Origin of the sequence: Veillonella sp. T14073-2, assembly GCF_002959875.1 — a bacterium.
In the GTDB taxonomy this organism is placed as follows: domain Bacteria; phylum Bacillota; class Negativicutes; order Veillonellales; family Veillonellaceae; genus Veillonella; species Veillonella infantium.
Genome location: NZ_PPDC01000001.1, coordinates 1 through 115,343 on the forward strand (window position 1 = coordinate 1; position 115,343 = coordinate 115,343).

Genomic DNA, 115,343 nt, shown 5'->3' on the forward strand with positions numbered 1-115,343 from the left:
GTGTATGTCTCCCTAGAAAGGAGGTGATCCAGCCGCACCTTCCGATACGGCTACCTTGTTACGACTTCACCCCAATCATCGACTTTACCTTAGACGGCTGGCTCCCGAAGGTTACCCCACCGGCTTTGGGCACTTCCGACTTTCGTGGTGTGACGGGCGGTGTGTACAAGGCCCGGGAACGTATTCACCGCAGTATGCTGACCTGCGATTACTAGCGATTCCGACTTCACGTAGGCGAGTTGCAGCCTACGATCCGAACTGAGAGAGTGTTTCTCGGGTTTGCTCCACCTCGCGGTATTGCTTCCGTCTATTAACTCCCATTGTAGTACGTGTGTAGCCCAGGTCATAAGGGGCATGATGATTTGACGTCATCCCCGCCTTCCTCCGCATTGTCTGCGGCAGTCTCTCATGAGTTCCCACCCGAAGTGCTGGCAACATAAGATAGGGGTTGCGCTCGTTGCGGGACTTAACCCAACATCTCACGACACGAGCTGACGACAACCGTGCACCACCTGTTTTCTGGCTTCCGAAGAAGAGGAACCATCTCTGGTTCTGTCCATCAATGTCAAGACCTGGTAAGGTTCTTCGCGTTGCGTCGAATTAAACCACATACTCCACCGCTTGTGCGGGCCCCCGTCAATTCCTTTGAGTTTCAACCTTGCGGTCGTACTCCCCAGGCGGGGTACTTATTGCGTTAACTCCGGCACAGAAGGGGTCGATACCTCCTACACCTAGTACCCATCGTTTACGGCCAGGACTACCGGGGTATCTAATCCCGTTCGCTCCCCTGGCTTTCGCGCCTCAGCGTCAGTTTTCGTCCAGAAAGTCGCCTTCGCCACTGGTGTTCTTCCTAATATCTACGCATTTCACCGCTACACTAGGAATTCCACTTTCCTCTCCGATACTCTAGATTGGCAGTTTCCATCCCATCACGGGGTTAAGCCCCGAACTTTTAAGACAGACTGACCAATCCGCCTGCGCGCGCTTTACGCCCAATAATTCCGGACAACGCTTGCCACCTACGTATTACCGCGGCTGCTGGCACGTAGTTAGCCGTGGCTTTCTATTCCGGTACCGTCAATCCTTCTAACTATTCGCAAGAAGGCCTTTCGTCCCGATTAACAGAGCTTTACAACCCGAAGGCCGTCATCACTCACGCGGCGTTGCTCCGTCAGACTTTCGTCCATTGCGGAAGATTCCCCACTGCTGCCTCCCGTAGGAGTCTGGGCCGTGTCTCAGTCCCAATGTGGCCGTTCATCCTCTCAGACCGGCTACTGATCATCGCCTTGGTGGGCCGTTACCCCTCCAACTAGCTAATCAGACGCAATCCCCTCCTTCAGTGATAGCTTATAAATAGAGGCCACCTTTCATCTATCCTCGATGCCGAGGTTAGATCGTATGCGGTATTAGCAGTCGTTTCCAACTGTTGTCCCCCTCTGAAGGGCAGGTTGATTACGCGTTACTCACCCGTTCGCCACTAAGATTGATAGAAGCAAGCTTCCATCGCTCTTCGTTCGACTTGCATGTGTTAAGCACGCCGCCAGCGTTCGTCCTGAGCCAGGATCAAACTCTCCAAGATATCTTGAAGCTATTTGAATAGCTCATTATTTGTTGTCGTTACATTTAAGTAACTTTGAATTATGGTTGGTTTTGACTTTGTCAAAACCCGCACTCTGGCATATGTTCAATCATATGATTGATTACCTATCATTGTTCAGTTTTCAAAGATCTGTTACGTTAGGTTGTTGTCCTAACGACTTGTATAAGTATATCAGCGAAGTCTTAAATCGTCAACCTCTTTTTCAAAGATTTTTTCAATTTATTTCAACTGATTTTATACATACAATCATAACCAAATTCTCTAGAAATAGAGATAGAAAACTCACAAACCGAAGTTTGTGAGTTTTAATATGGTGACTCACCCGCGACTCGAACGCGGGACACCCTGATTAAAAGTCAGGTGCTCTGCCAACTGAGCTAGTGAGTCATGTTGGCAGGGGTGGCTGGGATCGAACCAGCGCATAACGGAGTCAAAGTCCGTTGCCTTACCACTTGGCGACACCCCTACAGTGATTATGATGTGTAGGTTATGGGGTGAGTAGTGGGGATCGAACCCACGCGTAACGGAGCCACAATCCGCCGTGTTAACCGCTTCACCATACCCACCACCTTGTAGGTATCGAAGACGTTGTCTTCGTAACAAAGAGAATTATATCTGTTCTAGAGATTTGTGTCAACACCTTTTTCTCAATTTCATTTAACTTTTACAAAGAAATCAAAAAATGTGTTATCTCTAATACAACCTCTTTCCCCTCAGAAAAATAAGGAAGCACATTCATAAGTTAAACCTTACGAATGGTGCTTCCCTATTATACATATAAATTACTTAGTTGGCAAATAGTTTTTTACAAAATTTGGCAAAGCAAAAGCAGCCTTTTGAATTTCAGCATTATAGTACTTAGTTTCAAAGTTTTGTTCACGGTTTGGAGTCCATGTTAATGGATCATATGTTTTGGAACCCAACGTGAAGCAATGCATGCCTGCTGGGTAAATTGGAATAAATGCAGTATATAAACGTGCAATTGGGAAGTGATTATTTACATACCCAAATACTTTCTCTACGAGCGGTTGATGCAACATAGGAGATTCTGTTTGTTGTACAAACAAGCCGTCTTTTTTTAGAGCTTTCAAGGTATTCTTATAGAACTCTTCAGTGAATAGACCTTCACCTGGACCAATTGGATCAGAGCAGTCTACTATAATTACATCATAATAATCTTCTGCTTCTGCCATGAAACCAATACCATCGCCAATTTTTACAGTTAATTTTGGATGGTTTTCAATCATAGCTTTAGCAATAGTTGGTAAATATTGTTTTGCCAACTCTACTACCTTGCCATCGATTTCAACCATTGTTACTTCTTTTACACAGTCGTGACGTACACATTCTCTAGCCACGCCACCATCACCGCCACCGATGATCAGTACGCGTTCAGGATTTGGATGTAAGAATAATGGAACATGACTCATCATTTCATGGTAGATGAACTCTTCACGTTCAGATGTTTGGAATACGCCATCTAATGCGAGCATTGTACCATACTCTTTAGATTTAAATACTTCAATTTTTTGGAACTCAGATTCACCTGAATATAATACTTCTTCTGCTTCAGCGCTGAGACGTAAATGAGGAGTTTGTTCCTCTGTAATCCATTGACTCATGTAGTACCTCCTACTTTTATACTACAATACGCACCGCAGGTTATTGCGATGCGTATGTATATTACTTTAATTGCTCTATTACTTAACCTTTACGGCTAATATAACAGAAACCGCCACCTAAAATGGTATCTTTCATCCAATTCGCTAACGAAAAATCTCGGATCTCACCTTCATCAAAGATGCCACAGCGAATATCATCGCCATCTCTAAAAATCTTATGAATTGGAACCCAATGCCATGTATAAAGAGCCTTTTCCTTGCCCTTATGACGATTCAAAAACGCCACAGGCACATCTTGTGCCAACGCATCATGAATAAACTGAGCTGCTGCCTCTACCTCTACACGAGAAGCACAGAAGGGAGACACATTTAACATATGTACATCATATGACAAACCTTCGTCTTCTAATAAACGAACCAGGCCTCGTTCCATCCATTGCGTTTTATAAACACCACCACCAAAGCGTGGCTTTACATATTTCCAAACTAAATTCATCCGTTCTAAAGCAAGCGTTTGATCGGATGTGGTTTCTAAATCTAATAAGCCATCCCTAAATAGCGAATAGCTCAACACTTGTGATGCCGATGTAGGACCACAACCAGACAGGCGTTGCCACTCATCTGTGAACCACTCTTGGTCATACCCATATGATGTCTTTCCGTCTACATCAATATATAGCCATTCCGGATGTTTAATAGATACATCATTCATGAGATTAACCTTCGATTACTTCAACAGTTTCCATGATAGCACCTTGATGGATACCATCAACTACATCCATACCTTCGATTACTTTACCAAATACTGTATGCACACCATCCAAATGAGGTTGTGGTTCGTATACGATAAAGAATTGGCTACCGCCTGTATTAGGACCACGATGAGCCATGGATAATGCGCCACGCTCATGTTTGTGAGGGTTACCAACTAATTCATCTTTAATTGTGTAACCAGGACCACCAGTACCATTGCCATTAGGGCAACCGCCTTGTGCTACGAAACCAGGGATTACACGGTGGAAACGAAGACCATTGTAGAAACCTTTATTGATCAGATCAATGAAGTTTTGTACTGTGCCAGGAGCTTCTTTATCAAATAATTCAATTACAATATCGCCGCCGTCAGCCATATGGATTTTTGCTTTTTTCATTGTTCAGGTACCTCCAAAATTGTACGCAACACATGTGCTGCTAATATAAAACCTGCCACTGGTGGCACAAAACTACATGTACCAGGGCTTGTTGCTTCACCTCTGAACTGCGGTTTTGTCGGTTTTTCTGTAGAAAATAAAACTAATTGTTTTTTTATGCCTCGTTTTTTTAACTCCCGACGCATAACGCGCGCAAGAGGACATGTATGAGACTTATTGATATCAGCAATCATAAGTTTTTCCGGGTAAAAGCGATTACCACCGCCCATACAAGAAATAACGGGGATACTTTCACGTTGACAAACCTCAATAATATTCAGTTTTGCCGTTACCATGTCGATGGCATCAATAACATAATCAACATGTAAGCTTTGAATAAACCCAGGATAAGATTCCTCAGTATACATAATATCATGAGTTTCTATCACCACATCCGGATTAATAGAAAGAGCTCGCGCCTTTGCGACTTCTACCTTACGCTCACCAATCGTGTCATAAGTCGTAATCATTTGACGGTTCAAATTACTAGGAGCAATGGAGTCACCATCAATAATGACGATGCGTCCTACACCGGCTCGTACTAGCGCCTCAAGGGCACCACCACCAACGCCACCGACACCAAAGAGAGCCACAGATGTATTCTTTAAGGTTTGGATTTTATCTGGTCCAACTAACCATTCTAAACGAGTTAACATATATTCCATTAATATTTACCCGCCGGAATAATTTCTGTCCAATAACCGTCTGGATCGGCAATGAAATAAATCCCCATATCAGCATTTTCGTAGGCTACAACGTCCATCTCTTTGTGTTTTTTTAGAGCTGCTTCATAGTCATCTACATAAAATGCCAAGTGGAATTCATTATCTCCCAGATTATAAGGGCGATCCCAGTCACGCAACCAAGTAAGTTCTAGCTCATGCGCTGTATATGGACTTTTTAAATATACAAGGATGAAAGCACCACTTGAATCTTCCAAACGGCGAGATTCCTCAAGTAATAAAGCCTCTTTATAGAATGCTAGACTTTTATCAAGATCCTTAACATTTATATTATTGTGCGCAAATGAAAATTTCATAGGACCTCCTAAATTAATTCCAGTATGTTTTTGTAGGAATTCTCCTCTTTTAATAGTATCACATTTTATAATTCTATAGCTAGTTAATCACAAATTTTGCTGTACTACCATCATCACCACGTGTGACCTCTAAGTGGGCAGGTATACGAGTCTTTAATTCAGGTACATGAGAAATCATGCCGATAAGGCGTCCAGAAGATTGTAATTGTACCAATGTTTCCATGGCAAGTTCTAATGTATCTGGGTCAAGAGTACCAAAGCCTTCGTCGATGAACATCGTATCCATATGAATACCACCTGCATAACTTTGAATAACATCAGCTAGGCCCAAGGCAAGGGCCATAGAGGCCAAAAAGGTTTCCCCTCCGGACAATGTGTTCGCTGGTCTTGATTGACCTGTGAAAGCATCCATAACGGCCAAATCAAGGCCTTGTTTGCCTCGACCACCACCGGTATAGTCAGACCTTTCCAAGGAATACCGACTACGACTCATCTTTTGAAGACGTAAATTGGCGGCATACACAACTTCATCTAAAATAGCACCTAGCACATATCGTTCAAAGGTTACATTTTTAAAACCTTGTTCTCCACCATTAGCGAGGTCATTTAGACGACTCAAGAACTCTACTTCATTACGAGCTTCGCCCATAGCCTTTTCGAGTTCTTCTAATGATGCTAATGTAGTTTCAATATGTTTTGTTTCTTTATCCCAAGCCGCAAGAGAACCTACCAAATTATCACGTTTCTCTACAGCCGTATCATATACTTCGTCAGAAACCGTATCACTTGGTTCTATTACAGACTGGGCTTGTTTCAAAACCGCATCATATACAGCTTGAGCTGTACTAAAAGCCTCATCCAATGCATGTAGCTCAGTTCTAAACGCATCTAAGTCCTTATAATCACCTAACGCATCTATAAAGTCATCTTCAGATACAGAAATTGATTGTAATGACTTTACATATTCTTGATAAAGTCCATCAAGATTTTTTGTTTCTTCCTGCACTTGTGCAAATAAGATTTCTAGACGCCCCCGTTTAGCATTGAGCTGTTCTTTAGCCGCATCTAGATTTGATTTACAAACCTTCACCTGCTCATCGTATTCTTTAATTTCAGTCTCTAATGATTCTATCTGTTTATGCCATGCATCGAGATCTGTAGTTGGCAATATCTTAGATAACCCATCTATCTTAGCCTGTACAGAGCTAATCTGAACCGCTACATCATGCAAATTATTAAGCAATTCATTATGACCGATTTCCAACTTTGATAATATACCTTTAGCCTCAACCAAGTCATGCTCATTTTTAGTTATAATTTTGGTCAACTGTTCAGTATCTCTACGTAAAGCTGTAAGCTGCTCCATTTGAGACGCCAAGCCTTGTTGAATTGAATCAAATGCATCTTCTGTAAAATTATCAATGGATGATTTGAGTTTAGAAACTTGGTCTTTAACTTGCTCATCTAACTCATGTAAACGAACAGATAACGTTTCTTTCTGACCAATTTCGCTAGCCTGCTTTTGCAACACCCCATCACGCACTGCACGAGCCGCTTCTATTTCCTCTTTTGTAGGATATAACTCAGGCTTAGATGCTAACTGTGGATGCTCTGTAGAGCCACATACAGGACATGGCTTATTATCTACTACTAAATGGACGAGTTCAAAAGCTCGTCCCTCTGCCATTAAATGTTCTAACCGTTCAAGCTGTATCTTTGAGTTATTTACTGTTTTATCTAGAGTTGCTAACGACCTCTCTTTAGCATCGATATCGTTTTGAACCTTATCTTTCTCTACTAACAATTCAGAATATCGTTGCAAATACCCCAACTGTTCTTGGATATGAGAAATAGATTCTAACGCTTTACTATTAGCTTGAAACTGTTTTCTCGCTTCAACTAACGCAGCTTCTAAATCAGCAACTAGCTTGTGCTGTACCTGCAACTTAGCTTCACTTTTCTCGCGGTCTTGTGTTTCTAACTGGCTATTTAATGTGCTCAATTCCTTATGTAGCACTACTAACTCATTAAACTGTTCGGCCTGCTGTTGTAATTGAGCCAACGTAGTCCGCTTATCTTGCATAGTTTCACCTTGAGATTCTAACGTTTCATAAACCTCTGTACATTTAGACTCATGTTGAGTTGCGGCCTCTACACTTTTTTTTGCATCTGAAAGTGCCATTTTCAAGGTTTTTAATACAGCCTGTTTATCACCAAGTTGTTTATACAATTCATAGCTTGCTGTTAACCCGGTGAGGAACTGAACCTTTTCATTTAAACTAGACCGCTCCTTTTCTCTTTCTTTTACCAACTCTAATTTGTTCGTAGCCTCAATAAGAGATTGTTGTACCTGATTATATAAGGCCCACTCATTGCGCAATGTATTGAACTGGTCCACTACATCTACAGCTTTATCACGTTCAACAACAAGCGTATCACGATGAGGTTCTCTATCTTTCAAAAGTTCTCGTACATGCTCAATAGTTAGTACAGGGATTTCTTCATCATGCGGAATGGATTGCAGTAATGCAGATTGTTTTGTTATATTTTCTTCAATACCGGATTTTGCTTCATCATAAGCAGATTTTAGGGCATCCTGTAATCTTCGATATAACTCAGTTCTAAAGAGTGTATGTAATAACTCCTCCCGTTCACTAGTAGAGGCTACTAATAATTTTCTAAACTCCCCTTGCGGCAAAAGTACTACTTGTAAGAATTGATCTTTACGAAAACCTATGATTCGTTGAATCGTATCCCGAATAGCAGCGGCAGAGGTAGCGATAACTTTCCACTCGCCATCTTTCATTTCATATACAGTAGCACTAGCATTCTGCTCACGCATACCTGTACCACGTTTTTTAGCTACCAATTGTTTTGGCAATCTCTCAACACGATACTGCGCCTCACCGATAGCAAAGGAAAAGTCAACACGGGTCATACGTTCAGGTTCTGCAAAATCACTGCGGATAGCATCTGTTTTTCGCACTTCTCCACTAGGTTCGCCATATAAGGCATACACCATCGCATCTAGTATGGATGTTTTCCCTGCCCCCGTAGGACCAGAGATAAGAAACATGGAGTGATCTTGGAGTGCACTAAAGTCCAAGGTAACCGAATCGCGGTACGGACCAAAGGCTTCTATAGTTAAGGATATAGGCTTCATTTAGTCCTCCTTTAGAATTCGATCCCACACAGAGTTGATGTATTGTTGCTCACGCTCTGTTAATGGTTCTTTCCACACGGTTTCGGCAAATTGATTAAATAATTCACGCTCGTTTAACTCTTTAAAAACTGCATCCCCCATGTCTGCCATAGGCGCTGCCACACGACCGACCAGGTCAATTGTCATACAGCGATGATAGACTTGGCGCAACTTAGCCATCCCATCCATAATAGGCATCGTATCGAGCAATCGGGCCTGCACATAATCCTCTTTATGCTTATCCAGTAATTCCTTATTGTTTAGCAAATCTTCAAAATAGCCTTCCAATATTACAACGTCACGCTTCGCCTCTACAGGAATGGTGCTAATATCTACGTTACCTTTTATATTCATATCAATGATAGTAAAAGACTTCTTCTGCGTATGCTCATCAAAGGAATATTTTAAAGGCGATCCGCTATAACGAATATAGTCTGCCCCCATTCGTTGAGGCCCATGCAAATGGCCAAGGGCTGTATAGTGAAAGTCTTTAAAGACTTGTGGACTTACTTGTTCACTACCACCGATAGACAAGGTACGTTCAGAGCCACCTACATCACCGCCCATTACAAAGGCATGACTAATAGCAATGCTGCGCAACCCCTTTGGCACTTGATTGCGTAAATGGTTGCTCCAAGCCTGATACATTTGGTTATAGTTGTGTAGATTTAGACCAATTTCATTATTTGAGCCTAAATTTCGTGCGACTTCGTCAGTTATTTCGGTATCAGCAGAACATGTATCTGCCATGTCACTACTAGCAAATAAAGAGTCTTCAACAACATCTACAGATGCTTTTTTAGATTTAGAACCCTTAGTTTTTGTTTTAGCCTTCGCCGCTTGTATTTCTACATTTTCTATATTTTGAATAGTCTCTAAGGAGATATTAGTAGAGCCAAAGCCTAATGCATCCCCAATGCGACGAGGCTCGCTAAATGGCATAGGGCAAATGGCCACTTTGCCATCAGGGCCTTCAAATTCAAAGGGTTGTAATGCGTGATGTGGGGATCCCCAAATATGGATTCCTGATTGACTTAACATAGAGCGGCCCACCTCAAGGCGTTCTGCCCCATCGTGGTTACCACTTACCACGAAGAGCGGCACCTTATAATCCATCGCGAGACGAGTAATGATGGAGTCCCACAACTCAACGGCTTCAATCGGTGGCACTGCTCTATCAAAAATATCCCCTGCTAGCAATATGCCATCAATTTTTTCATCTTTCAAAATAGTAAAGAACTGATTCTCCAACACATGAGCTTGATCATCTGTTAAGTACTGACCATAAAAAATACGTCCTAAATGCCAATCAGCAGTATGTAAAAAACGCATTTTATCCCCCTTTCCAGCTCTCCCTATATCTTATGTAATGTAGTTATATAAATAATTATATAACTAAGACTGCGTTTTAGCTTAATTATTGATTCTCTACAATAGAGCGCAACATAGCAATTTCTTTTGCATAACCATCTAATTCGTTTGGCGTTTCTAAATAAAACGGCAAGTTCGTCAATTTAGGATGTGTCACAATACGAGCAATGGCATCGATACCGATGTGACCTTCACCAATTTTTTCGTGCCGATCTTTATGAGCGCCCATAGGATTTTTAGAGTCATTCAAGTGAATGGCTTTCAAACGATCAAGGCCAACGATGCGGTCAAATTCATCAATAACACCATCAAGATTATTGACGATATCATAACCACCTTCGTGAATATGGCATGTATCAACACATACGCCCATGTATTCTTTTAATTTCACACCGTCGATGATGCGAGCAATTTCTTCAAAGCGAGAACCAATTTCTGTGCCCTTACCTGCCATGACTTCTAAGAGAACTGTTGTTTTCATGCCAGGGAATAAGATTTCATTCAAGCATTCCACGATATATTCGATGCCTTGATCTACACCTTGCTTTACATGGCTACCAGGGTGAAAGTTATACATTTGGCCTGGTAAATATTCCATACGCTCTAGATCTTCTGTCATGGCTTGTTTTGCAAAAGCTCGCAAATCTTCTTTTGCTGCACATGGATTATACGTGTAAGGTGCATGAGCTAATAAGGTGCCAAAGTTATGTTCTTTCATATACGCACTCAAGCTATTCATATCCTCTACATCGAGGGCACGCATACTACCCCCACGAGGATTGCGCGTGAAGTATTGGAATGTATTACCCCCAATTTTGGTAGCTTCCTTCCCCATGTTTAAATAACCTTTACTAATTGATAAATGACTGCCGATGACAAACATAATACTCCTTTATATATGATTCTAAAAATCTTATTGCTAAATACTTATGAAATACTAATTAAATACTAACTAAAACGATGACCAATAGAAATAACTAATATAACCCCTACCGTGAAGGAGCCCTTCGCGACAGGGGTTATGTATTAATGGCTTTCTTTTTTAGCACACTCAGGGCATACACCTTCAAAGGTAATATGTTGACCTGTGATTTGATACTCGCTACCTTGATCAGCAATTGTTTTGATAGCTTGTAAATCAATGCCCATCATATCCTCTACCTTGTTGCAACGGATGCAACGGATATGGGAATGAGCTTGTGTGTCCCAATCGTAATGAGCGCGCTCATCACCTACTTCTAAAATTTTTACAAGACCGATTTTTTCAAAAATCTCCATCGTCTTGTACACGGTTGCCAAGCTCATGCTTGGATGTTCAGGGCGCAACGTATGATACAACATTTCTGCTGTTGGATGATCATGATGACCACGCAATGCATCATAAATCGCAATACGTTGTGGGGTCACTTTAAACCCTTGGCTACGCAGAATTTGTGCGATATCCATAATACTCTACTCTACCTTTCTCCACTTGGAAATCTATAAGGCATCGACCATTATCGGCCATTCACAAGAAATAATTATTATCTATTATATCAGAATTCTCAACACTTATCAAGATAGATAGTATTAACTATTAAGTAATAAAAAATGTGGATTGCTCGTAAGCAATCCACATTTTATTAGTCTTTAAAGTAAGGTTTGAAACCTTCACCTTGATGACGAGGTTTTCTATCACCACGTGGACGATCAGATCTACGATCATCTCTGCGGCGGTCATCACGACGTTCACCTCTGCGATCATCGCGGCTGCGACGAGGACGATCATCACGACGACGATCCCCATCACGACGGCGATCACCATCTCTACGACGGTCACCACGGCGTCGGTCACTACGGCCACCTTCACGGCGACGGCGTACGCGCAATGGTTTTTCTTCTGTAATATTTACAGGAGTTGTATCTGGTTCTTTTGTTAACAATTTAAGAGCTGCCGCCAAAAGTGTTACGGAATCTGTATCATTCAACAATTCCTCTGCACTAGATTTGAATGGCGCTAATGCTTCTAAATTATCTGTCATTTCAACGAGGCTTTCAATTGCCAAACGTTGTTGACCTTCAAGAACTTCACCTAAGGAAGGTGCACGGCGGCGTGCAATTTTACGTTTTGTTAAACGCTCGATAGCATGTAAATGCTCCATTTCACGAGGGATAACGAACGTGAAAGCTTGACCAGCTTTACCAGCACGGCCTGTACGACCTACGCGGTGTGTGTAGCTTTCAGGATCTTGAGGCATATCGTAGTTATATACGTGAGATACGCCAGAAATATCAAGACCACGAGCTGCCACATCAGTAGCCACGAGAATATCGATGGTACCTTCGCGGAATTGACGAATTACGCTGTCCCGTTTTTGTTGAGACAAATCGCCATGGATGCCTTCCGCCATGTAACCACGTTTCTTAAGACCTTCAGTTACTTCATCAACACGACGTTTTGTACGTGTGAAGATAATAGCAAGTTCAGGTGTTTGAATATCGAACAAGCGGCAAAGAACATCGAATTTTTGACGGTCTTGCACTTCGATATAATATTGTTCAATTAAGTCCATCGTAACTTGAGTCGGTTTCATACGAATCAATGTTGGCTCTGTCAAATATGTTTCAGCTAATTGTTGGATAGCTTTAGGCATAGTTGCGGAGAACAACAATGTTTGATGGTCTTCTGGGATAGCACCCAAGATTTTATTGATATCATCAACAAAGCCCATATTTAACATTTCGTCGGCTTCGTCCAATACCACAACTTTCACATGGTCAAAGTGGATAGAACCACGATCCATATGGTCCATCAATCGGCCTGGAGTGGCAACGATGATTTGTGGATTTTTTTTCAAGGCACGGAACTGACGATTAATATCTTGACCACCATAAATAGGTAGTGCTGTGATATTCGTGTATTGAGCCATTTTATTGAGCTCTTCAGCTACTTGGATAGCTAATTCTCGTGTAGGGGATAAAATAACTACTTGAACGTGACGCTCATTCCCGTCTACGCGTTCCAATACAGGCAAGCCAAATGCGGCTGTCTTACCAGTACCTGTTTGAGCTTGACCGATCATGTCTTTACCGCTCATGGCTACTGGGATAGCTTCCTGTTGAATTGGCGTAGGCTCTTCAAAGCCCATATCGTTTAACGCTCTTAGAACAGGTTCGCTAATCATTAATTGTTCAAATTTTTCTAACATCTAAATGTGTTTCCTCCTATCGCGCACGAATTATGCGCGTTAGAATAGTATATCATATTTCGAAGGTGAGCGCTATAAGAGTAATTGCCAATCTAAACTAAATAGACTTTCTTCTCTCTCTTAACTGTTCTATTAAAACAATTCCACCTGATACACAAAGGAAAACAAGGTATGATAAATGAATAGGCGTATACAAGCATTCAACAAGAACAACCCATAGAAGTAATAATAATTTAGAAATCCATTTTGTTGTTATTCTATCAGCTATCATAAATATAGATAAATTGATAATTATTTTAATGATTATCGCAGCAATAATAACGATTGACGTAAATTCTTCTCTATAATCTGTCAGTTCATATAAGGGATATAATAAATAACTCAAAAGAGCGCTAAGTATTATTAAGAACCAAATATTGAGTCCCTTTAAAAGTTTAGCTTTACTATAGTAAAAGACTCCAACCAAAAGAAAGAGTAAAACACTAAGTAATATTCCTATAACTAATAGATAATCTAAATGAATCATGGTTTATACTGTCCTTTAATCATTTTCACCAGTCTCTTTTACAATACACTCTTAAATATTCTTAATTATAGCATACGGCAGCTCCACACTTATTAGATACTGATCCTCTATATTATGCACAAAAAAGGCACCTCAAAGGAGGTGCCTTCTTATTATGGTTTATTGAAGAATTCTATATTATTAGTCTAAGATAATAAAACAATATATATTTTTTATTTAGAATAATACCTTCCTAAACGCATAGATGCAAACAGTAATAAACATCAGCATCGAAAATGCGGCAATGAGTCCACGATTGTAATATATACTATCTCTTTTTTGAAAATATCCTGTACACAGTGTAACAAGTGTAAAAATAGTCCAAATACTTCCATAACTCACAATTACTGTATAATTTCTATCAATTATAATTTTAAGAATCAGTAGAACTAAACTTATAAGAGAAATAATAGACAAATATTTTGTTAAACTACCAAAAACTCTATGTTTTTTTATATATTCATACTCTTCATTAATTGAAGTCTTACGAATTTCAAGTTTATATAAGGCTATTCCCGATATGATAGATGCAAAAACAAACGTACTACCTAATATTGTTAATCTACTCATCTTTTACCTCATTTTTCATCGACGATACTTTTCTCGTATTCAAGCTTTCTCTTTACTACTTAAAGAATATATCTTTAAACGCATAAGCAGAGCCTACAGCACCGAATAATATTGAAGCAATAGCAATAATCCCACGTTTATAATACAAACTGTCTCGCTTTTGAAAAAATCCTGTACACATTATAAAAAGTAGAAAGAATGCCCAAGCCCCTCCAAATCGTGACATAAACTCATAATCTTTATAGACTAAAAAGTTAAGGTTTAATAGCAATATACTCACAATTGCAATTATTGTTAAATACTTGGTTAAATTACCAAAAGCTCTATGCTTTTTGATATATTCATATTCTTCATCAATGACACGTTTACTAAGCTCAAGTTTATACAACCCTATACATAACGATATAGATGTGAAAATCCAAAAATATCCTAATATTTCAAATTTGTTCATTTTTTACCAGTCTCTTTTACAATACACTTTTAGATGTTCTTTATTATAGCATACGGCAAATCCACACTTATAAGATACTGATTTCCTATATTATACACAAAAAAGGCACCTCATTCGAGGTGCCTCATTGTTATAGTTTATGAAAGAATTGTATGGTATTAATCTACTATATAAGTAAAAATATAATTTAGGTATAATATGATTAAAAGAACGCACTTCAAAATACCGCCAATAATTAAGCAATGCCTGTTAAGAAATTACGATTTAATGAACTTTCTAAAGTAGTATAAAAGGAATATACAATGAAACCATTTGCCCTAAAACGATTCGTATTATTGCCGCTGATTATACTATCCCTCATACTAACAACGGGTTGTCATCTTCTATCACATTATAGTGAAGATGAGGTACAACAATATATAAATAAGAATTATCCTAATCTAACATATCACTTGGAATCTCATAGGAACAATACATGGCAAGTCACCTTTGACAAGTATCCCCAAATGCCCATTGAAATATCTGAAGTCTTGCACACCTCTGCACCTGTTGTACCACAAGTTGATCGAATACTGACAACCAACATTCCGCTGATAACTGCATTTCCATTAATGAAAAACTATCTAACGGCAGAGGAGTTATCCTATGCCACATATGATACATCTTCTTTGTATATTGAAATACCTATCCCTTATTCAGCCATACAAAACCAAGATATAACAAATTTTTACAATCGCATGGATCAATTCTGCAAAGAATATGCTAAAACATATCCAGATTTCAAAAAAGAGATATTTATTAGGATTATCATAAAACCTGCTGATGGTTCTGATTCGCCGGAAGAATATAGAAGAGTATTCCGTTTATCCCACTATTAATAAAACAGGTGCCTCCTAAGAGGCACCTGTTTCATTTATGAAACAATATTGCCATTTGATATTCTAGAAATATTATATGTGACATCATTTCACACTATCATCAACAATTCTTATAATCCTCCTAAAGAAATCATATCCACCATTTATATAATCGCCCATTCCCACTTCCCTATCTTTAAAATATGGTGAAATAGGAAGATAGCCCCACACAACACCTAATCCTCCACATAAATTGCGGCCACCGTCTCCACCTTTATAGGAAAATTCATCTTCATCATATACGATTTCTCTACAATACGGATCATCACCTATAATCAAGCCAAAAAAGTTTTCCTTTTCTAATGTATACTCTCCATCATTATCCATCCATTCCATATGCTTTAAATTCATAGAGAAATCTATATTGTTGCCCCATGGAAAGATAGTTCTACACCCCTTGCCAGCTAAATACTCCCACTCTCTTTGTGTAGGCAAAGAATATCTATTATCTTTTATATCCTGTAAAAGTTTCTTAAATGTTGTTTCTTCATAAAGTTTGCCACACCAATTGCTATCGTCTGTTTTATATAAACAAACAGTGTTGTGCACCATCACTTCAGAAACACCTTTTTCCTCAGCTTTTTTTATCATGTTTTGCCATGCTTTATTTTGTGTAAGCATATCATCTGGAATAAGACTCCAGCAGGTCTCACTATACTCTTTTTGTACCAATAATGGATGGATTACAAACTCATCTTCTTGAGTAAAATTATGTTTAAAATACGTTTCTATGTTGGATAGTACTTCTTCATCTTCTAGTGTTTCCCTAATCTTAGTTTGAACATCGTCTTCACTAAAGATTTCCTCTTCATATCCCTCAACAAATGGATAGGCAAGCTCCGCTAAATTTTCATCATTAAAAATATCCTGAAATGGTTTATTTTTAAAATCAAACCCTAACGTAACAGTATCTCCAGGAACAAATACAAAGTCTATACCATCATGTGAACGATATACCGCCGTATATATGGATTTCCCAAAGGCAGTAAATTCTTTAAAGCATATTAATTCTAAATTATACATTTTCCCAATCTTATTTAATAATTCCATTCTATCGCTAGTAGATAACAAATCATATTGGGGATTATACAATTTTTTGATGGGAATAGGATTCATTAATTTGATACTCCTTATTTTTATCTAGTACAAATATTCTTTACTATGCATTTACTCTATTTACTTAAGTATTGTCTTAGGGTTTGATTTTCTAATGGCCCTAATTGTAGCGCCTTCCTATTTTTAATCGCATTAATAGCTAATGCTTCAAAGGTATCTTTATCAAAATCAGAAAACTCATTAAAGGAATTAAACACTATAAATTGTTGATTCAATAAGTTAGGTAATACCTCTAAGTCTTTCGTTCTTACTGTATCTAGTTCATTTCGTGCATAAGATTCATATCTCTCATCACCTGAATTATTCTTGCTAAACCGCCCTATATCAAGATTATTAGAATAATAGCTATATATAGCTTTCTGAGAGAAATCAAGTTTAGTCAATTTTCCAAATTCAAAATTATAATAAGCGTTGTTTCTATAAATATGTTCACTACCATACTTACCAATAATAGTTCCTGTAGAAAGATCAACTATATCATTATGCTTAACCATATCTTCCTTTCTATACGATACATAGAAAGGTAGCTTTATAGTATATCCAGCGTGTGGGCCTGTATATCGTTTCTCACTATCAAAAAAGATCTCATGCCATATATCTCTATCATTTTCATCAAGACTAGAAATATTAGGGTATAACTCATCAAGACTCACATTAAAATGTGTTTCTTTAGCATCTATTCGAGGAATGAAAGTATTATATTTATTAAGATCTTTATTCCAAGCATCTAACAAACTTACATTTTCATCAAAAATACCAATACCGTCTAACGTTATGTAATAAAGTTTATTATCTACCTCATGAACAGCAACTACATTATCAGCAATCTTATGTTCTTCATCGTCATAAAATAATGCACTATTACGAAATTCAGTTAAATGAATGGAGCTATTTTTAAAATCACTACTACCAGCTAACAATAAAATTACTATTACCATTAAAGTAATATAAATTAATAATATGGCAGCAACAACACAACCAATCCATTTCAATACTCGCTTTGAATTCATAGGCACCCTCTCAAAACAATATCTATATTGATATTACCTAATAGTTTTCTATTTTTGGTTTACTACTAAAAAAATACATCACGAAATGCATACATATATACAGCAATAAATATCAATATCGATAATATAGCAATAAGCCCCCGTTTAAAATATACACTATTTGTCTTTTGTAAAAATCCTGTACAGATTGTGAGAAGGCCCATAACAACCCATCCACCCCCATAAGTCATAATGAATTCATAATCTTTATAGATTATAAACCTAAGATCTATTAAAACTATACTTATAATACTGATTATAGTTAGATACTTTGTTAAGGGACCAAAAATTCTATGTTTTTTTATATATTCATAGTCTTCGTCAATGATATGCTTACTTATTTCAAGTTTATAAAGTATTACACTCAACACTATAGATACAATAATAAACTCAATACCTAATATATCTAATTTACGCATTATCTCTCCAGTCTCTTTTACAATACACTCTTAGTTGGTCTTAATTATAGCATACAGTATACATCCATATTTAAGAAACTACCCTAAAATTAAACGTAAAAGAGGCACCTCTTACGAGGTGCCTCTTTGTTATAGTTTATAGGAGATTTGTATTTTATTAATCTAAATCGTAGAAACCAGATGGTTTATCGCTCAAGTTAATAATGATATTTTTCATTTGAGTGTAGTGTTCAAGGATAACCTTGTGAGTTTCACGGCCTATACCAGATTGTTTATAGCCACCAAATGGTGCACCTGCTGGGATGGAGTTATATGTGTTAACCCACATACGACCTGTTTCGATTGCTCGAGCTACGCGGATTGCACGGTTAAGATTTTGTGTGAATACACCGCCGCCAAGACCGTATAAGCTGTCATTAGCTTGTTCGATCACTTCTTCTTCGCTGTGGAACTTAATTACAACAGCTACAGGGCCGAAGATTTCTTCGCGAGCTACGCGCATATCGTTTGTAGCATCTACGATAAGTGTAGGTCTAATGAAGCAACCTTTACCAAGTTCGCCGTCAGTAACGCGTACACCACCAGCTGCAATGCGAGCGCCTTCTTCTTTAGCAAGTTCTACATAACTAAGTACTTTTTCAACTTGAGCTTCGTAAATCAAGGAGCCTAGTTGTGTAGATTCTTCCCAAGGCAAACCAACTTTTACTTTATCAAATAATGCGGAAAGTTCAGCTACGAATTTATCATAAATTGTATCTTGTACGAAGATACGAGAACCTGCACAGCATACTTGACCTTGGTTGAAGAGGATACCAAGCATTGCCCCATCAAGAGCTTGTTTCCAGTTTGCATCTTCAAAGAAGATATTCGCAGATTTACCACCTAATTCCAATGTAGCTGGAATCAAGCGTTCAGATGCTGCTTTATATACATCAAGACCTACTTCTGTAGAGCCTGTGAAAGCAAGTTTACTGAAGCCAGGATGATCAAGGATATATTGACCAGATTTAGAACCTTTACCAGTTACGATGTTCACAACACCTGCTGGCAAGATGTCTTTCAAAATATCGCCCAATACTAAAAGGCTAAGGGATGTATGGCTAGAAGGTTTAATAACAACTGTACAACCTGCTGCAAGAGCTGGTGCCAATTTCCAAGCAGCCATTAGGAATGGGAAGTTCCAAGGCACGACTTGACCTACAACGCCAATCGGTTCGCGAACGATGAGGCTCAAGGTATTTTCATCAAATACTTGTGCAGAGCCTTCTTCGGAACGAAGTACACCAGCGAAGTAACGGAAATGGTCAGCACCAAGTGGAATATCTACGTTCAAAGTTTCACGGATTGGTTTACCATTGTCATATGTTTCAACTTGTGCCAAGTACTCTTTGTGCGCATCAATAGCGTCAGCAATTTTTAACAAGTAATCAGCGCGCTCTATTTGAGATACTGTTTTCCAAGTTTTAAAAGCTTCTGTTGCAGCGTCTACCGCTTTATCAACATCGTCTTTCGTAGCCTCTGCACAGATAGCGAGTTGTTCGCCATTAGCAGGGTTATATACATTAAATTCAGCGCCGTCAGATGCAGCTACCCATTCATTATTAATTAAAAGTCCATATCTTTCTTTAAGGTTCAAGCTCATAGCATTACCTCCTATGTAGGAATATAGATTGAGGAAGATTTCCTCTGTGATTTCATCATACGCCTTATATCTAAATATTTCAATCAGATATATCATTTTCGATATATCTGTTCTGCATTATTATACATAGTTTTAAGTTATATAGAAAAACCGCACCCTCAAAATCCATAGAGAGTGCGGTTTTGTGTACAATGACTTTTAGTCAAGTGTATTTCTCAATAATATAATTCAATTGATACTAATTGTTTTGTCGACCACCATTGTTGCGGCCATTATTACGGTTATTGTTACGACCGATGTTTCGACGTTGTCCGTTGTTATTTCTGTTTCGGTTATTATCGTTATTCTTTGGCTTTTCTGGTTGTAATGCTTTTACAGATAAACCGATACGATTGCGTTTTACATCAACAGAAATAATTTGAGCTTCAATGATATCGCCTACAGCCAGCACATCAGATGGATGTTGGCGACTGTTACAGAGTTCACTACGATGTAAAAGACCATTAGTTTTAAGACCAAAGTCTACAAAGGCACCAAAATCAACTACGTTGTGAACAGTACCTTTTACCACAGTACCAACCTTGATATCTTCAAGGCTTACTACATGTTTTCTAGTAAGTGGTGCAGGCAAATCTTCACGAGGATCACGACCTGGTTTTGCCAAAGCCCCTAAGATATCTCGTACAGTCGGTACACCTGCATCAAGTTTTGCAGCCATTTTTCCGGCATCTACAAGCGGTAATTTCACTTGTAATGCTTCTAGTTGCGCTTTATCTTGCAAATCTTTCAAGGTAAATCCTAATTCACCAATTATGCGTTCTGCCAATTCATAAGACTCAGGATGGACAGATGTATTATCTAGTGGATTTTTACCGTGTTGCAAGCGAAGGAAGCCCGCACATTGTGTGAACGCTGCAGGACCTAAGCGAGGTACTTTCAACAATTCCTTACGGCTTTTAAATACGCCATTCTCTTGACGGTATGCAACGATATTTTTAGCCACTGTACTAGAGATGCCCGCAATATGTTGCAAAATAGCAGGAGATGCCGTATTGAGCTCTACCCCAACGTGGTTTACTACAGTTTCAACCACTTGATCTAACGTATGGGTCAATTGTTTTTGGTTTACGTCATGTTGGTATTGACCTACGCCGATAGATTTAGGATCAATCTTAACAGATTCCGCCAATGGATCTTGCACACGCCGTGCAATAGATACGGCACCGCGTATGGTTACATCTAAATCTGGTAATTCGTCGATAGCCAATTTAGATGCAGAGTATACAGATGCACCAGCTTCATTGGTGATGATGTAGTGACAATCTAATTTTTCCTCTTCAATCATAGTAGATGCAAACTGCTCTGTTTCGTAAGATGCAGTACCATTACCAATGGATAAGAGCGTAACCTTGAATTTACGGATTTTATCAGCCAATACCTTTTGCGCTTCTTTGCGAAGCTTTTCACTATTCGTTAAGTAGTAGGCACCATAATCTAGCACATTACCTTGTTGGTCGATGATAGCCATCTTACAACCAGTACGGTAACCAGGGTCAAGACCCATGATAACATGACCGGCCAAAGGCGGTTGTAACAATAGGTTCTTAAGGTTTACACCAAATACCTTGATAGCTTGCTCATCTGCATTTTCCGTCAACTCATTGCGTATATCACGCTCTAGAGCAGGGAAAATTAGACGTTTGTACGCATCGGCTACTGCAGCCGCTTTATAGTCTCCGAAAATAGACTTTGGATTTTTCTCTAACTTTTGCACCATATAAGCAACATATGTATCACCTGGTACTGTAAGGGCTAATTTCAAAGCCCCTAATTTTTCACCGCGATTAACCGCCAAGATACGGTGAGATGGCATTTGACGAACCGGTTCAGCATATTCTGCATATTGCAAGAACTGTTGTTGCACCTCTTCATCACCAGTCAACTCAGCTTGAATAAAGCCTTCGTTCCACATCTTTTTGCGCAAGTAAGCACGGAAGTCTGCACTATCACTAACGATTTCCGCTACGATATCAGACGCACCTTGAATAGCATCCTCTGGTGTGGGCACCTCTTCCGTTACAAAGTCTTTAGCAATCTCTAAAGGATCACCAGCGGTAACCGTATCGTTAAGGATCATGTCCGCCAACGGCTCTAGGCCTCGTTCACGGGCAATCATAGCACGTGTGCGTTTCTTAGGACGGTATGGTAAATACAAATCCTCTAACTCTTGAAGCTTTGTTGCGGCTTCTAAGGATTTCATCAACTCGTCGGTCATCTTTTCTTGCTCTGTAATAGATGCAATGATTTCTTGGCGACGTGTTTCCAAATTGCGCAGATATTTAATGCGTTCTTCAATGGTGCGCAATTGCTCATCTTGCAATTCGCCTGTTACCTCTTTACGATAACGTGCAATAAATGGCACCGTATTGCCTTCGTCCAATAATTCTACGGCAGCTTGCACCTGCTTTGGCTTAACATTTAATTCACTGCCAATAATGGCAAACATTCTTTCACTCATTTAGATGCCTTTCTGCGATAGGTTACAAAACGATGAGGATATTTGTTCTTTTCATCCACCACGCCGTCTACTACGGAATCAATGGTGAAAGCCTCCTCTGGAAACTCTGGGAAAAATGCATCCCCTTCAAATTCGTGGTCTACTTCTGTAATGTACATCGTATCCACGTAAGGCAAGAAAGCCTCATATACTTGAGCACCACCAAGGACATAGGCCGCATCAAGAGCACGTGCTGCTTCTGCAGCCGCCTCAGGACTATGGAATATCTTAACCCCTTCTGGCGCATCAAAGCCCTTATCACGAGTAATCACCCAGTGCTCACGATTTGGCAATAAGAACGGCAAACTTTCAAAGGTCTTACGGCCCATAATGATGACATGACCTGTCGTTTTTTCTTTAAAGAATTTCAAATCATTCGGCAAGTGCCAAATCAAGGTATTATCTTTACCAATCACACGATTATGTGCTACGGCTACGATTAATGCTAACATACTGGCCTCTTTCAATTACTACTATACGGCAACAGTCATAAATGGAATACTATTTAGCAATGGTCATGAATACACTGCTATACAGCAACAGTCATGGATAATTTACCTAAATGTTCATACCCATCTAATGTAACGTCCTCTGGTGTGAAATCATAAAAGTCTTTCACCTCAGGGTTTACAACAATCTTAGGTGCTGGCAACGCTTGATCGCGACGTGCTAACTGCTCGCGCAATGCTTCTACATGGTTTTCATAGACATGAGCATTGTTGATAACATGAGTAAATTTACCAGGTTTAAGACCTGTTACTTGGGCAATCATGCATTGTAATGCTGCATATTGAGCGGTATTGAATGGAACGCCAAGGCCCATATCGCCACTGCGTTGGATGAGCATACAGTTCAAGTGTCCATCAGCTACATCCCATAATGTTTCATACGCACATGGTTGCAATGCCATATCATCTAAATCTTCAATATTCCATAAAGTGACAATCATACGACGGCTATCAGGATTTTCCTTGATTGTCTTGATGAGATTATCAAGTTGTTTATACTTTGCAATTTGGTAACCATAGGCCTTACCAATGGTACCATCTTCACGCATCCACTCATCCCATACACGCACGTTCATTTCTTGCAATTTGCGTACATCGTTGGACTGCATTTGCCAAATCCACAACAATTCTTTTACTGCCGTTTTGAAAGCGACAAACTTTGTAGTCAAAATAGGAAATTCCTCTTGCAAGTCAAATTGCATAATTTGATGTGGCAATTTATAGGTTGCAACACCGGTACGGTTTTGACCATACGTGCCGTGTTCTAAAATATTTTCAATAATACCGAGGTATTGTGTATCTGCTAGACTCATATATCCCCCTAAATCTATATATAATACGTCGAATAATACTAACCTATATCTTACAATATATAGTACTATCATACTAAAAAATACATAGTACTACCATATATACAGTAAAATTTATTATCCCTTATATTCTGCAATGGCCTGTAAAAAACTGAGGCCATATTTTTTCAATTTTGCTTCCCCTACACCCTTAACATTGCCAAACTCACCTAATGTAGTGGGTCGTAAATTGGCAAGGTCAATAAGGACTGTATCGGGGAAGATAAGATATGGTCGAAGCCCTGCCTCTTCGGCTAAGCGCTTGCGATGTTGTCGTAAATGTTCAAATAAACCACCCGGGCCGGAACTAGATTTTCCTCGTGATGTAGTAGACGTAGACCGACTAGTTCTAGATGGTACAGACACATGTTGTCTGATTTCCTCCACCTCTTTATGCCCTCTGAGGACCTCCTCAGCACCAGCCGTCAAGGATAGTACAGGATATTTACCGGACGAACTACGCAAATAACCAGAAGCTACAAATTGTTGGATGAGCCCTCTAATAGATTTCTCGTCTACATTACTTAGTAAACCAAATACAGGGAGCGCGTCGTGGCCTGCCCGCATAATACGATCAGTTCGCTCACCGCGCACGATAGAGGTAATCATAGAGGCACCATAGCGCTCATCAGTGCCCATAATAGCACGGAAGATAGCCTTCGCCTCTTTCGTTACATTTACCTTATCACCGGAGCCTTTACAGGAACTACAATTATCGCAAGTAGTCCAAACGGTGCTTTCACCAAAATAGTTAAGCATATATTTACGTAAACAATTACTGCAGAAACAGTAATCAATCATAGACTGTAACTTGCGGAGTTCCACCTCTTGTCGCTCAGGCGTCTCGATGGACTGTTCAATCAAATACTTATGAACCTGTACATCCTGCCCACTGTAGAGCAAGATACATTCTGCAGGAGCCCCATCGCGACCTGCACGGCCTGCCTCTTGATAGTAAGACTCCATATTGCGCGGCATCTGGTAATGCAACACATAGCGCACATTACTCTTGTCGATGCCCATACCAAAAGCATTGGTAGCCACCATGACCTGCAGTTTATCATCTGCATAAGCATTTTGCATCTCACGGCGCACCTCATCGCTGAGCCCCCCATGATAATGGCCTACCTTAATGCCTGCACGGGTTAGATTTTCGTACACTCGATCTACATCCTTACGCGTCGCACAATAGATAATACCATTTTCGTTGGCATGTTGGCGTACATAGTGAACCACATAATCCATACGCTTTGGTGTACGGATGACAGAGAAAGACAAATTAGGCCGATCAAATCCCGTTACATACACATTAGCCTTATCTAATCCTAATAATTTCTTGATATCATTTTCTACATATTTTGTAGCCGTCGCCGTGAAAGCCCCTACGATAGGACGCTTCGGTAGTGAGTTGAGCCACTCACCGATAAGGCGATAGGACGGTCTAAAGTCATGGCCCCACTCGGAGATACAATGGGCCTCATCCACAATGACTTGAGCTATAGGCAACGCTCGTAGCACATTGCAGAAGAAATTAGAACCTAGTCGCTCCGGCGCAATATATAAGAGTTTAATCTTACCGCTACGCACTTCGTACATCGTTTTATTAAACTCCGCTTGCGTAAGCGTACTATTGATCAGCGCTGCTGGTATATTCTGCACTAACAAGCCATCTACTTGGTCTTTCATAAGAGAAATCAGCGGCGAAAACACGATAGTAAGCCCCGCCTTGCAGAGTGCAGGTATCTGAAAACAGATAGACTTACCAGCCCCCGTCGGCATGATGCCAATTACATCTTCATTGCGTAATAAGGATGCAATGGGAGCCTCTTGAGCCGGTCTAAAGGAGGTGTACCCAAAGTAAGTTTCTAGCATGCGTAGTGCTTGTTGTTTTGTCACAACTGGTTGTTTTAGATTTTCTTGTTTTCTTGTCCCCTGTTGATCCATGAGTACCTCCTTTCACGTGTCATTTTTCCATTCTATTATTTTATCATATTTCGAGTATTTTCGGTTTATTAGTATATACGATTTATAGGTTAACCGTCTAATGCCCAAGATGAAAGTATATGCTTAAAATTCGTATAGAAATCAATAGAATCTCACAAAATTTTTACACTCTAAAGTGCTAATATATGATACAATAAGAATTATTTATAATACTATAGAATGAAAATTTAACCTAAAATTTAATCTAAAATTTAACCTAAGGAGGTCTTATATAGGCATGACACAAGACAACTTAATGATTATCATCGCCTTTGCCTTATACCTAGGACTCATGATGTATATCGGGGTCTACTATTACAGGAAATCTAACAGCATTGGTGATTACATTCTCGGTGGCCGACAACTAGGTCCATGGATTACCGCGCTTAGCGCGGAGGCCTCTGATATGAGTGGTTGGATGCTCATGGGTGTGCCTGGCCTAGCGTATACTACGGGGATTTCTGGTGTATGGATTGCCGTAGGTCTCACATTAGGTACATGGGCAAACTGGAAGTTTGTTTCTAGACGCTTGCGTAACCATACTGAGGTAGCTAGTGACAGTTTAACTTTACCGGACTATTTGAAAAATCGTTTCCACGATCAATCTCATTCGGTAGCCGTTATCTCCGCCCTATTTATCTTGATTTTCTTCTTGATTTATACATCATCAGGATTCGTAGCAGGTGGTAAACTGTTCAACACCATCTTTGGTCTTGATTACACTGTATCTCTATTTATTACAGCGGGTATCGTCGTATTCTACACATTCCTCGGCGGCTTCCTCGCCGTATCTTGGACAGATTGTATTCAAGGGGCATTGATGTTCTTCGCTATCTTAGCGGTACCAATTACAGCTGCCATGTTTATGGGTGGTCCTATTGAAACATTCCAACTCATTCAACACGAGTTTCCTCAAGGACTTAGCCTATTCGGTGATCCATCTGATTGGTTCACTTGGATTATTGGCTTGATTTCTTCTCTTGGTTGGGGGCTTGGCTACTTCGGTCAACCTCATATCCTCGTAAGATTCATGGCTATCTCTGATGCTAAAGAGCTCAAGAAATCTACAAACATCGCCATGGTTTGGGTTATCTTATCCCTTATGGCGGCCATTGCAGTTGGCCTCATCGGTCACGTATATATGCTGCCAGATAAATTGGTAGGCACTGATGCAGAAACTGTATTCCTTATCATGACAGAGCGTCTCTTTACACCATTTGTAGCAGGTCTCATCTGGTCTGCAGTACTCGCAGCTATCATGAGTACCGCATCTGCACAGTTATTAGTAACAGCCTCTGCCATTTCTAATGACTTCTATGCGAATATCATTCATCCTAAAGCGAGTGATAAAGAGCTGGTACTAGTAAGTCGTATCGTAGTACTACTAGTTGCATTAATAGCCATCTATATGGCAATGGATCCAGATAGCTACATCTTAACCATGGTTGCCTATGCATGGGCAGGCTTTGGTGCTGCTTTTGGTCCAGCTATCTTGTTCTCCTTATTCTGGAAACGTATGACACGTCATGGCTGTATCGCAGGTATCGTCGTAGGTGGTTTAACCGTTCTTATTTGGAAACAATTTGGATTCCTTGGCCTTTACGAAATCGTACCAGGCTTCATCTTTTCTTCCATCGCTATCTATGTAGTGAGTATCATGGGTAAATTACCTCCTCGTCCAGTTCTTAAGGACTATCGCGAAGCAGAAAAAATGCATGTTCTATAAATTAGAAATCGGACGTTTAAAATAGCATACATAAAAATAGAGCTAGTTGATTCAACGATCAACTAGCTCTTTTATTATGAGTATTGTTCTAAGCCTTCCTTAATAGCTTCTTTCACTTCTGCTACCAAGGATGCTGGTGAAAGTACTTTCACACTTTGCATATATTGAAGTGCCCAATACTTAAAGGCATCATGATTTACACGTACACGGCATACAACATCATCAGATGTGACGTTGGTGAATTCCACATTGCCATCAAACCAATCTAAAATTTGGTTTACAATAGACCGCTTTGCCTTAAAACTTACCGTAATGGATTCACCGCCAAACATGTAAATATGTTCTTTTACATATTGTGATACATTAAAGGTGCGTTGCTGATTATAGCCCTTTATCTCCCGTAAAGGTTTTCTGCGTTCGCTCAGCACCGTAATGTGTGCAATTCGATCGACACGCAATGTAGACATGTCATCATAATTTTCATGGTTCCCAACTAGGTAATAGTGTCCCCGATTCATAACTAGTTGGAATGGATTGAATACATACTTTCGCTCCTTATTATCTGGACCTAGATTGATATGTAATCGTTTATCCACGTCAGGTTGGCAATAAGCCAAGGAAATTTTTCTCCCCTTTTGTATTGCTTCCTCTATGAGATCAATATTAAGGAATAAGTCCTGACTTCTATGAAGGTAACCCGTAGCACTTTCAATATCAATACCATGGGGCTTGAAATGAGAGCTACCCAATTTAGCAACACGACTAATTAAATCCTTACGTTGAGATGCGGTGATATGACGAGACGCCAAAATACCGTCAATTAATAATCTCAATTCTGAATCTTCAAAGGTATGAATCATATAGAAATCAGTACGGCGAATAGTACCATCTGCTCCTACGGCAGACTCTTCACATTGAATACCAAAATCACCAGATTCATATAAATCATTTAAATGACGGCCTAAGGTCTTCCGATCGACGGATACCTCGTACCGCTCGGCTAATATACTGCGAATCTCCTCTTGAGATAAAGTATGATTAGCATCCGTTTCACTTTTCAGGATTTCTAGTATATATACTAGAACGGCCTTCTTAGATGCCATAAAAGACTCCTTTTACAAATAATACAATAAAAACAACATTGTAACTAATACAATTTATAATATCATCCACAACACATCGGATGATGTTCACAAAAATACCCATACATAGTATACCATACTTTTCATATATGGTTCATTTATTTCTCATTAATTTTATCGATTTACTATACTTTTTTGGCAATATTAAATAACTAAATGTAATAATTATTAAAAAAGATTAAATTAAATTATATAAAACAAAAACCCATTACTACTTAATACACATAAATGTTATAAGTGTAATGGGTTTTACATTCATTCTGAAGATTATATGAATCACTAAAATATTATCTTAGAAATTTTAAAAGAATTACGAAAGACCATTGTTTTTCTTACTTCTAATAAAGCCTAATTGCTCCATACGCTTCGTCAATTCATTATAGAATGCTTCCGCCATGGCATTTTGGTGTTTACCAGTTTGGGCCTTATCAGCGCTAAAGAGAGAATCTTTAATCTTCTTAATCATCGTAGACTTGGCTTTAGGCTTATTCAATAATTCCATGAACAATAAATCTTCTTCAGAAATATCACCAATAGCGTCATTGAACATATTTGCACCATAAATATATTCACTACCACCATCAGCAATAGCTTTTACAAAGTTTGTAAAACGAGCTGGTACATAGGATAAGCCCTCCATATATTCCTGTTTATCAGGGAATGTTTTATAGAATCGAATACCACCGCGTACCATATGTTCAACGATAGCTTTATATAAACTACATACAGCTGGTTCTAAGTCATCTTCAGATGCATTAGCAGTATCATGAGCAGCTTTTAAAATGGCAAGGGCTTCGATCATATTGAAAGTGCCACCATCTTTAATGAGCGCTTTGAATGTATCTCGTACAAGCTCATTTTCAAACATTTCTAATGCTTCTTCATCAAAGAGGATTTGGAATACAAAACTATTTACGATAGACCGTACAGGTACTGTATTCACCTTAACAGGATTAGCTACATCATAGCTAATATCCTTTGCAGCACTTTCTTTGCAAATAATAGACTTGCGGAATGTTGTATCAAGCATAAAGTCTAAATATTGTTCTTGATCTGCTTGGCTATTAGGAGCCAATTTTTCAAGTTTATCGGCGATGCTGTCATCATAGGTACGAACCATGGATAATGTTAAATCTGCATCACATACATAGCTAAGATTGTGAGCTTTCAAATGATCATTGAATTGATAGAAATAACATGGATCATTATGAGGTTCTAAATGGTCATGACCTACATAATAATCATCCTTTTGCATAACGGAACGCAAGGCACCTAAGAATTTACTATTACGCTCTTTAAGGTTATCGTAATTAAGAATTTGAGCGCCTACTAGACTCCCTACAGTTTTACCGCGTAATACCTTTTCCTTATGAGTCAACTCATCATAACCACTATTAGCAAATAGCATAAGTTGACGAACCTCTTCCATCGTATGCCAACCTGGGTATGTATTATAGGATACATATGCAATGCCATTATCAGCCAAATGATGGGATATAATATCAAGCAACTTATCCTTCATTTCATCGCTAATCCAAGAGTAAAAACCATGGGCAATAATATAATCAAAGTTTCCTAAGGATTCATCAAAGTTCAAAATATCCCCTTGTAATAGAGATACATTTTCTAACTTAGCATCACTAATAATTTTGTTGCCCTTCTCTACTTGATCTTGGGAAAGCTCAATACCTACAAATGTTGCTTCTGGATTATGCACAGCTTGAGAAATAATATTTCCCCCATACGTAGCACCTAATTCAAGTACACGTGCTGTTTTAGCCGTTGGTGGCTTAAGACCTACAAGTGTACCATACGCTTCCAAATAGGCAGGTGTAGTAAAAGGAAATGGATAGGATTTATAGCCTAACTCTTTATATATTGTTTGTTGCATATCGTCTGTTGCAATCTGTTGATTATCCTTAGCCATAAGCACCTCTATGTTTACTATTAATGTTATCAAATCATATATCTGTACAATATACCTATTAGTATATGCATAACTATTTAATATTATACCAAATTCCTAGTATATTACCTATTGTAAAAGCACTAGTAATTCAGGAACTAGCTATTCAGGAAATGACCGCATTAATTTAAGGTACAATAAAATAAATTCCACATATAGTTAACTATATTATATACAAAAGAGGCACCCTCGAAAGGGTGCCTCTTATTAGTTCTTAGTCGTTAAATAACGAATTATTTTACGTCTTCGAAACCTTTTTGTAAGCGAACGTAGCTTAAGCGACGATCTTTTGCATCTTGTTCAGTTTTAGCGAACAATTCTTCTGCAACATCTGGAGCTGCTTTAGCCAAGGAAGCGTAACGAACTTCACCTTTAAGGAAGTCTTGGAAGCTTTCAGTTGGTTCTTTGGAATCCAAGGAGAATGGATTTTTACCTTCTTCTTTAAGTTGAGGGTTGTATCTGTAAAGATCCCAGTAACCAGCTGCAACTGCTTTACGTTGTTCTTCTTGAGCTTTACCCATACCAGCTTTGATACCATGGTTGATACATGGGCTGTAAGCGATGATCAAGGAAGGACCTGGATATGCTTCAGCTTCTGCAACAGCTTTCATCAATTGGTTTTTATCTGCACCCATAGCTACTTGTGCTACGTATACATAACCATAAGACATAGCCATCATGCCAAGGTCTTTTTTCTTAGTACGTTTACCAGAAGCTGCGAATTGAGCAACTGCTGCGATATTAGTGGATTTGGAAGCTTGACCACCAGTGTTGGAGTATACTTCAGTATCGAATACGAAGATGTTGATGTCTTCGCCAGAAGCTAATACATGGTCAACACCACCGAAGCCGATATCGTATGCCCAACCGTCACCACCGAAGATCCAGTGGGAACGTTTAATCAAGAATTGTTTTTTCTCAAGAATTTCTTTTAATTCTGGAGTTGTAGCGCCTTCAGCTTCGATAGCTGCTACTAAACGTTCGGAACGTTGACGAGTTGCTGCACCAAGGTTAGCAAATTCAATCCATTGTTCCAAAGCTTCTTTCAATTCGCCTGTAGCAGTTTCTACAGCTTTAGAAGCTAATTCTACTAATTGTTGACGAATTTTCTTAACGCCAATGTACATACCATAACCATACTCAGCATTATCTTCGAACAAGGAGTTTGCCCAAGAAGGACCTTGACCTTGTTGGTTAGTTGTGTATGGAGATGCAGGCATGGAAGCACCCCAGATGGAGGAACAACCAGTTGCATTGGCAATCATCATGCGGTCGCCGAACAATTGAGTTAACAATTTAGCGTAAGGAGTTTCACCACAACCTGCGCAAGCACCGGAGAACTCGAACAATGGTTGTTCGAATTGGGAACCTTTAACAGTTTCCTTCTTCATAGGGTTTTCTTTTACAGGAAGGCTAACACCGTAGCTCCATGCTTCAGCTTGTTCGATTTCGGAATCGATGGAAGTCATTACGATAGCTTTGCCTTTAGGAGCTGGACAGATATCAACACAGTTACCGCAACCCAAGCAATCTAATGGGGATACTGCGATACGGAATTGAAGGTCTTTAGCGCCCAATGCAGGGATTGTATCGAAATGTTCTGGAGCCGCAGCCACTTCTGCTTCAGTTGCCAAGATTGGACGAATTGTAGCATGTGGACATACGAAGGAACATTGGTTACATTGGATACAGTTTTCTGGTAACCATTTTGGAACGAACAATGCAGGACCGCGTTTTTCGAATTTAGCAGTACCAGCAGGTAATGTACCATCTTCATAACCAGCGAATGTGGATACAGGAAGATCATAACCAGCTTGTGCATTGATTGGTTGTGCAATATTTTGAACGAAGGATGGGCAGGATTCGCAACCTGGTTTAGCTTTGTGACCACCTTCATCGACAGCGTTTTTCCAGTCAGCAGGAACATCTACTTTTACCAAAGCGTTAACGCCTTGATCGATAGCAGCGTTGTTCATGTCAACGATATTTTGACCTTTTTTACCGTAAGAAGTTACTACGGATTCTTTAAGGTATTTAACAGCATCATCTACAGGGATGATTTCAGTCAATTTGAAGAATGCAGCTTGAGTTACCATGTTGATACGGCCGCCCAAACCGATTTCAGAAGCGATTTTCGCAGCGTTGATGATGTAGAAGTTCAATTCTTTTTCTGCGATTTGACGACGCAATTTAGCAGGTAAATGTTCGTTTAATTCTTCAGGAGACCAAGTACAGTTCAATAAGAATGTACCGCCTTTTTTGATACCGCGGATCAAGTCGTATTCATGTACGTAAGATTGACGGTGACATGCTACGAATTGAGGTTCAGTTACCAAGTATGGCAAGTTGATTGGGTTTTTACCAAAACGAAGGTGAGACATTGTTACGCCACCAGATTTTTTGGAGTCGTAGTCGAAATATGCTTGAGCATACATATCAGTGTGGTCACCGATGATTTTGATAGCAGATTTATTCGCACCTACAGTACCGTCAGAACCGAAGCCCCAGAATTTACATTCAGTCAAACCAGGAGTTTCAATATCTACGCCTTCAGCACGATCCAAGGACAAGAATGTAACATCATCATTGATACCCAATGTGAAGAATTTCTTGCCGTTTTCAGCAGCCAAGTTATCGAATACAGCTACGATGTCTGCAGGGATAACGTCTTTGGAGCTCAAACCATAACGACCAGCGATAACTTTTACGTTACGGCCACCGTCGATTACAGCAGCTTGTACGTCCAAGAACAATGGTTCAGCCAAAGCGCCTGGTTCTTTAGTACGGTCAAGAACTGCAATGCGTTCTACTGTTTGAGGAAGAGCTTTCAACAAACGATCTGTTGCGAATGGACGGAACAAGTGAACGTTGATGAAACCAACTTTACGACCCAATTTATTTAAGTAGTCAACAGTGGATTGTACTACTTGAGCGGAAGAACCCATAGTAACGACTACGTCAGTTGCATCAGGAGCACCATGGTAGTTGAACAATTGGTAGTTAGTACCAGCCAATTTGTTAACTTCGTTCATGTAATGTTCTACAACGTCAGGAACGTTCAAGTAGAATTTGTTGGATGCTTCACGATGTTGGAAGTAAACGTCAGGGTTTTCTGCAGTACCACGAGTTACAGGAGCATCTGGGTTCAAAGCATTTTTACGGAAAGCTTTAACAGCGTCCATGTCTACTAATGGTTTCAAATCTTCATAGTCCCAGATTTCAATTTTTTGAATTTCATGGGATGTACGGAAACCGTCGAAGAAGTTGATGAATGGTACACGAGTTTTAATAGCTGTCAAGTGAGCTACAGCGGACAAGTCCATTACTTCTTGTACGGAGGATTCAGCAAGCATAGCGCAGCCAGCTGCACGAGCAGCCATTACGTCTTGATGGTCACCGAAGATAGCCAAAGCGTGTGCAGCCAATGCACGAGCAGCTACTTGGAATACACCTGGAAGTAATTCGCCTGCTACTTTGTATAAGTTAGGAAGCATCAATAACAAACCTTGGGAAGATGTGAAAGTTGTTGTTAATGCACCAGCTTGTAAAGAACCGTGAGTTGCGGCAGCAGCACCTGCTTCAGATTGCATTTCTACAACTTGAACAGTGTTGCCGAAGATGTTTTTACGACCAGACGCAGCCCATTCGTCAATGTGTTCTGGCATTGGGGAAGATGGAGTGATTGGGTAAATCGCAGCAACTTCTGTAAAACCATAAGAAACGTGAGCAGCCGCTTGGTTGCCGTCCATAGTTTTAAATTTACGACTCATGTGATTATTGCCTCCTTAAGCATTTAGCAAAAATAGAACACTTGCTTAATCTATCATTATGTTTAGGAATAACAACCATTACAAACTTGCGCACATGAAAAAATAATGCAATAATATATATGTTATATATAATATGGCATTATGTGTGAACATACTTTTGTATTGGGCACAACCATAATTCCTAATATCATAACTTGATATAGCCCTATATGCACATTATAACGTGCTGGGCCCTATCAACGCAACACATACAGTGACTGTCGCTTTGCCAATATTGCTATCCATGCTTTACATAAAGTAATAGCTAATTGCGTTATAGTAATAACTATTCTCATTTAGTATAGGTCACTTCCCATAACCAGATTTTATTTTTAGGGGGTTAATTATGGATTTTCATCATTTGAAATACTTCGTTGAAGTAGCTGATCAAAAAAGCTTTAGTAAAGCTGCGCGGAATTTGCACATCTCCCAATCCGCTATCAGCCGTACTATTAAAGCTTTAGAAGACGAACTTGGTGTTGTTCTCTTCATGCGTAATGCTAAATCTGTAGAACTTACTGATGGGGGTACCATCTTCTTAACCCACGCAAAACGCGTAGTATTCATGTTTGAACATCTAAAAACTGATTTTGAAAACGAGTTTCGTTTGGAGCAAGGTTCCATTAGAATTGGTATTCCACCAATTACCGATGCACCTATCTTCGCTCAGCTTTTAGGGGAGTTCAAAAAAGTATATCCACAAATTGAATTAGAACTTTATGAACAAGGTTCTAAAAAAGTTGAGATTAGTGTTCAAGAAGGCTTGATTGATATTGGTATCATTTGTACGAAACCAAATCCAAAAGAATTTGAGTCCTTCTACCTCACTAGTGATCCGCTTTCCGTTATCGTTCCAATATCTAGCCCTCTTGCGAAAGAAAAAGAGATTCGTTTAGAAATGCTAGCTGATGAGTCTTTCGTATTACACAAAGATGACTTTAATTTGCATGACGAAATCATCAAAGCTTGTAAACATACAGGTTTTCAACCTCATATCGTATTTGAAACTAGCCAACGTGATCTTATGTTGCAAACAGTTAGTGCAGACCTTGCCATCGCATTGTTACCATCTCGTCTCTGCCCTGAGGCAGGTGAAAATACAGAGGTTGGTTCCAAGGTCGTTGTACGTCCACTTGTACCAGAAATTATTCATACACTTTATGTTATTTGGAAAAAAGGTCATTACCTCTCCCACGCTTCTCGCTTGTGGTTAGACTTTGTAAATTCAAAATTACCATTACCTGGATTACAACTTGAGGATCGTCAATAATGAATAAACCATCTGGGCTCGCATCTAAATTGCGGGCCCTTTTGAAAGCTAAAGAAACACCCATGTGGGGCGTTATTATCGTGCTGGTCATTGTTATAATCTTCCAGCAAATACAAATTTCAGAACTACAATGGCGTGTCGATGAAGACCACGATGGTTCTTCCGTTGATAGTGTAGCTGGTCGTCTTTACATCCTAGAAGGGATGGCTAATAAACATAGCGACCAACTGGATAATATCTTTAAAGACATTCGCCAATTACAAAACGACGGTGCCAAGTACGACTGGGAACTGAAACAACTACAATGGTTGCACCCAGAGCTTAAAGTTCAACCGCCAGAAGCTAACCCTTCACCATTCAAATCGACGGATTTAAACCTCGATATGAACCCTGGGAAAGTACCGGATGTAAAAAAATAAATAAAAGCCAGATACAATACATACTAAAAAGTATTTACATTGTATCTGGCTTTTTATTATATCTGCCTTAATCCGTTTGAATCACAGTAATAGCTTTTATCTTTTTATCAAGAGGAATGTACTTATATAAACTAAAATTTTTATCATAGGATTTTTCCCATTCACGCACAACAGAATAGTGCCTATGATGGAAATTACCTTCATCATCTATATAAAGGAAGAGATCTTTTTGAGCCATAACACCAAAGCCCATGGCATCCAAAGTGTACCCCTTATGAACACCATCATTTGTATTTAAATAATCTCGTAACTCTGCTTCACGAGATGTATCAACCCAGCCTAATTCCAATACTCTACTAACTAACGTATCTTCAGCAGCCTTATAAGCTTTATTTGCAGCTATAAGTCCCTTATCTGGAAAACCCTGAACATCCTCTTGATATCCAAAGGCTGTCACAACTATAAGTTTTCCCGTTCCATACTGATTCTCATAAGAAATAATCGGATCTGCTACTGTAATAACTTTCTCTACAAAAGGATTCCATAATATTGAATCAACATAATGCTCTTGAGTCTTATACTCTATGATATATTTAGTCTCACCTACTTCATCAATACTCGGTTTTATTTTAATACTACCATCGTCATGAGTGAGAATATTAGAATCTACGTAATAAGCTGATACATAATAACCGCCTAACATAGGCTTCAATTGACTCTGTAAGTTATCTATCGCCTTATATTGTTGTAAATCATCAATATATTTAGCGCGTCCTAAATTTTTAACGGCTAACTCCCATGAATCATAAGGACCTGAAACTTTAACAATGTCACGGTTGTACACTGCAATTTTCTCAAAGGCAGCTCTACCTTCACCCGTCGGATCATGTAATGATATCGCATTTACAGATACGCCTAGTGTAAAAGTTGTTAATATGGCCACTAAAAATAACTTTCTATACATATTGTCCTCTCTTAATTTTATCCTGTAGATTCTATTACTTTTATTATACATAAAACAACATCATTACTAAAGAAAAAGAGCTATACCTCATACATTCGTTACAATGTGAATGCATTAGAGATATAGCTCGTTTCAATTTGTAATTTTCATATGTTAATAACAATTGTCATAACTTGTAAATTACATAATTTATGAAGTTATACTTAGTCTTCTTTGTGTTCCATAGATTTAGGTAATGTCAAGATTAGTAGGCCTGCTAGGAACATACAAGCCCCCATTACATAGTAACCGTAAGTAAAGCTACCAGTGTGACCATTGATGAAACCAAGCATGTATGGTCCTACCCAGCCACCCATATTACCAGAGGAGTTAATAAGGCCCATCGCCCCCGCTGCTGCCGCACCGGATAAGAAGGTTGTTGGCATGGTCCACCACACACCCATACCACCGTAAACACCTACAGCAGTTAAGCAGATAAAGAATAAGCTAATTTCTGGAGATGAACTATGTGGTGTTGCCAAGAAACCAATTGTACCAATGAACAATGTAGTAGCAACGTGCCAACGTTTTTCATTGCGCTTTTCAGAGGAATAACCACAATATACTTGCACGAGTAATGCGGCAGTCATTGGAATAGCAATAGACCATGCTACTACACTTGGCGGCCAACCAGATAAGCTTTTAAGAACTTGAGGCATCCAGAAACTAAAGCCCCAGAACCCGATAACCCATAAGAAGTAAATTAACGCTAAACGTAATACTTTTGGATCTTTTAAAGCTTGCCATGTAGTATATTTCTTTACAGCTTGCTTTTGTTGCTCTTCTTTTTCAAGCTCTGCCTTAATATACGCTTTTTCTGCATCACTTACCCAAGAAGCTTGTTCTGGTTTTTCTTTCATCCAAAATGCGAAAATGAAAGCAAAGATTACAGCAGGTAATGCCTCTACGATGAAGAGTGTGCGCCACCCATGTAAGCCAAAGAACGTTGTATCTAGCAATACACCTGCTAACGGGCCACCAATAATATTAGAGAACAATAAGGATGTGAGCATTAAGGAAATCGCCTTTGCCCTCTCCTTTGGTAAGAACCAATTAGGAATCAACAAGGAATAAATTACTGGATATAAGGACGCTTCACACAAGCCTAAGAGGAATCGATACAGGTAGAATTCCCACACTGTAGTCATAGTCGTCATGAGGACACATACAATGCCCCAACTAAACATAATACGTGCTACCCAGTGCATAGCATTACAGCGAGCAGCGATTAGGGATGCAGGAACTTCAAATAAAACATAGCCTATAAAGAAGATACCGGCGCCCATACCAAATACCTCTGGTGTCAGCCAAGGCAAATTTTCTTTCATCGTTAAACCTGCATAGGCAATGTTAACACGATCTAAAAAGGCAATAATAGAAACAATAAATAGTGGTAGGATTACGTGCAGCATACGCCGTTTCGTAAAGCCCTTAACGTCGATAGCCCCACTTTGAGGCTCTGGTGTAGATGAGTTCATATAATTCCTTTCTACTACTTAAGATATTACATACCTTACTATCTTAAGAAAACAAAAGTCCTCTGTCAATGGAATTATATAGAATATAGAAATAACAAATAGGAATAGTAACACCAAAATAATAGCCTTTAAAAATAGAAAAAGGATATTTGCTAGGAATGACTGTATAAAACAAAAAGCACTTTATAGTATAAATATATCTCTATCACAAGATAAGAAAATACTATAAAGTGCTTTCATATTAATTTGTACTAACAGGATCATAATCAGCAGGCACAGGAGCAACGATACTTACAAAGATAACATCTTCTGTCCCAGTATTCTTTGCGCCATGACATTCACCCTTTTTAGATACTATAACTTGTCCCTTTGTAAAAGGCACCTCTGTATCAGGCGTTGGATAAAATACCCCCTTACCTTGCAATATAACCCATATATCATCAGAGTTATGATGGTAATGCTTTGGTAAGGTTTGCCCAGGTTTAATAACCCATACTGAGCCACCTGTGGAATCAGTTTGATAAAATGGAGTCCTAACAGCTTTCTCCAAACTTTCAACTTTCACAAGTTCCATGTCAAAAATACGTTGATTACTCATAATGCTCACACCTTTCATCGATTAACAACTAACGAGTACCCGATGCATATTCTCCCATATTAATATCTATAACAGTTCGAACAGGTTGAATTAAGGAGTCCTCATACTGAACCGCCCATTTAATATCTGGATTCATATCTCCATTTTCTAAGCCTGCAATCGTTTGCCCGTCATCAATAGGATTATCGTGCTCAAAGATATAATACAATACACTATACGCATGATTTACAATTTCATCGGGGTTCATACCGTGAAAGTGATACTGCAAATCAGGGTAGAATAAGGTGTTCATACCTATCGTATCAACCATCATGTCATCTGTGCCTTGAATGCTAAAATATCGCACATTTACGGCATAATAAATAAAACGTGTTACAGCTTTATCAGGATGATTTTCAATGGTTTCTCGACTTAAGAACTTACGAGATGGACCAAAGACAACGGCCTTACAGGATGGATATAACTCTAACAACGCATCTACATATTTCACGAGCATATCAGCTCGTTCTTTAGGTTCTAAACCCGAAGCTAACATGTCTGTAGCAAATACTCTATATTGGCACTCATCTAGCAAGTCATCTACATTTGGACAATCCCAAACCTGACTACGTGTAAAATCATCTAGTACAGGTTTGTCGATTTTTTCACAATTCGTCACCATCAAGGTTGGTGAAATATCTGCATCGTTATCCTCGTAATGAACCTTATAATTCTGAGGTGCAAAACCAGCAGATTCAACGCCATAACTAAAGCAATCAACAGGACCTAAATGCTTTGTGAATACCTCTACCATTGTATCTCGATTAGGCATATCACACTGCTTTGGCATTAATAACTCAACGAAAAACAAACCGCCAGGGCGAACAGAGTTATCTGTTAGATCTTGTTTAAATACTTGAGTCATACACGCTCTCCTAAATTAAAACATAATGTAAAATATATCTTTCACTTTATAGTATATCAGATGTTTATAAGTACTACAATTACGTAACCACTGTTTCATAAATAATAAATAATCTATATTTCTACTACATGTTAGCGTAATATCGATATACTGTGGCATCACGATTATATAATCTAAAGATAATGACTCATACTCAAGTTCAAACGTCTTATTATTCTCCAAGGTTTGTAGAAATCGCGCATATAAATAATCAATACTTTCAGAATGATTACCAAGTTTGCAATTTCCCATATCAAATAGGTTACGATAGGAAGTGTCCCCTGGTAGCACAGACATCCAATCTAAAGCATATTCTGATACACCGAACACCGTTTTTTCAGGATTAGGTCCATCTAAATCATCCTGTAACCAAGCAGATATTATTTGGTACATATTTAGTGTTTCATATTCGCTTACATCACTATAAAACTCACTTAGCCCCTCTAGGTCAATCTCTAACTTAGCAATACAACGATACATAGAAACTACCTCCTAAAGATCTCCAATCTTCTTATAGTAAAAGTATAACTATATCTATGTACCATTTTTATCTCATTAAGTTTTGACCCTGTATCTAAAATTAACACTAAATCATTTATAACTACAAAAAGACCCTCTCCATAAGTCCGAGAACTATGGAGAGGGTCTTTATATTATCTAATCAGCATAGGATGATGAGCCGATGGCCTACCTGTTACGGTTTCCCTCGAACTCTCAGCACTACTTAATTATAGAGGTTTACGAACCACGTCAAGGATGGAACCATCGCGGTATTCTACGATTGCGATGATGTCTTCGTCTTTGTCAGACACAGGAATGTCTTGTGGTTTACCTACTAAGTCGAATGCTAATTGTTGTAATTCTTCAATTGTGAAGATAGGCAAGTTGCTATCTTTGAAGCGTTCAATTAAATCAGTACGAGCTGGATTGATTGCGATACCGTATTCAGTAACAAGTACGTCAACGGAGGAGCCTGGTGTAATTACAGTAGCTACTTTATCACGGATCATTGGTAAGCGGCCGCGGATCAATGGACAAGTAATAACTGTGCATTTAGCACCTGCTGCTGTATCGGAGTGACCGCCGGAAGCGCCCATCAATACACCGTTGGAGTCAGTCATTACGTTTACGTTGAAATCAAGGTCGATTTCAGTAGCACCAAGGAATACTACGTCTAGGTAGTTTGTAGTGCAGTCAGTCCATGGGTTAGCGTACATGGAAGCAGACATTTCGATGTGTGCAGGGTTTTTATCCAAAGATGCTGCTGCAGTAGTATCGAATGTTTGAGTATCGTAAATGGCACGGATTAAGCCTTCTTCAAGCATACCAGTCAAGATACCAGTAGCACCACCGATAGCGAAGCCACCTACTTCACCGCGTTTGCGAAGTTTTTCAGCAATGAATTTCGCTACAGTCAATGGAGCACCACCAGCGCCCAATTGGAATACGAAGCCATCTTTAATGATGCCAGCTTGGTCAAGGAATTCACCAGCTAATTCAGCAATTTTAATTTGGATAGGGTTTTTAGTGAAACCTACCGCACCAGAAGCGATACCTTCTGGATCACCAATGCTTTCAACCTCAACAACATAATCTACGTCAGTTTGAGGGATTGCATAGTTGTGTACATAGTCAACCAAGTTATCTGTGATAATAACAGTTGTATCTGCATAATGGGAGTCAACTTTAGCATAACCAAGAGCACCACATGCGGATTTACCCATACGACCAGTAGCATTACCACGTGGGTCAGCTGTAGGAGCACCCATGAAAGCTACGTCGATATGAACTTCGCCAGATTCGATAGCACGAGCACGACCACCGTGAGAACGAATCACTACAGGGCGTTTCAATACACCTGGGTTTTGAGTTAAGAATTTACCAAGACGATCGCGCAAGCCAGATGTTTCAATAGCTGTTACAGTACCGTCTTGAATCATTTCTACCAAGAACTCATGGCATGGAGACAAGGAAGAAGACGCAATTGTAATGTCTTTAATACCTTTTGCTTGAACGCGTTCCATAACCATTTTCATTACATAGTCGCCATTGCGCAAATGATGATGGAAGGACAATGTCATACCATCTTTTACGCCAGCTTTTTCGATTGCTTCGTCAATAGAAGCAAGTACTTTATTAGTACCCACACGGCTCATGTGTACAGGTTTACCTGCGCGATGAGCTTTAGGTTCAATGGCGAATTCACCTTGATATACTTCGCGACCTTCTAGTGCTGGGATATTTGTTGGGATATCGCGACCTACTTTATTTAACATCGTATTCTGCTCCTTCCTCTAATTCAACTTTAATGCCTGCTGCACGTGCTTTATCAACAACGCGTTGTGCACGAACTACGATAGGACCATCGATCATTTTACCATCTACAGAGATTACGCCTTTATTGTTGCGTAATGCATCTGCATAGCTGTTCAATACCTTAACAGAATGAGCGATTTCTTTTTCGTCAGGAGTGAATACTTCGTGGATAATTTTAATTTGGCTTGGGTGGATACAAGATTTGCCATCGTAACCCAAAGCTTTAATGAATTCAACTTCTTCGCGGAAACCTTGAGGGTCTTTCACGTCGGAGAATACAGTGTCAATTACGCGGATACCTGCTTCACGTGCTGCGTGAAGAATTGTTTGACGAGCGAATAACAATTCAACAGCTGGTTTATGTTTACCTGTACGAAGGTCAGCACGATAGTCTTCAGCGCCAAGAGCAATAGCTACTACTCGAGGACCATGGCAAATTTCACGAACATTGTACAAGCCACGAACAGATTCAATAGCTACAATAATGTTGATTGTGCCTTCTGGCCAGCCATTAGCTTTTTCTACTTCTTCAATTTTCTTCGCTACGATTTCAACTTCAGATACATCTTCAGTTTTAGGTAAACGAATCATATCAGGTTTAGCTGGAACGATTACATCAAGGTCGTCATAGCCGTAAGGAGTTTGTGTAGGATGGTTGATACGAACAACTGTTTCTGCACGGAATTTACGAGATTTCAAAGCTTCTGCAGTTAAAAGACGAGCTGTATCTTTTTCTGTTACAGGAACGGAGTCTTCGATGTCGATCATGATGGAGTCAGAACCGTGAATATCAGCACTGTTAATCATTTTAGGTGTATTACCAGGTACGAACATCATGGAACGAGACAAACGTTTTTTAGCAGCCTCTGTTAATGGATTTGTTTTAACTTCTGGGAATGTTTTATCGTTAGCCATTATGCTTTGCTCCCCCTTTCCAATGCGCCTAATACGCGAGCTTTAATTGTGTAATCCCAAGCATTTTTATCTTGTACAATTACTTTTACGCCGTCAAAACCAGCTTCTTTCACTGTGTTCAAGATAACTGATTTAATTTGGTCGCCATATTGGCGGATAACTTTGGATGTTAATTCAATTTCGATACCGCTAGCAATCGGTTCAACCGTTACTAATGCATCATTTTTTTCGTCGAAGCCAGCTTGTGCAGCTTTTACTAATTGTGCCATGTTGCATCCTTTCACTAAAAATATATCAAATGGCAAAGACCAGACGTGTCGCGAATGTCTGGTCCGTGCCGTTAAAACAATATTGATTATAAAATCATATGGTGATTAAATCATACCGATGAAAGTCCACCAAGGGATACCTACTACAAAGAGTAGAATCCAACTCAATACTGCTAAGATTGCACCAGCAGTCCACCAATCTTTCAAGTTATTGTAACCTGCAGAGTAGATGATTGGACCAGGAGATGCACCATAGTGAGTTACGAGACCACCAAATGCATTTGTTGCAAGCAACACAAGACCGAACATAACAGGATTTGCACCTGCCGCCATACCTACAGTTAAGAATACTGGAAGCATAGATGCAATATATGCAGTACTGGAAGCAAATAAGTAACGAATGACTACGCTAATAGCAGAAAGAATCAATACAACTACGAGTGGAGATACATCGAGTGCCAAGTTTGCTTGCATAAATGCTGCAAGCCAAGCAAAGAATTTAGCTTTTGTTAAAGCAGTGGATAAACCAAGGATAGCACCGAACCAGATGAATGTATTCCAAACAGCTTTAGTTTGAACCATGTCATCCCAAGTGATGATACCAGAAAAGAACACAATAGTCATAGCAACTAATGCTACTGCTGTAGGACTCAAATCAAAAGCAATAGCTGGGAAAAAATATCCAATAGAAGGCCATGCCCAACCAAGAAGAGCAAGAATGAATACAACAGCCAAGATTTTTTCAGACATTTTCATAGGTCCTAATTTGGCAAGGCCATCAGCAGCTAATTTCTTATTGTCAATTTTTACTGCTTCAGGGCGATCAATCCAGTAACCTACAAGTGGTACAAAAATCAACATAATAAGACCAGGTAAGGCCAATGCTAATGCCCATTCAACCCAGTTCATAGTAAGACCAGTAATTTTAGTAACAAAGTCCAACGCCAACACGTTAGGAGCCATTGCTGTTAAGAACATGAAGGATGTAATTTTTGTTACGAAATAACCATTCATCAAGATGAAGGAACCACCGCGTTTAGCAGTGTCACCAGGATAAGAACCGATGGATTCAGCAATGGATAAGTTGATTGGATATACGATACCAGCCGCACGTGCTGTGTTAGAAGGTGTAGCTGGAGATAATACTAAATCAAGAAGTGCTGTTACATAACCAAGACGTAATACAGTAGAACCGAATGCATTAATCAAATGGTATGCAACGCGATGACCAAGGCCAGTTTTACCAAACGCAACGCTCAAAGAGAACGCAGCGATGATCATCCACAATGCTGTGGAGCCATAGCCTACCAAGATATCTTTTGCATTGTCTAAGAATAATGCAGAAGCAGATAATACAGCTAATAAAATAATTTGAATTGGGTATGGTTTTAAAATCAAACCTACGATACCTGCAATGTAGAAGCCTAAGAGGCGCCACGCTTCCGCAGAAAGCCCTGCTGGTGGAGTTGTAAACCAGAGGATAATTGGAATTAGCACGATAAGTGCTAGTTTTAAGAATTTTTCCATGTTTATTCCTTTCTTAAAAACATAGGCATGTATATCATCCTAACACTCCCCTAAAGATTCGTGATACGCGACTATCATCTATTGAACTCTAGGAGTCTTTGTCTACACTCATTATATATGCTAAAAAGAATTATGAATAATAGATTACCTTTATAGGGGTTATAAAAACTTTTATATCTACCAATCATACTTTTTATGCATTTTGAGCATAGATTTACAGCCCAAAATGAAAAAAGTGCATGTATACGTCCCCAAAGGGGGTATACATGCACTTACATGGTACTGCCTTGCTCTTTCGAGACACTTTCATTATGAGATATTATATCGAAAAAGTCCAATGCTGAAATAGCATGGATAAACAGTGATACAATCTCATAGATTCTCTTTATCTCAAGGATTCTTATGATTTATATTCTCTAAAAATACTATCATCTACAACAGTGTGTTCTTTGTAGTAATTGCGGACATACTCGATAAATGTCTTTACTACTACTAGATTTTCTGCATCCTTTGTGTACACCATGTTCGTATCGCGACTAATGTACTTACCATCTTTACTACGCAATGGACTCACATAGATATCTCTATCCTTACAAGATCCAAGTCCCATATAAGTTAAGATAGACCAACCAAGACCGGCGCGCACAAAGTGACGACATGTACTCATAGAGTTTACATCCATTGCAACACTCGGTGGTTCTTCAAAATGTTCCGCACACCAGGTTTCAATGATATTAGCTACGGATGCATCAGTTTGGTATTTAATGAACGGTACCTTCTCCAGTGATTCCGGTGGCACCAATTCTTTATAGACCAAGCAATACGGTTCAGCTAGTAGTAATTCAGACTTACCGGACACATCATAGCCACCACGAGCAAAGGCAACCATACAATCACCAGTATTAAACATCTTAACCACTTGATGGCTGAAAGCAGTTTTAACTTGAATATGCACATCAGGGTATTGTTCTCGAAAGGATTTCAACAAAGCTGGTAGTTCATAGTCTGCAAAGTTAATAGATGACGCAATTTTCAAAGTCCCTTGAATCTTACCAGACGCTGAGTTCATGGCATTTTCTAAAGCCTCTTGATCTTGCATCATTCTCTTACAGTAGTCATAAAATATCTCGCCTTGAGCCGTAAGAGCAATCCCTTCAGCAGTACGCAACAACAGAGAATGGCCCAAGGCTTTTTCCATATGGCGCAACCGATAACTCAACGCCGGTTGCGATAAAAATAATTTTTCTGCCGCCCTTGTAATATTACCTTCATCCACAACGGTTACAAAGGTTTGCCATTCTCTATCGTCCATGATATCTCCTTTTATCGCTTATTGCCAAAGATGCGCAATAAGGATAAGAATAAGTTAATGAAATCCAAGTATAGGCTCAAAGCACCTGTGATTTCAATGCGGTCTAAAATGGTTTCATCCTCCAAGAGCGCTACTTGTGTCACATTATTTTTAATGCGGTTCACATCGATAGCTGTAAATATGGAGAATACTACAACCCCTACATAACCTAGAACCAAGCTAACAGTGTCGCTAAAGCCACTGAGTACAGCCCAGTTAAAGTAGCGAGCACCCATCATCACCAAGGATACGATGATCATACCGAACAAAGCGGCCATTACATACGGTGTAAGGGATGATAAGTTACGTTTTGTAGTAGCCCCTACGATAGCAAAGCCAATGAAGAACGCTAACGTGCCGATTAACGCTGGAATAACTACTTCAAATACATTATATCTCAAGGATATAAGTGTCAATGTAAGGCCATTCAACGCACTATAGAGGAAGAACATGCCTTTTAAAGTCATAACATTAGCACTATATGCACGAGCACTAAATAGGAATACTACGCCTAGTTCAACGAGTAGGATAATATTAAAGTTTTGGTACGCAAAGCGTAACCAATCAGGATTTGCCAACGCGGCCACTCCAACACCAATAGTAGTAAGTAAACCTACAACCATCCACAAGAAGGAGCCTTTTAATCGTTGTGATACGATACTTTCAACCTGTGCAACCTCAGTTGCAGTAGGACCTGTTACATTATATGGATTCATACTATCCCTCCTTATATTTAATTATCTTTTACTAAAACTAGCGAGCGTTAGCAATACCTGCAAATACCTTGCCTCGTTCGCCATCAATTGTTACTTCTTGGCCTTCTAAAAGTACTTCATGAGCGTTTTTCGCGCCTAAAATTACAGGAATGCCATAGGTAATGCCTGCAATAGCACTGTCAGAGGTATAACCATCTTCAACAGCGATAATACCTCCTGCACGTTTTGCAATAGCCATCAATTCAGGTTCCATTGTGCCCACCACAAGGATGTCCCCATCTTTGAAGCTTTCATAATTGCCCTTATGATTAGCTGCAATGAATACAGTGCCTGTAACGGATTTACGCAAAATACCATTACCAGACAAGAGTACTTGGCCTGCAATATGAACGCGAATCATATTTGTAGTACCTGTGGCACCAGATGGTACGCCAGCCGTTACCACAACTAAGTCACCAGACTCAATGGCCCCTGTGCCAAGAGCACCTGTTATGGCTTGTTTAACCATTTCATCAGAGTTAACGATTTCATGACCTTTAATAGCCTCTACGCCCCAGCATAATTGCATGCGGCGAATTGTTTCTTCATGCGGTGTTACAGCAATAATTTTGCAAGCCGGACGATGACGAGCAGTGCTAAGCGCCGTATGACCAGATTCAGTACATGTCAAAATAGCAGCAGCCCCAAGGTTTTGAGCGATGCGCACGCTTGCTAAACATACAGCACTGGTAGTCGTCATATCCACATCTTGACGAGCACGGCTTTTGCTATCGTAAATAGCAGCTTGTTCTGTTACCTCAGCAATGCGTGTCATAGTCGTAACCGCCTCTACTGGGTAAGCACCATTTGCAGTTTCACCAGACAACATGATCGCATCCGTACCATCTAAGATGGCATTGGCTACGTCACTTGCTTCCGCCCGTGTAGGACGTGGATTTTGAATCATGGACTCCAGCATTTGGGTTGCCGTAATAACGGGTTTACCCAAGTCATTACATTTTTCAATCATCATTTTTTGAAGTACAGGCACCTCTTCGGCAGGGATTTCTACACCGAGGTCACCGCGAGCCACCATGAGGCCGTCCGCTACTTCCAAAATTTCATCGATATTTTTAACGCCTTCTGCATTTTCAATTTTTGCAATAATCTTGATATCTTTTTTCTCAGACTCAAGAATGCGACGAATGGCTACAATGTCCTTACCGCGTTGCATGAAGGATGCGGCTACAAAGTCTACACCCTGTTGACAGCCAAAGCGTAAATCCGCTTCGTCCTGTTCAGATACAGGTGGCAAGCTAAGCGCTACACCTGGCACAGCCACCCGTTTACGGTTACCGATTTCACCACTGTTTTGAACAGTAGTAATGATGTTATTTCCTTCGATGGCATCGATGTTAAGTGTTACAAGGCCATCAGCCAAGAGGATTTTATCCCCTACGGACACGTCGCCTACAAGACCTTTGTGGTTCACGGAGCTAATCTCTTTTGTACCTTCCACATCATCGGTAGTCAATGTAAACTTTTGACCTGCTTCAAGGAATACCTTGCCCTCTTTAAATAGACCGAGACGAACCTCAGGACCTTTTGTATCGAGCAATAATGCGATTGGTTTATTAACAATCATCGCCGCATCGCGCACCATTTGCATGCGCTCTGCTTGCTCTTCATGAGATCCGTGAGAGAAATTAAAACGAGCCACGTTCATACCCGCTCGCATCATATCTTCTAAAATACCAAATTTATCCGTTCCCGGACCTACAGTACATACGATTTTTGTACGTTTCATCTTTCCTCCTATGAAAGCAATTTCTATATTAAATCTTTCATTTCTTATTGTAGTAATATTGGTGAAAGCTAGCTGTGCTTCACGCAACATAAGTTATTAAGTAGTAAATATATTTATTCGTGCCTTAATATCTACTTATGCATATATTATTGCACCTCTACGGAGCCATCACCTAATATAGCTTCAATAGCCTTGATGGATTCATCGCTAGGATCAAAGCACATGTTCGGTGGCAAGTTAATGCGTTTCCGTTGACGGTGTAAGTATAGTGATGTTGGTACAGAGCCTGCGGTGCTAGTTAACACCCGTTTTAAAGCCTCACTATTTTCTGGCGTGTCATATTGGCTATAAATATGGATAGCCACATGTTTCGCCTGACTATAGTTTACCTTTAACGGCATAATGCGGTCTGCAATAATTTGCACACCCTTTTCATCCGCATCAACGCGGCCTTTTACCTTAACGATCATATCGACCGCAAGGAACTGTTGACTTTGACTAAAGACCTTAGGGAACGCCACTACATTAGCCGCACCAGAATAATCTTCGATACGAAGAATGGACATAACCTCGTTCCGTCTTGTCATACGGTCCGTCTTATTTTCAATCAAGCCCCCAAAGGTTATGGTTTGTCCATCGTATTGCTCTGGATTTTCTACGAGAGCACCCAGTTCAAAGAGGCCCTCTAGCTCCTTCGCATAGCCTTGCAATGGATGGCCTGTAATGTAAAAGCCTGTATATTCCTTTTCATCCTTTAATTTATCGTCTTCCGATAAATCCTCCACATTCGGTACAGGGATGAAATCTACAGACTCCTCTATATCGCCAAAAAGACTCATGGTACCCATAGCGGCATCCTTTTGCTCTTTAGCACCTACGGCTTGAGCGCTTTCATACATGTGCAATAATTGGTTTCGGTTTTCCTTGAAACCATCCATGGCGCCGCATCGAATTAGACTTTCAAGAAGTCGTTTATTAACAACCTTGTTGTCCACTCGCTTACAGAAATCTACGATATCCGTATAGAGGCCGTGCTCATTGCGCTCGCGAATCAAGCGATCGATGGCATTATCCCCTACGTTCTTGATGCCCCCAAGGCCGAAACGAATAGCATCACCTTGCACGGCGAAGCTGCGTTCAGAATAGTTAATATCTGGTCCCAACACCTTAACATTGTGCTTCTTGCAAGCATTAATGTAGTACGTCAACTTTTGCATATTCTGCATGAAGCTCGTCATGGTAGCAGCCATGAATTCTGGGAAATAGTGGGCCTTCAAATACGCCGTTTGGTATGCGATGTACGCATAAGCCGCACTATGTGATTTATTAAAGCCATAGCCAGCAAAGTATACGAGTAAGTCGAATACTTCGTTTGCGATGGACTCTTCTATACCATTATTTATGGAACCTTGAATAAAAGACTCGCGCTGCGCCTTTAGAACAGATTCCTTTTTCTTACCCATGGCACGGCGCATCAAGTCCGCTTGACCAAGGGAGAAACCACCCATGGCGGACGCAATCTGCATAACCTGTTCTTGGTACAAGATTACCCCAAAGGTGTCTTTCAATATGGGTTCCAAAATGGGATGTAAATAGGTAACCTCTTTTTTACCGTGACGGCGGTCGATAAAGTCCGCCACCATGCCAGAGCCTAGTGGGCCCGGACGATACAAGGCTACCAACGGAATTAAGTCTTCAAAATGTTCAGGCTTAAGGTCCATAACAAGCTTGGTGATACCTTCCGACTCGAGCTGGAATACACCAGAGGTGTCGCCTTTTGTGAGGATATCACACGCCGCTTTATCATCGAGTGGAATAGCATCTAAATCGAGGTCGATACCACGGTTCGCCTTGATGAGCTTTAAGGCATCCCCCATAACCGTTAAGGTACGGAGGCCCAAGAAGTCCATCTTTAAGAGGCCTAGTTCCTCGATGTTATCCTTATCATACTGTGTAACAAAGCCTTCTTCGTTGGCATTTTGTACCGGTACGTGGTCATCTAGAGGGTCTGCAGAAATTACGACACCCGCTGCATGAGTGGACGAATTGCGCGCTATGCCTTCTAGCTTTTTACCAAAATCAAATAACTCTTTAACATTTGAATCGGTTTCGTATAAAGCCTTTAACTCTTTGCCTTGTAGAGCCTTATCTAAGGTAATCCCCAATTCGTTGGGAATCATCTTAGCAATGCGGTTTACCTCAGCCAGTGGTAAGTCGAGCACGCGGCCTACGTCGCGGATAACGGCACGCGCTGCCTCAGTACCAAAGGTAATAATCTGGGATACACGAGCTTGACCGTATTTTCGCGTTACATATTCGATAGCTTGACTGCGCTTTTCATAGCAGAAGTCAATATCGATATCGGGCATGCTTACCCGCTCTGGATTCAAGAATCGTTCAAAGAGCAAATCGTATTTTAATGGATCAAGGCCTGTAATTCCAAGTAGATAGGCTACTACAGAACCGGCCGCCGAACCACGGCCTGGACCTACTAAGATATCGTGCTCACGAGCATAGCGTACATAGTCCCATACGATGAGGAAGTAGTCCTCAAATCCCATCGTACCGATAACGTCTAACTCGTAGTCTAAACGCTTTTGTAACTCTTCAGAGGTCTCACCATAAAGGCGTGGGATTTCTCGTTCACAAACCTTACGTAAATAAGTCTTAGACGTTTCCCCTTCTGGTACATCAAAGTGTGGTAAGTGATGTTCGTCGAAATTGAATTCTACATTACAGCGGTCTGCAATTTTTAAAGTGTTTTCGATGGCCCCAGGAATATGTGAGAATAACTGCGCCATCTCATCCCCAGATTTTAGATAGAACTCATCATTAGGGAATTTTAAACGGTCTACCTCGGCACGACGACGGCCTGTAGAAATACATACCTTAATATCTTGCGCGTCCGCATCCTCTTTTAAGACATAGTGGAAATCATTAGACGCTACGATGCCAAGACCGTATTCCTTGCTGAGCTTAATGAGCTCCTCTTGAGCCTTTGCCTCCTCTGGTAGTCCATGATTTTGGATTTCTAAGAAGAAATTATCTTTCCCGTAGGTCTCAATATACCATTCGATGGAACGCTTGGCACCTTCCATATTATCTTGCAAGATATACTGAGGAATTTCCCCTTGAATACACGCACTGAGGGCAATTATACCCTTGCTGTATTGACGCAATAAATCGCGATCTGCACGAGGGCGATACAACATACCTTCTGTCGATGCTTTAGACACGATTTTTACGAGATTACGATACCCTTCCATTGTCTCCGCCAACAAGATAAGATGTTTTAATCTTTCACGGCTGCGACCTTCGGGACGATCGAATCGACTGTTTTCCGTTACATATACTTCACAACCAATGATAGGCTTAACGCCTTGGGCCATACATTCTTTGTAGAAATAAATGGCGGCGTACATATTGCCGTGATCTGTAATGGCAAGGGCCGGCTGATTTAGCTCCTTCGCACGACGTACCATGTCAGGCAAACGACTGATGCCGTCCAGCAAACTAAATTCTGTATGACTATGTAAATGTACAAATGGCTGCATGGTACACCTCCTTTAAGGGCGATGAGCAAAATACACGTTCAATGACTTCTTACGAGCCTTCCAATCTGGCAAAAACTGTGCCACTAGATTGTGAAAGTTCTTGGAATGGTCTAAATATTTAAAATGAGCAAACTCATGAATCATAACGTACTCAATATACGCCTGTGGCCCCTCTAATAAACGGGTGTTCATCTTGATGAGCTGCTTGGCTGGCGTACAAGAACCCCAACGACTCTTCATACGCTGCTGTTTTATGGTTGGCATAGGCACATCAATACCTTGCTTGTGGTAGCGTTGATACACAACCTTTGCCCAATGGACAAAAACCTTCTCCCCTAAATTACGCCAATAACTTTGCATTAATTTATGCTTCGTATCAAAGGTCGTACCACGAGGCACTACCATGGTAAGGATGGCTTTACCATCAAAGCCAATATGAGGCTTTCCGTCCTGCTCAACTAAGCGCAATGTAACGGGAATACCGAGGATTGATAAGCTTTCACCATTCACATACTGTAACGCATCGACGCGCTTGGCATTCAATGCATCAATCTTATAACGAGCCCGCTCAATGAAGGGCATATTCTCGATAACAAACTTGTCCACCCTATAATCCGGCACATACGCATTCGCCGACACATGGATCACGCCATCCTTTGTAATGCGCATGTTCATGTTCTTCACACGCTTGATGGTTAACTCATATTCAATTCTGTTGCCATTATAGGTAATAGACCTAGTTGTTGAAGTATTCATACCTTTTATTTTATCATAAAACACTCATAAAAACGTAAAATTCTGGTGATTTTAATAGAATTACTTCGATTTTAATCAATACTGATTTTTATTAGTTTTTAGTATAAAAATGACACCTATACCAATCTCTTATGAAAGGTATAGATGTCATTAAAATAAGCTTATAACATTTAACACTAAATATTATTAAGGATAGAAGTTAATAAAGGTTAATCCCAAAATTAAAAATAATCATAAGTATAGAACCAACTCAACAATCTTCTAGAATCTATAATCCCAAGTCTATAAACTTCCCTGAAACTTTAATCTGCCAGAACATCCCTTTAGTGGCTTTTAAATCAATGCCTGTTTCTAACTTGTCAGAACTCACATCATAAAATGGTAATAATACCTGTAATGATGCTAATTTTGCCTTCATAGTAATTAAATCTTTACTTAATTGCCCTGATATATTAGTATCAGCTATCTCTTGTAAATTGGAAATACATGCTTGAAGATCTTCATTCTGAATACGTTCACACGTATATATTTCAGACAAATAGGTCTGTTTAATACAACTTAAGATTGATTCAGAAATAAATTCAGGTTTTTGTAAGACTTCATATAATCCTAACAAAAACAACGCCCAAAATATATCCTCTACATAATCGGTAAAGAAATAGATACCGAGCTTCTCTTCATCATGTGTAGAAATCTTTAACGCTTCAGATAAAGTATTACCCTCTAACTCCCGTTCTATTAAAGCAATCCAACTACTGCATTCAATATCATCTAACGTATCATTTAATGGTGGTATAGGAATCCTACGAGCCATCCACTCATCAACATCCTCTAAACTCATCCCATCTCCAATAATATTTAACAGTTTATCGGACAGATGTGCTTTTCTGCACATTAATCGAATTAACATACTAAATATGTAATATTCTAGAATGGTCAAATCAATATAATTTCGTCTATATGCCTTAACAGCACCTAATATAAAGACCACTAAAAATGTATCTAAACATTTTTTATTTTTAAAATAAATCATAGTTATACCTCTGTCCACTAATTTATTCTAGCTTAAAATCTATACGTTCATCATTAACCCGTTTTACTTAGTGAATTATAATAGTCCATTATCCATCAGCAACCCCAACAAAGTAAATATAGCAAAAATCAAAAGGATACTTAAAATAATCCTTACTACACGTCTCACTATAGGCTTAGCCGGAGTAAAAGATTCTATGCTATCATGATTACCAATCAACTCAGGGATACAAAGAAATGCAATAGTAAGACCTATAGACTGAATTGTATCTTTAACCTCATAATTAGTATTATATAAATTTAGTAAAGAATCAAAAAACTCCATTTATACACTAAATCTCCTTATAGTTAAAATGATACATACTAAATATAATATTAACTTTACCTATCTTTTTCTAATTTAACGATGACATCCTTTGTGTTTATATCATGAGTAATATCAACCCAAATATTATCATCTAAATCATATCCTATAATATGACTCTTATTTACTTCACGCCAGTTTATCTTTTCTTCTGAAAGTATATTCTTTACTGATTCCAAAGTAACACGTTTATAGGTATTTTTAAAAACATAAATTTGTCCGTTTCTACCTGTAGCAAAGTGCTCTTCACCTACTTTATACGCAGATATACCTACTAACTTTTGCTCATATACTGTTAGTTTTTGTATTTGTCCCGGTCTATTAATATACGCAAGCAAAGTAACAAGTCCCATTATGAAGAATCCGAACAAGATAAAACCAATATAAAATTTTACCCTAAAAGGTGTTCGATCTAATATAGATTTTACACCACTCCATACTTTCATAATGTCTCCTTTAAGACTAGTTAATATTCAATTCACTTCTATATTTCAATTATATATTAAACTAACTTATATCACCAACTGATATTTTAATATTGTTATATTTTATTTATTTTTATAGTTAGCCTTAACAAAGATTGCCAGAGCTTTAGCACGGGCATTTGCACTAGGGCAATAGAAAAGCACCATCTACCTAGGTCCGACTTATGTGTCGTTTCCTATTAAGATAGATGGTGCTTTTATAATTGCTCTAATTCAGTTGTTCAAATAAACATGTTCCACTCAATATACAAAGTAGTCTATTCCACTACTTTATATTTCGTCGTGCTGCCAGACTTCCAGCACTGCTGGCTAGGCCCACTCGATTGATATGTGGGTTCCCATGTTTGTATGTTTTTGGCTTGCTACTTTTATCTTCTACCTTTGATTTCTCAAATTTAGTAAATAGATTATCTAGCTCGCGCAAGAGCGCACGTTTTTGTGAGTCTTTCAACTCAAATACTTCACCTTTATAGGCGATGTATTTATTTTTGAGTACAGGACTGAGATCATAGATGGGCTCGTGTTGTTCTCCATTTACATCTAACAGCTCATCCAAGGTCAATCCATAATAGCGAGACAGGGCACAGAGTGTATCTAAATCTGGTTCGCGATACCCTGTTTCGTAATTTGAAAGCGCCGCATTACTGATACCTACGGCCTTTGCTACTTCGATTTGGCTTTTGCCCATGCGCACGCGAGCACGCTTTAAGTTCTTATAAAACTGCATGTTCATCACCTACATCGATACATAAACAACTACAAACTATATATTTTATAATAATGTATCACTGATTTTTATAGTAGAGTATCACTCATTTTTATAGTAGTGTATCACTGATTTTTTTGAAAGCTTCATCAGCTACGGCTAATGTGCGTTCGATTTCACTGCTCTTATGACAGATAGATACAAAGTTACTTTCATAAGGGCTTGGCGCATAGTAAATACCATGGCTCAAGTTATGATGGAAGAACATTTTGAATTGTTCTTCGTTGCACGCTGCTGCATCATCAAAGTTCTTAACTGGTTTATCAGTGAAGAAGATTGTGAACATGGAGCCTACCCGTTGTACTACAACAGGCACATTGTATTGAGCTGCCAAGCGTTCAAATCCTTCACAAAGGGCAATAGTTGCATCTTCTACTTGTTTGAAAATAGTTGGATCCCGTTGCAAAATAGAAAGCGTTGCAAGACCAGAGGTAACGGCAATAGGGTTACCGCTTAATGTACCGGCTTGGTAAATAGGACCAGCTGGCGCAATTTGGTTCATAATCTCACGAGAGCCACCAAATACAGCAAGTGGCATGCCACCGCCAACGATTTTACCTAGGCATGTAAGGTCAGGTTTGATGTTATAACGTTTTTGTGCACCGCCACTGCTAGCGCGGAAACCACACATAACTTCGTCAAAGATCAACACTGCGCCATGAGCCTTAGTCACTTCGCGCAAGGTTTCAAGGAAGCCTGGTTCTGGAGGCACACAGCCCATATTACCTGCTACAGGTTCTACGATGATAGCCGCAATAGTATCGCCGATCTCGTCGAATAGCTTGCGAACCGCATCAGAGTCATTGTACGGCAAGGTAATGGTGTTTTCTGCTACACCTTGAGGAACACCAGGGCTATCTGGCACGCCAAAGGTAGCAAGGCCAGAGCCAGCTTTCACCAAAAGTGCATCACTATGACCATGGTAACAACCAACGAATTTTACTATGCGATCGCGACCAGTATAGCCACGAGCTACGCGCAAAGCACTCATAGTCGCCTCTGTACCGGAGTTAACGAGGCGGATAACCTCCATAGATGGCATGAAGGCTTGTACCTTTTTAGCCAATTCTGTTTCTAGCAATGTAGGCGCACCGTAGCTAGTGCCACGAGGAATCGCCTCCTGTAAGCTAGCGATAACTTCAGGGTTCGCATGGCCCAAAATCATAGGGCCCCAGCTCAACACATAGTCGATGTATTCGTTGTTATCGATATCATAAATACGACTGCCGCTAGCACTGCTAATAAACGGAGGGTTAGAACCTACACTGCGGTAGGAACGAACCGGACTGTTTACGCCGCCTGGCATATAACGTTTAGCCTCTTCAAAGGCCTTTTCAGATTTACCGAGTTGGAACATGGTTTCTCCTTACTTTTGTAACCATTTAGCAATATCTATAGCATGGTACGTAATGATGATTTTAGCACCAGCGCGCTTCATAGAAAGCATTGTTTCCATAACGAGGCGTTCTTCGTCGATAAGACCAGCTGCAGCAGCGGATTTAACCATCGCATATTCGCCAGACACATTGTATACAGCTACAGGTAATTCATAGCGGTCACGTGTTTCACGAACGATATCCAAATAGGACAAGGCTGGTTTAATCATGATAATATCTGCACCTTCAGCGATATCGAGTTCGATTTCTCTGAAAGCTTCCAACCGATTAGCTGGGTCCATTTGATAGGATTTGCGGTCCCCAAATTTAGGAGCAGAGTTAACGGCACCACGGAACGGACCATAGTAAGCGGATGCGTATTTTGCAGCATAGCTCATAATAGATACATTAGTATAACCTGCCGCATCAAGGGCTTCACGGATAGCACCTACACGGCCGTCCATCATATCGGATGGCGCCACCATATGGGCACCTGCTTCCGCTTGGCTTACCGCTACTTTACAAAGCAATGGCAATGTTTCATCATTTAAGATTTCATGATCATCAATCATGCCACAATGGCCTGTTGTTGTGTATTGGCACAAGCACACATCAGCTACCACCAATAGGTTTGGCACCGCTGCACGGATGGCTTTGATAGCTTGTTGTACAGGTTGGGACATATCCCATGCAGAGGAACCTTGTTCGTCCTTATATGTAGGAATACCGAAGATTTCTACGCCAAGAATACCAAGATCATATACCTCTTGAGCCATTTTTACAGCTTCATCAACGGATAAGTGGTATTGGCCTGGCAATGTATCGATTTCTTTTTTGATACCTTCACCAGGAACAATAAATAATGGATAAATTAAGTCAGTTACGTCGAGTGTCGTTTCGCGTACCAAATCACGCATTTCTGGATTGATACGCAAGCGGCGAGGACGGTATGTTAAATCGTACATGTGATCCTCCTAAATGTCCTTTATAATAGCATTGACTAAGCCATCAGTTGTATATACATCGCTGATAACAGCTGGTTTAAGACCTGCACTCATAGCTGTAGCAGCTGTGATAGGTCCAATGCAAGCAATCTTAGTATTGCCTAATAGTTTCAATGCATCATCGCCCAATAATTGAATTGTATTCGTTACAGTAGAAGAGCTTGTAAAGGTAATGTAATCTACAGAGCCTTCTGTTAAAGCATTTACCAAAGCCTCTTGTTGAGATGTATCTTGTGTCGTTTCATATAAACGCAAGATATCTACATCTATATCGTGATGACGCAAAGAGCGTGGAATTACGTCGCGAGCTACTTTTGGTTGAATAAGCAATACGGAGTCCCCTGCTTTGAGTTCTTCTTCAAGAGCCTCTACAGCAGATTCAGCTTTATAGTCTGCAGGAATAATATCTGGAACGATACCATATTTTTGAAGTTCACGAGCTGTAGCACAGCCGATGGCTGCTACTTTAGAATTACCTAAAGCACGTGTATCCTTGCCTTCTTTATACAGAGCATCGAAGAAGTAACGAACCCCTTCACCAGATGTGAATACGATACATTGGTATTGTTTTGTGTTATTAATGATGCGTCGATCTTCATCAAATAACTCCAACGGAGATGTTTTAATAGCTGCCGCTTCAACTACATTAGCACCTTGAGCTGCTAATTTTTCACGGAATGCACTAGCTTGAGAACGAGCGCGTGTAACTACAATAGTTTTGCCGAATAAAGGTTTATTATCGAACCATTGTAATTTTTCACGAAGATTAACTACATCACCTACTACGATGATAGCTGGCGCTTTTAGTTGTGCCTTTTCTACGTCTTCTACTACATGTTCAAGGGTAGATACGAGAACTTCTTGAATCGTTTTTGTACCCCAACGAACAAGCGCTACTGGTGTAGAAGCTGGGCGTCCATGAGCCATCAATTTTTCTGCAATGGTAGGCAAATTGCCAACCCCCATTACAAAGCAAAGTGTATCTACTGCCGTAGCAAGGCCTTCCCAGTGAATACCAGATACTGCTTTAGTTGGATCCTCATGACCGGTTACAACCGCAAAGGAAGTTGCCATAGCGCGTTGTGTTACAGGTATGCCTGCATAGGCAGGGGCTGCAATAGGAGATGTTACGCCAGGTACAAACTCAAATGGTACACCAGCTTCGCCAAGAGCCATCGCCTCTTCACCACCGCGACCGAACACGAGTGGATCACCGCCTTTTAAACGGGCTACGACTTTCCCTTCTTTACCTTTTTGAACTAATAGCTCGTTGATTTCCCATTGGTGCATCGTGTGATCTTTACATTGTTTACCCGCGTAGATCAACTCTGCATCTGGGCGCGCCCATTCTAATAGATGTGCATCAGCTAAATAGTCATATACAATTACATCTGCTTTTTCGATGCATTCACGGCCTTTTACAGTAATGAGTTTAACATCGCCAGGGCCTGCACCGATTAGATATACCATACCTGTCATTTTATGATTCCTTCCTCTATGAGAGCATCCACAATATGTTTGCCACCTTCTTCGTATAAGGCTTTTGCTAGATTTTTGCCAAGGATTTCACCCTTCTTAGCAGGACCAGAGATTTCCCCTTCGTATACAGTCTTGCCATCGAGAGAGGCAATCATGGCCTTCAAGGTCAATTGACCTTTATTGATAATGCCGTGTACGCCCATTGGCACTTGGCAACCACCGTTTAGTTGTCGCAAGAAGCTGCGTTCCCCTTCAACGGCATAGCGCGTAGCTTCATCGTTAATAGGAGCCAGCATTTCAAGCATCTCTGTATCATCGGCACGACACTCGATAGCCAACGCCCCTTGACCAACAGCAGGAATCATTTCATCAGCCGTGAAGACTTGTGTGATTTGGTCTTCTAAGCCTAACCGTTTTAACCCTGCTTGCGCCAAGATAACGCCATCTAATTTTTCTGTTTCAATCTTGCTCAAACGAGTTTGTACATTTCCTCGAATCACCTCTACCTTAAGGTCAGGGCGGACGTGTAATAACTGCGCTTGGCGACGCAAGCTACTCGTTCCAATACGAGAGCCTTGCGGCAATTTATCTAATGTTTTGTACTCTGGGCTCACAAGCGCATCGTAAGGCACTTCACGAGCAGAGATAGCACCAAGGGTTAGCCCTTCTGGCAACTCTGTAGGCATATCTTTCAAGCTATGTACGGCGATATCAATGTCGCCTTTGTGCATAGCTTCTTCTAATTCAGCTGTAAACAACCCTTTACCACCCACTTGAGCCAGTGGTTTTTCTAAAATACGGTCACCCTTTGTATTAAAGTGAACTAACTCGACCGTAATGTTTGGATACAGACGTTGTAACTCTGCACTAATATGTTCAGCCTGCCACAGGGCAAGGGCACTTTTTCGCGTGCCGATTCTAATATGATCTCTCATGGCCTTAGCCTTCTTTCTCAAGATTAAACATATCTTTGAATAAATCCCAGTACAAACCTTCTTCCTCTGTACCAGCGATTTCGTTAAAGTGAATCATCGGTTCACGCAACATTTTGCGGATGATCATGCGACTCATAGAGTCCATAATGCGGCGCTCCTTATCAGAAATATCAGGCAATTTCGCTAATGCGCGATGTAACTCACGACGGCGAATGCGTTCTGCTTTTTCTGTAAGCAATGCCATCATAGGACGCACCGTTAAATAGCTCAATTTATCTAATAACTCTTCAATGGCGTCGTGGATAATAGGTTCTGCACGACGAGCTTCCTCTTCGCGCTGTGCCTTATTTTCTTCGACTACACTTTCAAGAGAGTCGATATTAAACAGGTAAATACCTTCCATATCTGCTACGCCGGGATCGATATCGCGTGGTACCGCAATATCAATCATAACGATTGGTTCGCCCTTACGAAGGGAGGTAATTTTCTTTGCTTCACGTTCAGTAATAATATAATGTGGCGCCCCTGTAGATGTAATGAGGATATCCGCATCTTTAGCGTAATCTACAAAGTTATCTAGCTTAACAGCTTTACCATTAAATCGCTCTGCTAGAGCCTCTGCCTTGGTAAAGGTTCTATTGGATACAAAAATCGTTTTTACACCCTTGGCTTGTAGGTGCGTTGCGGTCAACTCACTCATGGTACCTGCCCCTAAGATGAGTACAGTTGCTTCAGATAAAGGTTTATCTAAGCTATCCTCAGCTAGGTTAACAGCGGTGTAACTAACGGATACAGGCGTATTAGCAATGCCCGTATTAGTACGCACCTTTTTACCAACACTAATAGCGCGTTGGAATAAAATATTAAAAATTGTGCCCGTACAGCCTGCGCTATAAGCCTGAATATAAGCTCCTTTTAATTGGCTCAAGATTTGGCCTTCCCCTAACACAAGGGAATCAAGGCTCGCAGATACGCGGAATAGATGTTCAATGCAATCTCGTTCTTCGTAGAAGAAGAATGCATCTTCATCGATGTGGTCGGCACCTTTTAAATCCTTTAACACTGCCAACATATATTCTTTAGGGAACTCTACACCTTCTAAGGCCGCGTAAATTTCGGTTCTATTGCATGTAGACAAAATAACGCATTCTGCTACACAGTCAAATTCATAGAGGCGGTTCAGTGCTGATGCGACCTCGTCCTTATCAAACGAGAAACGTTCACGCACCTCTACAGCGGCACTTCTATGATTTAGACCTAATACCACTAATTTCATGGTCAAGTTTCTCCTCTATAGTCGTCCACTCTCCCTTGAGAATGGCTTCAAAAGTTTCTACGGTCAGATGATCTCGCCAAAATTTCTGTCGAGCCTCTGGGGTAGGAAGTAGTAACTTTACTTCTTCTCTAAATATTTTAAGTCTAGGCATAGCCTTTTGCAACTGACCATAACGATTCATCATATCTTGCCTTACGAGACGATTAATACGAGGCCCTATGTTATTAGCACTAATAGCGATATGAAGATCGCCTAATTCAAAGGACGAAGGAACAGTAAATCTGCACGCCCTAGGGTCATCACTGCGATTCGTCCAAACGCGGTGTTTTTTCCCCATCTCATATAACGTATCGTTTAATTCGCCATTATCTGTGCAGATAAAGAACAAACTGCTCGTTATAATGTGTTTTTCATCGTCCTTTGTGAAAGCACGGTCGTACCAAGTGATACGATTATCTTTTGCCCATTGGCTAATCCTATCTGTTACAGTGGGAGCGATCACCACAATGTTGCAAGGCTCATCAATAAAGAGCTGCATTCGTCGCTCTGCGACCTCTCCTCCACCAACGAATAGGATTGTATCTTCAGTTGTAGGTTGAAATGTTATAGATACCATGGCTGTCCTACTATATATAAAAAAATCGGCTTGATGGTCAAGCCGATTTTCAATTGCCTACATGAATCGTTTCAGATATACGCCGATACGCCCCTTACGAGATGTACCTGTAATGGCTTCTACCTTCATTCGGCCACGACCACGCATAGAGATAACATCACCTTCTTTAACTTCTTGGGATGCCCCCTTAGCTGGTTGCCAGTTTACTTGCAATAATCCTGCATTAATAGCGCTTACCAATTTAGTACGAGACACGCTAAAACCAGAACTTGCCACCGCATCTAAGCGCAAAGAAGCAACTGTAGTGCGGACTTCTTTAATTTTTTCTTCTTTTGGTGCAATATCTGATAGGTCAATAGCCTCTACAGATACGGAAACCATAGCGATTTTTGTGAAGTTTTGAATCACAAAGTCTGCTACGCTTTCATCCACCATAATTTGAGCGCCCCCTTGTTGAACGATAACGTCCCCAAATTTGGAGCGATCAATGCCAAGGCCCATCAAGGAGCCCAGCACATCGCGATGGGTAAGCAATCGGAACCGTGGGTCCCAATTCACCTTAAGGGCGCGAATGCCCATGTCCACAGTACCGTTAAAGTCGCTATCTACAAAGGCGATACGGATACGTTCCGCTCCTTCATAGCCACCGTCTGTCTTAACGATAAGCTGTGGGTAGTTAGCCTTGATTGCGTCTGCAATGACAAGGCCTGCAGGGCTCGTAAAGTCTGCCACGCGATAAGGGCGACCTTTTACAACCTGCTCAGCCAAGTCAAGCATGCGACGAGCTTCCTCACCGCTGCCACTGGCTTCAAAATATCGTATTAATTTACTAGTATCTGCCAAAATTATTTCCCCAATTCATTCGACCGAGCAAGACATGCTACTACGCCGTCTTGGAGAGCACTGCGAAGTCCACCTTTTTCCATGGCACCAATACCGGCAATGGTCGTGCCACCTGGACTTGTTACTTGATCTCGTAGTACTGCTGGATGATTGCCACTTTCAAGAGCCATCTTACCAGCACCATACATCGTTTGAGCCGCTGCCTTGATTGCTAAGTGACGAGGCAATCCAATGCGAACGCCCGCATCAGCCAAAGCATCAAGAATGACAAACATATAACCAGGGCCTGCACCAGATAGTGCGCCTAAGCGATCTAAATCGGCTTCGCTTACCACGGCCACTTCGCCGACAGCCTCAAACAAGGCTTGTACAGCGCGACCTAAGTCGGTATTTACATCATCCCCAGCAAGAGCGGTCATGCCTGCACCAATAGAAGCCGGTGTATTTGGCATAGCTCTAAACCAGTTAGCTTGTGGAATTGCTGCATCAAGGGTTTCTAAGGTGATACCTGCTGCAACGGAAATCATAACAGTCCCATAAGGTACTTCTTTTAACGTCTCTAATACAGATGGTAACACTTGTGGTTTTACGGCCAATAGAATGGTATTGTACTCGTTTACATTAGGCAATGTAGTAAAACCTACTACACCGAGTTCCTCAGTTAGAGCCTTACATTGTTCTTCGCGACGCACGAGAATGTGTGTATCACTTGCTTTCAACACGCCATGCTGTAATGCACCGCGCAATAAAGCGCCACCCATTGAGCCAACGCCTATACATAGGGTTTTACCTAACATCGTTGTCACCACCATTTATAGAGAAATTATTTATTGTCCCAAGCGTATTCGTTTTGCTCAGTTTTGTTGCTGTCATTATCAGAATAATCAATGGAAATGTTTACAGGTACGCACATGAAAATGTCTTTACCTACTTTTTCCAATTTGCCATCCAATGCAAAAGTCGCACCAGATACGAAGTCCACAATACGAGCTGCTTCATGAGGATCTGTATTTTCAAAGTTAATCAATACAGGACGCATGTCGCGCAATTGATGTGTAATATTTTCAGAGTCTTCAAATACTTTTGGTTCAATTACAACTACTTTCATAGCTGTTGGACGTTGTGTCATCGTAGATTGGCCTCCTACCTTGCGTGGATGAAATTCAGATGCACCGGATACTGGAGCTACTGGAGCTACTGGTGTAGGTTCCGCTTCATATTCCTCTTCATCTTCATAGTCATAATCATCATATTCATAGTCATCATCATTTTTGCCTAAGAATAAGTTTTTTGCTTTGTCTAAATAATCTCCCAATGCCATTTGGATTTCCTCCTAATACTTAACGCTATCGATTGTCAGGCAACCCGAGCCTTAATCATATACACGTTCCCCAAAAATTGCTGTGCCTACACGAACAATGTTAGCCCCTTCTTCTAAAGCGACTTCAAAGTCGTGAGTCATCCCCATAGATAAATATTGAATCTGCCCCTCTTCAAAGTAGCCCTTCATATCCTCATACAAGGCATTTGCTACGCGGAAGATTGGACGTGCTTCCTCTGGATCGTCGAAAAATGGCGCCATACACATCAAGCCCCGTACACGTACATGAGGTAATGTCTTTGCATAGTCTCGTATTTCTGGAAACTCCTCTACGGACATACCCGTTTTGGAGGCTTCTCGAGCCACGTTAACTTGCAATAATACGTCTTGTACCTTGTCGTGCTTTGTAGCGACCTTTTCGATTTCATCTAATAATTTACGGCTGTCTACAGAATGAATTAAATCAAACATAGGCACCGCTTGACGCACCTTATTAACCTGTAAATGACCAATCAAGTGCCATGTTAATGCTGGACCTTTATAGGTGAGCTGTTTTTCTTTAGCCTCTTGTACTCGATTTTCCCCCACATGAGTAACACCGAGACGTGCGACCTCTTCCACCGCTGATACAGGGTGGTTCTTAGTAACAGCTACTAATAATGCTGTATCTACGCGACCAACGCGCGCCATAGCATCTGCCATGCGCTGCTGTATTGCGTGTAGGGATTCTTCAATCATGTGATCCCCCTTCAATCTATATTTAAAAACCATAAAATATATTTGTATAGACTATTCTATTATATAGTATTTATTATTGATTGTACATCATTTAGGTCTTATAAAGCGCATAAATCCATGTATGTATATACTACCGTTCTTGTAGCATACCAAATAAAGCCATGCGACCTGTTTTACCAGATTCCCGACGATAGGAATAACAATCTCTATCTGTTACTGTATCGGTACTGCCAATAGCGATATTTTCTTTAGGCACACCATTCACCATAAGTCCTTCGGCGATAAAGTTCCATAAGTTGATATAGGCTTTATCTAGTTTATCACCTGGATAGTTTACAATATCAGCCACACTACGGTCCGTCATACCACGCCAAGCTGATTCAAAATGTTTCCCTAACTCTACATCGACTTCAAAGGATTCTGGTCCAATGCTAGGTCCAAGATAGATATAACAATCTTTGAACTCCGTACCGTAAGTTTCTTTCATAGCCTCAATAGTAAGGACTGGCAAATGACCAATGGCTCCCCGCCAGCCTGCATGTACCGTAGCGATGGCATGATGCTTAGCATCATAAATACCTACAGCCACACAATCGGCAGTAAACAAAAAGAGTGGTACATTAGGTAATTTTGTAAATACAGCATCACAATCGGCGATTGCTGTATCCTCTCCAAAGGCTCCAGCACCAACGAGATCTTCTGTGATTTCTACAGCTTTTAAACCATGTACTTGATTACCACAAGAGATTCGCTCTGGTTCAACACCTAAATATTCAGCAATAATAGCACGGTTTTCACGAACATACTTAGGCTCATCCCCTACGTGAAATGCTAAATTTAGTGATTCATAGGGCTCTTGAGATACGCCACCATGACGATAGGTATCCCCCATAATGATAGGAAATTGATTCGCCCAATTAGGTGCTTCATAGGACCAAGTACCATGAGGTCCTTTTACATCTATACGTTTTACAGATTCATTCATGAGTACCTCCTATTTACAAACACCACATCGTTTACAGCCTTGTACACACGGCGGTGTATACGCTTCATCGACGGAGCGCTTCCATTCCATTTCAAGATAACCCTCGTCCATCCCCATGTCGAGATGACTCCATGGTAAAAATTCATCAAAGCTACGTTCACGATAGTTCATCTCGTCCATATCTAGGCCTGCTGCCTTCATTTCAGCCTTGAAGGACTTACTGCCACGATCTGCTGCACATGCCGCAAGAACAGCGCCAAGACGGCGATCACCACGAGCTAGTACACCTTGGATATATGCCTCTTTAGGTGATTCAACGAGCACCTCGATACGACGATTCTTTTGCAATGCTTTTTTAATATATTGCAGTTTTTTCTCTACCGTTTTTTGATTATCCATAGCCATCCATTGGAATGGTGTAAAAGGCTTCGGAATAAATGGATTGATACTGAGCGTTAAACGACCTTTACAGCCTACCTCAGCCATATGGGCTTGTGTCCGTTCTGCAAGTCCTACAATTGCTTCAATATCCTCGTCAGTTTCCGTTGGCAACCCAATCATGATGTAAAGTCGCATATGTTGAATACCAGACTTAGCTGATAAAGTGGCAGCATTTTTTAAATGCTCTTCGCTAATTCCCTTATTAATTACGCGCCGCAACCGCTCACTACCTGTTTCTGGCGCAATAGTAATCGTCTTTTGGCCACTGTCCGCTAAACCGTCTACTACGGCTTGTGTTAAGGAGTCCGCCCGCAAAGATGCACAAGAGTATCGCATATCTTTAGAGCGAATATAATTAACTAATTCATCTACCTCTGGATAGTCGGAGATAGCAGCCCCCATGAGGCCTACCTTTTTACCTAATTTCTCTGCTCTATCTACGCCTTCTTTTAATATTTCCAAAGGTCGTACGCGAGGTACACGGAAGCAATAGCCTGCCATACAGAATCGACAATGACGTCCACAGCCACGGGCCACCTCGATGATGTACATGGCTCCAAACTCGGTATAATTTGTAGCCACTACGGTTTCACCACCGCTAGTGAGCATTTCAAAATGACGTTTAATCGTTTTCGGTACACCTTCTGCGATATCATAACCTTTAAATTCGCCCTCTTCACTGTAAATTGGCACGTACAAGGACGGTACATACACACCAGATTCATTTGCTAATTGGCGTAAAATAGCGTGGCGATCTAAGCCTTCTAGTTTGCCATCTCGAATAATATCGAGCACTCGACTAACGATGCCTTCCCCTTCACCGATGATAAAAGCATCGATAAAGTCCGCAAAAGGCTCTGGATTAAAGGTAGCACAAGGGCCACCGGCAATGACGATAGGATCGAACTCTGTACGGTCTTTCCCCATAATTGGTACACGACCATGACGCAACATAAGAGGAATGTTGAAATAGTCCATCTCAAAGGTCACGTCAAAGGCCACTACATCAAATTGATGCATAGGCCGCTGTGTTTCAACACTCATCAATGATGTCTTAGTTTTATCGTACGCTTCCAATTCCTTCTTCTCAGGTAAAAAGATGCGTTCGCATACGCTATCATGACGTAAGTTGATTTCCTCATAAATAATGTGGAGGCCTAGATTACTCATGCCAACGAAATATGTATTAGGATAGACGATGGCAACCTTTTGCTCTGCATGCGGGTTAATAGTTACGCGGCTATCTTCATCTTTATAAAGTTCTTGTAATCGATCAATTAAATCTTTACGGTTCACTAATTTCCTTTCTATATAAGCCCACTACGAATAGTGGGCTTAAAAACATTTTATATATCGTTTGTATGTCTATATTTGTATGTCTATAAGAGTAGTATATAATACTTATCTTAACTATACTATAAGACCAAGAAACATTACAATTTAGATTTCAATTTATCCTTTGTATGAGAGGTCTTATCTTTAAGTGTTTTTACAATTTGAGGGCGATGTTTTTTTTCATAAGGGTAAATAACAACTTCCCCATCTTTGTATTCTGCAATGTATACATCCTTAATTTTATAGCCTTGCTTTTCAACTTCTTCTTCTAGCCAATCCTGGCCTTTTTCAATTATATCTAATGTAAAATGGTTAATTTGACCATCATCAATAAGGTCAAATTTAATATTCTCATCACCAAATTGAACTACGCTGAGCTGACCATTTTGCTCCAATACAGCACGCTTAACATCCGTAACATATTGAACACCTGCTGTACGAAGCTTTAACTTAAGCTCCGCCGCTTGAATGCCATAACGCATACATTCTTCTGTTAAGATATGACCATTTTCAATAACAATTACAGGATGTCCATCCAAAATAGTTTTAAAGAATCGGAAATTTCCTTTTAAGAACTTAAGCGTCATTACAAGTATAGTCCATAAAATGAGGACTAACATAAACTGTAAAATACCGATTTGGTCATTGTAAATAATGGCACCGATAATACCACCAAGTACATAGTTTTGTAATTGGTCCAAAGCAGAGGTTGGCGCTAAGTTGCCCTTCCCCATTAAGTTGATTTGTAAGATAATCGCCAAGAGACCGATGGCGAGTTTGGCAAAGACCATTCCATAGACGGCCATAGCTTCTGTCATTTACGCTCCTCCTTATGGTAATACGTCCGCTTTATCATGAATACGCTCTGTTGGGCTCACCTTATACACACGAGTAATTGTATAGGTTGAAAATTCTGGATTAAACTGAACCTCATAATAATCATCGCTTACCTTTAAAATCATACCATTGCGAATTTTTAAGGAGTTGACTGCTAATTGCTCACTTGGTACAGAACGATCAGCACTAAAAGAATGTAAAAATTGAGCCATACGAGAGGAGTCTTCAGAATATGTTTTCATTCGATTATACTCTTGATACTCAAGGCCTAAGAAAAATACCACTATCAAAGACAAGATGACCATTAGGTCACGATAACGACTGGTAAAGCCATTTCGCAGAACTTGTATGCCCAAAACGAGTAGTGCTAATAAAACAGCAACAAAGATAATAAAGCCCCATGTTTGGCCCCCTACAGCCAAACTTTCAACATAGGATAATGTGTAGAAATCCATATCGTTCTCCTTTCATAGATTACTTTTTATTATACCATACCTTATGCCAATATTTTCGATATAACAATGTATAGTACCAAGAAATATATTATAAAACGATAAAAAAGCGACCCCCTTAGGAGTCGCTTTGGTATGCTTTATCTTACAAGAGATTACTATATAATACTCTTATTTTAACCAGCTCATCAAGTTGCGAAGTTCTGCACCAACTGGTTCGATTGGATGGTTAGCAGCTGCTTCACGGTGTTCTTTAAGGAATTTTTGACCATTTTTGGAATCAGCCAAGAATTCGTCAGCAAATTTACCAGATTGGATATCAGCCAAGATTTGTTCCATAGCTTTTTTAGTATCTGCAGTAATTACGCGAGGACCTGCATGGTAGTCACCATATTCAGCAGTGTTGGAAATGGAGTGGCGCATTTTTTGGAAGCCACCTTCGTAGATAAGGTCTACAATCAATTTCATTTCATGCAAGCATTCGAAGTAAGCATTTACAGGTTCATAACCAGCTTCTGTTAATACTTCGAAACCAGTTTTGATCAATTCAGTAACACCGCCACACAATACAGCTTGTTCACCGAAGAGGTCTGTTTCAGTTTCAGATTTGAAGTTAGTTTCCAAGATACCGGAACGGCCACCGCCGATACCAGATGCCCATGCCAATGCAACTTCTTCAGTGTCGCCAGATGGGTCTTTTTCTACAGCGTACAAGCAAGGAACACCGGAGCCTTCTTGGTATGTACGACGAACTAAATGACCAGGGCCTTTAGGAGCTACCATGAATACGTTTACGTCTTCACGAGGAACGATTTTGCCAAAGTGAATGTTGAAACCGTGAGCAAATGCCAAGTATGCGCCTTCTTTTAAGTTAGGAGCAATATCATTTGTATAAACGTCAGCTTGTAATTCGTCTGGAATCAATACCATAACGATGTCAGCGCCTTTAACTGCTTCAGCAGTTTCTTTTACAGTAAGACCAGCTTCTTCAGCAGCTTTCCAGCTAGAAGAACCACCGCGAAGACCGATTGTTACGTCCATACCATTTTCTTTCAAGTTCAATGCATGAGCATGACCTTGGGAACCGTAACCTAAAACTGTAATTTTTTTGCCTTCCAATTTGCTCAAATTACAATCTGCATCATAATAAACTGTAGTACCTAAAATTTTACCTGCCATACTAGACAACCTCCAAAATATATTCAATAGAATATTTAATATATATACTGTACACAATCTCACAAATAAATGCAAGATTTGTAGTGTATATCGTAATTTATCGAATAGTCAAATAGACTAATCTACAACTTAAATTTGTACCCTTTTTGTATTAAGAAAAAATGAATTATCCCAATTTTAGCTCTTATTTAACTATAATCCATGGGCGATTTTTCTCCCATACAACAGATACATCAATACCAAATACGTCGCTTAGAATTTCATCTGTTAAGATGTCCCGCTTCTTGCCTTTATACACAATGAGGCCATCTTTAATAATAGCTACATGTGTAATACTGGGCATAATCTCTTCAATTTGATGAGATACATAAATAAAAGGCTTATGTTCCTCTCGTGCCATATTCTCAACAGTTGCTAAGAATTGCTCGCGAGCAGGCAAATCAAGACCAGAGCAAGGCTCATCTAAAATAAGCAAATCTGGATTAGCCATAATAGCGCGTGCTAATAATACGCGGCGCTGTTCACCAGCGGACAAGGTATGAAATCTATGGCCTTCCAAATAGGACAAACCAAACTCGGATAATAATTGCAGTCCTCGTTCACGCACCTCAGGCTCTACCTGTTGATAAATACCAATACTATTAAAAGCACCAGAAATAACAACATCTTCTACCACTTGTTTATCCAGTGTAGACTGGAATTGTCCAAGCGCCGAACTAACAAAGCCTAATCGAGCCTTGATCTTAGGCCATGCATATTTGCCAAATTCATGACCAAATACGCGTAATAGACCTGTTGTGGGAATTTGATACGCTGGAATCATGCTGAGCATCGTCGATTTACCAGCCCCATTGAGACCTAATAAGGCCCAATTCTCCCCTTCTTCAACATGCCAATTAATGCCTTTTAAAATTTCTCGGCCGTCACGACGAAACTTGACGTCTTCATAATGGAGTAATTCACTACTCACACAATCATCTCCTAAATCTTTTCTCCACGGCTCATTGCGGTAATGCCAGTTTTGGCAATTTCAAGGACACCATAGGTTTCCATAATTTGAATGAAGCCGCGCAATTTTTCTACGCTACCAATTACTTCGATAATCATAGAAGTAGGAGAAATATCAAGCACATTGCCACGATATACATCGGCAATTTGTACAATTTGAGATCGTGTTGCAGCAGTTGCTTTTACCTTGATAAGCATTAACTCACGGCATACCACATCATGATCTTCAAAAACTTTAACTTTTACAACATCAATGAGCTTGTAAATTTGTTTTTGAATTTGGTCTAAGATGCGATCATCTGCCTCAACGGTGAGGGTAATACGAGCGTAGCCTGGTGTATTTGTAATACCAGATGTCATCTTTGTAACATTAAAACCGCGACGGTTAAAGAGTGCCAATATACGTGCACCAATGCCTGCTGTATTTTTTGCAATTACTAAGACTTGATGTTCTCTCGCCATTATAGCACCCCTTTCTTGCCCATCATACCACTTACGGTACCGCCAGCTGGAATCATCGGCAATACATTATCTTCTCTTGCTACACGGCAATCCAAGATGATACTTTCATCAGATATAATGAAAGATTTAAATTCTTTATTGAAATCCTCTACATTATCGATACGAGCGGCTTTCAAATCAAAGGCATCTGCCAGTTTCAAGAAGTCTGGGCTCACTTCCAAATCTACATAAGAATAACGGCGATCATTAAAGATTTGTTGCCATTGACGAACCATGCCAAGGTAACCATTATTAATGATAACAATCTTAATTGGTAAATTATATTGGCGAACCATCATGAGTTCTTCGAAGGTCATTTGGAATCCACCATCACCAACAACAAGGATAACTTGTTTATGAGGTGACCCCACTTGAGCCCCAATTGCAGCTGGTAAACCATAGCCCATGGTACCTGCACCACCAGAGGTAACAATGGTATGAGGTTTTTTATGAGTTAAGAATTGAGCCGCCCACATTTGATGTTGGCCTACGTCAGTTACAATAACTGCATCCTCTTTGGCAATCTTGTTAAGTTCAGATAATACGTATTGTGGATGTAATACACCATCTTTAGATTCAGGAATTACCATAGGATATTCCGCTTGCCATTCACGAATTTGTGCAATCCACGCTTCATGAGTTGTAGGTTCTACAAGCGTATTAAGTTCAGATAAAACTCGCTTCAAGTCACCTACAATTGGTACGTTAATAGTAACGTTTTTATCAATTTCTGCTGGGTCGATATCGATATGAATAATTTTAGCTTTTTTACAGAAGAAATCTGGATGACCTGTAATGCGGTCGTGGAAACGAATACCGGCTGCAATAACAAGGTCTGCTTCTTCAGTACTATTATTAGCCGCTACAGAGCCATGCATACCCACCATACCAAGAGCAAGCTCATGGTTCCCTGGGAAACCACCAAGGCCAACCAATGTATTTGTTACAGGAATTTGAGCCTTTTCTGCCAATTCCTTTAACTCATCCATAGCGCCAGATTTCAATACACCGGCACCGGCAATGATGAGCGGACGCTTCGCATTTTTAATAAGTGTAGCCGCTTTCTTAATTTGCCCTTGATGACCTTTATAGGTTGGATCATACCCTTCAAGATGGATAGGTACTTCATATAATTTATTGTATTCTGTCATGGATATTTTTTCTGTTTGAACATCCTTAGGAATATCGATAAGAACTGGCCCTGGACGACCTGTACTAGCAATAAAATACGCTTCTTTAATGATGCGAGGTAAATCGCGAATATCTTGAACAAGATAGTTATGTTTTGTAATCGGCATGGTAATACCTTGGATATCTGCTTCTTGGAAAGAATCCTTACCAATAAACGGACGACCAACCTGACCAGTAATGGCCACCATAGGTACAGAATCCATGTAAGCAGTCATAATACCTGTAACAAGATTAGTTGCACCAGGACCGGATGTAGCGAGGCATACCCCTACTTTTCCAGATACGCGTGCATAACCATCTGCTGCATGGGCTGCACCTTGTTCATGGCGAACAAAATAATGTTTAATTTCAGGGAAGCTATAAATTTCATCATAAATTGGAATTACCGCGCCACCTGGATAACCGAACATGTCGGTTACACCAAGGCGATGCAATGTTTCAAGGACAATGCGTGCCCCATTGATTGTTTCTGCGCTCATAGGAACCCTTTCGACCAGCTATTCAGATAAAATCTCGCTGGAATTTAATCGTTTAATAATGTAACCATTATTTTTGAAAGTATCAATAATGTGTTTGATGTGTTCTTCACCATTTGTTTCTACAGTCACTTGCAATTCCACTTCGTGGAAGCGATCAAGGTTTTTAAACTGATTATGATCAAGTTTAATAACGTTTGCATCTGCATCTGCAAGCATTTGAGATACAGCAACCAATTGACCTGGTTTATCTGGAAGGTTTACAGAGAAAGTGAAGATACGACCACGCAATACGAGACCTTTATTGATCATAGAGGAAATTGTAAGTACGTCGATATTACCACCACTAACAATGGCTACTGCCTTTTTGCCTTTACAGTCTAATTTTTTTAGACCTGCTAATGGTAAAATACCGGAGTTTTCTGCTACTAATTTATGTTTTTCTACAAGCAACAAAAATGCTTCCATCAATTCGTAATCAGAGACAGTAACAATTTCATCTACATATTTCTTAATATATTCTAATGTAGTTTCGCCGATTTGACGTACAGCTGTACCATCTGCGATAGTTGCCACCTCACGAAGTGGTACAGGATGATCTGCTTTTAACGCAGCAATTGCACTTGCTGCACCTTCAGGTTCTACACCAATAATTTTAATGCTAGGATTTTTTAATTTTGCAGCAGCTGCGATACCAGAAACAATACCGCCACCACCAACAGGAACTAGCAATACATCCGCATCAGGCAATTCCTCAAGAACTTCTAATGCAATTGTACCTTGCCCTTCGATAACATCTTCGTCATCAAAAGGATGGACGAACACATATCCGTGCTCTTGTTGTAATTCCATCGCTTTTTGGTAAGCTTCATCATAAATTTCACCATGCAGAACGACTTCTGCACCATATTGTTTTGTGGCATTCACCTTAATGAGAGGCGTATGCTTTGGCATGACGATTGTCGCTTTAATGCCTAGACGTTTTGCAGCAAGAGCCACACCTTGCGCATGGTTACCGGCAGACGCGGCAATAACACCGCGCGCCTTTTCTTCTTCTGTTAATTTTGCAATTTTATTATATGCACCACGAACCTTAAAGGAACCTGTTATTTGCAAGTTTTCTGGCTTGATATATACATCATTGCCACTTTCATCGGAGAACACATCACTGTGAAGCAGTTTTGTTTTTACAGTAATTGTGCTAAGTCTCTCACGAGCTTCCATAAAATCATACAACTTATGCATGTGTACCATCTCCTCTAGTTAGTATTAATGAAAGTCTACTATTAGTCTTCAAATACTTCGATAGCACCTTGTGCTGCAGAGGATACGTGAAGAGCGTATTTTTTTAGATATCCAGTTACATTGGATTTGAATGGTTTCAATGCTGCTTTACGGCGAGCGATTTCATCGTCAGATACAGCTAATTCCAATTTGCCATTTGGAATATCGATGTTGATGATATCACCATCTTCAACAACAGCGATTGTGCCACCAGCCGCAGCTTCTGGAGATACGTGACCAATGGATGCACCACGTGTAGCACCGGAGAAACGACCGTCAGTCAACAATGCTACATCTTTATCAAGACCCATACCTGCGATCATGGATGTTGGTGTTAACATTTCACGCATGCCAGGGCCGCCTTTAGGACCTTCGTAACGGATAACTACCACATCACCTTTTACGATTTTACCGCCTGTAATAGCTTCAACAGCTTCTTCTTCGCTGTTGAATACTTTTGCTGGGCCAGAATGAACGAGCATATCTTCATCTACGGCACCTGCTTTTACAACGGAACCGTCTACAGCAAGGTTACCTTTAAGAACGGCAATACCACCTGTTTCATGAACAGGATTATTCCAAGGATGAATAACATCTTCATCAGTTACATGAGCTACCGCTGCAATTTCACCTTGTGTTTTAAGAGCTACAGTTTTGCAGTCTGTATGTAAACGACCATTTTCTGCTAAACGTTTCAACACAGCAGATACGCCACCTGCAGCATACAAGTCTTCGATGAAGTATTTACCAGATGGAGAAAGTTTGGACAATTGAGGTGTGTTTTGTGCAATGCGATCGAAGTCGTCCAAGGACAATGGTACACCTGCTTCGTGAGCGATAGCTGGCAAATGAAGTGCTGTATTAGAGGAACCACCCAAAGCCATATCTAGAGCTACTGCATTTTCAAAGGCTTCACGTGTCATAATGTCTTTAGGACGAAGGTTTGCTTTCAATACCTCTACGGCTTGCATACCTGCTAATTTAGCAAGACGTAAACGTTCAGAGTATACTGCTGGAATTGTACCATTGCCAGGAAGGCCCATACCAAGAGCTTCTGTTAAGCAGTTCATTGTATTAGCTGTGTACATACCAGAGCAAGACCCACATGTAGGACATGCTGTATTTTCGATTTCAGCTAACTCAGCATCACCCATTTCACCAGTTTGATGTTTACCTACTGCTTCGAATACATCAGACAAACCGATTTTTTTGCCATTATGTACACCTGCAAGCATAGCACCACCAGACACGAATACGGATGGAATGTTTAGACGAGCTGCAGCTATCAACATACCAGGTACTACTTTATCGCAGTTTGGAATGAACACCATAGCATCAAACGGTGTTGCCATAGCTGTTGCTTCGATGGAATCAGCGATGATATTACGAGTTACCAAGGAGTATTTCATACCGATGTGGTTCATCGCCAAGCCGTCACAAATACCAATTGTATTGAACTCGATTGGCACACCACCTGCGTTGCGAATGCCGTCTTTTACGGCTTGTACAATATTTTTCAAGCCCACGTGACCAGGGATAATTTCATTGAAAGAGTTCGCAATACCAATGACTGGTCTGCCCATTTCTTCATCAACAAAACCAAGAGCTTTTAGCAAAGATCTATGTGGTGCACGTGCTACGCCTGTTTTTAAATTGTCACTTCTACAACTCATGTTAATCTCCTCACTTTTCTTGAAAGTATCCACTTGGATGCCTTTCAACTGAATAAAAAAAGACGATTCATATGAATCGTCTTAAAAGTTTACAAATGATATTCCTTTTGTTTACAGAATTCCTATATACATAAACGACCTATGTATCCCTTGGAATAAATACACATAAGAAACAAACCGTATAGTCAATTCTTATTGATTGTATATTAAACCATTCGTGGAACTTCTAAGACAAAAACGTGTTAAGTTGTTGTTCATAATTCGAATGTCTTTAATAATCACGACGAGCGCGATAATCAACAAGCTAATGACTAAACCCAACATGTTTCCTCCTAAAGTAATCTGTAATCATAAAATAATAATAACACTTTATATAATGTCGTGCAATAAATATTCTATAGATTTATTATATAAATTTTTAAAGTTTACCATATATAAAAACTATAGCAATAACAATAATACACTACCTATCTAATACACATAGAAAATAAATCGATAACAAACTACTAAACAGATAGCGCAAACAAAAAATCCCCCACTACCGTGAGGGATTTTTGAATATTATAGAATACCGAATAGCCACATGCCAAGGGTACCGCCCCAGAAGTGAATTAAGAAGCTAACCACAGAAATAGCAAGACCTACACGCCACCATGTTCCTTGCGGTACATAGCCTGCACCGAAGAAGATTGGTGTTACACCAGAGCTGTAATGCGTTAATGTACAGCCAGGGCTGTTCATCAAACCAAAGAGCAAAATGGTAAACGGAATTGGTGCCCCCATTGCTACCAAGATAGCTGCAAAGGCGGAGAATAACGCTGTAATACGAGCTGTACCACTGGCAAAGAAATATTGAGAGTATACAAAGGTTGCAGAGATAATGAAGGATGCCCAGAACCAATCAATACCTACAAGATGTTGACTTACAAAATCAGCAAATACTGCAACAACACCGAGCTTGCCAAGTAAACCAGCCATACCAACGAGGGTACCCATCCAGATTAGAATATCCCAACCTGTGCGTTCACCTAGAATATCTTCCCATGTAAGGGAGCCTGTAACTACACAAGCAAGTACGCCCATCATAGCAACTACAGTAGGATGTAACTTCGTCCAAATCGCTGTGGACCACAGCAAAATACAAAGTACAAAAATAATAGCCACTGAAATTTCAGCCTTTGTAATAGGACCTAGTATATCTAGCTCTTTTTGGGCCATTACCGCTGCTTGAGGTGTCTCCTTGATTTCAGGTGGATAGATTTTATAAATAAACCAAGGCATCAAAATCATGCAAATTACACCAGGGATGACACCTGCTTGGAACCATTCCCACCATGAAATATCATAGCCAAACAATTTTGCACCTAAGGATGTAATCAATAAGTTACCACTACAAGCAGTTAAGAAGATTGTTACAGTAATGGTGTTTATCGTATGAGCCGTTGTCATCAAGTATGCCCCAATACGACGTGCCGTACTACCATTTGGCTCAGAATCAAAGGCTAACGAAATGTTTTGTACAATTGGGAAAATAATACCGCCTCCACGAGCCGTATTAGATGGCGTGGCAGGAGAAATAATAAGATCCGTACAAGCCAATGCATAAGCTAACTTTAAGGAACTAGTACCAAAGGACCGAATCAAAGTATACGCGATACGCTTACCAAGGCCAGAATTAATAATGCCTCTAGAAAAGAATACAGCTGCTACGATAAGCCATACATTGGCTTCAGCGTAACCACCTAATGCTTGCACCATGGTAATAGAATTTGTTGCTACCGCAGCAACAATACCAAAGAGTGCCATAATACCTGTTGGCCAAGGTCGTAAAATAAAACCTACAATTGTAGCCGTGAAGATAGCTAATAAATGCCATCCTTCAGGCTTAATCGCCTCCGTGTGAGGCAAGAACCAAATTACAAGTCCTACCAGTACCGTCAGTGCGGCGCGTGTAAAGGTATTCATAGAACCTCCCTATCAAACTACACATATCAATAGTTACTGTTGATTATAAAAAACTATATGGCGGTCATCACACATAACCGCCATATAAATTAGCAACTTTCCAAAAATTCTTTAATCTTTGGATTAGAGCGCAATGTATCCATCTCTTCAGGGGTTAATAATTTTACCTTGTCCCGATCTTGGTTAACTAAGCAAAGGAACCCGATATAATCGCCTTTATTAGCCCGAAATTGATGTATCGTTTTACCTGGAATTTCAATAAAATCACCAGCTTCTACATCATGGATTTCATCGCCTAATAAGACTTGCCCCTTCCCACGGAATATCATAACCATATGTGTATGTTCATGATATTCAAGCGTAGAATACCCACCTGGCAAGCATTCAAAGTAGCGGAATTGGCATGGAATATCAAAGGCCCCATCGTATAAAACTTGACGTGTTACATCTTTAAAAGGGCTACCATCTTGTTTATATACCAAGGTATCGACGCCATCCCACTTGAAATTTTTAGCATCAAACTTGCGTATCATTTTATTACCTCTTTATGAAAAAAGGCTGCATCGAAACAGTGTTTCAATACAGCCCTATGGGTTCGATTATTTGAAGAAACGTTTCAATGTTCCTAGTAAACCATGACTATGTTCTTGTACACCATCTGCAACGCTTTCTACTTCAAAGCCTGTACGTTCAATAGCTTTTGTAATAACATCAACAGATGCTTTTGCTGGATCAAAAGAAACAGTCGCTGTTTTCTCTGGCAAATTTACCTCTGCGCTCAAAACGCCAGGTAAACCAAGGGATGCACCTTCAACAGTTTCTTTACAGTTATTGCACATCATACCAGGTACAGTAAATACCTTTGTTACAACGCCATTATCTTCACCGCAACCACAATCTTTACACATAGTGATACCTCCTATTAATCATTAGATTCTTTATGTTTATCGTCGTTTTTAGCCCCTGCTGTTACGTCGATAGTAGTCGCCTTTTTAACGGCTTCTTTCGTTTCATCAACAGCTTTTTTAGGGCCCGAAATAGCATCTTTAAATTCATTGATGCCCTTACCAATAGCTTTACCTACTTCAGGTAATTTACCAGGTCCGAAGATAACTAAAGCGATCACTAATATAACTATTAATTCAGGTGTTCCTATAGATCCCATATGTATCTCCTTTATATTTACTAAAACTTACATCTTTTAGTGTACATCATTATAGGCTGCCTTGTCCACATACCAGGTCACAGCTTCTTGTGAAAGCACAGCACCAGGCAATGTACGACCAATGCGTTTTTCCCACGTTAAATCCTCGTAATCTTCGCGTTGGTATAATACCTTTGTCAATGCAGTTCGCTTGCTTTCACCAGTCACAGTAAACCAGACAGCATCAGATTTTGCTAGGAAAGAAAATGTCATAGAAATGCGTTCCCATACCTTGCCATCTTCAACGGCCACTACATCTTGATCAGCTACACGCAATGCGTGAGAGCCTGCAAATAATCCTGCCGTATGACCATCCTCGCCTAAATCAAGCAACGCTAAATCAAGACCAGATTTTTTACATGCCTTTAGGACATTGCGAACCTCTTTTTCATATTCTTCAGCCGCTTCATGTACGGTTTTAGAATCCGTATTAATAGGCAAGAAATGAGCAGCCCCCTTTGCCTTGCATAGCAAATGAGGTTTTACGCGATTGAAGTAATTATCCTCATGCGATTGTGGCAAGAAACGCTCATCAGTCCACAAGAAGAATATCCGTTCCCAATTAAGGCGCTCAATATATTCAGGAGAGTTAAGTAATTCTAACAAACCATTTATAACAGTACCCCCAGTAATACCAACGATGCACGTTTCAGTACGGCTAATTTCATCATTAGTAAAATCAATAAAATCCTCCGCCAATGCTTGGACTACATCACTAGGACCGTCATAACATTTAATTGTATCTTGAGCCATGTAATAATGACCTCCTAAAACTATTATAATAGTACTATTATATACACTTTTGCTTTTTTATGAAAGCAAAAACCGATGTAACTCAATATATAGAGCCACATCGGTTCGAATTATATTAGTAACTGCTTATAAAATACATGATATTCCAAAGAATTACAAGAGAATAATTATTATTTTTGACCAAATTTAGGGCGACGGCGTTCTGTGAAAGCTCGTACACCTTCCTTAAAGTCTTCAGAAAGACCTAAGGAGCATTGATTTTCTACTTCAAACTTCTTGTACTCTTCCCAGCCAGATAAGAAGCTATTCCACATCATTTCTTTCATAACGCGGTAAGATTGTGCAGGACCTTTTGCTAATTTCTCTACAAGACGTCTTGTAGCAGTTTCTAGATCTTCTAATTCACAAACTTTATATACAAAGCCAAGTTCTTTACCTTTTTCAGCAGATACGGCTTCACCAGTCATAACGATATGCATAGCACGGTTCATACCAATGGAACGAGTTAACAAGAACAAACCACCTGCATCTGGAGCAAGACCTACGTTTACGAAAGCTTGGATAAAGCGTACATTGTTAGCCGCTACAACAAAGTCTGCAGCTAACGCCATGTTGAACGCCGCACCTGCTGCAGCGCCTTGAAGGCTCATGATAACAGGTTTAGGTAAGCGTTTCATAGCCATAGAAATTTGGGCTACTAGTTCAACAATTTCAAATAAAGACTCTGTATCACCATCGTTTACAGCCCGTTCCATTTCTGTTAAGTCACCACCAGCAGAGAATACCTTGCCTTCAGCATTGATGAGCAATGCACGAACACTTTCATCATTATGTGCTTTATCTAAAACCTCAAGGATCTCCTTGCACATCTCGATATTAAAACCATTCGCCACTGTAGGGCGATTAAATGTCAACGTACCAATGCCGTTGTCCACTACGTATTGAATTGTATTATAAATCATATGAGTTCTCCTATATGAAAATCTGTTTTCGAAAAAATTCGATTATATATTTCTATTATAGGGGAATTAATTATAGATGTAAACGTAATCTTATAATCACAAAACAATACTATATACCCTTTAGCAACCCACGTTAGTATAACAAACCTTTAGTGCGTAAGTATCGCTCAGCAACATCATGAGGTTTCTGTCCTTCCGATTCCACTTCATAGTTCATATATGACATATCCTGATCCGTAATCGTATGTGTCAATTTTAGTAATACCGCTTCTAGCTCAGGATGCTTCTTTAACACATCCATTCTGACGACATTACCACAAAGATACGACGGATATAAATGTTTATCGTCCTCAAGAACAACAACAGACGCATGGCTCAACTGACCGTCAGTAGTAAATATAGGCATAGCATCTACATGTCCGCTTTCAATAGCCTGATATTTCAAACCTATATCCATATCCTTCGTATCTTTAAAGTCCATGCCGTATACTCGCTGTAATCCCGAATACCCATCTTGGCGCCCGAAGAAATCATATTCCCCACCTAAAATCAACTGTGACGAAACCCTCGCTAAGTCTGAATATGTTTTTAAATTATATTTGTTAGCAATATCCTTACGTACAGCCATTCCATATGTATTATTGAAACCATACATACCGACCCATTTAAATTGATATGTATCCTCGTAAGCGCGCTGTAATTCATCAAATAAATTTTCACTATATTGCGTGTCTCGTTTTAGTACTGCATTCCAACCGGTACCTGTATATTCAGGGTAGATATCAAATTGACCGGACTCCATGGCCGGTTGAATATTGGAGGTTCCTCCGCCTACTCCGGCTGTTACTTCAACAGTTAAATCTGTATCTTGTTCAATAAGAAGTTTCAGCATATCGCCCAAAATCAACTGTTCTGTCATCGGTTTTGTAGCTACATGAATTACATTGGATTGTTGCGACGGCCACATAAATACACCAATACCACCAATTATCACAATTGAGGCTACAATACCAATACGTTTAAAAGTACGTTTGCAATGCCCTCTATATAGTATAATTTTCTCAAAAAAGCCCAATACACCATCCATAATCAATGCTAAAAAAGCAATTAGTAAACTGCCAGCTACAGTCATAGTCGTATTATTTGTAGTAATACCTCGATAAATAGCTACACCAAGACCTCCGGCACCAATAAATGATGCTACCCCAGTAAGCGCTATAGTCATAACTAGCATATTTCGTATACCGACCATGATTACTGGAAAGGCTAAAGGCAATTCAATATATCGTAAACGTTGTACACGAGATAACCCCAGTGATGTAGCCGCTTCAATCATTTCCTTGTCAATACTGCTTAACCCAGTATATGTATTTCTCACCATCGGCAATAATGCATATATCACAAGAGCAATCACTGCCGTTGCGTTACCAATTCCTGAAAAGGGAATCAAAAATCCCAGCATGGATATGGATGGTATAGTATACAAGAAATTAATAACCATCATGGTCGGATTAACTGCTCGCCGATACTCGTTAAGTAAAATACCCGCAACTACTCCTAGAATAATAGCAATTATACTAGAAAGCAAAGCTATGCCGATATGTTCCCATAATAGACCTGCGAAAAAGCTCCAATTCTCCACTAGTAAATGATATATATTTTGTACCATACAGCCCCCCTATACACAGGTAAATATATTATGAAAGAACGACTACCTTTTTACCTGCATTCTTACCAGAATCAACATCACTGAATCCATCATAGAAAATATCGCTCAAAGCATCACTGATTTCATTACCTACAATCTCTTGTTCTCGTCCAAGAGCGGATACACTATAAATACGCTTTCTTTTATCATTATAATCATCATAACAGATAATTATTAGTGTCACCATAATCTAAGCAACAAAAAACACCTGCAGACATTGTCTGCAGGTGTAATAACCTGTTTTCCAAATATTAACGTTTGGAGAATTGGCTTGCTTTGCGGGCTTTTTTAAGACCGTATTTTTTACGTTCTTTCATACGTGGGTCACGAGTCAAGAAGCCAGCTTTTTTCAAAGATTGACGAAGTTCGCCATCTACGTCCAATAACGCACGGGAGATACCGTGACGAATTGCACCAGCTTGACCGGAAGGACCGCCACCAGCTACAGTTGCGATAACATCGTATTGTTCAACTGTGTTAGTCAAGTTCAAAGGTTGTTTTACGATCAATTCCAAAGTTTGGCGACCGAAATAATCATTAAGTTCACGTTTGTTAACAGTGATTTTACCTGTGCCCGGTACCAGACGAACTCTAGCAACGGAAGATTTTCTACGACCAGTGCCGTAATATTGTGCTACTGCCATTATATGTTCCTCCCTCTAGATTATCGTACGGAAATTTCTAAAACTTCTGGTTTTTGAGCTGCATGTGGATGCTCAGGACCAGCGTATACGTTTAATTTACGGTATTGTTGTGCACCCAATTTGTTTTTTGGAAGCATACCACGAACTGCCATTTCAACAACACGTTCAGGTTGTTTTTCAAGCATCATGGACAATTTAGTGAATCGGGAACCACCTGGGTAACCAGAGTGACGGAAGTATTCCTTTTGTTCCAATTTTTTACCAGTTACGCGAATTTTTTCTGCGTTTACAACGATCACATGGTCACCAGTGTCTACGTGTGGTGTGAAAGTTGGTTTATTTTTGCCCCGAAGAACTTTTGCAACTTCGGCAGCAAGGCGTCCTAAAGTTTTACCTTCAGCGTCAACAACATACCATTTCCGTTCGATTGTGTTCGGATTGGCCATAAATGTAGTTTTCATGCTGCATATCCTCCTAATAACGTCATAATTCTACCAAAATCAGCTTGTCCTTTGCTTCCGGGGCTAATGGAAACACGACTAAAGCTTACTCAAAATAGTATACAGATTTTGGTGTTCTATGTCAATTGTTTTTTGCACTGTTTTAGCCCTTTAACAGTGACATGTCATAAAGAAAAAACCACCCAATTCTGAGTGGTTTTCCCATAAGCGCCAAATTATTTGGAGTACAATTCGACGATAAGTGTTTCGTTAACTTCGATAGGAAGTTCTTCACGTTGAGGAAGACGAGTGAATGTAGCTTTGAAGCCTTCCAAGTCTTTTTCAATGTAAGGAAGTTCGAAAGAACGAAGTTCTTGGAAGTTAGTTTTGAACATTTCGTTGTCACGAGATGCTTCGCGCAATTCGATTACATCGCCTGGTTTGCAGGAGAAGGAAGGAATGTCTACACGACGACCGTTTACCAAGATGTGGCCATGGTTTACCATTTGACGAGCTTGACGAATGGAGTTACCGAAGCCGATGCGATATACAAGGTTATCAAGACGTTGTTCCAAAAGGATCAACATGTTTTCACCTGTAACACCTTGCATTTTTTTCGCTTTATCATAATAGCGTACGAACTGGCGTTCTAGCAAGTTGTAGTAAGCTTTAACTTTTTGTTTTTCTAATAATTGTGTGCCATACTCAGACATTTTTTTCTGACGTTGGTCTTTTTTGACGCGATTCAAGGCTTTTGCGTGACCGAATACGTTCACACCAAAGCGACGACAAAGTTTGAATCGAGCCTCTCTTCTCGTTGCCATGTGATTATCACCTCATAAGATTAATATAAACTTGTACCTACACATAATGGTACTCATGTATAATATCATTTTCATTTACTTATGTCAATTATTGATAATGGTGAAAGTCATTGAAATAAGTGCATAATAGCGAACTTATATTACACTTTTTTGCGATAATATTGCTCACTATATCGATTGTGCATGCTTCATCATATTTTATAGATTTAGATGAAAAAACAATTATAGTATGCTACAATATTAGTAAGAAAGGTAATAGGTATCATTGGAGTTTTATGTCAATATTGGGGGAATACTATGAAAGAGTTACCTACAATGCAAGAGCTACAAAGTTTTATTACCTATAATAAAACAGGAAGCTTTACATTAGCTGCACAATCTATGAACATTACACAATCAGCTTTCAGCGCTCAAATGAAAAAATTAGAGCGTTTAGTTGGTGTGAAATTAATTTCCCGCTCTACACGAGGTAGCCGTTTGACACCAGAAGGTGAATTATTCCTACCAGAAGCAGAACAAGTTCTCGACACATTGGAACGTGCTATTCAATCGATCCGTTTAGCCAGCAAGGTAGAACGTCCAATCTTAAATATTGGTGTATTGCGTAGTTTAGGGGACATTCGCCTTAACGGATATGTATCCCACTTCTTCCAAAACCACCCTGAGTTCTCTGTCAGCATTTATGACATGGAAGAAGAAGAGTTGATGCTCGACTTACGCGAAAATCGTATCGACATTGCCCTCCTCTACTTACCAAATAACAAGGATATGTCAGCATATGAATCTACAGCCCTTCGCGAGGACGAATTCGTATACTATGCACCAAACATTATCGATAATATGGAAGTTGCTAGCTTGAAAGCAATTCAACAACAACCATTACTTATGTATCCACCTAAGTACTTTATGTATCGTACATTGAAAAATTATGTTGGTAACGGTCAACAAAATCTACACATTAGAGGTAGCCGCTTATCTAACCCATATACAATGATCGACTACTGTCAAAAAAATAAATCAGGCTGCATCGTAGCACGCCAAATTCTAAATTCTTTAAATATCAATGATGGCTACATACCTTTAGAAAAACCATTTAAACTACAAGTGTGCTTCGCCTTTAAGAAAAACAATTCTAAATCGGAAACAATGCATACCTTCATGGATTATGTACACAGCGAATCACCAGCTCGTTTATAAGAACGAAACAAAACCCGTACACATATACGTGTACGGGTTTTAATTTTATTATATCCTCTATTAATGTCTATATTTAACATTTTTACCTTTTAATATCTTTGTCTTTTAACATTCTTCTCTTTACCACTAGTAACGATTCATCTTGGTCATTAAATAATTGCTCTCTACTGTAACAAGTTGTACAATAGAGAATAGATTTCAATTAATACTGTGAGGTTATTATGCTCTTATCTATTTTCTTCTTTATATTAGCCGGTTTAGCCGAAATCGGTGGCGGTTATTTAGTATGGCTCTATATGCGCGATGATAAAAGTCCTGTATATTTACTGGCTGGTGCTATCATCCTATTTTTATACGGCCTTATCCCTACCTTCCAACCAGAAGCAAGCTTTGGTAAGGTTTATGCAGCCTACGGCGGCGTATTTATTGCCCTCTCCATCCTATGGGGTTGGCTCATCGATGGTTTACGACCAGACACATATGATATCATCGGCGGTCTCGTCTGCCTTGTGGGCGTTTATATCATCATGTACGCGCCGCGTTAATAGCTATTGTGTTATATAACAAAAAGCGGCCATCCGAAGATAACCGCTTACGTTGGTGGACGATGACAGGATCGAACTGCCGACATCCTGCTTGTAAGGCAGGCGCTCTCCCAGCTGAGCTAATCGTCCTATGTGGTGACCCGTCCGGGAATCGAACCCGGGATACCGCCGTGAAAGGGCGGTGTCTTAACCGCTTGACCAACGGGCCATATGAAATTGGCTCCTCGAGTAGGACTCGAACCTACGACCGATCGGTTAACAGCCGATTGCTCTACCAACTGAGCTATCGAGGAAATTAATGGAGCGGGAAACGAGATTCGAACTCGCGACCCCCGCCTTGGCAAGGCGGTGCTCTACCGCTGAGCTATTCCCGCATGTGGTGGACGATGACAGGATCGAACTGCCGACATCCTGCTTGTAAGGCAGGCGCTCTCCCAGCTGAGCTAATCGTCCATATGTGGTGACCCGTCCGGGAATCGAACCCGGGATACCGCCGTGAAAGGGCGGTGTCTTAACCGCTTGACCAACGGGCCAAAATGGTGACTCACCCGCGACTCGAACGCGGGACACCCTGATTAAAAGTCAGGTGCTCTGCCAACTGAGCTAGTGAGTCATAAATGGCTCCTCGAGTAGGACTCGAACCTACGACCGATCGGTTAACAGCCGATTGCTCTACCAACTGAGCTATCGAGGAATGTATGGAGCGGGAAACGAGATTCGAACTCGCGACCCCCGCCTTGGCAAGGCGGTGCTCTACCGCTGAGCTATTCCCGCATACAGAACCGATAATTAATATAACATAATCATCAATCTGTCGTCAAGAAGAATTTAAGTCTGTCCTGACTGCCCTATAATAATATCAATTTACACATATAGTGTCAATGGTTTTTCCATGAAATTCTCAGTTAATTTCGGATAATTGAGCATAAAACATACAAAAAGAGGGATTTAATACTCCCTCTTTTATATAGATTACTCTTTATTCTTTTGTCTACCTTTACCGGCACCATCTTCAGCTGCTTTAACCTCAGCTTCAACGAAGGTTTTCATATCATTTAACATATGCATAGATGCATCGATAATAGATAACCCCATTGTGGAACCCAATGCTTCATCAATTTGTAAATTGTAGTGTAAACATGGTTTTATTCCAAGGAATCGACATTGTTCCTTATGAATTGGTTCCTCATAGGCAGCCGATGGAAATACATAGTCTTTTACTAATGGCTCAATGGTAATAGCAGCCAATACAGCAGCACCTGTTACGGCATTATCAAAAACGATAGCCATACGCTGACTTGCGGCACCTAAGATAAAACCTGTTAAGAATGCAATATCTAGTCCCCCTGCTACCTGAAGTAAGTGTAATACCACATCACGGCGCTCACTTTCACTCAAAGCAGACCAATCATCCACAGCGATATTAAAACGATCTACAAAAGAATGAATATGAGCAGCCCGTTGTTCTACCGTAGGTCCACATTCGGTATGAACGAGAATATCGTCATAGGCACAGCCCGTAATTGTAGCCGTCGTTACGAGGGAGTCAAGGAATGCCCTTTCCCCTACATTACCAATCGCCACCACTTGTAATCCATCAGCATGTAATTTATCAGCATAGGTAAAGCCAAGCTCTAGAGCTCGCTCAAGTTCATCTCGAGAAATAACAGGTTCTACACCAAAGAAATGAGATCCTTTACGAATGACTTGTTGATCAATATATTCTAGATTACTAGTATCTTGCTCAAGACCTACATTTACAACATGTACGTCTGCATTTAACTTAAATGCCGCCCCCTGCGTAGCCGTTCTACCTTCATTGAAACGTTTGATAGCGGCGTAGCTTTCACTACCATGCTGACTATTTTGAGGACCATCTACCAAGTGGTCCGACGCCACCACAAGTACGCCATATCGTAAATGATTTGGTTGAGGATCTGCCAGAATACCTGCAAAACGCTCAGCTATTAACTCTAATGTTGCAAGGCTATAAATAGGTTTTGTTAAATTATCGATACGTAATCGGCATGCTTCCATGGATGGTGCATGTAATGGTTCAATTGTAAAAGTTCTCATGCCTTACCTCCTGTAACAGCCAAATACATATGAACGGCAAGATCTAGCATTCCCATTTGAATGGAACCACCAGAGGCCTCACCGAGACATAGCCCTAAATCAACATAGGCTTCAAGGCCTAAATTTTCTAAAGAAGATTTAGCCGCTTTTTCAGCAGATAAATGAGATGCCATTACATAATCCATCGCCTGTGGAACTAATGTTTTAGCAACCAATGCACAAGCAGATGTATTAAAACCATCAATAATAACAAGTGCATTATTCGCTGCAGCACCTAGAATAACACCTACGATACATGTAAATTCAAAGCCGCCCACAGAGGATAAAATTCCGATTGCATCATCTTTCGGAATATTTTTATATTTTTCTAATACATCATGCACAATGCGTTGCTTTAATTTTAGACGTTCATCGGAAATATTAGTGCCTCGCCCTGTAGCTTCCTCTGCAGTGAGTCCTGCAAACTTGGCAGTCATAAGAGCACTAGCAGTAGTATTGGAAATACCCATTTCCCCTACTAAGAAAACATTAAAACCTTCGTCGATTTTCTCTTTTACAAGGCGGATACCTGTTTCAATACCTTCAATAGCTTGTTCACGTGTCATGGCCGGTTCTTCTACAAAGTTTTTTGTGCCCATACCAAGTTTATGACTACGGAGTCCTGGTACCCAGCTCATATCTGCATCAATGCCCATATCGATGACTTCCATTTGAGCACCACAGTAATTAGCTAAGGAATTGGCGCCCGCCCCTTTAGGAATTAAGTAGTTTTGTGTCATCCCTACAGTTGTTTCCTTTGGGTACGCACTTACGCCCATATCGGCCACACCATGATCGGCAGAGGCAATAATCATACAAGGCTTTGGAACCGTTAACTGTTTCTGGTTTGTAGCCGCGCCATATTGAGCCACCACGTTTACAAGTCGCCCATATTGTTCTACAGGTGAACCTGCATTCCAATTATCGATTATATGTTGTTCAATTTCATGACTGCGACCTCTAATAGCGTCACAAGTTTCTTGTAACAAACTCATGGTATCTCCTTAACTAAATAATATGTTAAATGTATATTCTTTACGAACCCTAGTATACACATTATACTGCATAAACCGCGTTGCTTCAGCTACATAAATATACATCAAGCTCAAATGAATGTTAATTATTCATTGTTAGTACTCTATGAGTGCTAATCAATGTATAGCCTTAGCTAATAATTATTTATCATTAGCTATTCTTTATTTGTCCTGTTAAATATGGTAATTTACCGCGAATTTCTCTTCCTCGTTCAAGATAGGATTCTAAAGCTTGACCTTCATCTTCTTGTGAAAGTATCTCTTTTACCCGTTTGATTTCGGATTCAATCTGTGAAAGACCTTCAATTACATTATGTCTGTTACCGTAGATGATTTCACGCCACATAGATGGTAACCCACCGGCAACACGTGTACAGTCTCTAAAGCCCCCTGCAGATAATTTCATGCGCAACTCGCCTAGTTCATCACCACCGGAAACTTGAGTTAAAATGGATGCCAATAAATGTGGCATATGACTCACCATAGCTAAATACGCATCGTGAGCATAAATATCGACGAATTCAATACGTGATCCTACAGCGCGTCCCATTTCAGCTAGTTCTTGAGCAACCTCTTCACTATATACATCAGAGGCCTTATCCTCTAGTACAATCCAACCCATACCTTTAAATAGGTTTTTATGAGATACTTCGTAGCCACCCTTTTCAGAGCCAGCCATAGGATGAACAGACACAAAAATTGTCCCTTTCGGAATAGAATCATATACAGCTCGTACAAAGTTTTCCTTTGCACTAGATACATCAGTCACCACTTGTCCTGGTCTAAAAAGATGTGCCATTTCTGTAAATAGTCTTGCATTTGTATCTGGAGGCAATGAAAATACAACGATATCTGAATTTTCAATCAATGGTTCTACCTCAGTCCAAGCAGCTTTTACCACCCCATCCTGAATGGCCGCATCACAAACCTCTTGGCGACGAGCATACCCTACTACCTCATAATCGGTATAGGCCTTTAAAGCCTTCGCCAACGAACCACCTAATAGACCTAAGCCAATAATGCCTACTGTCTTACTCATATAAACCTACTTTCACAAATAATTAGCCTTACACTCTCTAATGTAAGGCTAACTATATCTACAAACTACTAAAAGTATATTGAAATCGTGTAAATATAAGACTATGCCTCTATGAGGCGTCTATTTTTCCACTTCCCACTATACCAGCGATATACAAATAATAAACCTCGTAAAATTTCATCTACCGCCATGGCAATCCAAATGCCTACGAGCCCCCATTCCCAGTAAATTCCAAATAGATAGGACAATGGTACAGCACATAACCACATGCCAAAAATGCCTACGAGCATCGGTGTTCTAATATCCCCTGCTGCTTGTAAGCAGCCAACCATAACAATATTAACGGCACGACCTAACTCAAGAAAAATCTCAATCAGTAATACATTATGTGCTAACGATAGGATTTCTGGATCCGTAGTAAATATGGATAGTACAATATCACTGGTAATATAAAAGAACGTAGCCAGTCCTACACTAATGGCAATGGCTAACAACATAGAATGCCATACGCGATTTGTCACCTCAGCTTGTCGTTTAGCCCCCATCAGGTAACCCACAATAACTTGAGATGCATTTGCTAATGCTATGGTATATACATAGCAAAGCATGGCAACAACTGATACATACACCTTTGTATTAATAACAGCTAGCCCTAGGATATTGACCATTTTCATAATCGTTGTCTGAGATAACTGATAACTTAAGGTTTCACCACCAGAGGGAACACTGATATTCAGTAAAGACTTAACCGTATGCCACGGGAATGGTTTTAAAAATTTGAAGCTCACCTCTAAAGTAAGCAACTTCTTAAAGGTATAGCCAATAATTACGAGGCCTACCACCTTAGATAACCAGGTAGAAATTGATACCCCTAGTACACCAAGGCTTGGTATGGGACCATGACCAAATATTAATACATAGTTAGTTGTGATATGGATAACATTCATAACCAGTGCAATATACATGGTAATACGTGTTAATGAATGCCCCCTAAATACTGCTACCAATGCATAGTACATAGCTTGAATTGGTAATCCTGCTGCTACAATGGTTGTATATACAGATGTATCACTCATCGTTTCTGGCGGAATACCAAGCCACGTAAAGATCCATTTATGACAGGTGATAAAGAATACGGCCGCTATAGACGAGAAGAAAAAGTTCAGCACCAAGCTAACCGTACACACCTCTGATAACTTCGACTGATTACGGGCCCCTAAATATTGAGCAATCAAAATCGTCGTAGCTGTACTCATAACAATGATGAGCATAATAAAGATATTTAAAATTTGATTGGCATTAGCCACAGCTGCTACCGCTTGAGGAGAGTAATGGCTCATCATCACTTGGTCTATATTACCTACTAACAGCTGTAGGAACACTTCGATAAATATAGGCCAACTCAAAGTCCAGATGGACAAGCTAATCCCTTTTTCATAAGACTTCATAGTATCCCCTTATATACTAATGTCAGATTTCATGGTATGCCCTTTATACACTAACACCCAATTGCCTATCACTTAAAAGAAAACGCCTTTAGCTTTTTCTTTAGTTTCTTGATCTGCAATAAATGGAATTCTAGTAGTTCTACCTTCTTTTGCAGCTACAATCTTTTTAAATGGGAATTCAAAGATTTCTCTATTCCAAGTATTTACAGCATCATTATACAACGTTCTAGCTGCAGTAATTTCTTTTTGTAAGTAAGAATTTTGTTGCATTGCATCACGAATTGTATCTTGGCTTTGTAATTCAGGATAATTTTCTATAGCTACGTTGAGGGCTCTTGTAGCCTTGTTAAGTTGTGCATTCACATCACTTCTAGATTCTTCAGAAAAATTACCACTTCTATACTTAGCAATGTCTACAAGGATATCCTTATCAACTTCAATAGATTTTTCCACAAGTTTAGCCGCATTAGAAAGAATCACAACACGTTGCTCCATATAGTTATCAATTTCGGATGCAGCATTTTGAATTCTTTGTTCCATCATATTAAACTCTGAGCTAATTTGTTTTAATCGCCACCATGGATAAATCAATACAATGGCGCCAATAATAGATACTAGATACTTGTCTATAACTATGCCTAAAACGATACCGATAACACCAACTGCCATAAGGATCGTTGGAAGAAGTTTTTCAAAGCCACTAGTTTCAACAGGGATTACCTTAGCGATAACATGCACATCTCTGCCTTCAGACATAATTTCCGGATTCATTTCGTCGAGTTGGTTAGCCATTTTGGGTACCTCCAAATTCTTTGTAAATAGTATTTAATAAATCGTCGAGAGACTGATTTTGTCGATATAGTTTACCTGCCATAAAGTGATCGTATGCAAAAGACCTATCTCTATTATTTTCAGATTTTTGATACTGATCTAGACCTTTAATATGCTTAAAATCCTCTCCAGCAGATTTAATTTCTGAAACCTCTATAAATTCATGTTTTGTAACAGGAACATACTCGTCCCAGCGGACTGGAACATAATAGGTTCTACCATTACCAGCTCTTACCGGCACTTCATCTATATGCTCAATCGTTCTATAAGAATAGGCATCTACCTTAATTACCTCAGAGTCACCTTCATTTTTATGGTGGCTAGTCTTAAGAATTGTTTTTACATTATTCCGCTGAGCCGCATCAGGAGGAACAAATAAATTAAGTCCCATTTTATTTGCTAGCATTTCTGTAATGTAATCATTATATTTGAAATTATAAGACTTGCCATAAATATAATCATTAGAAGCCATTTGTTGATACACAGGAATCGCTAAAATTGGTAGGAATGAGAAATACATGTGATCAAAGTAACTGCAGTTGTAATTAATGAACTTCTCTTTAATCTTTTGGAATGAAAAATCATAATACTGAGATGGTGATGTATCAAAGTCCCAATTTTGAGAATTGTCAGCTTTAATCTCATTAATTTTACACTCTTTATTAAATATAAAATCATCTCCATATGGAGAGTTTTCAAAAATATCCTTATAGTTGTTTTGTGCTAATGGCGTAAATAGTACGCGGAACTCAACCTCATTGTTGCGATCTAATGCATTAAATTGTGCATCAAACTCTTCATTGGCTAAAGCTTGGAAGCTACCGCCATTCTCCAATGAATCCTGACTCTTCTGTCTAAGACTAGCAATACCTTTTGCTATCTTACTCTTAGCGCTACCGAAATTAAAGAATCCTTTTTCCGGTGGCTTCCTATGGAATGTTAGGTTAGGTGCTGCATGATTACCATACACTAAAGATACTTTATTGGCATAATAAGGACCTGGTTGTCTTATAACGGCCCGTAATGTTTCGTTAACATCACGAGTTTTTAGATTCCCATTAGAATCAACATACTCTTCTGTATACGTAACATTTAAGGTGCCTTCATACGTATAATCATCCATCCAGTGGATTATGCGCTTCAGAAAAACAAAGGGGTTTCCTAAAATATCACCAGACGCAATATCTAAGGTGGAATGATTTACATCACCTTTTTCTAAGAATCCATAATCTTTAACGAGCTGTTCATATCGTTCAATATTAAAGTTAGAATCCATATGAATAAAAGGAATCGCCTTTTTTATAAGTTCTACAGTCATTTCACTATGAAATAGATCGTTTAAAGGGGCCATCATCTCATAGCCTTCTTGACGCATGTTAGCTAATGTAGCATCTAAATCATTAAGTTTTTCTTCAAGGCTCTTACTATTAGGCTTAATCCAATATAGGTAAAGCCCTACACATAGAACTAATATAAGTATAGAAACAATAACCGCTACAATATCAATATGATCTTGTGAAAACTGATAAATACCATAAATAATGGCACCTATACCAATAACAATATCAACCTTTTTAATAAGACCAAATCGTTTATAGGATGTGTTTGATTGATCGCGATTTTCTGATACCTCAGTATACTTATCTATTAATACTTTGTTGTTATCTATATCAATCTTTGATTGATCTACTAATTGTTGAAAGTATTCTTCGGTTACTTGTTGAAACGCGTCCTTTAACTCTTCCCGATAATACTTAAGTGGCTCTAGTAATGCTTCATTATATTCATTCGACACGTTACTCATTCCCTCTCCTTAATGAATCGCATAGTAAATGATACTTCTATACGTTTCCATTATGCCTCATATTCTGAAATAATAGCCTCTTATATTTATAAGCGTTCAAATTTTACTTAATTATAAATATCCTAAATTATAAATTAGTATATCAATTAAGAAAACCTCCGTAAAGTAATAATACGATTCATACCACTATAAAATAACCATATCATTCATAACACTATAAAATAATCATATCATTCATAACACTATAAAATAACCATATCATTCAGAACACTCTAAAGTAATCATACTATTCATAATGTCATAATGTAAAACCCCCTCTTTACCAGACATTCAGTAAAGAGGGGTTCAGATTATACATGATTCAATTTAGATAAGATTATTTAAATTGATTGCAAAGGCTATCGAATAGCGCTTGATCTGGTTTTACAACATCTTCAGTTAATGGACGAGGATGTGGACCACCATTTGCTGCTGCCAGAGCTTTTTCGAAGGAAGGTTTAGTAGTATCTTGATAGATAACACCTGTTACCAAGCCATCAGTTTCACCCAATGTTTTAAGTGCTGCTGCACGATCTGTTGGGTCATAACCTTCTGGCAATTCTACCAAATGTTCTTTGAACCAGTCATAGCTGTTGTGTTTATTGTATGTAACACATGGGCTGAATACGTTGATGAAGGAGAAACCTTCATGATCCATTGCTTTTTGAATCAACTCTACAAGTTGTGCACGGTTAATCATGTAACCTTGTGCTACGAATGTAGCACCTGCAGCGATTGCAGTTTCACAAACGGACAATGGAGATTCGAATGCCCCACGAGGTGTTGTTTTTGTAACAAAACCGATATCGGAACGAGGGGATGCTTGACCTTTAGTCAAACCATATACATGGTTATCCATTACGACGTATGTCATATTTACATTACGTTTGAAAGCATGAATAGTATGACCCATACCGATAGCGAACGCATCACCATCACCAGAGCAAGCGATAACTTCTAAGTCTTGGTTAGCAAGTTTAACGCCTTGTGCGTAAGGAAGCGCACGACCATGAGTTGTATGTGCACCATATGCGTAGAAATAACCACCGATACGGCTAGAGCAACCGATACCGGAAATTACTGCTAATTTTTCTGGTGGAATATTTTTCGCTACTACAGCGTCAGTAATCGCTGCTTGAACCCCATAATGGCCACAGCCTGGACACCAGTTAGGACGAATATCGTTTCTGTAATCTTTAGCTGTTGTCATATTATAGGACCTCCTTAATCGCATTTTTCACATAACTTTTTGTGAATGGATTACCATCGTATTTCAAGCAGCTGGAAATTTTAGATTTCTTATGCATGTTGATTTTAAATAAGTTAGTCAATTGACCTGTTGCATTGTGCTCAACGATAACCACTTTTTTCGCAGCATCCATGAATGGTTGTAATTGTTTTGCTGGGAATGGTTTAATCAAGCGCAATTGCAAGTGGTTAACTTTAACACCTTCTTGATCGAATTCAGCAACAGCTTCTTCGATAGCGCCACGGCTAGAAGCCATACCTACAACGAGAACATCTGCTTCGTCGTATTTAGCGTTATTCAAGAATGGTTCGTAGTTATCAGCTACAGTTTCCAATTTGCGGAAACGTTTATCAGTTTGCGCTACGTGCATTGTAGGAGCTTCTGCTGGTTTACCTTCTTCATTATGTTCTAAACCAGTGGAAAGGAATAGACCATTTTTCATACCAGGAATTGTACGTGGAGAAATACCATCTTCAGTCAATTCAAAGCGTTTGAAGTATTTAGGTTGTTCCAATTCAGGAAGATCAGCTTCTTTCATCATCTTACCGCGGTTAATAGGTACACGGTTCAAGTCGAAGGAAGGAACGGATTGTTTATTCAAACCTTGTTGCAAATCAGGCATGAAGATAACTGGACATTGGTACATTTCTGCCAAGTTGAAAGCTTTTTGAATTTCATAGAAGCATTCTTCAATAGATGTTGGAGAAATTACGATACCTGAGTAATCACCATGTGCGTTGTAGCAAGCCGCATCAATATCGGATTGTTCAACCTTTGTAGCCATACCTGTAGATGGGCCAGAGCGTTGAACATCGATAACAACCATTGGCAATTCTGCCATGGAAGCCATAGATAAGGATTCTGCCATCAAGGAAAGACCAGGGCCAGAAGTACATGTAAAACCACGAACACCTGCGTATACGCCGCCCATAGCTGTCATGCATGCTGCAATTTCGTCTTCTGTTTGAACGATTGTAGCACCCAATTTATCCATATTTTTAATCATATATTCCATTACTTCAGATGCTGGAGTAATAGGATAAGATGCCATGAAACGAGAACCCGCAGCAATAGCACCTAAAGCACATGCTTCATTACCTAATAAGAACATTTGATCTTTCTTACCAGGAGCTGGCAATGTATCGATTTCCACATCACCCAATTTTTCCATTACAAGGCCATGACCGTCGTCAAAGGCAGCTAAGTTTTTATCCACGATTTCTTGGGATTTTTTCGCAAATTTAGCAGCAATCGCATCTTTAAACATCTTAGTATCGAAACCAAGAAGTGCAACAGACATACCAAGTGCTACGATATTACGCATCAACAAGGAACCTTGTTTCATTGCGGTTTCAGAGATTGGCAAGGACAAGCAATTAACCTTTGTACCTTCAAATTTAGAGAAGTCAGGATTTACTTTGCTGTCACAGATGATGTAACCGCCATCGCGAACTTCGGAACCATGCATATCAACTGTTTCTTGATCAAGAGAAAGCAAGAAGTCTACGCCTTCACCAATAGACATAATTTGTTCTAATGCAACGCGCAATGCGAATGTAGTATGACCACCTTTGATACGAGATGCAAATAAACGTTGGCTATACAAGGAATAACCTTCTTTAGCGAGGATTGTCGCCATGATTTCGCCACAACTCTCGATACCTTCACCTTGTTGGCCGCCCATTTTCCAGATAAAATCTTTACGTTTTTGCAAGAGATTCACCCTCCTTAGGATAAAAATTACACTGCTGACAAGAGTCTACCTTACTATGTTAATGTTTTATAGTACGAACCTGTCCATATCGTCATTGTATCATGTATATATTGGGTTTACAATGTATCATTTCACATAATAATAGGTATAAATTAAGGCATTATAACTAAAAATTATAAGAAAAAAGGATACTACATGCTAAGTAGTATCCTTTTAGTATTAATAGTTATCGTTTTAAATAAATTCTAGGAGAATGCAGTCTATACAAAATTATATAGAATATTTATTCTGTAATACCTCTTGCTGACGTTCTTCCGTAAAGAATATCTCCTCTAAACATAACCCTTGGGCTGGCGCCGTTTTGCCTATAACACGACGATCATTAGCAGCCAAATAGCCCTTAATATCCTCCACCTTGCGTCTTCCAAGGCCTACATCGACGAGAAGCCCTGCAATATTGCGAACCATGTGGTATAAGAACCCATCTCCCACTACAGAAATGGTAACATGAGAGCCTTCTGCCTCTACATGAATTCCTATAATTGTTTTTACCGGATCAGCGGGCGTTGAATTCGTCCCCTTTAAGGTTGTAAAGTCATGGGTGCCTAATAATTCATTGCCTGCAGCTTGCATGAGGTCGATATTAAGAGGCTTCTTAACATGCCAATGGTATCGTTTTGTCAAAGGATTGGCAATGAGCTGATTATGAATGGTATATACATATTCCTTACCATATATATTCCATCGAGGCTTCCAATCAAGAGGAATTTCCACGGCTTCAAGAACGACTATATCCTTTGGGATATGCGCAATCATAGCGCGAGGAATATTTTCTACCGGTATAGATCCAGATGTTTGGAATGTACAGACTTGAAACTTCGCATGTACCCCTGCATCCGTACGAGAAGCACCGTAGATTTGAATAGGCTCATTACAGATTTTTGATAAGCCATATTCTAAACAACCTTGTACGGTTAAGCCCTTATCATCAGGTTGTTTTTGATAGCCCGCTAAATCGGTGCCATCATAAGCAACTATAATCCGTATATTCCTCATAGATCAAGCCACCATAAAACGATGAGTACGATGGTAACCAAAATGACAGCTCCTACGCCGATATAATCTACATAGGTAACTTGTAGTTCTTTCATGCGCGTACGGTTTACACCACCTCGATAGCAACGCGCTTCCATAGCAATAGCCAGTTCATCAGCACGTCTAAATGCACTGATGAATAAAGGAACCAATAAAGGTACCATATTTTTTGCCCGTTGAATGATAGACCCGGTTACAAAGTCTGCACCACGAGCAGATTGAGCTTTCATAATACGATCTGTTTCATCCAATAAAGTAGGAATGAAACGCAATGCAATGGTCATCATCATAGCCAATTCATGGGCAGGTACGCCAATACAACGGAATGGGTTTAGCAAATGCTCAATACCATCGGTCAAACGAATTGGTGATGTCGTATAGGTCAATAGGGATGAGAACAAGATTAAAAAGATTAATCGTGCTGCCATTTGTAGACCCATAGCTAAGCCTTGATCTGTAATATTAATAATGCCCCATTGGAAAAGTGAATTACCTGGGGTCGTAAAGATATGAATACCCATAGTAAATACGATGATAATCCAAAGTGGTTTAATAGCTGACCACATCAAGCGTAATGGCAATCTTGATAACAACATAGCAAAGATGGTAAATGCCCCTACCAAGCCATACGCAAGAGGAGAATTTGCTAGGAAAATAGCTACCACAAAGATAGTTGTAGCAATAATCTTGGCACGAGGATCCATGCGATGCAAGAAGGAGTTTCCTGGGAAGTATTGCCCAATAGTAATGTTATTTAACATGGCTACCTCCTTCTAGAATGGCTTGTACTGCATCATCTACAGATAATACACGATTAGATACATCTAAGCCTTGTTCACGCAAATATTCCATAGTTACAGACACTGGTGGTACGTCTACACCAACAGCTTGCAATGCATCTCGATGATTATTAAAGATATCCATCGGTTCCCCATCGAGAACGATACGACCTTTATCGAGTACCACGAGGCGAGATGCCATGCGAGAAATATCCTCCATGTTATGTGATACAAGGATTACAGTAATGCCCTTTTCTTTATGAAGTCGAATGATCTCTTCAAAGATTTCTTCACGACCAAATGGGTCGAGGCCTGCAGATGGCTCATCAAGAACTAGGAAATCTGGATTCATAGCCACTACACCAGCGATGGCAACACGGCGCATTTGTCCACCAGATAGATGAAATGGAGAGCGCTCCGCGTAGGTGTCGTAATCAAGACCTACAAATTTCATTGCCTCCCGTACCCGTTCATCTACTTCATCAGCACTGAGGCCTAAGTTTTTAGGGCCAAAGGCAATATCTTCAGCAATAGTTTCTTCAAATAACTGATGTTCTGGGTATTGAAAAACCATGCCTACCTTATGGCGCATCTTTTTAGCTTCCTCCGTAGAAGCACTAATATCTACACCATTAACGGTAACCGTTCCTGTTGTAGGGTGTAATAAGCCATTTAAATGTTGTACAAAGGTAGATTTACCAGAGCCGGTATGACCAATGATGCCTAAAAACTCACCGTTTTCAACAGTAAGAGATACACCGTGAAGGGCTGTCTTTTCAAATGGAGTACCTACACCATAGGTATAAGTAATATTATCTAATACAATCGCCATTAGTGTGTGCCCTCCCCTCTTACTGCATTTACATCTTCATTGGTAGGAGAACTTATAGTGTTAGCCCCTACATTATGATTATCTAGTAGTTGGTCAGCTAATTTAGAATGTTTAAGACCTACAGCTAATTCTTCATTATTGATGATACTTTTACCGACCTCATAACCTTTTTCATTTAATTTAAAAGCAATTTCAGATGCAACTGGAACATCGAGGCCAAGGCCTTTTAAGGTATCTACATGACTGAAGATTTCACGAGGAGTGCCATCATGTAATTTCACACCATTTTTCATAACTACCACACGATCAGCTGTGACAGCTTCCTCCATAAAGTGTGTAATGTACACGATAGTGATACCTTCTTCTTTATTGAGTTTATGAACTGTCTCTAATACCTCACGACGACCTTTTGGATCGAGCATAGCCGTTGGTTCGTCAAGAACGATACAATCAGGTTTCATGGCAAGTACGCCAGCAATAGCAATACGTTGCTTTTGACCACCAGACAACAAATGAGGACCATGCTCTCTATATTCAGTCATATTAACAGCCTCTAATGCTGCATCGACACGTTTTCTAATTTCAGCACTAGGAATTCCAAGATTTTCTGGACCAAAGGCAACATCTTCTTCTACGACAGCTGCCACTATTTGGTTATCCGGATTTTGGAACACCATACCTACATGTTGGCGTATATCCCAAATATGTTCTTCATCACGCGTATCATAGCCACATACATTGATATAACCTTCACTAGGTTGTAATAACACGTTGAAATGCTTGGCTAGTGTACTTTTACCACTACCATTAGTACCGATAATACAAACAAACTCACCACGCTTGATGGATAAACTCACATCATTTAGTGCATGTACATCATTGCCATTTTCATCAGTATAAATATGACTCATATGATTGACCTCAATCATAATGTCCTTTTCATTCATGGATAACCTCATATCTTTCTAGTCAATTTCGTTTCTATGAAAGTAAACCCCTTTGCGGTTAACAATACATATTCAATATTTACGATAACTGCTAACATATTACGATATTATACTAATCGATTGTACCATAAAATTGACAATAAAAAAACGGTGCTGCAACATAAGTTACAACACCGTATGAGTTTGATTAAACTAACTCGATAATAGCCAAAGGTGCAGCGTCACCTTTGCGAAGACCAGTTTTGATTACACGAGTGTAACCACCTTGACGGTCTGCATATTTTGGAGCAATTGTATCAAACAATTTTTTTACTACGCTTTCATCCATGAGGTATGCAAGAACTTGGCGACGTGCATGAAGATCACCACGTTTAGCCAAAGTTACCATTTGATCAGCTAAAGAGCGAAGTTCTTTCGCTTTAGCTTCTGTAGTTTCAATACGCTCATATTGGAAGAAAGATGTTAACATGCTACGGAACAACGCTTTACGAGCGGAGCTGTCGCGGCCTAATTTTCTGTACATTCGTCTTCCTCCTTATTCGCCTTTTTGTTTAAGGTGAAAACCACCTGGATGATTGTTGAGTTTTTCCTCAATTTCATCGATGGATTTTTTACCTAAATTGCGAACTTTTCCTAAGTCATCAATGGTTTTGTCTAGCAAATCTGCAATTGTATTAATGCCAGCACGTTTCAAGCAGTTATACGCACGAACAGAGAGTTCCAACTCATCGATGGAAATCTTTGCTGGGCCGTCATCTACAGCTGGTTCTTCATTATCGGAACCTACTGGATCAACAACGATACCGCCTTCACCTGTGTTTACATCTACAACATCTGCAGAGTGCGCTAATTTAGTGAAGTTCCCTAAATAACCAATCATAATGGCAGCAGATTTTGCTACTGCATCAGCAGCAGTAATGGAACCATCAGTCCAAACTTCTAATGTAAGTTTGTCAAAGTCCATTTCATTGCCTACACGAACATCACTCACTTCGTATTTGGCACGAAGAATTGGAGAGAAGATGGAATCGATTGGAATACAACCGATTACATCTGTATCTTTTTTATTCTTCGTGGAAGGAACGTAACCTTTGCCACGTTCGATTACTACGTCCATTACGAGATGAGCTGTCTCATCCATTGTCGCAATCACTAGTTCAGGATTCAATACTTCTACTTCTGGTGGGAATTGTTCAGCCAAGTCAGCAGCTGTCAATACGCCGTCCTTTTGGAAGTCAAAATGAACTTCCAAAGGTAATTGAACATCTTCTTCAACTTTAATGCACAATTGCTTTAAGTTAAGGATGATATCCGTAACGTCTTCGCGAATACCAGGAATAGTAGAGAACTCATGAAGAACTCCATCAATTTTGATAGAGGTGATAGCTGCCCCATCCAAGGATGAAAGCAAAATTCTGCGTAAGCTATTACCGAGAGTGATACCATAGCCACGGTCTAATGGTTCACATACAAACTTACCATAGCGACCGCCTTCGGCGATGTCCACTTTCTCGATTTTAAGTTTCTTTTCTTCGCTCATCAGGAACATCCTCCTATACAACACACGTTCATAGTTTAATTATAGCACCGTATCAAATCGGCCGCTATTAATTATACACGACGGCGTTTTGGAGGGCGACAACCATTGTGAGGAATTGGAGTTACGTCTTTAATGGAAGTAACTTCAAGACCTGCAGCTTGTAAAGCACGGATTGCAGCTTCACGGCCGGATCCAGGACCTTTTACGAATACTTCAACAGTGCGAAGACCATGTTCCATTGCAGCTTTAGCAGCTTGTTCAGCAGCCATTTGAGCAGCGAATGGAGTGGATTTACGGGAACCACGGAAGCCCAAGCCACCAGCGGAAGCCCAAGACAACGCATTACCGTTTGTATCTGTCAAAGTTACGATAGTGTTATTGAATGTAGAACGAATATGAGCCGCACCGGATTCAATATGTTTCTTTTCTTTTCTTTTAGTTCTAACAACTTTTTTAGCCACGCTTTATCCCTCCTTTATCTTATTTCTTTTTACCAGCAATTGCTTTTCTAGGACCTTTGCGAGTACGTGCATTCGTTTTAGTACGTTGACCACGAAGTGGTAAACCCATACGATGACGTTTGCCTCGATAGGAGTTGATTTCAATTAAGCGTTTAATGTTAAGAGCTTCTTCACGACGAAGGTCACCTTCAACTTTGTAATCAGCATCTAACAATTCACGGATTTTCGCTACTTCATCTTCAGAAAGATCACGAACACGTGTGTCAGGATTGATGCCAGTTTTAGCAATGATTTCAGATGCTAAAGTTGGACCAATACCATAAATATAAGTTAAACCAATTTCCACTCGTTTATCACGAGGTAAATCTACACCGGCGATACGTGCCATCTAATCATCCACCTCCTATCAGATTATCCTTGTTTTTGTTTATGTTTTGGATTTTCGCAAATAACCATTACACGGCCTTTGCGTTTAATGATTTTACATTTTTCGCATATCTTTTTAACTGATGGTTGAACCTTCATTAGTACCTCCTTTGTGGACCCTATGCTTATTTGAAGCGATAGGTGATGCGACCACGATTTAAGTCATACGGTGTCAGTTCCATAGTAACTTTATCACCAGGAAGAATACGGATAAAATTCATACGCATTTTACCTGACACATGAGCCAATACGATATGACCATTTTCCAATTCAACTTGGAACATGGCATTCGGTAAAGCCTCAACTACCGTACCTTCCACCTCAATAACGTCTTCTTTTGACATATCTTTTCCTCCGGTTACCTGTTTTATTTAATTAACCGCGGTTCATCACGCATGGTTAATATTTCAGGGCCGTTTTCTGTAACAACCACTGTATGTTCGAAATGAGCAGCAGGTTTACCATCTACGGTAACTGCTGTCCAGTCATCCCCTAATACACGAACACGATGCGTACCTAGAGTAATCATCGGTTCGATACACAATACCATACCAGGTTTCATAAGAGGTCCTTGATCAGGACTACCATAGTTTGGTATTTGCGGATCTTCATGCATTTCGCGGCCTAAACCATGACCTACGAAGTCGCGAACGACACCGTAACCATGTTTCTCACAATACGTTTGAACAGCATGACCGATAGCACCGATACGGTTGCCAACTTTCACTTGTTCAATTCCCTTGAACAGACTTTCTTCTGTAACTTTTAACAATTTCATCACATCTGGTTTGACGTGACCGATAGGAATCGTCACAGCCGAATCGCCGTGATATCCATCAATAGCTGATACAAGATCAATACTGAGGACATCACCGTTTTTAAGCTTACGCTTAGCGCTCGGAATACCATGAACAACTTCATCATTGATAGAAGCACAGATTGTAGCAGGGAATCCATAGTACCCTTTACAACTTGGTATACCACCGTGGCTGCGAATATATTCTTCGGCAATTGTATCTAACTCAAGCGTCGTGATGCCAGGTTTAGCCTTTTCTACTAACAAGGACAACGTGTCTGCTGTAAGCTTACTTGCCTTGCGGATACATTCAATTTCATGGGGCGATTTCAAAATAATCATGGATTATTTCTCCAAAGCCTTAATGATGTCAGCAAATACTGCGTCTACATCTTGTAAACCATTAATTTCTTCATATAAACCGCTATTGCGATAGTAGTCGATTAATGGTTTAGTAGATTCTTCGTACACAGCTAGACGTTTCTGTACTGTTTCAGGGTTATCATCAGCACGATTTTCTAGAACAGCTCGTTCGCTAATACGTTTAACTAATTCCTCGGAAGGAACGTTTAAGTTAAGTACAGCGTCCAAAGAAATTCCTAATTCTTTAAGGATTGCATCCAAGGATACAGCTTGCGCTGTAGTTCTTGGGAATCCATCAAGAATAAATCCAGATTTGCAGTCATCTTTCACCAAGCGATCACGTACGATACCAACAGTTACACTGTCTGGTACCAATTGACCAGCATCGATGTATTTCTTAGCCTCAACTCCAAGAGGTGTTTCGTTCTTAATCGCAGCGCGGAACATATCACCTGTTGAAATTTGGGGAATACCGTATTTTTCAATAAGTCGAGCTGCCTGAGTGCCTTTACCAGCACCAGGAGGTCCCATTAATAGAATATACATATTGTTTCCCTCCTATTTCACAAAGCCTTTATAGTGGCGTGTTACCATGAGCGACTCAATTTGTTGCATTGTATCAAGCGCTACACCTACAACGATGAGGAGAGCCGTACCACCAAAGTATACGCCTTGGACGCCGGTAATGCTACCGAGGAAATTCGGTATAATAGCAACGACAGCTAAGAATACAGCGCCAGCCAAAGTGATCTTGGTCATCACGTTATCCACATAATCAGCAGTTGGTTTACCCGCACGAATACCTGGGATAAAACCACCGTATTTTTTCATATTATCTGCCATATCTGTAATGTTGATAGAGATTGCAGTATAGAAATACGTAAAGATAAAAATCAATAATGCATACAATGCCGTTTGTAACGGCGTACCCCATGTAAAGAGATCCGCAGCTTTATGAACATATTCATTATCAATAAATTGCGCAATCGTCACAGGGAACATCAACACAGATGACGCAAAGATAATTGGGATTACACCTGCCTGATTAACTTTCAACGGCAAGAATGTAGAGTGACCACCGTACATTTTACGACCTACTACGCGTTTAGCATATTGAATCGGAATACGACGTTGGCCTTGTGTAACTGCAACTACGACAGCAATCATCGCAAGAGCAATTACAGCAAATAAGAATGCTTGGAACATATTGATTGTTCCGTTTTGGATATATTGATAAATAGTTTCTAAACCATCAGGTAATCGAGCTACGATACCAGCAAAGATGATCAAGGAAATACCATTACCTATACCATATGCTGTGATTTGTTCACCAATCCACATCAACAAGCATGTGCCTGCTGTTAGGATGATGGCCACAACGAATACACTAAGGAAATCATTATTTACCAAAGCGTTGTTTGCTCTAAGAGCAAATGCCATGCCTGCGGCTTGTACAAAGCCGAGAACTACGGTGCCATAACGAGTTACCTTCGCTATTTTCTTACGCCCGTCTTCACCATCTTTACTCCATGCTTCAAACTGAGGAACCACAGCCTGAAGTAGTTGCATGATGATGGAAGCATTGATGTAAGGTGTAATACTCATCGCAAAGATAGAGAACTTACTAAGCGCACCACCAGCAAACAAGTCTAATAGACCGAATAGGTTACCGGATGTAAACAAGGATTCGATAACAGATGCATCAACACCTGGAACAGGAATGTGAATACCAGCTCTAAAGATAGCAAACATCATTAATGTATAAAGAATCTTATTACGTAGTTCGGTAATCTTAAAGATGTTCGAGAGGCTATCTAGCACCCTAGATCACCTCTACTTTTCCGCCTGCTGCTGTAATTTTTTCTTCAGCAGATTTAGTGAAGCCATTAGCGATAACAGTTAAGTTTTTAGTTTCCAATGTACCGTTACCTAAAATACGAATGCCATCGCGTACATTTTTCAAAATGCCAGCTTCAATAAGAGCTACTGGATCAACTGTTGCACCGTCTTCAAAACGGTTCAATTGTTCTACGTTAACTTCAGCATATTGTTTAGCAAAAACGTTGTTGAAACCACGTTTTGGTAAACGACGATAAAGAGGCATTTGGCCGCCTTCAAAACCGGAGCGAACGCCACCGCCAGAACGGGAGTTTTGACCTTTTTGACCACGACCAGATGTTTTACCCAAGCCAGAACCTAAACCACGGCCTACACGAGTACGAGCTTTTTTGGAACCAGCAGCTGGTTGTAATTCATGAAGTTTCATTCAGTGCACCTCCTTATCAGTATTAAACTTCTTCAACTTTTACTAAATGTCTAACTTTGTGAAGCATACCTTCGATTTGAGGTGTTACTTCTTTTACAACTTGAGAATTAGTTTTTTTCAAGCCCAAAGCTTTAACTGTCGCGCGTTGATCTTCAGGACGACCGATTAAGCTTCTTGTTAATGTTACTTTAACTTGTGCCATTTCTTGTCTCCTTATTACGCGTTATAGATTTCTTCAACGGTTTTACCACGAAGTTCTGCAACTTCGCTAGCGCGTTTCAAATCTTTCAAACCTTCGATTGTAGCGCGAACCATATTGTTAGGGTTAGAAGAGCCCAAAGATTTAGTCAAGATGTTACGAACACCTACTAATTCCAATACGGCACGAACAGGGCCACCAGCGATAACGCCAGTACCTTCAGCAGCTGGTTTCAAGAATACGCGGCCTGCGCCGAATACGCCTGTTACGCTGTGAGGGATTGTACCATTTTTAATTGCTACGTTTACAATATTTTTCTTAGCATCATCGATACCTTTGCGAATTGCTTCTGGTACTTCCGCTGCTTTACCTAAGCCAACGCCTACATAACCGTTGCCATCACCAACAACTACAAGAGCGCTGAAGGAAAAACGACGACCGCCTTTAACTACTTTGGCTACGCGGTTGATGAATACTACTCTTTCTTTAAGATCAAGACTGGTGTAGTCAATTCTCGCCATGTCTATAGTTCCTCCTTCTTAGAATTTTAAGCCTGCTTCACGAGCACCTTCTGCAAGGGCTGCTACGCGGCCGTGGTAAATGTAACCACCACGGTCAAACACTACTGTGTCAATGCCTTTAGCGATAGCTTTTTTAGCAACTGCTTCACCAACAGCTTTAGCAGCAGCTACGTTACCACCATAGGACAAGTTCAAATCTTTATCTAAAGAGCTAGCAGCTACCAAAGTTGTACCTGCTACGTCATCGATAACTTGAGCATAGATGTTGCCTAAAGAACGGAATACGTTCAAACGTGGGCAAGTTGCCGTACCAGAGATGTGACGGCGAATACGAAGATGACGTTTTGCTCGAGCGATGTTTCTACTAGATTTACGAGGCAAGATATTCACTCCTTTCATTCATATAGATGATATTACTATTTACCTTTTGCACCAGCTTTACCAGCTTTACGACGAACAACTTCGCCTTCATAGCGGATACCTTTACCTTTGTAAGGTTCTGGTTTTCTCCATTTACGGATATCAGCTGCTACTGCGCCTACAACTTCTTTGTCTGCACCAGAAACAACGATTTTGTTAGGAGCTGGAACTTCAATTGTAATACCAGCTGGAGCTTCCATTTCTACTGGATGAGAGAAGCCAAGTGTAAGAGCTAATTTATTGCCTTGTTTAGCCGCTCTGTAACCAACACCGTTGATTTCAAGAGTTTTTGTGAATCCTTCAGATACGCCTGTTACCATATTAGCAACAAGAGCGCGAGTCAAACCGTGAAGGGAACGATGAGCTTTATTGTCAGAAGGACGAGCTACTGTAATTGTGTTACCTTCAACAGTGATATTCATATCTGGATGCAAATCGCGAGATAATTCACCTTTAGGACCTTTTACGTTCATATGATGGTTATCATATGTAACAGTAACGCCTGCAGGGATCTCGATAGGCATTCTACCGATACGTGACATTATTTCTACCTCCTATTGCTACTATTACCAAACGTATGCGATTACTTCGCCACCAAGACCTTCTTTACGAGCTTGTTTGTCGCTCATAACGCCTTTGGATGTAGAAATAACTGCGATACCCAAACCACCAAGTACACGAGGAAGTTCTTCCTTTTTCGCGTAAACACGTAAACCAGGTTTGGAAATACGTTTAATTCCTGTAATAACTTTTTCGTTATTGGAACCATATTTCAAAGTTACTTTTAAAGTGTTTTCTTCTTTTTCTACGTTCTTTACGAAACCTTCTTGTAAAAGGATGTCAAGAACAGCTGCTTTCATTCTAGATGCAGGAATGTTTACCGTTTCATGAAGTGCAGCATTTGCATTACGGATGCGCGTAAGCATATCCGCGATAGGATCGGTCATTACCATAATCTAAAAACCTCCTCTCGTCTAATATTACCAGCTGGCTTTTTTAACACCAGGAATTTGTCCTTTGTACGCCAATTCACGGAACGCAATACGGCTGATACCGAATTTGCGCATATAGCCGTGAGGACGACCAGTTAAGTTGCAACGGTTGTGTAAGCGTGTTGGGGATGCATTTGCTGGTAATTTGGACAAGCCTTCATAATCACCTGCTGCTTTTAACGCTGCACGTTTAGCTGCATATTTTTCAACGATTTTAGCGCGTTTCTTTTCGCGTTCAATCATAGATTTTTTAGCCATCTATATGTTCCTCCTATTATTTTTCAAAAGGCATACCGAATTGAGTCAACAATTCACGAGCTTCTTCATCTGTTTTAGCAGTTGTTACTACGATGATATCCATACCAGTAACACGTTCTACTTGATCATATTCGATCTCAGGGAAGATGAGCTGTTCTTTAAGACCCAAAGCGTAGTTACCACGGCCATCAAATGCTGTTGCGCTGATACCGCGGAAGTCACGTACACGAGGTAATGCCGCATTGATCAATTTGTCGAGGAATTCATACATGCGTTCGCCACGAAGAGTAACTTTTGTACCCAACGCCATACCTTCACGAACTTTGAAGTTCGCAATGGATTTTTTAGCTTTTGTGATTACAGGTTTTTGACCAGCGATGATAGTCAAATCATTAACTGCTGCTTCCAATGCTTTTGCATTGCCTACTGCATCACCAACGCCGATGTTGATAACGATTTTTTCCAATTTAGGGATTTCCATAACGTTGCCGTATTGGAATTTTTCTTGCAAACTCTTTTTAATTTCAGAGTTGTATTGTTCAAATAAACGAGACATTTATTTAGCTCCTCCTTTCCTGATTATTTAAGTACTGTACCAGATTTAACTGTAGCGCGAACGAATTTACCGTCTTTGCCTTCAACTTTTTTGATACGAGTAGCTGTTTTAGTTTCTGGGTCAACAACCATTACGTTAGAAACATGGATACCAGCTTCTTTAGTAACGATGCCGCCTTGTGGGTTAGCTTGAGAAGGTTTTGTGTGACGTTTTACAGTGTTAACGCCTTCAACAAATACGCGTTCTTTTTTAGGTTCAGTAGCAATTACTGTACCTTGCTTACCTTTATCTTTACCGGAGATAACAACAACTGTATCGCCTTTTTTGATTTGTAGTTTAGCCATATGCTGCGTTCCTCCTTCTTATAATACTTCTGGAGCCAAGGAAACAATTTTCATGAAGTCTTTTTCACGAAGTTCTCTTGCTACAGGTCCGAAAATACGAGTACCACGAGGGGTTTTATCGTCTTTAATTACTACTGCTGCGTTTTCATCAAAACGGATATAGGAACCGTCTTGACGGCGGATACCTTTTTTAGAACGAACAATAACAGCTTTGACTACGTCGCCTTTCTTGACAACGCCACCGGGTGATGCATCTTTTACAGAAGCAACGATTACGTCACCGATATTGCCGAATTTGCGATAAGAACCGCCCATGACTTGGATACACATAATACGTTTTGCACCAGTGTTGTCGGCAACATTCAAAATTGTTTGTTGCTGGATCATCGTCTATTCCTCCTTACATCACTCTTATTTTTGTCTTTCAAGAATTTCAACAACTCTCCAACATTTATCTTTAGAAAGTGGACGAGTTTCTACAATTTTAACTGTATCGCCAATTTGGCACTCATTGTTTTCATCATGAGCTTTGAAGCGTTTAGTGCTAACCATTGGCTTGTTATATAATGCGTGAGGTACTTTACGTTCTACAGCAACAACAACAGTTTTATTCATTTTGTCGCTAACAACTTTACCTACGCGGACTTTACGTACGTTTCTTTCTTCTGCCACGATTTTAAGCCTCCTTTTCAACCTTTAACAAATCTGTTATTATGCGTTTTCAGATTTAAGTTCAACTTCACGTTGTACAGTTTTAATACGAGCGATTGTCTTCTTAACTTCACGAATGCGCATAGGATTTTCTAATTGACCTGTTGCAAGCTGAAAACGGAGGTTAAATAACTCTTCCTTAAGACCGGAAACTTTTTGTTCCATTTCGGCAGCGCTCATATTGCGAATGTCATTAACCTTCATTTACGTCACCACCCAATTCTTTACCCTTAACAACAAATTTGCATTTGATTGGAAGTTTATGGCTTGCAAGACGCATAGCTTCACGAGCTGTAGCTTCTGGCACACCGTCCATTTCAAACATTACACGACCTGGTTTAACTACTGCTACCCAGTATTCAGGAGAACCTTTACCGGAACCCATACGAGTACCAGCTGGTTTAGCTGTGATTGGTTTGTCAGGGAAAATTTTAATCCATACTTTACCACCACGTTTGATATAACGAGTCATAGCAATACGGGCAGCTTCGATTTGACGGTTAGTGATCCAAGATGGTTCGCATGCTACCAAGCCGAACTCACCATGAGACACTGTATTACCGCGCATAGCACGACCTTTCATACGGCCGCGGAATTGCTTACGATGTTTTACGCGCTTTGGAATAAGCATTACTTGCCACCTTCTTCCTTCTTAGCAGGTTGTTTTGCTTCTGGCAAAACTTCACCTTTGTAAATCCATACTTTAATGCCGATACAACCATATGTTGTATGAGCTTCAGCAGTACCGTAGTCGATGTCTGCACGAAGTGTATGCAAAGGAATAGAACCTTCACGGTAGGATTCGCTACGAGCGATTTCAGCGCCGCCAAGACGACCGCTTACCATGATTTTAATACCTTTTGCACCTAAGCGCATTGTACGACCTACAGCTTGTTTCATTGCACGACGGAAACCAATACGGCGTTCCAATTGGCTAGCAATGTTTTCTGCAACCAAGATTGCATCCATGTCTGCTTGTTTAATTTCTGCGATGTTAACGTCCACTTGTTTGTCAGTGAAACGAGTCATTGCTTTTTTGATATCTTCGATACCAGCACCACCACGACCGATAACCATACCTGGTTTTGCAGTGTGGATAGTCAATTTAATACGTTTATTTGTACGCTCGATTTCAATGCGGGAAATACCAGCAATGAAAAGGGTTTCTTTCAAGAAGTTACGAATTTTTACGTCTTCATGAAGATTAGCAGCGAAATCTTTATCTGCATACCATTTTGCGTCCCAATCTTTTACGATACCGACACGCAAACCGTGTGGATTAACTTTTTGACCCACTCTGTTTCCCTCCTTCTTAAGCTCTTTCTTTAACTACTACTGTTACATGGCTAGTGCGTTTCAAAATTTTGAAAGCTTGACCACGGGAACGAGGATGAATGCGTTTTAATGTAGGGCCTTGATCAACGAAGATCTCGGATACGTAAAGATTGTCAACATTCATATCGAAATTATGTTCAGCGTTTGCGATTGCAGAACGCATAACTTTTTCTACTACATCAGCGCCAACTTTCGGAGTGAACTTCAAGATGGCAAATGCTTCGCCGATGTTTTTACCGCGCACTAAATCTGCAACGATACGGATTTTACGAGGCGCGATTCGGATATGTCTAGCGATTGCTTTTGCTTCCATGTATTATTTCCTCCTATTTTTTGCCTGTAGATTTTTCGTCCTTACCATGACCTTTAAAAGTACGTGTAGGAGCGAACTCACCTAATTTATGACCTACCATATCTTCTGTAATGAATACAGGTACATGTTTGCGACCATCATGCACAGCAATTGTGTGGCCTACAAAACTTGGGATAATAGTAGAGGCACGGGACCAGGTTTTTACAACTTTCTTTTCGTTAGTTTCGTTTAAAGCTTCAACTTTCTTAAGCAAATGATCTGCTACGAAAGGGCCTTTTTTAATAGATCTGGACACTATTTTATCTCCTTTCCTTTATCCTATTTTGTACGACGTTTAATGATTAAGCTGTTAGAAGCTTTTTTCTTGTCGCGAGTTTTAACACCATGTGCTGGTTTGCCCCAAGGTGTAACAGGATGTTTACGACCAACAGGAGATTTACCTTCACCACCACCATGTGGATGGTCACAAGGGTTCATTACAACACCACGGTTGCCAGGGCGAACGCCCATCCAACGATGACGACCAGCTTTACCAATTACAAGATTGCTGTGGTCAGCGTTACCAACAACACCTACTGTTGCACGGCACTCTTGACGAACACGACGCATTTCACCAGATGGTAAACGAAGAATAGCATAGCCATTATCTTTACCCATCAATTGAGCAGATGTACCAGCGGAACGAACGATTTGGCCACCTTTACCGATTTTCAATTCGATATTATGGATTTGTGTACCGTCTGGAATATTAGCCAATGGTAAGCAGTTACCAGGTTTAATATCGGACTCAGGACCGGAGAATACAACGTCACCAACTTTTAGACCGTTAGGAGCTAAAATGTAGCGTTTTTCACCATCAGCGTAGTTAAGCAAAGCGATACGAGAAGAACGGTTAGGATCATACTCGATTGTTGCTACTTTAGCTGGAATATTATCTTTAGTACGTTTGAAGTCAATAATACGATATTGACGTTTATGACCGCCACCTTGGTGACGAACTGTCATTTTACCAGTATTGTTACGACCACCTTTTTGAGAAATCTTAGCTAGCAAAGATTTTTCTGGTTTGCTTGCTGTGATTTCGTCGAAGGCGGATACTGTCATAAACCGGCGACCAGCGGAGTACGGTTTAAATGATTTAATTGCCATTAGTGGGCCTCCTTACAACTAGACTCTTAGACACCTTCAAAGAATTCAATGGATTCGCCAGCTTTTAAAGTAACGATAGCTTTTTTGTAATCGCTACGTTTACCTTGTGTACGACCCATGCGTTTAGTTTTACCTAAAACGCGAATAGTAGCTACTTTTTCTACTTTTACATTGAAGATTTTTTCAACTGCTTGACGGATTTGCACTTTATTTGCAGTCAAAGGCACACGGAAAGTGTATTTGCCTTCTTCCATAAGCATAGTGGATTTTTCGGTAATAACCGGGCGGATTAGTACATCATGTAATTGCATTATCCAAGTACCTCCTCGATTTTTGCGACAGCACCTTTAGTAATGAAGAGCTTATCGTAATGAAGAAGATCGAAAATGTTCATACCTTCGCAAGCCAATGCTTTAACACCTTGGATGTTGCGAGCGGAACGTTCAACATTTACATCACCTTCTGTGATGAACAATACTTTTGCATCACCAACGTTGAAGCTATTGATAATGTTCAACACTTCTTTAGTTTTAGGAGCTGCTAATG

119 protein-coding genes, 12 tRNA genes and 1 rRNA gene (1 of these 132 running past the window's edge) are annotated in these 115,343 nt (G+C 40.0%); 6 read left to right on the plus strand and 126 right to left on the minus strand.

What is annotated here, in order from left to right:
- Window positions 1-16 precede the first annotated feature (16 nt).
- From VCHSUH04_RS00005 to VCHSUH04_RS00085, 17 genes are all read right to left on the minus strand, one after another.
- Window positions 17-1,579: ribosomal RNA gene (locus VCHSUH04_RS00005) — 16S ribosomal RNA — on the minus strand.
- Between the two features lie 332 nt (window positions 1,580-1,911).
- A tRNA-Lys gene (locus VCHSUH04_RS00010) sits at window positions 1,912-1,987 on the minus strand.
- A 4-nt stretch (window positions 1,988-1,991) separates the two neighbouring features.
- Window positions 1,992-2,066: transfer RNA gene (locus tag VCHSUH04_RS00015), tRNA-Gln, on the minus strand.
- Window positions 2,067-2,090: 24 nt separating this feature from the next.
- A tRNA-His gene (locus VCHSUH04_RS00020) sits at window positions 2,091-2,166 on the minus strand.
- 216 nt (window positions 2,167-2,382) lie between these two features.
- Window positions 2,383-3,222 (minus strand): polyamine aminopropyltransferase, encoded by an 840-nt coding sequence (speE, locus tag VCHSUH04_RS00025; protein ID WP_060924501.1) that lies wholly within the window; start codon window positions 3,220-3,222, stop codon window positions 2,383-2,385.
- Between the two features lie 82 nt (window positions 3,223-3,304).
- Entirely contained in the window at window positions 3,305-3,934 is a 630-nt protein-coding gene (locus VCHSUH04_RS00030) for a hypothetical protein (protein ID WP_060924502.1), read from the minus strand.
- A gap of 4 nt (window positions 3,935-3,938) precedes the next feature.
- Window positions 3,939-4,373, minus strand: a complete 435-nt coding sequence (locus VCHSUH04_RS00035) for a peptidylprolyl isomerase (protein WP_105084853.1) — start codon at window positions 4,371-4,373, stop codon at window positions 3,939-3,941.
- Window positions 4,370-5,077: a ThiF family adenylyltransferase gene (locus VCHSUH04_RS00040; RefSeq protein WP_105084854.1), complete on the minus strand. Its 708-nt coding sequence runs from the start codon at window positions 5,075-5,077 to the stop codon at window positions 4,370-4,372. The genes VCHSUH04_RS00035 and VCHSUH04_RS00040 overlap by 4 nt, the downstream gene beginning before the upstream one ends.
- A complete protein-coding gene (locus VCHSUH04_RS00045; protein WP_105084855.1) occupies window positions 5,077-5,451 on the minus strand; it encodes a VOC family protein in 375 nt (124 codons plus the stop codon). The genes VCHSUH04_RS00040 and VCHSUH04_RS00045 overlap by 1 nt, the downstream gene beginning before the upstream one ends.
- Before the next feature lie 79 nt (window positions 5,452-5,530).
- Entirely contained in the window at window positions 5,531-8,614 is a 3,084-nt protein-coding gene (locus VCHSUH04_RS00050; RefSeq protein ID WP_105084856.1) for an AAA family ATPase, read from the minus strand.
- On the minus strand, window positions 8,615-9,985 hold the full coding sequence (locus tag VCHSUH04_RS00055) for an exonuclease SbcCD subunit D (RefSeq protein WP_105084857.1): 1,371 nt from the start codon (window positions 9,983-9,985) through the stop codon (window positions 8,615-8,617). It abuts the gene before it with no gap.
- 85 nt (window positions 9,986-10,070) lie between these two features.
- Window positions 10,071-10,907, minus strand: a complete 837-nt coding sequence (locus VCHSUH04_RS00060) for a deoxyribonuclease IV (protein ID WP_009351073.1) — start codon at window positions 10,905-10,907, stop codon at window positions 10,071-10,073.
- A gap of 143 nt (window positions 10,908-11,050) precedes the next feature.
- A complete protein-coding gene (locus tag VCHSUH04_RS00065; RefSeq protein ID WP_005385669.1) occupies window positions 11,051-11,470 on the minus strand; it encodes a Fur family transcriptional regulator in 420 nt (139 codons plus the stop codon).
- A 176-nt stretch (window positions 11,471-11,646) separates the two neighbouring features.
- Entirely contained in the window at window positions 11,647-13,212 is a 1,566-nt protein-coding gene (locus VCHSUH04_RS00070) for a DEAD/DEAH box helicase (protein WP_060924507.1), read from the minus strand.
- A 97-nt stretch (window positions 13,213-13,309) separates the two neighbouring features.
- Window positions 13,310-13,738 (minus strand): phosphatase, encoded by a 429-nt coding sequence (locus VCHSUH04_RS00075; protein WP_105084858.1) that lies wholly within the window; start codon window positions 13,736-13,738, stop codon window positions 13,310-13,312.
- A 216-nt stretch (window positions 13,739-13,954) separates the two neighbouring features.
- The gene (locus VCHSUH04_RS00080; protein WP_105084859.1) at window positions 13,955-14,347 is read right to left on the minus strand and encodes a hypothetical protein; all 393 of its coding nucleotides are present in this window, start codon (window positions 14,345-14,347) and stop codon (window positions 13,955-13,957) included.
- Window positions 14,348-14,402: 55 nt separating this feature from the next.
- Window positions 14,403-14,798 carry a hypothetical protein gene (locus tag VCHSUH04_RS00085; protein ID WP_105084860.1) on the minus strand — a complete coding sequence of 132 codons (396 nt, stop codon included), beginning with the start codon at window positions 14,796-14,798 and terminating at the stop codon, window positions 14,403-14,405.
- 302 nt (window positions 14,799-15,100) lie between these two features.
- On the opposite strand from VCHSUH04_RS00085, the gene VCHSUH04_RS00090 reads away from it, so the two are divergent.
- Window positions 15,101-15,676: a hypothetical protein gene (locus tag VCHSUH04_RS00090; RefSeq protein ID WP_105084861.1), complete on the plus strand. Its 576-nt coding sequence runs from the start codon at window positions 15,101-15,103 to the stop codon at window positions 15,674-15,676.
- Between the two features lie 84 nt (window positions 15,677-15,760).
- Here the strand turns inward: VCHSUH04_RS00090 and VCHSUH04_RS00095 are convergent, their stop codons facing one another.
- From VCHSUH04_RS00095 to recQ, 8 genes are all read right to left on the minus strand, one after another.
- The gene (locus tag VCHSUH04_RS00095) at window positions 15,761-16,831 is read right to left on the minus strand and encodes a hypothetical protein (RefSeq protein WP_105084862.1); all 1,071 of its coding nucleotides are present in this window, start codon (window positions 16,829-16,831) and stop codon (window positions 15,761-15,763) included.
- Window positions 16,832-16,887: 56 nt separating this feature from the next.
- On the minus strand, window positions 16,888-17,841 hold the full coding sequence (locus VCHSUH04_RS00100; protein WP_105084863.1) for a hypothetical protein: 954 nt from the start codon (window positions 17,839-17,841) through the stop codon (window positions 16,888-16,890).
- A gap of 65 nt (window positions 17,842-17,906) precedes the next feature.
- Window positions 17,907-18,299 (minus strand): hypothetical protein, encoded by a 393-nt coding sequence (locus VCHSUH04_RS00105; RefSeq protein WP_105084864.1) that lies wholly within the window; start codon window positions 18,297-18,299, stop codon window positions 17,907-17,909.
- 157 nt (window positions 18,300-18,456) lie between these two features.
- Window positions 18,457-19,941, minus strand: a complete 1,485-nt coding sequence (locus VCHSUH04_RS00110) for an aldehyde dehydrogenase family protein (RefSeq protein ID WP_105084865.1) — start codon at window positions 19,939-19,941, stop codon at window positions 18,457-18,459.
- 238 nt (window positions 19,942-20,179) lie between these two features.
- Window positions 20,180-22,459 carry a Tex family protein gene (locus VCHSUH04_RS00115; protein WP_233188206.1) on the minus strand — a complete coding sequence of 760 codons (2,280 nt, stop codon included), beginning with the start codon at window positions 22,457-22,459 and terminating at the stop codon, window positions 20,180-20,182.
- Entirely contained in the window at window positions 22,456-22,950 is a 495-nt protein-coding gene (locus VCHSUH04_RS00120) for a dihydrofolate reductase (protein ID WP_105084867.1), read from the minus strand. The genes VCHSUH04_RS00115 and VCHSUH04_RS00120 overlap by 4 nt, the downstream gene beginning before the upstream one ends.
- Before the next feature lie 77 nt (window positions 22,951-23,027).
- A complete protein-coding gene (locus VCHSUH04_RS00125; protein ID WP_105084868.1) occupies window positions 23,028-23,819 on the minus strand; it encodes a thymidylate synthase in 792 nt (263 codons plus the stop codon).
- Window positions 23,820-23,933: 114 nt separating this feature from the next.
- On the minus strand, window positions 23,934-25,799 hold the full coding sequence (gene recQ / locus VCHSUH04_RS00130; RefSeq protein WP_105084869.1) for a DNA helicase RecQ: 1,866 nt from the start codon (window positions 25,797-25,799) through the stop codon (window positions 23,934-23,936).
- A gap of 277 nt (window positions 25,800-26,076) precedes the next feature.
- On the opposite strand from recQ, the gene putP reads away from it, so the two are divergent.
- Window positions 26,077-27,564 carry a sodium/proline symporter PutP gene (gene putP / locus VCHSUH04_RS00135; RefSeq protein ID WP_105084870.1) on the plus strand — a complete coding sequence of 496 codons (1,488 nt, stop codon included), beginning with the start codon at window positions 26,077-26,079 and terminating at the stop codon, window positions 27,562-27,564.
- Window positions 27,565-27,638: 74 nt separating this feature from the next.
- On the opposite strand, the gene VCHSUH04_RS00140 is transcribed toward putP, so the two are convergent.
- From VCHSUH04_RS00140 to nifJ, 3 genes are all read right to left on the minus strand, one after another.
- Complete coding sequence (locus VCHSUH04_RS00140) at window positions 27,639-28,667, minus strand: YafY family protein (protein ID WP_105084871.1); 1,029 nt, start codon at window positions 28,665-28,667, stop codon at window positions 27,639-27,641.
- Between the two features lie 349 nt (window positions 28,668-29,016).
- Entirely contained in the window at window positions 29,017-30,633 is a 1,617-nt protein-coding gene (locus VCHSUH04_RS00145; protein WP_105084872.1) for a methyltransferase regulatory domain-containing protein, read from the minus strand.
- 272 nt (window positions 30,634-30,905) lie between these two features.
- Window positions 30,906-34,442, minus strand: a complete 3,537-nt coding sequence (gene nifJ / locus VCHSUH04_RS00150; RefSeq protein ID WP_105084873.1) for a pyruvate:ferredoxin (flavodoxin) oxidoreductase — start codon at window positions 34,440-34,442, stop codon at window positions 30,906-30,908.
- A 385-nt stretch (window positions 34,443-34,827) separates the two neighbouring features.
- Here nifJ and VCHSUH04_RS00155 point away from each other — a divergent pair, with 385 nt between their 5' ends.
- On the plus strand, window positions 34,828-35,751 hold the full coding sequence (locus VCHSUH04_RS00155) for a LysR family transcriptional regulator (protein ID WP_024065776.1): 924 nt from the start codon (window positions 34,828-34,830) through the stop codon (window positions 35,749-35,751).
- The gene (locus tag VCHSUH04_RS00160) at window positions 35,751-36,170 is read left to right on the plus strand and encodes a hypothetical protein (RefSeq protein WP_105084874.1); all 420 of its coding nucleotides are present in this window, start codon (window positions 35,751-35,753) and stop codon (window positions 36,168-36,170) included. Before VCHSUH04_RS00155 ends, VCHSUH04_RS00160 begins: the two co-directional genes overlap by 1 nt.
- A 67-nt stretch (window positions 36,171-36,237) precedes the next feature.
- Here the strand turns inward: VCHSUH04_RS00160 and VCHSUH04_RS00165 are convergent, their stop codons facing one another.
- From VCHSUH04_RS00165 to rpsD, 49 genes are all read right to left on the minus strand, one after another.
- Window positions 36,238-37,134 (minus strand): hypothetical protein, encoded by an 897-nt coding sequence (locus VCHSUH04_RS00165; protein ID WP_105084875.1) that lies wholly within the window; start codon window positions 37,132-37,134, stop codon window positions 36,238-36,240.
- Window positions 37,135-37,337: 203 nt separating this feature from the next.
- Window positions 37,338-38,651, minus strand: a complete 1,314-nt coding sequence (locus VCHSUH04_RS00170) for an MFS transporter (protein ID WP_105084876.1) — start codon at window positions 38,649-38,651, stop codon at window positions 37,338-37,340.
- Between the two features lie 241 nt (window positions 38,652-38,892).
- Entirely contained in the window at window positions 38,893-39,249 is a 357-nt protein-coding gene (locus VCHSUH04_RS00175) for a cupin domain-containing protein (protein WP_058948382.1), read from the minus strand.
- 28 nt (window positions 39,250-39,277) lie between these two features.
- Window positions 39,278-40,153, minus strand: a complete 876-nt coding sequence (locus tag VCHSUH04_RS00180) for a DUF4261 domain-containing protein (protein WP_105084877.1) — start codon at window positions 40,151-40,153, stop codon at window positions 39,278-39,280.
- A gap of 15 nt (window positions 40,154-40,168) precedes the next feature.
- On the minus strand, window positions 40,169-40,672 hold the full coding sequence (locus tag VCHSUH04_RS00185; RefSeq protein ID WP_105084878.1) for a hypothetical protein: 504 nt from the start codon (window positions 40,670-40,672) through the stop codon (window positions 40,169-40,171).
- A gap of 248 nt (window positions 40,673-40,920) precedes the next feature.
- On the minus strand, window positions 40,921-42,468 hold the full coding sequence (gene citF / locus VCHSUH04_RS00190; RefSeq protein ID WP_105084879.1) for a citrate lyase subunit alpha: 1,548 nt from the start codon (window positions 42,466-42,468) through the stop codon (window positions 40,921-40,923).
- On the minus strand, window positions 42,458-43,423 hold the full coding sequence (locus VCHSUH04_RS00195) for a CoA ester lyase (protein WP_038117792.1): 966 nt from the start codon (window positions 43,421-43,423) through the stop codon (window positions 42,458-42,460). Before VCHSUH04_RS00195 ends, citF begins: the two co-directional genes overlap by 11 nt.
- Window positions 43,423-43,692, minus strand: coding sequence for a citrate lyase acyl carrier protein (gene citD / locus VCHSUH04_RS00200; RefSeq protein ID WP_005385629.1), 270 nt, complete (start codon window positions 43,690-43,692; stop codon window positions 43,423-43,425). Before citD ends, VCHSUH04_RS00195 begins: the two co-directional genes overlap by 1 nt.
- 105 nt (window positions 43,693-43,797) lie before the next feature.
- Entirely contained in the window at window positions 43,798-45,219 is a 1,422-nt protein-coding gene (locus VCHSUH04_RS00205) for a DASS family sodium-coupled anion symporter (RefSeq protein WP_105084880.1), read from the minus strand.
- Window positions 45,220-45,619: 400 nt separating this feature from the next.
- Window positions 45,620-46,531 carry a LysR family transcriptional regulator gene (locus tag VCHSUH04_RS00210; protein ID WP_105084881.1) on the minus strand — a complete coding sequence of 304 codons (912 nt, stop codon included), beginning with the start codon at window positions 46,529-46,531 and terminating at the stop codon, window positions 45,620-45,622.
- Window positions 46,532-46,542: 11 nt separating this feature from the next.
- The gene (locus VCHSUH04_RS00215; RefSeq protein WP_105084882.1) at window positions 46,543-47,286 is read right to left on the minus strand and encodes a Bax inhibitor-1/YccA family protein; all 744 of its coding nucleotides are present in this window, start codon (window positions 47,284-47,286) and stop codon (window positions 46,543-46,545) included.
- Between the two features lie 37 nt (window positions 47,287-47,323).
- On the minus strand, window positions 47,324-49,072 hold the full coding sequence (gene pyk / locus VCHSUH04_RS00220; protein WP_105084883.1) for a pyruvate kinase: 1,749 nt from the start codon (window positions 49,070-49,072) through the stop codon (window positions 47,324-47,326).
- Window positions 49,073-49,218: 146 nt separating this feature from the next.
- On the minus strand, window positions 49,219-52,626 hold the full coding sequence (locus VCHSUH04_RS00225) for a DNA polymerase III subunit alpha (protein ID WP_105084884.1): 3,408 nt from the start codon (window positions 52,624-52,626) through the stop codon (window positions 49,219-49,221).
- 12 nt (window positions 52,627-52,638) lie between these two features.
- Window positions 52,639-53,406 (minus strand): M48 family metallopeptidase, encoded by a 768-nt coding sequence (locus tag VCHSUH04_RS00230; protein ID WP_105084885.1) that lies wholly within the window; start codon window positions 53,404-53,406, stop codon window positions 52,639-52,641.
- A gap of 244 nt (window positions 53,407-53,650) precedes the next feature.
- Complete coding sequence (locus VCHSUH04_RS00235) at window positions 53,651-54,415, minus strand: DUF3969 family protein (RefSeq protein WP_105084886.1); 765 nt, start codon at window positions 54,413-54,415, stop codon at window positions 53,651-53,653.
- A gap of 75 nt (window positions 54,416-54,490) precedes the next feature.
- A complete protein-coding gene (locus tag VCHSUH04_RS00240; RefSeq protein ID WP_101928444.1) occupies window positions 54,491-54,739 on the minus strand; it encodes a hypothetical protein in 249 nt (82 codons plus the stop codon).
- 56 nt (window positions 54,740-54,795) lie between these two features.
- Window positions 54,796-55,224, minus strand: a complete 429-nt coding sequence (locus VCHSUH04_RS00245) for a hypothetical protein (protein ID WP_105084887.1) — start codon at window positions 55,222-55,224, stop codon at window positions 54,796-54,798.
- A gap of 304 nt (window positions 55,225-55,528) precedes the next feature.
- Window positions 55,529-55,990: a helix-turn-helix domain-containing protein gene (locus VCHSUH04_RS00250; protein WP_105084888.1), complete on the minus strand. Its 462-nt coding sequence runs from the start codon at window positions 55,988-55,990 to the stop codon at window positions 55,529-55,531.
- A gap of 91 nt (window positions 55,991-56,081) precedes the next feature.
- Window positions 56,082-57,386: a glutamate-1-semialdehyde 2,1-aminomutase gene (gene hemL, locus VCHSUH04_RS00255; protein ID WP_105084889.1), complete on the minus strand. Its 1,305-nt coding sequence runs from the start codon at window positions 57,384-57,386 to the stop codon at window positions 56,082-56,084.
- 9 nt (window positions 57,387-57,395) lie between these two features.
- A complete protein-coding gene (gene hemB, locus VCHSUH04_RS00260; protein ID WP_039969007.1) occupies window positions 57,396-58,370 on the minus strand; it encodes a porphobilinogen synthase in 975 nt (324 codons plus the stop codon).
- A gap of 9 nt (window positions 58,371-58,379) precedes the next feature.
- Entirely contained in the window at window positions 58,380-59,888 is a 1,509-nt protein-coding gene (cobA, locus tag VCHSUH04_RS00265) for a uroporphyrinogen-III C-methyltransferase (protein ID WP_105084890.1), read from the minus strand.
- Window positions 59,885-60,823 (minus strand): hydroxymethylbilane synthase, encoded by a 939-nt coding sequence (gene hemC, locus VCHSUH04_RS00270; RefSeq protein WP_105084891.1) that lies wholly within the window; start codon window positions 60,821-60,823, stop codon window positions 59,885-59,887. Before hemC ends, cobA begins: the two co-directional genes overlap by 4 nt.
- Before the next feature lie 4 nt (window positions 60,824-60,827).
- Window positions 60,828-62,099: a glutamyl-tRNA reductase gene (gene hemA / locus VCHSUH04_RS00275; RefSeq protein ID WP_105084892.1), complete on the minus strand. Its 1,272-nt coding sequence runs from the start codon at window positions 62,097-62,099 to the stop codon at window positions 60,828-60,830.
- Window positions 62,068-62,715 carry a bifunctional precorrin-2 dehydrogenase/sirohydrochlorin ferrochelatase gene (locus tag VCHSUH04_RS00280; RefSeq protein WP_105084893.1) on the minus strand — a complete coding sequence of 216 codons (648 nt, stop codon included), beginning with the start codon at window positions 62,713-62,715 and terminating at the stop codon, window positions 62,068-62,070. Before VCHSUH04_RS00280 ends, hemA begins: the two co-directional genes overlap by 32 nt.
- Window positions 62,716-62,772: 57 nt before the next feature.
- The gene (locus tag VCHSUH04_RS00285) at window positions 62,773-63,558 is read right to left on the minus strand and encodes an RNA-binding protein (protein ID WP_105084894.1); all 786 of its coding nucleotides are present in this window, start codon (window positions 63,556-63,558) and stop codon (window positions 62,773-62,775) included.
- 2 nt (window positions 63,559-63,560) lie between these two features.
- Window positions 63,561-64,355: a pyrroline-5-carboxylate reductase gene (gene proC / locus VCHSUH04_RS00290; RefSeq protein ID WP_199176407.1), complete on the minus strand. Its 795-nt coding sequence runs from the start codon at window positions 64,353-64,355 to the stop codon at window positions 63,561-63,563.
- Window positions 64,356-64,381: 26 nt separating this feature from the next.
- Window positions 64,382-64,879: a cell division protein SepF gene (locus VCHSUH04_RS00295; RefSeq protein ID WP_009351152.1), complete on the minus strand. Its 498-nt coding sequence runs from the start codon at window positions 64,877-64,879 to the stop codon at window positions 64,382-64,384.
- Window positions 64,880-64,930: 51 nt separating this feature from the next.
- Window positions 64,931-65,617 (minus strand): YggS family pyridoxal phosphate-dependent enzyme, encoded by a 687-nt coding sequence (locus VCHSUH04_RS00300; protein ID WP_105084896.1) that lies wholly within the window; start codon window positions 65,615-65,617, stop codon window positions 64,931-64,933.
- A gap of 130 nt (window positions 65,618-65,747) precedes the next feature.
- Window positions 65,748-66,602, minus strand: coding sequence for a peptidoglycan editing factor PgeF (pgeF, locus tag VCHSUH04_RS00305; protein WP_105084897.1), 855 nt, complete (start codon window positions 66,600-66,602; stop codon window positions 65,748-65,750).
- 9 nt (window positions 66,603-66,611) lie between these two features.
- Window positions 66,612-68,339, minus strand: a complete 1,728-nt coding sequence (locus VCHSUH04_RS00310) for a radical SAM protein (protein WP_105084898.1) — start codon at window positions 68,337-68,339, stop codon at window positions 66,612-66,614.
- Window positions 68,340-68,476: 137 nt separating this feature from the next.
- A complete protein-coding gene (locus VCHSUH04_RS00315) occupies window positions 68,477-69,196 on the minus strand; it encodes a DUF421 domain-containing protein (protein WP_105084899.1) in 720 nt (239 codons plus the stop codon).
- A 12-nt stretch (window positions 69,197-69,208) separates the two neighbouring features.
- A complete protein-coding gene (locus VCHSUH04_RS00320; protein ID WP_105084900.1) occupies window positions 69,209-69,670 on the minus strand; it encodes a DUF3290 family protein in 462 nt (153 codons plus the stop codon).
- Between the two features lie 168 nt (window positions 69,671-69,838).
- Window positions 69,839-70,846 carry a ketol-acid reductoisomerase gene (gene ilvC / locus VCHSUH04_RS00325; RefSeq protein WP_105084901.1) on the minus strand — a complete coding sequence of 336 codons (1,008 nt, stop codon included), beginning with the start codon at window positions 70,844-70,846 and terminating at the stop codon, window positions 69,839-69,841.
- Window positions 70,847-71,030: 184 nt separating this feature from the next.
- On the minus strand, window positions 71,031-71,816 hold the full coding sequence (locus tag VCHSUH04_RS00330; RefSeq protein ID WP_105084902.1) for an ABC transporter ATP-binding protein: 786 nt from the start codon (window positions 71,814-71,816) through the stop codon (window positions 71,031-71,033).
- An 11-nt stretch (window positions 71,817-71,827) separates the two neighbouring features.
- The gene (gene ilvN / locus VCHSUH04_RS00335; protein ID WP_024066649.1) at window positions 71,828-72,316 is read right to left on the minus strand and encodes an acetolactate synthase small subunit; all 489 of its coding nucleotides are present in this window, start codon (window positions 72,314-72,316) and stop codon (window positions 71,828-71,830) included.
- Complete coding sequence (ilvB, locus tag VCHSUH04_RS00340) at window positions 72,316-74,025, minus strand: biosynthetic-type acetolactate synthase large subunit (protein WP_105084903.1); 1,710 nt, start codon at window positions 74,023-74,025, stop codon at window positions 72,316-72,318. The genes ilvN and ilvB overlap by 1 nt, the downstream gene beginning before the upstream one ends.
- Before the next feature lie 18 nt (window positions 74,026-74,043).
- Entirely contained in the window at window positions 74,044-75,267 is a 1,224-nt protein-coding gene (ilvA, locus tag VCHSUH04_RS00345) for a threonine ammonia-lyase (RefSeq protein WP_105084904.1), read from the minus strand.
- A gap of 41 nt (window positions 75,268-75,308) precedes the next feature.
- Complete coding sequence (gene ilvD / locus VCHSUH04_RS00350) at window positions 75,309-76,979, minus strand: dihydroxy-acid dehydratase (RefSeq protein ID WP_105084905.1); 1,671 nt, start codon at window positions 76,977-76,979, stop codon at window positions 75,309-75,311.
- A gap of 561 nt (window positions 76,980-77,540) precedes the next feature.
- Entirely contained in the window at window positions 77,541-78,944 is a 1,404-nt protein-coding gene (locus tag VCHSUH04_RS00355; protein ID WP_024066645.1) for a DASS family sodium-coupled anion symporter, read from the minus strand.
- 89 nt (window positions 78,945-79,033) lie between these two features.
- A complete protein-coding gene (locus tag VCHSUH04_RS00360) occupies window positions 79,034-79,477 on the minus strand; it encodes a cupin domain-containing protein (RefSeq protein ID WP_024066644.1) in 444 nt (147 codons plus the stop codon).
- 66 nt (window positions 79,478-79,543) lie between these two features.
- Window positions 79,544-79,852 carry a heavy-metal-associated domain-containing protein gene (locus VCHSUH04_RS00365; protein ID WP_024066643.1) on the minus strand — a complete coding sequence of 103 codons (309 nt, stop codon included), beginning with the start codon at window positions 79,850-79,852 and terminating at the stop codon, window positions 79,544-79,546.
- Between the two features lie 14 nt (window positions 79,853-79,866).
- Entirely contained in the window at window positions 79,867-80,109 is a 243-nt protein-coding gene (locus VCHSUH04_RS00370; protein ID WP_024066642.1) for a twin-arginine translocase TatA/TatE family subunit, read from the minus strand.
- 36 nt (window positions 80,110-80,145) lie between these two features.
- Window positions 80,146-80,901 (minus strand): 6-phosphogluconolactonase, encoded by a 756-nt coding sequence (gene pgl, locus VCHSUH04_RS00375; protein WP_105084906.1) that lies wholly within the window; start codon window positions 80,899-80,901, stop codon window positions 80,146-80,148.
- A gap of 170 nt (window positions 80,902-81,071) precedes the next feature.
- Window positions 81,072-81,863: an enoyl-CoA hydratase gene (locus VCHSUH04_RS00380; RefSeq protein WP_005385546.1), complete on the minus strand. Its 792-nt coding sequence runs from the start codon at window positions 81,861-81,863 to the stop codon at window positions 81,072-81,074.
- 133 nt (window positions 81,864-81,996) lie between these two features.
- A complete protein-coding gene (locus VCHSUH04_RS00385) occupies window positions 81,997-83,532 on the minus strand; it encodes a glycine betaine ABC transporter substrate-binding protein (RefSeq protein ID WP_105084907.1) in 1,536 nt (511 codons plus the stop codon).
- Window positions 83,533-83,560: 28 nt separating this feature from the next.
- Window positions 83,561-83,758 carry a hypothetical protein gene (locus VCHSUH04_RS00390; RefSeq protein ID WP_105084908.1) on the minus strand — a complete coding sequence of 66 codons (198 nt, stop codon included), beginning with the start codon at window positions 83,756-83,758 and terminating at the stop codon, window positions 83,561-83,563.
- A 64-nt stretch (window positions 83,759-83,822) separates the two neighbouring features.
- A complete protein-coding gene (gene rpsI, locus VCHSUH04_RS00395) occupies window positions 83,823-84,215 on the minus strand; it encodes a 30S ribosomal protein S9 (protein ID WP_004695188.1) in 393 nt (130 codons plus the stop codon).
- A gap of 20 nt (window positions 84,216-84,235) precedes the next feature.
- Window positions 84,236-84,676: a 50S ribosomal protein L13 gene (gene rplM, locus VCHSUH04_RS00400; RefSeq protein ID WP_005381375.1), complete on the minus strand. Its 441-nt coding sequence runs from the start codon at window positions 84,674-84,676 to the stop codon at window positions 84,236-84,238.
- Between the two features lie 215 nt (window positions 84,677-84,891).
- Window positions 84,892-85,479, minus strand: a complete 588-nt coding sequence (gene rpsD, locus VCHSUH04_RS00405; protein WP_105084909.1) for a 30S ribosomal protein S4 — start codon at window positions 85,477-85,479, stop codon at window positions 84,892-84,894.
- A 297-nt stretch (window positions 85,480-85,776) separates the two neighbouring features.
- On the opposite strand from rpsD, the gene VCHSUH04_RS00410 reads away from it, so the two are divergent.
- Together VCHSUH04_RS00410 and VCHSUH04_RS00415 are read left to right on the plus strand one after the other, a co-directional pair.
- Complete coding sequence (locus VCHSUH04_RS00410; protein WP_060923797.1) at window positions 85,777-86,676, plus strand: LysR family transcriptional regulator; 900 nt, start codon at window positions 85,777-85,779, stop codon at window positions 86,674-86,676.
- 221 nt (window positions 86,677-86,897) lie between these two features.
- Window positions 86,898-87,221 (plus strand): YnfA family protein, encoded by a 324-nt coding sequence (locus VCHSUH04_RS00415; protein WP_105084910.1) that lies wholly within the window; start codon window positions 86,898-86,900, stop codon window positions 87,219-87,221.
- 53 nt (window positions 87,222-87,274) lie between these two features.
- Here VCHSUH04_RS00415 and VCHSUH04_RS00420 read toward each other — a convergent pair.
- The 49 genes from VCHSUH04_RS00420 to rplD form a co-directional block, all read right to left on the minus strand.
- A tRNA-Val gene (locus VCHSUH04_RS00420) sits at window positions 87,275-87,350 on the minus strand.
- A gap of 4 nt (window positions 87,351-87,354) precedes the next feature.
- Window positions 87,355-87,429, minus strand: a tRNA-Glu gene (locus VCHSUH04_RS00425).
- A gap of 9 nt (window positions 87,430-87,438) precedes the next feature.
- Window positions 87,439-87,514, minus strand: a tRNA-Asn gene (locus tag VCHSUH04_RS00430).
- A 6-nt stretch (window positions 87,515-87,520) separates the two neighbouring features.
- Window positions 87,521-87,595, minus strand: a tRNA-Gly gene (locus tag VCHSUH04_RS00435).
- Between the two features lie 3 nt (window positions 87,596-87,598).
- Window positions 87,599-87,674, minus strand: a tRNA-Val gene (locus tag VCHSUH04_RS00440).
- A 5-nt stretch (window positions 87,675-87,679) separates the two neighbouring features.
- A tRNA-Glu gene (locus tag VCHSUH04_RS00445) sits at window positions 87,680-87,754 on the minus strand.
- A 4-nt stretch (window positions 87,755-87,758) separates the two neighbouring features.
- A tRNA-Lys gene (locus tag VCHSUH04_RS00450) sits at window positions 87,759-87,834 on the minus strand.
- 5 nt (window positions 87,835-87,839) lie between these two features.
- A tRNA-Asn gene (locus tag VCHSUH04_RS00455) sits at window positions 87,840-87,915 on the minus strand.
- A 5-nt stretch (window positions 87,916-87,920) separates the two neighbouring features.
- A tRNA-Gly gene (locus VCHSUH04_RS00460) sits at window positions 87,921-87,995 on the minus strand.
- Between the two features lie 198 nt (window positions 87,996-88,193).
- Window positions 88,194-89,297, minus strand: a complete 1,104-nt coding sequence (locus tag VCHSUH04_RS00465; protein ID WP_105084911.1) for a nicotinate-nucleotide--dimethylbenzimidazole phosphoribosyltransferase — start codon at window positions 89,295-89,297, stop codon at window positions 88,194-88,196.
- Window positions 89,294-90,331, minus strand: a complete 1,038-nt coding sequence (locus tag VCHSUH04_RS00470; RefSeq protein WP_105084912.1) for a nicotinate-nucleotide--dimethylbenzimidazole phosphoribosyltransferase — start codon at window positions 90,329-90,331, stop codon at window positions 89,294-89,296. The genes VCHSUH04_RS00465 and VCHSUH04_RS00470 overlap by 4 nt, the downstream gene beginning before the upstream one ends.
- A 190-nt stretch (window positions 90,332-90,521) precedes the next feature.
- On the minus strand, window positions 90,522-91,409 hold the full coding sequence (locus tag VCHSUH04_RS00475; protein WP_105084913.1) for a prephenate dehydrogenase/arogenate dehydrogenase family protein: 888 nt from the start codon (window positions 91,407-91,409) through the stop codon (window positions 90,522-90,524).
- A gap of 101 nt (window positions 91,410-91,510) precedes the next feature.
- A complete protein-coding gene (locus VCHSUH04_RS00480) occupies window positions 91,511-92,857 on the minus strand; it encodes an MATE family efflux transporter (protein WP_105084914.1) in 1,347 nt (448 codons plus the stop codon).
- Between the two features lie 72 nt (window positions 92,858-92,929).
- On the minus strand, window positions 92,930-93,649 hold the full coding sequence (locus tag VCHSUH04_RS00485; protein WP_024064444.1) for a LemA family protein: 720 nt from the start codon (window positions 93,647-93,649) through the stop codon (window positions 92,930-92,932).
- Complete coding sequence (locus tag VCHSUH04_RS00490) at window positions 93,642-95,492, minus strand: MAG1210 family protein (protein ID WP_233188210.1); 1,851 nt, start codon at window positions 95,490-95,492, stop codon at window positions 93,642-93,644. The genes VCHSUH04_RS00485 and VCHSUH04_RS00490 overlap by 8 nt, the downstream gene beginning before the upstream one ends.
- Window positions 95,493-95,868: 376 nt before the next feature.
- Window positions 95,869-96,741, minus strand: a complete 873-nt coding sequence (locus tag VCHSUH04_RS00495) for a 2-oxoacid:ferredoxin oxidoreductase subunit beta (protein ID WP_105084915.1) — start codon at window positions 96,739-96,741, stop codon at window positions 95,869-95,871.
- Between the two features lies 1 nt (window position 96,742).
- Window positions 96,743-98,494, minus strand: coding sequence for a 2-oxoacid:acceptor oxidoreductase subunit alpha (locus VCHSUH04_RS00500; protein WP_105084916.1), 1,752 nt, complete (start codon window positions 98,492-98,494; stop codon window positions 96,743-96,745).
- 270 nt (window positions 98,495-98,764) lie between these two features.
- Complete coding sequence (gene truA, locus VCHSUH04_RS00505) at window positions 98,765-99,550, minus strand: tRNA pseudouridine(38-40) synthase TruA (protein ID WP_105084917.1); 786 nt, start codon at window positions 99,548-99,550, stop codon at window positions 98,765-98,767.
- A complete protein-coding gene (locus VCHSUH04_RS00510; RefSeq protein ID WP_105084918.1) occupies window positions 99,547-100,350 on the minus strand; it encodes an energy-coupling factor transporter transmembrane protein EcfT in 804 nt (267 codons plus the stop codon). Before VCHSUH04_RS00510 ends, truA begins: the two co-directional genes overlap by 4 nt.
- A complete protein-coding gene (locus VCHSUH04_RS00515; protein WP_024064705.1) occupies window positions 100,340-101,200 on the minus strand; it encodes an energy-coupling factor transporter ATPase in 861 nt (286 codons plus the stop codon). Before VCHSUH04_RS00515 ends, VCHSUH04_RS00510 begins: the two co-directional genes overlap by 11 nt.
- Complete coding sequence (locus VCHSUH04_RS00520) at window positions 101,200-102,147, minus strand: energy-coupling factor transporter ATPase (protein ID WP_105084919.1); 948 nt, start codon at window positions 102,145-102,147, stop codon at window positions 101,200-101,202. The genes VCHSUH04_RS00515 and VCHSUH04_RS00520 overlap by 1 nt, the downstream gene beginning before the upstream one ends.
- A 187-nt stretch (window positions 102,148-102,334) precedes the next feature.
- Entirely contained in the window at window positions 102,335-102,670 is a 336-nt protein-coding gene (gene rplQ / locus VCHSUH04_RS00525) for a 50S ribosomal protein L17 (RefSeq protein WP_004695155.1), read from the minus strand.
- 12 nt (window positions 102,671-102,682) lie between these two features.
- Window positions 102,683-103,687 (minus strand): DNA-directed RNA polymerase subunit alpha, encoded by a 1,005-nt coding sequence (locus tag VCHSUH04_RS00530; protein ID WP_105084920.1) that lies wholly within the window; start codon window positions 103,685-103,687, stop codon window positions 102,683-102,685.
- Window positions 103,688-103,758: 71 nt separating this feature from the next.
- Entirely contained in the window at window positions 103,759-104,148 is a 390-nt protein-coding gene (rpsK, locus tag VCHSUH04_RS00535; protein WP_004695151.1) for a 30S ribosomal protein S11, read from the minus strand.
- Window positions 104,149-104,167: 19 nt separating this feature from the next.
- Window positions 104,168-104,536, minus strand: a complete 369-nt coding sequence (gene rpsM, locus VCHSUH04_RS00540; protein ID WP_004695149.1) for a 30S ribosomal protein S13 — start codon at window positions 104,534-104,536, stop codon at window positions 104,168-104,170.
- Window positions 104,537-104,559: 23 nt separating this feature from the next.
- A complete protein-coding gene (gene rpmJ / locus VCHSUH04_RS00545; RefSeq protein ID WP_004695148.1) occupies window positions 104,560-104,673 on the minus strand; it encodes a 50S ribosomal protein L36 in 114 nt (37 codons plus the stop codon).
- Window positions 104,674-104,699: 26 nt separating this feature from the next.
- The gene (gene infA, locus VCHSUH04_RS00550) at window positions 104,700-104,918 is read right to left on the minus strand and encodes a translation initiation factor IF-1 (protein ID WP_004695147.1); all 219 of its coding nucleotides are present in this window, start codon (window positions 104,916-104,918) and stop codon (window positions 104,700-104,702) included.
- A gap of 23 nt (window positions 104,919-104,941) precedes the next feature.
- Window positions 104,942-105,712 carry a type I methionyl aminopeptidase gene (map, locus tag VCHSUH04_RS00555; protein WP_105084921.1) on the minus strand — a complete coding sequence of 257 codons (771 nt, stop codon included), beginning with the start codon at window positions 105,710-105,712 and terminating at the stop codon, window positions 104,942-104,944.
- 3 nt (window positions 105,713-105,715) lie between these two features.
- Complete coding sequence (locus tag VCHSUH04_RS00560) at window positions 105,716-106,279, minus strand: adenylate kinase (RefSeq protein WP_005385513.1); 564 nt, start codon at window positions 106,277-106,279, stop codon at window positions 105,716-105,718.
- Between the two features lie 12 nt (window positions 106,280-106,291).
- Window positions 106,292-107,554 carry a preprotein translocase subunit SecY gene (gene secY / locus VCHSUH04_RS00565; protein WP_105084922.1) on the minus strand — a complete coding sequence of 421 codons (1,263 nt, stop codon included), beginning with the start codon at window positions 107,552-107,554 and terminating at the stop codon, window positions 106,292-106,294.
- A gap of 1 nt (window position 107,555) precedes the next feature.
- On the minus strand, window positions 107,556-107,999 hold the full coding sequence (gene rplO, locus VCHSUH04_RS00570) for a 50S ribosomal protein L15 (protein ID WP_060923780.1): 444 nt from the start codon (window positions 107,997-107,999) through the stop codon (window positions 107,556-107,558).
- Between the two features lie 22 nt (window positions 108,000-108,021).
- Entirely contained in the window at window positions 108,022-108,201 is a 180-nt protein-coding gene (rpmD, locus tag VCHSUH04_RS00575; protein WP_004695138.1) for a 50S ribosomal protein L30, read from the minus strand.
- Between the two features lie 14 nt (window positions 108,202-108,215).
- The gene (gene rpsE, locus VCHSUH04_RS00580; protein WP_004695136.1) at window positions 108,216-108,719 is read right to left on the minus strand and encodes a 30S ribosomal protein S5; all 504 of its coding nucleotides are present in this window, start codon (window positions 108,717-108,719) and stop codon (window positions 108,216-108,218) included.
- A gap of 18 nt (window positions 108,720-108,737) precedes the next feature.
- Window positions 108,738-109,118: a 50S ribosomal protein L18 gene (gene rplR / locus VCHSUH04_RS00585; protein ID WP_050781715.1), complete on the minus strand. Its 381-nt coding sequence runs from the start codon at window positions 109,116-109,118 to the stop codon at window positions 108,738-108,740.
- A gap of 17 nt (window positions 109,119-109,135) precedes the next feature.
- Window positions 109,136-109,681 (minus strand): 50S ribosomal protein L6, encoded by a 546-nt coding sequence (gene rplF, locus VCHSUH04_RS00590; RefSeq protein ID WP_039968986.1) that lies wholly within the window; start codon window positions 109,679-109,681, stop codon window positions 109,136-109,138.
- A 24-nt stretch (window positions 109,682-109,705) separates the two neighbouring features.
- On the minus strand, window positions 109,706-110,092 hold the full coding sequence (gene rpsH / locus VCHSUH04_RS00595) for a 30S ribosomal protein S8 (RefSeq protein ID WP_004695128.1): 387 nt from the start codon (window positions 110,090-110,092) through the stop codon (window positions 109,706-109,708).
- 27 nt (window positions 110,093-110,119) lie between these two features.
- Complete coding sequence (gene rpsN, locus VCHSUH04_RS00600) at window positions 110,120-110,389, minus strand: 30S ribosomal protein S14 (RefSeq protein ID WP_005377140.1); 270 nt, start codon at window positions 110,387-110,389, stop codon at window positions 110,120-110,122.
- Between the two features lie 16 nt (window positions 110,390-110,405).
- Window positions 110,406-110,945: a 50S ribosomal protein L5 gene (gene rplE / locus VCHSUH04_RS00605; protein ID WP_024065152.1), complete on the minus strand. Its 540-nt coding sequence runs from the start codon at window positions 110,943-110,945 to the stop codon at window positions 110,406-110,408.
- A 23-nt stretch (window positions 110,946-110,968) separates the two neighbouring features.
- Entirely contained in the window at window positions 110,969-111,289 is a 321-nt protein-coding gene (rplX, locus tag VCHSUH04_RS00610; protein WP_004695118.1) for a 50S ribosomal protein L24, read from the minus strand.
- Window positions 111,290-111,307: 18 nt separating this feature from the next.
- Window positions 111,308-111,676: a 50S ribosomal protein L14 gene (gene rplN / locus VCHSUH04_RS00615; RefSeq protein WP_004695117.1), complete on the minus strand. Its 369-nt coding sequence runs from the start codon at window positions 111,674-111,676 to the stop codon at window positions 111,308-111,310.
- A gap of 24 nt (window positions 111,677-111,700) precedes the next feature.
- Entirely contained in the window at window positions 111,701-111,961 is a 261-nt protein-coding gene (rpsQ, locus tag VCHSUH04_RS00620) for a 30S ribosomal protein S17 (RefSeq protein WP_005385504.1), read from the minus strand.
- A gap of 39 nt (window positions 111,962-112,000) precedes the next feature.
- Entirely contained in the window at window positions 112,001-112,204 is a 204-nt protein-coding gene (gene rpmC, locus VCHSUH04_RS00625) for a 50S ribosomal protein L29 (protein ID WP_004695115.1), read from the minus strand.
- Window positions 112,194-112,631: a 50S ribosomal protein L16 gene (gene rplP / locus VCHSUH04_RS00630; protein ID WP_004695114.1), complete on the minus strand. Its 438-nt coding sequence runs from the start codon at window positions 112,629-112,631 to the stop codon at window positions 112,194-112,196. Before rplP ends, rpmC begins: the two co-directional genes overlap by 11 nt.
- A complete protein-coding gene (rpsC, locus tag VCHSUH04_RS00635; protein WP_105084923.1) occupies window positions 112,631-113,296 on the minus strand; it encodes a 30S ribosomal protein S3 in 666 nt (221 codons plus the stop codon). Before rpsC ends, rplP begins: the two co-directional genes overlap by 1 nt.
- 16 nt (window positions 113,297-113,312) lie before the next feature.
- Window positions 113,313-113,648, minus strand: coding sequence for a 50S ribosomal protein L22 (gene rplV, locus VCHSUH04_RS00640; RefSeq protein WP_004695112.1), 336 nt, complete (start codon window positions 113,646-113,648; stop codon window positions 113,313-113,315).
- Window positions 113,649-113,661: 13 nt separating this feature from the next.
- Window positions 113,662-113,943 (minus strand): 30S ribosomal protein S19, encoded by a 282-nt coding sequence (gene rpsS, locus VCHSUH04_RS00645; RefSeq protein WP_060923779.1) that lies wholly within the window; start codon window positions 113,941-113,943, stop codon window positions 113,662-113,664.
- Window positions 113,944-113,966: 23 nt separating this feature from the next.
- Window positions 113,967-114,797 (minus strand): 50S ribosomal protein L2, encoded by an 831-nt coding sequence (gene rplB / locus VCHSUH04_RS00650; RefSeq protein ID WP_005385496.1) that lies wholly within the window; start codon window positions 114,795-114,797, stop codon window positions 113,967-113,969.
- Window positions 114,798-114,823: 26 nt separating this feature from the next.
- Entirely contained in the window at window positions 114,824-115,108 is a 285-nt protein-coding gene (rplW, locus tag VCHSUH04_RS00655) for a 50S ribosomal protein L23 (RefSeq protein WP_004695108.1), read from the minus strand.
- A protein-coding gene (gene rplD / locus VCHSUH04_RS00660) for a 50S ribosomal protein L4 (RefSeq protein ID WP_005377066.1) crosses the window boundary here: on the minus strand, window positions 115,108-115,343 show its 3' portion. It continues 388 nt past the right edge of the window; 236 of the gene's 624 nt are visible here — the last part of the coding sequence; its start codon lies off the right edge, out of view; it ends in the stop codon at window positions 115,108-115,110. The genes rplW and rplD overlap by 1 nt, the downstream gene beginning before the upstream one ends.

Bases quoted from the DNA above. Each gene is read 5' to 3' on its own strand.
- rpsM (WP_004695149.1), bottom strand. From the start codon at position 104,536: ATGGCACGTATCGCCGGTGTAGATTTACCTCGTGATAAACGAGTGGAA.
- VCHSUH04_RS00355 (WP_024066645.1), bottom strand. From the start codon at position 78,944: ATGAATACCTTTACACGCGCCGCACTGACGGTACTGGTAGGACTTGTA.
- rplQ (WP_004695155.1), bottom strand. From the start codon at position 102,670: ATGTACAGAAAATTAGGCCGCGACAGCTCCGCTCGTAAAGCGTTGTTC.
- VCHSUH04_RS00185 (WP_105084878.1), bottom strand. From the start codon at position 40,672: ATGTATCGTTGTATTGCTAAGTTAGAGATTGACCTAGAGGGGCTAAGT.
- VCHSUH04_RS00125 (WP_105084868.1), bottom strand. From the start codon at position 23,819: ATGAGTCTAGCAGATACACAATACCTCGGTATTATTGAAAATATTTTA.
- VCHSUH04_RS00055 (WP_105084857.1), bottom strand. From the start codon at position 9,985: ATGCGTTTTTTACATACTGCTGATTGGCATTTAGGACGTATTTTTTAT.
- VCHSUH04_RS00180 (WP_105084877.1), bottom strand. From the start codon at position 40,153: ATGACTCAAGTATTTAAACAAGATCTAACAGATAACTCTGTTCGCCCT.
- VCHSUH04_RS00495 (WP_105084915.1), bottom strand. From the start codon at position 96,741: ATGACAACAGCTAAAGATTACAGAAACGATATTCGTCCTAACTGGTGT.
- rplO (WP_060923780.1), bottom strand. From the start codon at position 107,999: ATGAAACTTCATGAATTACAACCAGCTGCTGGTTCCAAAAAAGCTCGT.
- VCHSUH04_RS00160 (WP_105084874.1), top strand. From the start codon at position 35,751: ATGAATAAACCATCTGGGCTCGCATCTAAATTGCGGGCCCTTTTGAAA.
- VCHSUH04_RS00370 (WP_024066642.1), bottom strand. From the start codon at position 80,109: ATGGGATCTATAGGAACACCTGAATTAATAGTTATATTAGTGATCGCT.
- VCHSUH04_RS00240 (WP_101928444.1), bottom strand. From the start codon at position 54,739: ATGGAGTTTTTTGATTCTTTACTAAATTTATATAATACTAATTATGAG.
- VCHSUH04_RS00090 (WP_105084861.1), top strand. From the start codon at position 15,101: ATGAAACCATTTGCCCTAAAACGATTCGTATTATTGCCGCTGATTATA.
- VCHSUH04_RS00080 (WP_105084859.1), bottom strand. From the start codon at position 14,347: ATGAGTAGATTAACAATATTAGGTAGTACGTTTGTTTTTGCATCTATC.
- VCHSUH04_RS00235 (WP_105084886.1), bottom strand. From the start codon at position 54,415: ATGATTTATTTTAAAAATAAAAAATGTTTAGATACATTTTTAGTGGTC.
- pgeF (WP_105084897.1), bottom strand. From the start codon at position 66,602: ATGAATGAATCTGTAAAACGTATAGATGTAAAAGGACCTCATGGTACT.
- VCHSUH04_RS00385 (WP_105084907.1), bottom strand. From the start codon at position 83,532: ATGGTACAAAATATATATCATTTACTAGTGGAGAATTGGAGCTTTTTC.
- speE (WP_060924501.1), bottom strand. From the start codon at position 3,222: ATGAGTCAATGGATTACAGAGGAACAAACTCCTCATTTACGTCTCAGC.
- VCHSUH04_RS00095 (WP_105084862.1), bottom strand. From the start codon at position 16,831: ATGAATCCTATTCCCATCAAAAAATTGTATAATCCCCAATATGATTTG.
- VCHSUH04_RS00195 (WP_038117792.1), bottom strand. From the start codon at position 43,423: ATGGCTAACGATAAAACATTCCCAGAAGTTAAAACAAATCCATTAACA.
- ilvN (WP_024066649.1), bottom strand. From the start codon at position 72,316: ATGGCGAGAGAACATCAAGTCTTAGTAATTGCAAAAAATACAGCAGGC.
- VCHSUH04_RS00085 (WP_105084860.1), bottom strand. From the start codon at position 14,798: ATGAACAAATTTGAAATATTAGGATATTTTTGGATTTTCACATCTATA.
- citD (WP_005385629.1), bottom strand. From the start codon at position 43,692: ATGGCACAATTAGTAAAAGCTGCACAAGCTGGCTTCGACGAAAAAAAT.
- VCHSUH04_RS00415 (WP_105084910.1), top strand. From the start codon at position 86,898: ATGCTCTTATCTATTTTCTTCTTTATATTAGCCGGTTTAGCCGAAATC.
- VCHSUH04_RS00120 (WP_105084867.1), bottom strand. From the start codon at position 22,950: ATGTTAGCATTAATCGTAGCCGTAGCACATAATCGTGTGATTGGTAAA.
- pgl (WP_105084906.1), bottom strand. From the start codon at position 80,901: ATGGCTCAAGATACAATTAAATGTTATGACGGTCCTAGTGATGTAGTC.
- VCHSUH04_RS00390 (WP_105084908.1), bottom strand. From the start codon at position 83,758: ATGGTGACACTAATAATTATCTGTTATGATGATTATAATGATAAAAGA.
- ilvB (WP_105084903.1), bottom strand. From the start codon at position 74,025: ATGAGCGCAGAAACAATCAATGGGGCACGCATTGTCCTTGAAACATTG.
- VCHSUH04_RS00100 (WP_105084863.1), bottom strand. From the start codon at position 17,841: ATGAATTCAAAGCGAGTATTGAAATGGATTGGTTGTGTTGTTGCTGCC.
- VCHSUH04_RS00245 (WP_105084887.1), bottom strand. From the start codon at position 55,224: ATGAAAGTATGGAGTGGTGTAAAATCTATATTAGATCGAACACCTTTT.
- hemA (WP_105084892.1), bottom strand. From the start codon at position 62,099: ATGAAATTAGTGGTATTAGGTCTAAATCATAGAAGTGCCGCTGTAGAG.
- VCHSUH04_RS00410 (WP_060923797.1), top strand. From the start codon at position 85,777: ATGAAAGAGTTACCTACAATGCAAGAGCTACAAAGTTTTATTACCTAT.
- VCHSUH04_RS00485 (WP_024064444.1), bottom strand. From the start codon at position 93,649: ATGGCTAACCAACTCGACGAAATGAATCCGGAAATTATGTCTGAAGGC.
- VCHSUH04_RS00515 (WP_024064705.1), bottom strand. From the start codon at position 101,200: ATGGCGATTGTATTAGATAATATTACTTATACCTATGGTGTAGGTACT.
- VCHSUH04_RS00380 (WP_005385546.1), bottom strand. From the start codon at position 81,863: ATGATTTATAATACAATTCAATACGTAGTGGACAACGGCATTGGTACG.
- VCHSUH04_RS00045 (WP_105084855.1), bottom strand. From the start codon at position 5,451: ATGAAATTTTCATTTGCGCACAATAATATAAATGTTAAGGATCTTGAT.
- VCHSUH04_RS00215 (WP_105084882.1), bottom strand. From the start codon at position 47,286: ATGAATCCATATAATGTAACAGGTCCTACTGCAACTGAGGTTGCACAG.
- hemL (WP_105084889.1), bottom strand. From the start codon at position 57,386: ATGTTCCAACTCGGTAAATCTGAAAAGGCCTTTGAAGAGGCTAAACGT.
- ilvA (WP_105084904.1), bottom strand. From the start codon at position 75,267: ATGCATAAGTTGTATGATTTTATGGAAGCTCGTGAGAGACTTAGCACA.
- rpmC (WP_004695115.1), bottom strand. From the start codon at position 112,204: ATGAAGGTTAATGACATTCGCAATATGAGCGCTGCCGAAATGGAACAA.
- VCHSUH04_RS00315 (WP_105084899.1), bottom strand. From the start codon at position 69,196: ATGACAGAAGCTATGGCCGTCTATGGAATGGTCTTTGCCAAACTCGCC.
- VCHSUH04_RS00035 (WP_105084853.1), bottom strand. From the start codon at position 4,373: ATGAAAAAAGCAAAAATCCATATGGCTGACGGCGGCGATATTGTAATT.
- VCHSUH04_RS00560 (WP_005385513.1), bottom strand. From the start codon at position 106,279: ATGTATATTCTATTAATGGGACCTCCTGGTGCTGGTAAAGGCACTCAG.
- VCHSUH04_RS00155 (WP_024065776.1), top strand. From the start codon at position 34,828: ATGGATTTTCATCATTTGAAATACTTCGTTGAAGTAGCTGATCAAAAA.
- rpsD (WP_105084909.1), bottom strand. From the start codon at position 85,479: ATGGCAACGAGAAGAGAGGCTCGATTCAAACTTTGTCGTCGCTTTGGT.
- VCHSUH04_RS00530 (WP_105084920.1), bottom strand. From the start codon at position 103,687: ATGAGCGAAGAAAAGAAACTTAAAATCGAGAAAGTGGACATCGCCGAA.
- recQ (WP_105084869.1), bottom strand. From the start codon at position 25,799: ATGGATCAACAGGGGACAAGAAAACAAGAAAATCTAAAACAACCAGTT.
- putP (WP_105084870.1), top strand. From the start codon at position 26,077: ATGACACAAGACAACTTAATGATTATCATCGCCTTTGCCTTATACCTA.
- rplE (WP_024065152.1), bottom strand. From the start codon at position 110,945: ATGTCTCGTTTATTTGAACAATACAACTCTGAAATTAAAAAGAGTTTG.
- rpsH (WP_004695128.1), bottom strand. From the start codon at position 110,092: ATGGTAATGACCGATCCTATCGCGGATATGCTTACGCGCATCCGTAAT.
- VCHSUH04_RS00115 (WP_233188206.1), bottom strand. From the start codon at position 22,459: ATGAGTGAAAGAATGTTTGCCATTATTGGCAGTGAATTAAATGTTAAG.
- rplM (WP_005381375.1), bottom strand. From the start codon at position 84,676: ATGAAAACTACATTTATGGCCAATCCGAACACAATCGAACGGAAATGG.
- rplF (WP_039968986.1), bottom strand. From the start codon at position 109,681: ATGTCACGTATCGGTAGAATGCCTATCGAGATCCCTGCAGGCGTTACT.
- VCHSUH04_RS00225 (WP_105084884.1), bottom strand. From the start codon at position 52,626: ATGCAGCCATTTGTACATTTACATAGTCATACAGAATTTAGTTTGCTG.
- hemC (WP_105084891.1), bottom strand. From the start codon at position 60,823: ATGAGAGATCATATTAGAATCGGCACGCGAAAAAGTGCCCTTGCCCTG.
- VCHSUH04_RS00070 (WP_060924507.1), bottom strand. From the start codon at position 13,212: ATGTTAGAAAAATTTGAACAATTAATGATTAGCGAACCTGTTCTAAGA.
- VCHSUH04_RS00065 (WP_005385669.1), bottom strand. From the start codon at position 11,470: ATGGATATCGCACAAATTCTGCGTAGCCAAGGGTTTAAAGTGACCCCA.
- rplN (WP_004695117.1), bottom strand. From the start codon at position 111,676: ATGATCCAGCAACAAACAATTTTGAATGTTGCCGACAACACTGGTGCA.
- VCHSUH04_RS00075 (WP_105084858.1), bottom strand. From the start codon at position 13,738: ATGATTCATTTAGATTATCTATTAGTTATAGGAATATTACTTAGTGTT.
- ilvC (WP_105084901.1), bottom strand. From the start codon at position 70,846: ATGGCAGGTAAAATTTTAGGTACTACAGTTTATTATGATGCAGATTGT.
- ilvD (WP_105084905.1), bottom strand. From the start codon at position 76,979: ATGAGTTGTAGAAGTGACAATTTAAAAACAGGCGTAGCACGTGCACCA.
- map (WP_105084921.1), bottom strand. From the start codon at position 105,712: ATGATTATTTTGAAATCGCCCCATGAAATTGAATGTATCCGCAAGGCA.
- rplV (WP_004695112.1), bottom strand. From the start codon at position 113,648: ATGGAAGCAAAAGCAATCGCTAGACATATCCGAATCGCGCCTCGTAAA.
- rplP (WP_004695114.1), bottom strand. From the start codon at position 112,631: ATGCTTATTCCAAAGCGCGTAAAACATCGTAAGCAATTCCGCGGCCGT.
- VCHSUH04_RS00280 (WP_105084893.1), bottom strand. From the start codon at position 62,715: ATGGTATCTATAACATTTCAACCTACAACTGAAGATACAATCCTATTC.
- VCHSUH04_RS00140 (WP_105084871.1), bottom strand. From the start codon at position 28,667: ATGGCATCTAAGAAGGCCGTTCTAGTATATATACTAGAAATCCTGAAA.
- VCHSUH04_RS00510 (WP_105084918.1), bottom strand. From the start codon at position 100,350: ATGTTAAATAACATTACTATTGGGCAATACTTCCCAGGAAACTCCTTC.
- VCHSUH04_RS00110 (WP_105084865.1), bottom strand. From the start codon at position 19,941: ATGAGCTTGAACCTTAAAGAAAGATATGGACTTTTAATTAATAATGAA.
- rpsE (WP_004695136.1), bottom strand. From the start codon at position 108,719: ATGGCGAGAATTGACTACACCAGTCTTGATCTTAAAGAAAGAGTAGTA.
- VCHSUH04_RS00480 (WP_105084914.1), bottom strand. From the start codon at position 92,857: ATGAAGTCTTATGAAAAAGGGATTAGCTTGTCCATCTGGACTTTGAGT.
- VCHSUH04_RS00205 (WP_105084880.1), bottom strand. From the start codon at position 45,219: ATGGAAAAATTCTTAAAACTAGCACTTATCGTGCTAATTCCAATTATC.
- VCHSUH04_RS00475 (WP_105084913.1), bottom strand. From the start codon at position 91,409: ATGAGTAAGACAGTAGGCATTATTGGCTTAGGTCTATTAGGTGGTTCG.
- VCHSUH04_RS00295 (WP_009351152.1), bottom strand. From the start codon at position 64,879: ATGGCATTGGGAGATTATTTAGACAAAGCAAAAAACTTATTCTTAGGC.
- VCHSUH04_RS00520 (WP_105084919.1), bottom strand. From the start codon at position 102,147: ATGAATGAAAAGGACATTATGATTGAGGTCAATCATATGAGTCATATT.
- rpsN (WP_005377140.1), bottom strand. From the start codon at position 110,389: ATGGCTAAAAAATCTATGATTGAACGCGAAAAGAAACGCGCTAAAATC.
- VCHSUH04_RS00030 (WP_060924502.1), bottom strand. From the start codon at position 3,934: ATGAATGATGTATCTATTAAACATCCGGAATGGCTATATATTGATGTA.
- VCHSUH04_RS00145 (WP_105084872.1), bottom strand. From the start codon at position 30,633: ATGGCTAAGGATAATCAACAGATTGCAACAGACGATATGCAACAAACA.
- VCHSUH04_RS00105 (WP_105084864.1), bottom strand. From the start codon at position 18,299: ATGCGTAAATTAGATATATTAGGTATTGAGTTTATTATTGTATCTATA.
- VCHSUH04_RS00465 (WP_105084911.1), bottom strand. From the start codon at position 89,297: ATGAGAACTTTTACAATTGAACCATTACATGCACCATCCATGGAAGCA.
- VCHSUH04_RS00040 (WP_105084854.1), bottom strand. From the start codon at position 5,077: ATGGAATATATGTTAACTCGTTTAGAATGGTTAGTTGGACCAGATAAA.
- rpsI (WP_004695188.1), bottom strand. From the start codon at position 84,215: ATGGCAGTAGCACAATATTACGGCACTGGTCGTAGAAAATCTTCCGTT.
- hemB (WP_039969007.1), bottom strand. From the start codon at position 58,370: ATGTACGATTTAACATACCGTCCTCGCCGCTTGCGTATCAATCCAGAA.
- citF (WP_105084879.1), bottom strand. From the start codon at position 42,468: ATGTTAAATAAAGTAGGTCGCGATATCCCAACAAATATCCCAGCACTA.
- VCHSUH04_RS00165 (WP_105084875.1), bottom strand. From the start codon at position 37,134: ATGTATAGAAAGTTATTTTTAGTGGCCATATTAACAACTTTTACACTA.
- rpmJ (WP_004695148.1), bottom strand. From the start codon at position 104,673: ATGAAGGTTCAACCATCAGTTAAAAAGATATGCGAAAAATGTAAAATC.
- truA (WP_105084917.1), bottom strand. From the start codon at position 99,550: ATGAGGAATATACGGATTATAGTTGCTTATGATGGCACCGATTTAGCG.
- VCHSUH04_RS00320 (WP_105084900.1), bottom strand. From the start codon at position 69,670: ATGGATTTCTACACATTATCCTATGTTGAAAGTTTGGCTGTAGGGGGC.
- VCHSUH04_RS00210 (WP_105084881.1), bottom strand. From the start codon at position 46,531: ATGGACGATAGAGAATGGCAAACCTTTGTAACCGTTGTGGATGAAGGT.
- VCHSUH04_RS00250 (WP_105084888.1), bottom strand. From the start codon at position 55,990: ATGCAGTTTTATAAGAACTTAAAGCGTGCTCGCGTGCGCATGGGCAAA.
- rplW (WP_004695108.1), bottom strand. From the start codon at position 115,108: ATGCAATTACATGATGTACTAATCCGCCCGGTTATTACCGAAAAATCC.
- rplX (WP_004695118.1), bottom strand. From the start codon at position 111,289: ATGGCTAAACTACAAATCAAAAAAGGCGATACAGTTGTTGTTATCTCC.
- rplB (WP_005385496.1), bottom strand. From the start codon at position 114,797: ATGGCAATTAAATCATTTAAACCGTACTCCGCTGGTCGCCGGTTTATG.
- VCHSUH04_RS00490 (WP_233188210.1), bottom strand. From the start codon at position 95,492: ATGAGTAACGTGTCGAATGAATATAATGAAGCATTACTAGAGCCACTT.
- cobA (WP_105084890.1), bottom strand. From the start codon at position 59,888: ATGACAGGTATGGTATATCTAATCGGTGCAGGCCCTGGCGATGTTAAA.
- VCHSUH04_RS00365 (WP_024066643.1), bottom strand. From the start codon at position 79,852: ATGTGTAAAGATTGTGGTTGCGGTGAAGATAATGGCGTTGTAACAAAG.
- proC (WP_199176407.1), bottom strand. From the start codon at position 64,355: ATGTTAGGTAAAACCCTATGTATAGGCGTTGGCTCAATGGGTGGCGCT.
- VCHSUH04_RS00060 (WP_009351073.1), bottom strand. From the start codon at position 10,907: ATGTTTGTCATCGGCAGTCATTTATCAATTAGTAAAGGTTATTTAAAC.
- VCHSUH04_RS00300 (WP_105084896.1), bottom strand. From the start codon at position 65,617: ATGATTGAAGAATCCCTACACGCAATACAGCAGCGCATGGCAGATGCT.
- VCHSUH04_RS00050 (WP_105084856.1), bottom strand. From the start codon at position 8,614: ATGAAGCCTATATCCTTAACTATAGAAGCCTTTGGTCCGTACCGCGAT.
- VCHSUH04_RS00175 (WP_058948382.1), bottom strand. From the start codon at position 39,249: ATGAGTAATCAACGTATTTTTGACATGGAACTTGTGAAAGTTGAAAGT.
- infA (WP_004695147.1), bottom strand. From the start codon at position 104,918: ATGTCAAAAGAAGACGTTATTGAGGTGGAAGGTACGGTAGTTGAGGCT.
- nifJ (WP_105084873.1), bottom strand. From the start codon at position 34,442: ATGAGTCGTAAATTTAAAACTATGGACGGCAACCAAGCGGCTGCTCAC.
- VCHSUH04_RS00170 (WP_105084876.1), bottom strand. From the start codon at position 38,651: ATGAACTCATCTACACCAGAGCCTCAAAGTGGGGCTATCGACGTTAAG.
- VCHSUH04_RS00470 (WP_105084912.1), bottom strand. From the start codon at position 90,331: ATGAGTTTGTTACAAGAAACTTGTGACGCTATTAGAGGTCGCAGTCAT.
- pyk (WP_105084883.1), bottom strand. From the start codon at position 49,072: ATGAAACGTACAAAAATCGTATGTACTGTAGGTCCGGGAACGGATAAA.
- VCHSUH04_RS00360 (WP_024066644.1), bottom strand. From the start codon at position 79,477: ATGATACGCAAGTTTGATGCTAAAAATTTCAAGTGGGATGGCGTCGAT.
- rpmD (WP_004695138.1), bottom strand. From the start codon at position 108,201: ATGGCACAAGTTAAAGTAACATTAACAAGAAGCTTAATCGGTCGTCCT.
- rplR (WP_050781715.1), bottom strand. From the start codon at position 109,118: ATGAAAGGAGTGAATATCTTGCCTCGTAAATCTAGTAGAAACATCGCT.